The organism is Enterobacter sp. Ag1 (genome assembly GCA_000277545.1).
Lineage (GTDB): Bacteria > Pseudomonadota > Gammaproteobacteria > Enterobacterales > Enterobacteriaceae > Cedecea.
Window position 1 is genome coordinate 1 of record AKXM01000060.1, and the last position, 115,343, is coordinate 115,343.

The following is a 115,343-nucleotide window of genomic DNA, read 5'->3' on the forward strand; positions in this document are numbered from 1 at the left end:
TCGGCTTCGCAGCAGCCGGTGCCCGCCATTCTGGAGTACATTCCCTACCGCAAGCGCGACGGGACGCGTACCCGGGATGAGCCGATGCACGGCTATTTTGCCGGGAATGGCTATGCGGTGCTGCGGGTAGACATGCGCGGCAGCGGGGATTCTGATGGGCTGATGGCCGATGAATATCTTTTGCAGGAGCAAGAGGATGCGCTGGAGGTGATCGACTGGATCAGCCGTCAGGGCTGGTGCAACGGCGCCGTGGGCATGATGGGTAAATCCTGGGGCGGCTTTAACTGCCTGCAGCTGGCGGCTCGCCGCCCTCCGGCACTGAAAGCCATTATCACCGTTTGCTCGACGGACGATCGTTACAACGACGATATCCACTATAAAGGCGGCTGCCTGCTGAATGACAATTTGTGGTGGGGCGGCATTATGCTGGCCTACCAAAGCCGCCCGCAGGATCCGGAGCTGGTCGGGGAGGGCTGGTATCAGGCCTGGCTGAATCGCCTTGAAAATATGCCTTTCTTCCCGGCGCTGTGGATGGAACATCCGCTGAAAGATGATTACTGGAAGCACGGCTCCGTGGGGGAAGACTGGCAGGCCATTACCTGCCCGGTGATGGCGGTGGGCGGCTGGGCGGATTCCTACAGCAACGCGGTCTTCCGCCTGATGGATAATCTTAACGTCCCGCGCAAGGCGATCCTCGGCCCGTGGGCGCATATTTATCCTCAGGATGGCTCGCCTACGCCGGCCATCGGTTTTCTGCAGGAGGCTGTGAGCTGGTGGGACCGCTGGTTGAAACATGTCGATAACGACGTGCTGGATGGTCCGCGCGTCCAGGCCTGGCTCAACGACAGCCAGCGACCTGATTCGCAGCGGCCGCAGGCCTTTGGGGAGTGGATTGCCATTGAGAACGATACCGACGCTGAAACCTTCCCTCAGCGCTGGCATCTGCAGCCTGGCCGGCTGGTGACATCGCCTTTAGTCGATGAATACCGGCAGGACATCCGTAGCGTGCAGAATCACGGGTTGTTCGCCGGAGAGTGGATGGGCGCGGGTGTGCTGGGGGAAAGCCCAAGCGATCAGCGAATGGATGACGGACTGGCTGAAAGTTTCGACAGCGCCCCGCTGAGCGAAAGCCTGGCGATTTACGGTTTCCCGCAGTTTAACGTCACGCTTTCCAGCGATAAACCTGCGGCCATGCTGTATGTCCGCCTGTCAGACATTGCACCTGACGGAGCATCAACCCGCGTCAGCCACGGCTGGGTGAATCTGAGTCATTTGCAGGGGCAGGAGCAGAACGTGGCGCTGGTGCCGGGCGAAAAGGTCAATGTTACCGTGCAGCTGGACGGCATCGCCTGGCGCTTTGCTGCCGGGCACCGGCTACGGGTTTCTCTCGCGACTACCTTCTGGCCGATGATCTGGCCGATGGCTGAAAATGCGACGCTTAGTGTTGATCTGGCCAGCGCTCAGCTGCAATTGCCGGTTTGCCGGGAAGTGAAGCCGATTGCTGGCCCGAATCCGCATCCTGAAACGGCAGCCAATACGCCGCTGACAATCCTCTCTCCAGGGCGGGTCGATCGCGAACTGCGCTATGACGTGGTGAAAGACAGCTGGCAGAGCATCACTCAGGGCGTGGGCGGCGTTTTTGGCGAGGGCGTGTATCGGTTTGATGATATCAATACCACCGTCGATCATAGCCTTAGGCGCCAGTTGACTGTGCAAAACAGCGATCCTCTCTCGGCGCATTACCTGCTGACTCAGAACATGAAAATCGGCCGGGAAGGCTGGTGGACGGACACAGATATTGTGCTGGAGATGCGCAGTGACCTGACGCATTTTATCGTCAGTGGAAAGATGACGGTTCAACACAATGGGGACGTGGTCTTTACCCGGGACTGGAATGAACGCATTTCCCGCTGAAAGACAGGCATAAAAAAGGGCTGACAGAAGTCAGCCCTTTTCGTTATTTCTCACCGCTTATTCCTGCAGATCGCCGCAGAAACGGTAGCCTTCGCCGTGGATGGTGGCGATAATTTCAGGCGTATCCGGCGTGGATTCGAAATGTTTACGAATGCGGCGAATGGTCACATCGACGGTACGGTCATGCGGCTTCAGCTCGCGACCGGTCATTTTTTTCAGCAGCTCGGCACGAGACTGAATTTTGCCCGGGTTTTCACAGAAGTGCAGCATCGCACGGAATTCACTGCGCGGCAGCTTATACTGTTCACCGTTCGGGCTAACCAGAGAGCGGCTGTTGATGTCCAGCTCCCAGCCGTTGAATTTGTAACTTTCAACGGAACGACGTTCTTCGCTGATGGCCCCTAAATTCATGGTGCGGGACAGCAGGTTACGTGCACGAATAGTCAATTCACGCGGGTTGAAAGGTTTGGTGATGTAGTCATCCGCACCGATTTCAAGACCGAGAATCTTGTCTACTTCGTTGTCACGACCCGTCAGGAACATCAGCGCCACGTTAGCCTGCTCGCGCAATTCACGCGCCAGCAGCAGGCCGTTTTTACCCGGCAGGTTGATGTCCATAATGACGAGGTTAATGTCATTATCGGCAAGGATTTGATGCATCTCTGCGCCATCGGTCGCTTCAAAAACATCATAGCCTTCCGCTTCAAAAATGCTTTTAAGCGTGTTGCGTGTTACTAATTCGTCTTCGACGATAAGAATGTGCGGGGTCTGCATGTTTGCTACCTAAAATTGCCAACTAAATCGAAACAGGAAGTACAAAAGTCCCTGACCTGCCTGTTACATGCCATAAATTAACATGCCGGGCTTAACATGACTAAAGTACGTAATTGCGTTCTTGATGCACTTTCCATCAACGTCAACAACATCATTAGCTTGGTCGTGGGTGCATTCCCTTTGGACCCGACGGTGTCAAAAACGGCTGTTATCCTAACCATTTTAACAGCAACATAACAGGCTGACGCGCTTTAGACACCTGATAAAACTACGCTTCGTTGACATATATCAATTTCAATTGTAGCACGTTAACAGTTTCAATAAATCATCGTAGCTCAATGCTAGCTTTTGTCACAACTTTTTAATAATCAAGATCGTAAAGCGTCAAATAAAGTACGCTGAATCTGGCCTGCAGCTGTGTTTCTCTTGTGGGGAAATAAACCATGATAAACAAGTGGATATAACCCGTGTTTCCCCTATTTTCATGGTATATAATCACGTAAAAGCATAAGCTTAAGTTATAAGTCCATCAGAAGTTATAGCCACAATATATGTTGCAACAAAGTAAATTTGCGATGCGTATTATCCAAATTTGTGCATCACTTCGCACGTTTTAACGAATTTTAGAAGAGAGTTCCAATGCGTTTGCCAATTATCCTGGTTTCACCGGCCAGAGCAGAGAACGTCGGGGCCGCTGCCCGGGCGATGAAGACCATGGGGTTTACGGAGATGAGGATCGTAGCCAGTGATGCGCATCTCCAGCCCGCCGCGCGCTGGGTTGCGCACGGCGCGGGCGATATTCTTGATGGAATTCGCCACTTTGACACGCTCGCGGATGCTCTGAGTGACGTGGATTTTTCCATCGCCACAACGGCCCGCAGTCGGGCGAAGTTTCATTACTATGCGACGCCGCAGCAGCTACTGCCTATACTCGAAGAGAAACGCCAGTGGGTAGGATGCGTTGCGCTGGTTTTTGGCCGTGAAGATTCCGGGCTGACCAACGAAGAGCTGGAGTTGGCGGATGTGCTAACCGGCGTGCCGATGGTCGCGGATTATCCGTCGCTTAACCTGGGGCAGGCCGTGATGGTTTATTGCTACCAGCTTTCCGCTTTGATGCAGCAACCGCCTGTGGAAAACGTGGCCGGTGACGGGCAGCAGTTGAATGCGCTGCGTCTGCGAATGGAAGCGCTTTTGCATCGTCTTGAGGTTGCGGGCGACCAAAAAATGGTCGATTGGGTCCAGCAGCGTTTGGGGCTACTGGAGCAGAGAGACACGGCAATGCTTCACCGTTTGCTTCATGACATCGAAAAAAAATTACCAGAATGAAATGTTTTTGAATGACTCTTTTTGAGACGTTCATCTAACTTATTGCGCTGTTTACGCGCTTTTACTCCCATTTTTGGTGGGTTTTTCAGCTCGACCGGGCAAGGCGATTTTTTGTGACAGAACTAAAAAAAATTGACTTGGTAAAGGGATTGCTTTAACCAATAGAGCTATTACAAATTTAGAGCACACAACATCCATGTTTCGCTTCAGCCTGATTACCACAATTATCACAACCACCATTACCACAGGTAACGGTGCGGGCTGACGCATACAGGTAAAAATGAAAAAAGCCCGCACCTAAACAGTGCGGGCTTTTTTTTCGGGAAAAAATCAAGGGGTCACAACAATGCGAGTGTTGAAATTCGGTGGTACTTCGGTGGCAAATGCGGAGCGTTTCCTTCGCGTTGCCGATATCCTGGAAAGTAATGCCAAACAGGGGCAGGTGGCGACCGTGTTGTCTGCTCCGGCAAAAATTACTAACCACCTTGTGGCGATGATTGAGAAAACCATCGGGGGCCAGGACGCTGTGCCGAATATCAGCGACGCAGAGCGTATTTTTGCTGAACTGCTGAATGGTCTGGCAGAGGCGCAGCCGGGCTTTCCGCTGGCTGAACTGAAAGGGTTAGTGAATCAGGAGTTTGCTCAGCTTAAACATGTTCTGCACGGGATCAGCCTGCTTGGCCAGTGCCCGGACAGCATCAATGCGGCGATCATTTGCCGGGGCGAGAAGCTGTCTATCGCTATTATGTCGGGCGTGCTGCAGGCTCGTGGCTACCAGGTGACCGTGATCGATCCGGTCGAGAAGCTGCTGGCGGTGGGGCATTACCTGGATTCCAGCGTGGATATCGCAGAGTCAACTCGCCGCATTGCCGCCAGCCGCATTCCTGACGATCACATGATCCTGATGGCCGGGTTTACCGCCGGGAACGACAAAGGCGAGCTGGTTGTTCTGGGCCGCAACGGTTCCGACTATTCTGCCGCCGTGCTGGCTGCCTGTCTGCGAGCCGACTGTTGTGAAATCTGGACTGACGTCGACGGCGTTTATACCTGCGACCCACGCCAGGTGCCTGATGCCCGACTGCTGAAGTCGATGTCTTACCAGGAAGCGATGGAGCTTTCCTACTTCGGCGCCAAAGTACTTCACCCTCGCACCATCACCCCGATTGCCCAGTTCCAGATCCCTTGCCTGATTAAAAATACCGGAAACCCGCAGGCGCCAGGTACGCTCATTGGCGACAAGAGCGATGACGAAGGGCTGCCGGTGAAAGGCATCACTAACCTGAATAACATGGCGATGTTTAGCGTTTCAGGCCCGGGCATGAAAGGCATGGTCGGCATGGCTGCACGCGTGTTTGCCGCGATGTCCCGTGCCGGGATCTCCGTGGTGCTGATCACCCAGTCCTCCTCCGAGTACAGCATCAGCTTCTGCGTTCCGCAGGCCGATTGCGGCCGCGCTCGCAAAGCGATGGAAGACGAATTCTATCTCGAACTGAAAGAGGAGCTGCTGGAGCCGCTGGCGGTCACCGAACGCCTGGCGGTTATCTCCGTCGTGGGCGACGGCATGAAAACGCTGCGCGGTATCTCCGCCAAGTTCTTTGCTGCCCTGGCCCGCGCGAATATCAACATTATCGCTATCGCACAGGGTTCTTCCGAGCGCTCTATCTCCGTTGTGGTCAATAACGACGATGCCGTGACTGGCGTACGTGTGACTCACCAGATGCTGTTTAACACCGATCAGGTTATTGAGTTGTTCCTCGTGGGCGTTGGCGGCGTGGGCGCGGCTCTGCTGGAGCAGGTTAAACGCCAGCAGGCGTGGTTGAAGGAGAAGCATATCGACCTGCGCGTTTGCGGCGTGGCGAATTCTAAAGCCCTGCTGACTAACGTGCATGGCCTGGATCTCGAAAACTGGCAGCAGGCGCTGGAGCAGGCCAAAGAGCCGTTCAATCTTGGCCGCCTGATCCGCCTGGTGAAAGAGTATCATCTGCTGAATCCGGTGATTGTGGACTGTACTTCCAGCCAGGCCGTGGCGGATCAGTACGCTGATTTCCTGAGCGAAGGTTTCCACGTGGTGACGCCAAACAAAAAGGCCAACACCTCGAGCATGAATTATTACCACCAGTTGCGTAATGCCGCAGAGAGTTCTCGCCGGAAGTTCCTCTACGACACCAACGTGGGGGCAGGCTTGCCGGTTATCGAAAACCTGCAAAACCTGCTGAATGCGGGCGATGAGCTGCAGCGTTTCTCAGGCATTCTTTCCGGATCGCTTTCTTACATCTTCGGGAAGCTGGATGAGGGCATGAGCTTCTCGCTGGCGACCAGCACTGCGCGTGAAATGGGATATACCGAACCGGATCCGCGTGACGATCTTTCCGGTATGGACGTGGCGCGTAAGCTGTTGATCCTGGCACGTGAGACCGGGAGCAGTCTGGAACTTTCGGATATCGAGATCGAATCCGTACTTCCGGAAAATTTTGATGCAAGCGGAGACGTCGAGTCTTTTATGGCACGCCTTCCTCAGTTGGATGATGAGTTTACGGCTCGTGTGAGGAAGGCGCGTGACGATGGGAAAGTGCTACGTTACGTCGGCATTATTGAAGAAGACGGCAGCTGCAAAGTGAAAATCGACGCCGTAGACGGCAACGATCCGCTGTATAAGGTGAAGAACGGCGAAAATGCCCTGGCCTTCTACAGCCACTATTATCAACCGCTGCCGCTGGTACTGCGTGGCTACGGGGCGGGTAACGACGTTACCGCCGCCGGTGTCTTCGCGGATCTGCTTCGCACCCTGTCATGGAAGTTAGGAGTTTAAGATGGTTAAAGTATATGCCCCGGCTTCCAGCGCCAATATGAGCGTCGGTTTTGATGTGCTGGGCGCGGCGGTGTCGCCGGTTGATGGCTCACATTTGGGTGATTACGTCACGGTTGAAGCGGCAGACAGCTTCAGCCTGACCAACCTTGGGCGGTTCGCCAGCAAGCTGCCGGATGAACCGCGCGAGAACATTGTTTATCAGTGCTGGGAGCGTTTCTGCCAGGAAATTGGCAAGACTATTCCCGTGGCGATGACGCTTGAGAAAAACATGCCCATCGGCTCCGGGCTGGGATCCAGCGCCTGTTCGGTGGTGGCTGGCCTGATGGCGATGAATGAATTTTGCGGTAAGCCTTTGAGCGACACACGCTTGCTGGCGCTGATGGGCGAGCTGGAAGGGCGTATTTCCGGCAGCATTCATTACGATAACGTCGCGCCTTGTTTCCTCGGCGGCATGCAGCTAATGATCGAAGAAAACGGCATCATCAGCCAGCAGGTGCCAGGCTTTGATGAGTGGCTTTGGGTGCTGGCGTACCCTGGGATTAAGGTTTCAACCGCCGAAGCGCGTGCGATTTTACCCGCCCAGTATCGCCGTCAGGACTGCATCAGCCACGGTCGCCATCTGGCCGGTTTTATTCATGCCTGTCATACCCGCCAGCCTGCACTCGCGGCGAAGCTGATGAAGGATGTGATTGCTGAACCTTACCGCGCCAAACTGCTGCCGAAGTTTGATGAGTCCCGTAAAGCCGTGGCGGATATCGGCGCCCTGGCGAGCGGGATTTCGGGTTCTGGCCCGACCTTATTTGCACTGTGCGATAACACCGATACCGCGCAGCGCGTGGCTGACTGGCTCAGCCAACATTATTTGCAGAACCAGGAAGGTTTTGTACATATTTGCCGTCTGGATACGGCTGGCGCACGAGTTTTGGGATAAGACATGAAACTGTACAACCTTAAAGATCACAACGAGCAGGTCTCCTTTGCACAGGCGGTTACCCAGGGCCTGGGCAAACAGCAGGGCCTGTTTTTCCCGCATGACCTGCCTGAGTTTGAACTGACTGAAATCGACGCCATGCTGGAGATGGATTTTGTCAGCCGTAGCAGCAAAATTTTGTCCGCATTTATCGGGGATGAGATCCCGCAGGAGATTCTGGAAGAGCGCGTGCGTGCGGCCTTCGCGTTTCCTGCACCGGTGAATATGGTTGAGCCGGACGTGGGCTGCCTGGAACTGTTCCACGGCCCGACGCTGGCGTTTAAAGACTTTGGCGGGCGCTTTATGGCGCAGATGCTGACCCACATCAGCGGCGACAAGCCTGTAACCATTCTGACCGCAACATCCGGCGATACCGGTGCGGCGGTGGCCCATGCGTTCTACGGCCTTAAGAATGTGCGCGTCGTTATTCTTTATCCGCGTGGGAAAATCAGCCCGCTGCAGGAAAAACTGTTCTGTACCCTCGGTGGAAATATCGAAACCGTGGCGATTGACGGCGATTTTGATGCCTGCCAGGCGCTGGTGAAACAGGCATTTGATGATGAAGAACTGAAGGTGGCGCTGGGGTTAAACTCGGCAAACTCCATCAACATTAGCCGCCTGCTGGCGCAGATCTGCTATTACTTCGAAGCGGTGGCCCAGCTGCCGCAGGAAGCCCGTAATCAGCTTGTGGTCTCCGTGCCGAGCGGTAACTTTGGCGATCTGACGGCTGGCCTGCTGGCAAAATCCCTCGGCCTGCCGATTAAGCGCTTTATTGCGGCGACTAATGCCAACGACACCGTTCCGCGTTTCCTGGCTGAAGGCCAGTGGGCACCTAAAGCGACCGTGGCCACGCTGTCCAACGCCATGGATGTTAGCCAGCCGAACAACTGGCCGCGAGTGGAAGAGCTTTTCCGCCGCAAAATTTGGCGTCTGACCGACCTTGGCTATGCTGCCGTGACAGATGAAACCACCAAAGACACGATGCGCGAGCTGAAGGCGATTGGCTACGTTTCTGAACCACACGCGGCGATTGCTTACCGTGCTCTGCGCGACCAGCTGCAGCCAGGTGAGTTTGGGCTGTTCCTGGGGACCGCGCATCCGGCGAAGTTTAAAGAGAGCGTGGAAGAGATTCTGGGCGAAGCGCTGCCGCTGCCGGAGGAGCTGGCCTCCCGCGCCGATCTGCCGCTGCTGTCCCACAACCTCCCAGCTGATTTTGCCGAACTGCGTAAGTTCATGATGGTTAAAGCGTAATTCTGAAGCCCCATTTTGCTTGTCAGACTGGGGCGTTTTTCCCTGTAAATCAGGGAGAAAATAAGCAGGCATTTAGCAGGAAAAAAGGAGAAATTCCCATAAAATGCGGGTGCTTAGAGATTAGGATTGCGGAGAATAACGCGGGTGTGATTTCCGACATAAGCTCATCTTAACGGGCCCACTGGGCCGGCTTAAGAAGTAAGGAGCAAATTATGTTGAAATCCATTTTTCTGGCGTTGTCCCTGCTGGTGGTGACGCCGCTGGCGGTACAGGCGGGAGAAATCACGCTGGTGCCTGCCGTGACGCTGCACTTCGGCGATCAGGATAACCACGGGCGCTACTGGGACGGCCATTACTGGCGAGACCACGACTGGTGGGTAAGACACTATGAGTGGCGTGAACATCGTTGGCAGCGCCACGCAAGGTTTGATGGCCCGCCACGGGAACATCATGATAATCGCTGGGACAGGTAACCGGCGCGAGTTCAAAGTAAAACGCCAGCTTAACGCTGGCGTTTTTTTATTGCTCGTGGCGCTTAAACACCAGTTCGTTTTTCTGGGACGCTTCTTCATCAAAGAAATAGCCGTCGGTATTAAACGCTTTGAGTTGTTCTGGCTTCGTCAGGCGATTCTCAATGATGTAGCGGCTCATCAGCCCGCGCGCTTTTTTCGCGTAGAAGCTGATGACTTTAAACTTGCCGTTCTTCTCATCGAGGAAGACGGGCTTGACGATCTCCGCGTTCAGCTGCTTCGGCTTCACCGCTTTAAAGTATTCATCAGACGCCAGATTGACCACGATATTGTCGCCCTGGGTGGCCAGCACCTGATTGAGCTTCTCGGTGATCGTATCGCCCCAGAAGTGATACAGATCTTTGCCTTTTGGGTTTTCCAGGCGAATGCCCATTTCCAGCCGGTAAGGCTGCATTAAATCCAGCGGGCGCAGCACGCCGTACAGCCCGGAAAGCATACGCAGATGCTGTTGGGCGAAATCAAAGTCGGCTTCACTAAACTCTTCGGCCTGCAGGCCGGTATACACATCGCCTTTAAAGGCGAGAATAGCCGGGCGCGCGTTTTGTGGCGTAAATGCCGGATGCCACTCATGGAAACGGGTTTCGTTAAGAGAAGCCAGCTTATCGCTGATGCTCATCAGGGAGGCAATTTGCGGTGCGCTAAGCTTGCGGGCAACGCTGATTAACTGCTGTGAATATTCCAACAGTTCCGGCTGTGTATAGCGGTCCGTCGGCAGCTCGCTTTGGTAATCCAGCGTTTTGGCAGGTGAGATAAGAATTAGCATGTCCACTCCTTGCATAGTTTGGCCGTTACTTTAGCAAATTTCCTGCCTGTCGCGGCCTATGGCTGCAATCAGCTAAGGTTTTTTTTCCACGTCTCTGTCCCAAACGCCGGGGGCAAGCTGGGTCTTAATCTCCGGGAAACGGTTGGGGTTGAAAATAGGCGATATGCCCAGCTTTTGCTGGCGCAGATAATCTGCCGCTATCGTTTTCACCACCGGAGAAAGCAGCAGGATCGCCGTGATATTGGTTAACGCCATAATAGCCATCGCCACGTCTGCCAGCTGCCAGACCAGTGGCAGCGCGGCCTGCGTACCGAACATCACCATAGTGAGCACCATAAAGCGCAGTAAAAATTTCAGCGCGCGGCTGTCCTGGTTCAGGAACAGCAAATTGTTCTCTGCGTAGGTGTAATTCGCCATGATAGACGTGAAGGCGAACAGGAAAACGATAACCACGATAAAACCGCTGCCCCAACTGCCTACGGCTGAGCTGAGCGCTTGCTGAACCAGAATAATGCCGCTGCGTGACGTTTCTGTGCCATCCATCATGCCGGACATCAGCACAATGGCGGCAGTCGCGGTGCAAATGATCACCGTATCAATTAATACCCCAAACATTTGCACCACGCCCTGAGTGGCCGGGTGTGGGGGCCATGCGGCCGCCGCTGCGGCTGCGTTAGGCGTGGAGCCCATGCCAGCTTCGTTAGAAAACATCCCGCGCTGGAAGCCATTGGTGATGGCCTGGCTGACGGTATAACCCAGCGCGCCCGAAGCGGCTTCGTGCCAGCCGAAGGCGTGGCTGAAAATCAGCCGGATGACTTCGGGGAAACGTTCAATGTGCAGCCCCACAACATACAGGCTCATGCATACCCAGAGTAATGCCATTAGCGGCACCAGCCACTGGGAGAGGCGAGCAATGGTCCGCATTCCTCGCCAGATGACCAGCGCGGTAACCATAACCAGGAATAGGCCTACCCAGATTTTTGGCACGTCAAACGCGTAGTGAGTGGCAATCGCGATGGAGTTGGCCTGTACGGCGTTGAACACCATGCCGAAGGCAACGATCAAAAAGACGGAAAACAGCACTCCCATCCAGCGCATGCCAAGCCCACGCTCCATATACCAGGCCGGGCCGCCGCGGTAGTTTCCTTCTTTGTCGCGGGTTTTATAGAGTTGGGCGAGGGAGCACTCTGCGAAGGCAGTGGCCATGCTGAGCACGGCGGCAACCCACATCCAGAACACCGAACCGGGGCCACCTGCTGAGATGGCCAGCGCAATGCCCGCAAGGTTACCGCTGCCGACGCGCGCGGCAAGGCTGGTGCAAAGTGCCTGGAATGAGGATATTCCGGAAGGATCCGGCGAGTCGCTGTTGCGCAGGAAAAGGCGCAGCCGGGTAAAGTAACGGAACTGGACGAAGCCGCTGCGGAAGGTGAACCAGATGCCCGCGCCAATAAGCAGCCAAAGTAGGACCGAGCCCCAAAGTACCTCATTGATAAAAAATAAAAAATCTGTCATTAACGTCCCTCTTGTTAATGCGTGATGGCGGCGAGGTTGACGGGCCCGGGCCATGCAATCCATTACGTTACAGATAAAATGGCGGTCGAGTTTAGCATATTCTCGTCCACTGGACGGACAGCACTTGTCGCGGTTGCACCTGATGGGCGGCGTGATATCATCAAGCCAGACCGGTTACATCTCCCTAACAAGCTACACCTGAAGAGAAACACTCATTATGACGGATAAATTGACTTCTTTGCGTCAACTGACCACCGTGGTTGCTGACACCGGAGATATCGCGGCGATGAAGCTGTACCAGCCGCAAGATGCTACTACCAACCCTTCTCTGATCCTTAACGCTGCGCAGATCCCTGAGTACCGTAAACTGATCGACGAAGCGATTACCTGGGCTCGTAGCCAGAGCAACGATCGCGCTCAGCAGGTGGTTGACGCTTCCGACAAGCTGGCGGTAAACATTGGCCTGGAAATTCTGAAGCTGATCCCTGGCCGTATCTCGACCGAAGTGGATGCTCGCCTTTCCTATGACACCGAAGCCAGCATCGCGAAAGCCAAACACCTGATCAAGCTCTACAACGACGCGGGCATCAGCAACGATCGCATCCTGATTAAACTGGCTTCTACCTGGCAGGGCATCCGCGCTGCAGAGCAGCTGGAAAAAGAAGGCATCAACTGTAACCTGACCCTGCTGTTCTCCTTCGCTCAGGCTCGTGCCTGTGCTGAAGCTGGCGTGTTCCTGATTTCTCCGTTCGTTGGCCGTATCCTTGACTGGTACAAAGCTAACACCGACAAGAAAGAGTACGCTCCGCAGGAAGATCCAGGCGTGGTTTCCGTGACCGAAATCTACCAGTACTACAAGCAGCACGGTTACGAAACCGTGGTGATGGGTGCAAGCTTCCGTAACGTCGGTGAAATCGTCGAGCTGGCTGGCTGTGACCGCCTGACTATCGCACCTGCCCTGCTGAAAGAGCTGGCAGAAAGCGAAGGCGCAATTGAGCGTAAGCTGAGCTACACCGGGGAAGTGAAAGCGCGTCCTGAGCGTATCACCGAGTCCCAGTTCCTGTGGCAGCACAACCAGGATCCAATGGCCGTAGACAAACTGGCGGACGGTATCCGTAAGTTTGCTATCGACCAGGAAAAACTGGAAAAAATGATCGGCGACCTGCTGTAATCATTCTCGTGGCCGGCTTCCGTCGGCCACGCTTTTCACCGCTTTCCCTGTCTGCAACGCCTTTCCCCGTGTATCATTCCTCTCAGACTTGCTGATTTCCGGGATTGATATGAATACCTTACGCATTGGACTCGTGTCCATTTCAGACCGCGCTTCTAGCGGCGTTTATCAGGATAAAGGCATCCCTGCGCTGCAAGAGTGGCTTGAGCAGACGTTGACGACGCCGTTTAAAATAGAAACCCGTCTGATCCCTGACGAGCAATCCCTCATTGAACAAGCACTTTGCGAGCTGGTGGATGAGATGGCCTGCCATTTGGTGCTGACCACCGGCGGAACCGGGCCGGCGCGTCGTGACGTAACGCCGGACGCTACGCTTGCCGTCGCCGATCGGTTAATGCCCGGCTTTGGCGAACAGATGCGTCAGATCAGCCTGCATTTTGTCCCGACAGCGATCCTCTCGCGTCAGGTGGGCGTCATTCGCAAACAGGCCTTGATCCTCAACCTTCCGGGGCAGCCAAAATCTATTCAGGAAACGCTGGAAGGCGTGAAAGATGAAACCGGCAAGGTTGTGGTGCCGGGAATTTTTGCGAGTGTACCGTATTGTATACAGCTGCTGGATGGGCCTTATGTTGAAACGCATGACCATGTGGTAGCAGCTTTCCGCCCTAAAAGCGCTCGGCGCGAGACAAAACCCTGAATAATTAGCTTTTGTGACATAAGATCGAATTGGTATGGAGTGTGAACATTTTATCGTTATAGTAACTCTGGCTTTACAGCTAAACGGAAAAAATAATTAACACTCCTCTTTACAAGCGGTCCCCTATGTCAAAACAGCACGCCAGACCTCTTAACCGGCAGGATTACAAAACCCTGACGCTTGCAGCCCTCGGTGGCGCCCTCGAATTCTACGACTTCATTATCTTCGTCTTCTTTGCGGCGGTGCTGGGAGAGCTCTTCTTCCCGGCCGATATCCCGGAGTGGCTGCGCCAGGTGCAGACATTCGCTATTTTTGCGGCCGGTTATCTTGTGCGTCCGCTGGGCGGGGTTGTGATGGCGCACTTTGGCGATCTGGTCGGCCGCAAAAAGATGTTTACCCTCAGTATTCTGCTGATGGCGATACCGACACTGGCCATAGGTTTGTTGCCAACGTACGCTTCATTAGGCATTGCGGCTCCGCTGTTGCTGCTGCTGATGCGTATTCTGCAGGGGGCGGCCATCGGCGGCGAAGTGCCGGGTGCCTGGGTGTTTGTCTCTGAGCATGTGCCGGATAAGCGGATTGGTATTGCCTGCGGCATTCTGACGATGGGGCTGACCGTCGGGATTCTGTTGGGCTCCGTGGTGGCAACCATTATTAATACTTCCATGACCCAGCAGGCGATTCATGACGGCGGCTGGCGCATTCCTTTCTTCCTTGGCGGGATTTTTGGTCTGGTGGCGATGTACCTTCGCCGCTGGCTGCGTGAAACGCCGATCTTCCTCGAAATGCAGCAGCGTAAAGCGCTGGCCGAGGAGATGCCGCTTAAGTCAGTCGTGGTTGGGCATAAAAAAGCGGTGGTGGTTTCTATGCTGCTGACCTGGCTGCTCTCCGCCTGCATCGTGGTGGTGATATTGATGTCGCCGATCTGGCTGCAAAAACAGCATGGGATCGCGCCTGCCTTAACGTTGCAGGCAAACAGTATCGCCACGATTATGCTGTGCGTGGGCTGCCTGCTGGCAGGGCTGTCGGCTGACCGCTATGGCTCAGGGAAAACCTTTACCGTCGGCAGCATCTTGCTCGCCATCTGTAGCTGGATGTTTTATCACCTGAGTGGGACGCATCCAGAACATCTCTTCTTGCTGTATGGCCTGGTCGGGCTGAGCGTGGGCGTGGTTGGCGCTGTACCATTTGTTATGGTGCGAGCCTTCCCGGCGCAGGTACGATTCACCGGAATTTCGTTTTCTTACAATCTGTCCTATGCCATTTTTGGCGGCCTGACGCCGATTGCGGTCACCATGTTAATGGGCGTTTCGCCGATGGCTCCGGCCTGGTACGTGCTGGCGCTTGCCGTTGTGGGTTTGGTGATGGGGATTTGGCTAAGAAAGGATATTCATCATCAGGACAAGATAGAAGAAAGGGCGCTGACGCCTTCCTGAATAAAAAAACGCGGAGCAGGGCTCCGCGTTTTGTTTTCCGCTAAAGGAAGATTAGTGCTTTTCGCCGATAGGCAGCACGGTGCGGCCAAACTGCTCGTTCAGCACTTCACCCATCGCCAGGTAGATAGCGCTGGCGCCACAGACCAGGCCAATCCAGCCCGCGACTTTCACCATACCTTCGTTATCTGCCAGGTGGCCTATCGCCAGCAGGGCAAACAGCACGGTCAGGCTGGCAAACACGAACTGCAGCATACGTGGGGCCTTCAGGGTGCCGAAGAACATGAACAGGGTGAAAACACCCCACAGGCCCAGGTACGCGCCAAGGAAGTGGCCGTTGGCCGCATCGCTGAGGCCCATTTTAGGCATCAGCAGAATCGCCACCAGCGTCAGCCAGAAAGAGCCGTAGGAGGTGAAGGCGGTTAAACCGAAAGTGTTCCCTTTTTTAAACTCCAGCAGGCCCGCGAAGATTTGTGCGATACCGCCGTAGAAAATCCCCATCGCGAGGATAGTAACGTCAAAACCAAAAATACCTGCGTTATGCAGGTTGAGCAAAATGGTGGTCATGCCGAAGCCCATTAAGCCCAGGGGAGCTGGATTAGCCAACTTAGTGTTGCCCATAGTTCCTCTGAAAAATTCATCTGAAATGTAGTGTTAATTAAGGCCCCGCAGCCGGGAGTCCGGTTGCGGGCGCGGCATAATAATCAGGCAGCACGTCGGCGTCTATGATCTGAGCGGGGGGAAAGCAGAAAATTTTTTTTCACCTGCCCCTTGATGGCAAGCGTTGCGACCCCATCTTGTATGCAACCGCAGTTGGCGGACCTGAAAAAAAACGCTTCGGGCAGTTGAAACAGACGCTTTTGCCCGCATAACAGGTTCACAACCACATGATGACGAATTTTTAGTGGAGACGTTTAGATGGGTAAAATTATTGGTATCGACCTGGGGACTACTAACTCTTGTGTCGCGATTATGGATGGTACAACTGCTCGTGTGCTGGAGAACGCCGAGGGCGACCGCACCACGCCTTCTATCATTGCTTACACGCAGGACGGCGAAATCCTGGTAGGTCAGCCGGCTAAACGTCAGGCAGTGACTAACCCGCAAAACACTCTGTTTGCGATTAAACGCCTGATTGGCCGTCGCTTCCAGGACGAAGAAGTGCAGCGTGATGAAGCCATCATGCCTTACAAAATCATCGGCGCTGACAACGGCGACGCATGGATTGACGTAAAAGGTCAGAAAATGGCACCGCCGCAGATCTCTGCTGAAGTGCTGAAGAAAATGAAGAAAACCGCTGAAGATTACCTGGGTGAGCCGGTAACCGAAGCTGTTATCACCGTACCTGCATACTTTAACGATGCTCAGCGTCAGGCAACCAAAGATGCTGGCCGTATCGCAGGTCTGGAAGTGAAACGTATCATCAACGAACCAACCGCTGCCGCTCTGGCTTACGGCCTGGATAAAGAAGTCGGCAACCGTACTATCGCGGTTTACGACCTCGGTGGTGGTACTTTCGATATCTCTATTATCGAAATCGACGAAGTTGACGGCGAGAAAACCTTCGAAGTTCTGGCAACCAATGGTGATACCCACCTGGGTGGTGAAGACTTCGACAGCCGTATGATCAACTACCTCGTTGACGAGTTTAAGAAAGATCAGGGCATTGACCTGCGTAACGATCCGCTGGCAATGCAGCGCCTGAAAGAAGCGGCAGAAAAAGCCAAAATCGAGCTTTCTTCTGCACAGCAGACCGACGTAAACCTGCCGTACATCACTGCAGACGCGACCGGTCCAAAGCATATGAACATCAAAGTGACTCGTGCGAAACTGGAATCCCTGGTCGAAGACCTGGTCAACCGTTCTATCGAGCCGCTGAAAGTTGCCCTGCAGGATGCTGGCCTGTCCGTTTCCGATATCCAGGACGTTATCCTGGTCGGCGGTCAGACTCGTATGCCAATGGTGCAGAAAAAAGTTGCTGAGTTCTTCGGTAAAGAGCCGCGTAAAGACGTTAACCCGGACGAAGCTGTTGCTATCGGTGCAGCGGTTCAGGGCGGCGTGCTGACCGGTGATGTAAAAGACGTGCTGTTGCTGGACGTTACCCCACTGTCTCTGGGTATAGAAACTATGGGTGGCGTGATGACTGCGCTCATCAGCAAAAACACCACCATCCCAACCAAGCACAGCCAGGTGTTCTCTACTGCGGAAGATAACCAGTCTGCGGTAACCATCCACGTGATTCAGGGTGAGCGTAAACGCGCATCCGATAACAAATCACTGGGTCAGTTCAACCTGGATGGGATCAGCCCGGCACCGCGCGGTATGCCACAGATCGAAGTCACCTTCGACATCGATGCTGACGGTATTCTGCACGTCTCCGCGAAAGACAAAAACAGCGGCAAAGAGCAGAAGATCACCATCAAAGCATCTTCTGGCCTGAACGAAGACGAAATCCAGAAAATGGTTCGTGATGCAGAAGCTAACGCCGAAGCTGACCGTAAGTTCGAAGAGCTGGTTCAGACCCGTAACCAGGGTGACCATCTGCTGCACAGCACCCGTAAGCAGGTTGAAGAAGCAGGCGACAAACTGCCGGCTGACGACAAAACTGCTATCGAGTCTGCGCTGACCGCGCTGGAAGCGTCCCTGAAGGGCGAAGACAAAGCGGACATCGAAGCTAAAATCCAGGCTCTGGCTGAAGTTTCCCAGAAGCTGATGGAACTGGCTCAGCAGCAGCACGCTGAGCAGCAGGCTGGCAATGCCGCAGATGCAGGCCACGCCAACGCCGGCAAAGACGACGATGTTGTTGATGCCGAGTTCGAAGAAGTTAAAGATAAAAAATAATCGCCCTGATGCAGGGTAATTAACCGGCACGGGCGCGGAGTTTACTCCACGCCCGTGCTCGTATGTTAAGGGCAGAAAAAAGAGATGGCGAAGAGAGACTATTACGAGGTTTTAGGCGTTCCGAAGTCAGCGGAAGAGCGTGAAATCAAAAAGGCTTACAAGCGCCTGGCGATGAAGTTCCATCCGGACCGTAACCAGGGCGATAAAGAGGCCGAGGCGAAGTTCAAAGAGATCAAAGAAGCCTACGAAATCCTGACCGATGACCAAAAACGTGCGGCCTACGATCAGTACGGTCACGCTGCGTTTGAACAAGGTGGTATGGGCGGCGGCGGCGGCTTTGGTGGCGGCGGTGCCGACTTCAGCGATATCTTTGGCGACGTATTCGGCGACATTTTTGGTGGCGGGCGCCGCCAGCGTGCGTCCCGCGGTGCAGACCTGCGCTACAACATGGACTTAACGCTTGAGGAAGCGGTTCGTGGCGTCACCAAAGAGATCCGTATCCCGACGCTCGAAGAGTGCGAAGTTTGCCACGGCAGCGGCGCGAAGAAAGGATCTTCCCCGCAGACCTGTCCAACCTGTCACGGCCAGGGCCAGGTGCAGATGCGCCAGGGCTTCTTTACCGTGCAGCAAAGCTGCCCGCACTGTCAGGGCCGCGGCACTATCATTAAAGATCCGTGCAACAGCTGCCACGGTCACGGCCGCGTAGAGAAAACCAAAACGCTGTCGGTGAAAATCCCGGCAGGCGTGGATACCGGAGACCGTATTCGTCTGTCTGGCGAAGGCGAAGCGGGCGAACACGGCGCGCCATCAGGCGATCTGTACGTTCAGGTTCAGGTGAAACAGCACCCAATCTTCGAACGCGAAGGCAATAACCTCTACTGCGAAGTGCCGATCAACTTTGCGATGGCTGCGCTGGGTGGAGAAATTGAAGTTCCAACCCTGGACGGTCGAGTTAACTTGAAGGTTCCGGGTGAAACACAAACCGGCAAGCTGTTCAGAATGCGCGGTAAAGGCGTGAAGTCCGTACGAGGCGGTGCGCAGGGCGATCTGCTGTGCCGTGTCGTTGTAGAGACGCCAGTTAGTCTGAACGAAAAACAGAAAAAGCTGCTGCGTGATTTAGAAGAGAGCTTCGGCGGCCCTACCGGGGCGAATAACAGCCCGCGTTCGAAGAGCTTCTTCGACGGGGTGAAGAAATTCTTTGATGATTTAACTCGGTAATTTCTTCCTGTTGGTATGCTTCAAAAAACCTGAACTGCTTCATTCGGTTCAGGTTTTTTTATGCTTTTTGATATGGGTCGGTTTTTCCGATCTTTTTTTGCCATATAAGCTGTTTTTAACGATGTGTCATTGTCGCTATTCTGGCTACCCTATTAGTGTTCAGGATGAATACGCTACTTAGAGAGTTGGGTGAAATAATGACTAAAAATCTGCAACGTTTCTTTCAGAATGATGCCGCTGGCGGTATTTTTTTGATTGTTGCTGCGGCACTGGCAATGCTACTGGCAAATATGGGATCGACCAGCGCTGGCTATGAGGCTTTTCTTGCCACACCTGTTGAAGTGAGAATTGGGCCGCTGGATATCAGTAAAAATCTGCTGCTGTGGGTGAATGATGCCTTGATGGCGATTTTCTTCCTGATGATTGGCCTTGAGGTAAAGAGGGAAATGGTTATCGGGTCACTGGCCGATCGCCGTCAGGCTTCATTCCCGGTCATTGCCGCCCTGGGTGGGATGGTGGTACCGGCTCTGCTTTATCTGGTTTTTAACTATGCTGATCCTGTAACCCGTGAAGGCTGGGCGATACCTGCGGCAACCGACATTGCCTTTGCTTTAGGGATCCTTGCGCTTCTAGGCAACCGTGTCCCGCTGGCGCTGAAGGTTTTCCTGATGGCGCTGGCAATTATTGATGATCTTGGCGCAATTGTGATTATCGCGCTGTTTTATACCAGCGATCTTTCGGTGATGTCGCTAGGTGTCGCTGCCGTGGCCATTGTGGCACTGGCATTGCTGAACCTGTTTAACGTGCGTCGTACCGGAGTCTACATTCTGGTGGGCGTAATATTGTGGACTGCGGTACTGAAATCAGGCGTGCATGCCACGCTTGCAGGCGTGATTATTGGCTTCTTCATTCCACTGAAAGAAGAAAAGGGACGCTCGCCAGCTCAGGACCTGGAGCATGTGCTGCATCCGTGGGTCGCCTTCCTGATCCTGCCGCTGTTTGCTTTTGCTAATGCAGGGGTTTCCCTCAGCGGAGTGACCATGCAGGGGCTAACGTCGCTTCTGCCGCTGGGTATTATGGCCGGGTTGTTCATCGGTAAGCCGCTGGGTATCAGCCTGTTTTGCTGGCTGGCGCTGAAGTTTAAGCTTGCCTCACTGCCAGAGGGAACAAGCTTCAGGGATATTATGGCGGTAGGCGTGCTGTGTGGCATAGGGTTTACGATGTCCATCTTCATCGCTTCACTGGCCTTTGGCGACGTTGACGCGGAGCTGATTACCTGGGCGAAACTGGGCATTTTGCTGGGGTCGTTACTCTCTGCTGTCGTCGGCTTCATGATGCTAAAAGTACGATTGCCTAAGGCGACTTCATGACGTTACTGGCTGCCGGGTCATCGTCAGATGACCCGATAATGGATTAATTCTCAGGGAGTGAAGGGCATGTCCCATATCAATTACAATCATCTTTATTATTTCTGGCACGTTTGCAAAGAAGGGTCGGTTGTCGGTGCCGCTGAGGCATTGTTCCTGACCCCACAAACGATCACCGGGCAAATCAAAGCGCTTGAAGAGCGCCTGCAGGGCAAACTATTCCGCCGTCAGGGCAGGGGACTTGTCCCTTCGGAGCTGGGGCAACTGGTGTTCCGCTACGCCGACAGAATGTTTACCCTGAGCCAGGAAATGCTGGATATCGTTAACTACCGTAAAGAAGCTAACATTTTGTTTGATGTTGGCGTGGCGGATGCGTTATCCAAGCGTCTGGTTAGCGGCGTGCTGGATGCGGCCGTGGTCGAGGATGAGCAGATCCACCTGCGCTGTTTTGAATCTACCCATGAAATGCTGCTGGAGCAGCTTAGCCAGCATAAGCTGGATATGATCATCTCGGACTGCCCGATTGATTCTACTCAGCAGGAAGGGCTGTTCTCGGTGAAGCTCGGTGAATGCGGTATCAGTTTCTGGTGCCAGGGACCGAAGCCTGAACTGCCTTTCCCCGCCTGTCTGGAAACCAGACGTCTGCTTATTCCCGGGCGTCGCTCAATGCTGGGCCGCAAACTGCTTAACTGGATTAACATCCAGGGACTGAAGATTGAGATTCTGGGCGAGTTTGATGATGCCGCGCTGATGAAGGCGTTTGGCGCCGCACATAACGCTATCTTTGTGGCACCGACGCTGTATGCGCAGGATATCTATAGCGATGACGATATCGTCGAGATAGGCAGAATGGATAACGTGCTGGAGGAGTACCATGCCATTTTTGCCGAACGCATGATTCAGCATCCTGCGGTGCAGCGCATCTGCAGCAAGGATTACTCCGCGCTGTTTAAAGTTGACTGAATGACAGGCATAAAAAAACCGGCGTTAGCCGGTTTTTTTATCAAAGCTCACAGCAAAAAGGCGATTAAGCCAGTTTGTTGATTTGCGCAGTCAGGTTTGCTTTATGACGCGCAGCTTTGTTTTTGTGGATCAGACCTTTAGCAGCCTGACGGTCCACGATTGGTTGCATTTCGTTAAATGCTTTCTGTGCAGCAGCTTTATCGCCAGTTTCAATCGCTGCGTATACTTTCTTGATGAAAGTACGCATCATAGAGCGACGGCTTGCGTTGTGCTTACGAGCCTTTTCAGACTGTACGGCACGTTTCTTAGCTGATTTGATATTAGCCAAGGTCCAACTCCCAAATATGATCTATGTGGACAATTCAAAGGCCGAGGAATATGCCCCGTTAGCCTTCTTTTGTCAATGGATTTGTGCAAATAAGCGTCGTTAAATTTCCGACACCTCTTACGTGTGATGGCGCGGATTCTACCAGCATCAGGCTTCGGAATACAGTCTTTCGCATCAAAATTCGTCAAGACAAATGCGAAGTCTGCGCAAAGCCCTTCCCAGTACAATGAATTCATTCAAGCTTTACGTTAAAGGCGCTAATCGCCGGTTAACCTTAATCGCGGTAGTTGGTATAATCCGCCAATTTCCACTGTTTTGAGCCAGCCATGAAGCTGATACGCGGTATACATAATCTGCGCCGGGAGCACCACGGGTGTGTACTCACCATTGGTAATTTCGACGGCGTGCATCGTGGCCACCAGGCGCTATTAAAGGGTCTGTGCGAAGAGGGGCGTGCGCGCAACCTTCCGGTAATGGTCATGATTTTTGAGCCTCAACCGCTCGAATTGTTTGCACCGGAAAAAGCCCCTGCCCGGTTGACTCGCCTGCGAGAAAAGCTGCGCTACCTGGCCGAGTGTGGCGTGGACTACGTGCTGTGCGTGCGCTTTGATCGCCGCTTCGCCGCGCTGAGCGCACAAAACTTTGTGAGCGACCTTCTGGTTGACCGGCTTGGGGTGCAATTCCTCGCGGTGGGGGATGATTTCCGCTTTGGCGCTGGTCGCCAGGGGGATTTCTTGTTATTACAGAAGGCTGGGCGCGAATACGGGTTTGATATCACCAGCACCCAAACGTTTTGTGACGATGGGGTGCGTATCAGCAGTACCGCGGTGCGCCAGGCGCTGGCCGATGATGACCTGCAGCAGGCAGAAAACCTGTTAGGGCATCCGTTTATGATCTCCGGCCGCGTTGTGCATGGGGATGAACTGGGCCGTACTATTGGCTTCCCGACGGCAAACCTGCCGCTGCGTCGCCACGTTTCCCCGGTAAAAGGGGTTTATGCGGTGGAAGTCTCAGGCCTTGGTGAAAAGCCGATTGCCGGCGTGGCAAACATCGGTACTCGCCCTACGGTGGCGGGAATACGCCAGCAGCTTGAAGTCCATTTACTGGACGTTGTAATGGACCTTTATGGTCGCCATATAGAAGTAGTGCTGCGTAAAAAGATACGTAATGAGCAGCGATTTGCTTCACTCGATGAGCTGAAGGCGCAAATCGCCAGAGATGTGGTGTCAGCCCGAGAATTTTTTGAGTCAAATGCCTGAAAGGCTAACCGAAATACGGAACCGAGAATCTAATGAGTGACTTTAAATCTACCCTAAATTTGCCTGAAACAGGGTTCCCGATGCGCGGCGACTTAGCCAAGCGCGAACCGGGTATGCTGGCGCGTTGGAATGATGACGATCTGTACGGCATCATCCGTAATGCGAAAAAAGGCAAAAAAACCTTTATTTTGCATGATGGCCCTCCTTATGCGAACGGTAGCATTCACATTGGTCACTCAGTTAACAAGATTCTGAAAGATATTATTATCAAATCTAAAGGGCTTTCCGGCTTCGACTCGCCGTACGTGCCGGGCTGGGACTGTCACGGTCTGCCAATCGAGCTTAAGGTTGAGCAGGAATTTGGCAAGCCGGGCGAGAAATTCACCGCAGCAGAATTCCGTGCAAAATGCCGCGAATACGCCGCTAATCAGGTTAACGGTCAGCGCGAAGACTTCATCCGTCTGGGCGTGCTGGGCGACTGGTCGCGTCCTTATCTGACCATGGACTTCAATACTGAAGCCAACATCATTCGTGCGCTGGGCAAAATCATCGGCAATGGCCACCTGCACAAAGGTGCTAAGCCGGTTCACTGGTGCGTGGACTGCCGTTCTGCGCTGGCGGAGGCCGAAGTTGAGTATTACGACAAAACATCCCCGTCCATTGACGTAACGTTCAATGCCGTTGATGCCGATGCGGTGAAAGCTAAGTTTGGTGCTTCTGCCGTTAATGGCCCGGTCTCTCTGCTTATCTGGACCACAACGCCGTGGACGCTGCCAGCTAACCGCGCTATCTCTCTGGGCGCCGAGTTCGATTACGTACTGGTGCAGATTGAAGGCCAGGCGCTGATCGTGGCGAAAGACCTGCTGGAAAGCGTGCTGAAGCGTGCTGGCGTAACTGATTACCAGGTTCTCGGTACCGTGAAAGGCGCTGAGCTTGAGCTGCTGCGCTTTAAGCACCCGTTCATGGGCTTTGACGTCCCGGCTATTCTGGGCGATCACGTTACCCTGGACGCGGGTACAGGTGCGGTTCACACCGCCGGTGGTCACGGCCCGGACGACTACACCATCAGCCAGAAATACGGCCTGGAAATCGCGAACCCGGTTGGCCCGGACGGGAGCTATCTGCCAGGGACCTATGAAGGTCTGGACGGTGTTCAGGTGTTCAAAGCGAACGACCTGATCGTTAACATCCTGCGTGACAAAGGCGCTCTGCTGCACGTTGAAAAACTGCTGCACAGCTACCCACACTGCTGGCGCCACAAAACGCCGATCATCTTCCGTGCAACGCCACAGTGGTTTATCAGCATGGATCAGAAAGGCCTGCGCGCGCAGTCCCTGAAAGAGATCAAAGGCGTGCAGTGGATCCCTGACTGGGGCCAGGCGCGTATCGAATCCATGGTGGCAAATCGCCCTGACTGGTGTATCTCGCGTCAGCGTACCTGGGGCGTGCCGATGTCACTGTTCGTGCACAAAGATACCGAAGAACTGCACCCACGTTCGCTCGAGCTGATGGAAGAAGTCGCTAAGCGCGTTGAGCAAGATGGCATCCAGGCGTGGTGGGATCTCGATCCGCGCGACATCATGGGGGATGACGCAGACAACTACGTTAAAGTGCCGGATACCCTGGACGTTTGGTTCGATTCAGGATCTACTCACTCTTCCGTTGTTGACGTGCGTCCAGAATTCCACGGCCACGCGGCGGATATGTACCTGGAAGGCTCGGATCAGCATCGCGGCTGGTTCATGTCCTCCCTGATGATTTCCACGGCGATGAAAGGCAAAGCGCCTTACCGTCAGGTACTGACCCACGGCTTTACCGTGGATGGTCAGGGCCGCAAGATGTCCAAATCTATCGGCAACACCGTTAGCCCACAGGACGTGATGAACAAACTCGGCGCGGACATTCTGCGTCTGTGGGTGGCATCTACCGATTACACTGGCGAAATGGCCGTTTCCGACGAGATCCTGAAACGCTCCGCTGACGCTTACCGCCGTATCCGTAACACCGCCCGCTTCCTGCTGGCCAACCTTAACGGCTTCAATCCTGAAACCGATATGGTGAAACCGGAGGAAATGGTGGTGCTGGATCGCTGGGCCGTTGGCTGTGCGCAAGAAGCTCAGGCGGATATCATCGCCTCTTACGAAAACTACGATTTCCACGAAGTTGTGCAGCGCCTGATGCGCTTCTGCTCCGTGGAGATGGGCTCGTTCTACCTCGACATCATCAAAGACCGCCAGTACACCGCGAAAGCGGACAGCGTGGCGCGTCGCAGCTGCCAGACCGCGCTGTACCACATTGCTGAAGCGCTGGTCCGCTGGATGGCGCCGATCATGTCCTTCACCGCCGATGAAATCTGGGGCTACCTGCCAGGTTCTCGCGAGAAGTATGTGTTCACCGGTGAATGGTACGAAGGTCTGTTTGGCCTGGCGGAAAACGAAGCGATGAACGGTGAGTTCTGGGACACGCTGCTGACCGTTCGTGGTGAAGTGAACAAGGTTATCGAGCAGGCTCGTGCTGATAAGCGCATCGGTGGTTCTCTGGAAGCGGCAGTGACGCTGTACGCTGACGCAGAGCTGGCGGCCAGGCTGAACAGCCTGAGCGACGAATTACGATTTGTCCTGTTGACCTCCGGGGCTGCGGTTGCCGATTATGCGCAGGCGAGTGAAGACGCTCAGCAGAGCGAAATCCTCAAAGGGCTGAAAGTGGCTCTGCGTAAAGCCGACGGTGAGAAGTGCCCGCGCTGCTGGCATTACACCACCGATATCGGTCAGGTAGCGGAACACGCAGAAATCTGCGGCCGCTGTGTCAGCAACGTAGCCGGTGACGGCGAACAACGTAAGTTTGCTTGATGAAACCCATTTTCTCTACCGGATTGCGCTGGCTGTGGCTGGTGGTGGTAGTGCTGATTGTGGACCTGGGCAGTAAATATCTGATCCTCCAGCATTTCATGCTGGGGGACACGGTATCCCTGTTCCCGTCCCTGAATTTGCACTATGCGCGTAACTATGGCGCAGCGTTTAGCTTCCTGGCCGACAAAGGCGGCTGGCAGCGCTGGTTCTTCGCGGGTATCGCTATCGGTATCTGTGTAGCGTTGGTGTGGATGATGTATCGCGCTAAAGCCAGCCAGAAACTGAATAACATCGCCTATGCGTTAATCATTGGCGGTGCGCTCGGGAATCTGTTCGATCGCCTGTGGCACGGTTTTGTCGTCGACATGATCGATTTCTACGTTGGCGACTGGCATTTTGCCACCTTCAATCTGGCCGATACCGCAATTTGTATCGGTGCGGCGCTGATTGTGCTGGAGGGATTCATTGTTTCCTCCGACAAGCCCGCGAAGCAAAAAGGGTAATCCATGGTTGAGTCCGTACAAACCAACAGCGCGGTGCTGGTGCACTTTACGCTTAAGCTTGAGGATGGCTCCACCGCGGAGTCAACCCGCGCTAACGGTAAACCTGCGCTATTTCGCCTTGGGGATGAAACATTGTCGCCGGGCCTGGAAGACCAACTGGTTGGCCTGAAAGCTGGCGACAAAAAAGCGTTCTCGCTGGCGCCAGAAGCAGCTTTTGGCATTCCAAGCCCGGATATGATCCAGTACTTCTCGCGCCGTGAGTTTGTCGAAGCGGGCGAACCGGAGCCGGGCGCTATCATGCTCTTTACCGCAATGGATGGCAGCGAAATGCCGGGCGTGGTGCGTGAAGTTAACGGTGATTCTATCACCGTAGACTTTAACCATCCGCTGGCCGGGCAGACTATCCATTTTGATATTGAAGTGCTGGAAGTTGATCCGGTCCTGGAGGCGTTGAATGCAGATCCTGTTGGCTAATCCCAGAGGCTTTTGCGCTGGGGTCGACCGCGCTATCAGCATTGTGGAAAACGCGCTGCAGATTTACGGCGCGCCTATCTACGTTCGTCATGAAGTGGTGCATAACCGCTATGTGGTGGACAGCCTGCGCGAGCGCGGAGCGATTTTTATCGAGCAAATTAGCGAAGTGCCGGACGGCGCTATCCTGATTTTCTCCGCGCACGGTGTTTCTCAGGCGGTGCGTAACGAAGCGAAGAGCCGTGAGCTGACAGTTTTCGATGCCACCTGTCCGTTAGTGACTAAAGTGCATATGGAAGTGGCGCGTGCCAGCCGCCGTGGTGAAGAGTCTATTCTGATTGGCCATGCTGGCCACCCGGAAGTGGAAGGTACCATGGGCCAGTACAGCAACCCGAAAGGGGGCATGTACCTGGTGGAGTCACCGGACGATGTCTGGACGCTTGAAGTCAAAGACGAAAGCAATCTGTCGTTTATGACCCAAACTACGCTTTCCGTGGACGATACCTCGGATGTGATTGACGCCCTGCGTCAGCGTTTCCCGAAAATTATCGGCCCGCGTAAAGACGACATTTGTTATGCCACGACCAACCGTCAGGAAGCGGTTCGGGCGCTGGCCACGGAAGCTGATGTTGTGCTGGTGGTAGGGTCCAAAAACTCCTCGAACTCCAACCGTCTTGCCGAACTGGCGCAGCGGATGGGGAAAGCCGCCTGGCTTATTGATGATGCTTCTGATATTCAGGAGTCCTGGTTAAAAGACGTGAATTGCGTCGGTGTTACCGCCGGGGCCTCTGCGCCTGATGTATTGGTGCAAAACGTCATTGCTCGCCTGCGCGAACTTGGCGGGAGCGAAGCTAAGGAGCTGACAGGGCGCGAAGAGAATATCGTCTTTGAAGTGCCGCGTGAACTGCGCGTGGACATCCGTGAAGTGGATTAGCGTCGCAGGTTTCCGTTTATGAGAAGATGCCAGCTGGTGTATGCCCGCTGGCATTTTTTATGGAGAACAGCATGACCAGAACCCCGATTATTCTTGATACTGACCCCGGTATCGACGATGCGGTTGCCCTTGCCGCGGCTTTGTTTGCACCCCAGCTAGATTTGAAACTCATCACCACCGTGGCTGGAAATGTCTCGGTGGACAAAACCACGCGTAATGCTCTTCAACTGCTGGAGTTTTGGCAGAAAGAGACGCCCGTGGCGAAAGGGGCTTCTGTCCCGCTGCTGCGCCCGCTGCGGGATGCAGCTTACGTACACGGCGAGTCGGGAATGGAAGGGTATGTCTTCACCGAAACATCTCGTCGTGAACTGCCAATTCCCGCATTCCAGGCCATGTACGATTGTCTGAAAAGCAGCGATGAGCCGGTGACTCTGGTTACCATTGGTCCATTGACTAACGTTGCCATGCTGCTGACGCAGTACCCTGAATGTAAGACGTATATTAAACGCGTGGTCATGATGGGCGGCTCTGCGGGGCGGGGCAACTTTACGCCGACGGCTGAATTTAATATGGCCATTGATCCTGAGGCGGCAGCACGCGTCTTTGACAGCGGGCTGGATATCGTCATGTGTGGGCTGGATGTGACAAATCGTGCAATGCTTGCGCCTGAATTTCTGGCTCAGCTGCCAGCCTTGAATCGCACCGGGAAGATGCTGCACGCGCTATTCAGTCATTACCGCAGCGGCAGCATGGATACCGGGCTGCGAATGCATGATTTGACCGCCATTGCGTGGCTGGTGAAGCCCGAGCTGTTCCAGACATTCCCCTGCTTTGTCGCGGTAGAAACGCACGGTACTTATACCAGCGGAACGACAGTGGTGGATCTCGAACATCGTCTCGAACGTCCGGCCAATGCACAGGTTGCGCTGGATATTGATATTCCAGGTTTTCAGGCGTGGGTTGCTGAAGTTCTGGCGTTGGCACCGTGAATAATTATCCCATTAAAAGCAGGGGAATTATCTGCGTTATTGATAACTGCCGGGCCATGACAGTAAATTCTAATTATGGGTGTTTTCGGCTGGCGGCCTGCTAGAGGGCTGGTTAACCTGATAACGTTTTTACGAATTATTTAACCAAAGAGTAATGATATGCATGATGCACAGATTCGCGTAGCCATCGCGGGCGCGGGCGGCCGTATGGGGCGCCAGTTAATTCAGGCGGCTTTACAGCTGGATGGCGTTCAGCTTGGGGCGGCGCTTGAGCGTCCGGGTTCTTCCCTGGTCGGTAGCGATGCGGGTGAGCTGGCCGGCGTGGCAAAAACAGGGGTGCTGGTAAGCGATAACCTGGATGCGGTCGCTAACGATTTCGACGTTTTTATTGATTTTACTCGCCCTGAGGGAACGCTGGCTCACCTGGCATTTTGCCTCAAGCATGGCAAAGGCATGGTCATCGGCACGACGGGTTTTGATGAGGCCGGCAAGCAGGCCATTAACGATGCGGCGCGTGAGATCCCGATTGTTTTCGCGGCAAACTTTAGCGTGGGCGTGAATGTCATGCTGAAGCTGCTGGAGAAAGCGGCAAAAGTCATGGGCGATTACACCGATATCGAAATCATCGAAGCGCACCACCGCTACAAGGTGGATGCCCCGTCAGGCACCGCGTTGGCGATGGGTGAAGCGATTGCTCAGGCGATGGACAAAGATCTTAAAGATTGTGCAGTTTATTCCCGCGAAGGCCATACCGGTGAACGTGTGCCTGGCACTATCGGTTTTGCCACCGTGCGTGCGGGCGATATCGTCGGGGAGCATACCGCGATGTTTGCAGATATTGGCGAGCGGGTTGAGATTACCCACAAGGCTTCCAGCCGTATGACGTTTGCTAATGGGGCAGTTCGTTCAGCTTCATGGCTTAAAGGTAAGAAGAACGGTATTTTTGATATGCGAGATGTGCTAGATCTCAATAATTTGTAGTTAAATGCATCCTTATGAATGTGGTTTATTGTTTTTAATTGATTGATTTTGGGGTGATTAATTTCACCCTTTTGTTTTTTTAAATGTTTGATATTAATTTATATATGTAATCCATTAAATTGGTTGCTATCATCTGTTTTTGTGTTGTTGTAATGTTAATTTTGACCACTTGGTCCACTTTTTCACTGTTCTCTCTCCACTTTCCCAGTATTCATGGTCAGCAACCGATTACTTTCCCCAGGTTAGTTGGCTATTTTGACCTTCAAATCAGATATTTTTACTCTGAGCGGCAAAAGAGACATAAAAACTTCGTCTTGAGGTAGACTTTTACCCGGCTTGTCTCTAGAATGCCGCCGTTTGCCAAAAATCCGTAGGGCAGACGCTTTTTGCATTTGATTCAGGCGTTAGTTTTGAATTAATATGCGAATAAATTGAATGTTTATTCCCTGGAGGACGTTTTGATTAAGTCAGCGCTGTTGGTTCTGGAAGACGGAACCCAATTCCACGGTCGGGCCATTGGGGCATCGGGTACGGCAGTGGGTGAAGTCGTTTTCAATACCTCATTGACCGGTTATCAAGAAATCCTCACTGATCCTTCCTACTCCCGCCAGATCGTCACTCTTACTTATCCTCATATCGGTAATGTCGGCACCAATGAAGCCGACGAAGAATCCTCCCAGGTTCATGCGCAAGGCCTCGTCATTCGTGACCTGCCGCTGATTGCCAGCAACTTCAGAAGTCAGGAAGACCTTTCTTCTTACCTTAAGCGCCATAACATCGTGGCGATTGCCGATATTGATACCCGTAAGCTGACCCGCCTGCTGCGTGAAAAAGGTGCCCAGAACGGCTGCATCATCGCGGGCGATAACGTAGACGCGGCCCTGGCGCTGGAAAAAGCCAAAGCATTCCCTGGCCTGAACGGCATGGACCTCGCTAAAGAAGTCACCACGAAAGAAGCTTACACCTGGCAGCAGGGGAGCTGGACGCTGGAAGGCGACCTGCCAGAAGCGGCAAAAACCGAAGAGTTACCTTTCCACGTAGTGGCTTATGACTACGGCGCGAAACGCAATATTCTGCGTATGTTGGTGGACAGAGGCTGCCGCCTGACGGTGGTACCTGCTCAAACGCCAGCGGAAGACGTGCTGAAGATGAACCCGGATGGCATCTTCCTTTCTAACGGCCCTGGCGACCCGGCACCGTGCGACTACGCCATCAGCGCAATCAAATCCTTCCTGGAGACAGAAATTCCTGTCTTTGGTATCTGCCTTGGCCACCAGCTGTTGGCATTGGCCAGCGGTGCCAACACCGTAAAAATGAAGTTTGGTCACCACGGCGGCAACCACCCGGTAAAAGACCTGGATAAAGACTGCGTGATGATCACCGCGCAGAACCACGGTTTCGCGGTTGATGAGGCCACGCTGCCTGCTAACCTGCGCGTAACCCACAAATCACTGTTCGATGGCACCCTGCAGGGGATTCATCGTACCGATAAAGCCGCGTTCAGCTTCCAGGGGCACCCTGAGGCGAGCCCGGGGCCGCACGACGCTGCACCGCTGTTTGACCACTTTATCGATTTGATTAAGCAATACCGTTCTACCGCTAAATAATCAGGAGCCGAGAAGACCATGCCAAAACGTACAGATATAAAAAGCATCCTGATCCTCGGTGCGGGCCCGATTGTTATCGGCCAGGCCTGTGAGTTTGACTACTCTGGCGCGCAGGCTTGTAAAGCGCTGCGTGAAGAGGGTTACCGCGTTATTCTGGTGAACTCCAACCCGGCCACCATCATGACCGACCCGGAAATGGCGGATGCAACCTACATCGAGCCAATTCACTGGGAAGTGGTACGCAAAATCATCGAAAAAGAGCGTCCGGATGCGGTGCTGCCAACCATGGGCGGCCAGACCGCGCTGAACTGCGCGCTGGAGCTTGAGCGTCAGGGCGTACTGGAAGAGTTCGGCGTCACCATGATCGGCGCTACCGCCGATGCTATCGACAAGGCTGAAGACCGTCGTCGCTTCGACATTGCGATGAAAAAAATCGGTCTCGACACCGCTCGTTCCGGTATCGCGCACAATATGGAAGAAGCGCTGGCGGTTGCGGCAGACGTGGGTTATCCGTGCATCATTCGTCCATCCTTTACCATGGGCGGCACCGGCGGCGGCATCGCCTATAACCGCGAAGAGTTTGAAGAGATTTGCGAGCGCGGCCTGGATCTCTCCCCAACCAAAGAGCTGCTGATTGATGAGTCGCTGATTGGCTGGAAAGAGTACGAGATGGAAGTGGTGCGTGATAAGAACGACAACTGCATCATCGTCTGCTCTATCGAAAACTTCGACCCGATGGGGATTCATACCGGGGACTCCATCACCGTGGCACCAGCGCAAACGCTGACCGATAAAGAATACCAAATCATGCGTAACGCCTCGATGGCGGTACTGCGTGAAATCGGCGTGGAAACCGGCGGCTCGAACGTTCAGTTCTCCGTGAACCCAAAAACGGGCCGCCTGATTATCATCGAGATGAACCCGCGTGTGTCCCGTTCCTCAGCGCTGGCGTCTAAAGCGACGGGCTTCCCGATTGCTAAAGTTGCCGCGAAGCTGGCAGTCGGTTACACCCTTGATGAGCTGATGAACGACATCACCGGTGGCCGCACTCCGGCATCCTTCGAACCGTCCATCGACTATGTTGTGACGAAAATTCCTCGCTTTAACTTCGAGAAATTTGCTGGCGCAAATGACCGTCTGACCACCCAAATGAAATCCGTGGGTGAAGTCATGGCTATCGGTCGTACTCAGCAGGAATCACTGCAGAAAGCGCTGCGTGGCCTGGAAGTGGGCGCTACCGGCTTTGACCCGAAAGTCAGCCTGGATGACCCGGAAGCGCTGACCAAAATCCGCCGCGAGCTGAAAGACGCTGGCGCAGAGCGTATCTGGTATGTGGCTGACGCATTCCGCGCGGGCCTGTCCGTAGATGGCGTGTTCAATCTGACCAACATCGACCGCTGGTTCCTGGTGCAGATTGAAGAGCTGGTGCGTCTGGAAGAGCAGGTGGCTGAAGTGGGCATCACCGGCCTGAACCATGACTTCCTGCGTATGCTGAAGCGCAAAGGTTTTGCGGATGCACGCCTGGCTAAACTGGCTGGCGTTCGTGAAGCTGAAATTCGCAAACTGCGCGAGCAATATAACCTGCACCCTGTCTACAAACGCGTAGACACCTGTGCGGCAGAATTCGCTACCGACACCGCTTATATGTACTCCACGTATGAAGAAGAGTGTGAAGCGAACCCGAACCATGACCGTGACAAGATCATGGTGCTGGGCGGCGGACCAAACCGTATCGGCCAGGGCATCGAGTTCGACTATTGCTGCGTACACGCCTCGCTGGCGCTGCGTGAAGATGGTTACGAAACCATTATGGTTAACTGTAACCCGGAAACCGTGTCTACCGACTACGACACCTCCGACCGCCTCTACTTTGAGCCTGTCACCTTTGAAGACGTGCTGGAAATCGTCCGCGTTGAGAAACCAAAAGGTGTCATCGTACAGTACGGCGGCCAGACTCCGCTGAAACTGGCTCGTGCGCTGGAAGCGGCGGGTGTGCCGGTTATCGGTACCAGCCCGGACGCTATCGACCGCGCAGAAGACCGTGAGCGCTTCCAGCACGCCGTTGAGCGCCTGAAGCTGAAGCAGCCTGCTAACGCCACCGTAACGGCTATCGAGCAGGCGGTAGAGAAAGCCGTCCAGATTGGCTATCCGCTGGTGGTTCGCCCTTCCTATGTGCTGGGCGGCCGCGCGATGGAAATCGTCTACGACGAAGCAGACCTTCGCCGTTACTTCCAGACCGCGGTTAGCGTTTCCAACGACGCGCCGGTGCTGCTTGACCGCTTCCTTGACGATGCGGTCGAAGTGGACGTGGATGCCATTTGCGACGGTGAAACCGTGCTGATTGGCGGCATCATGGAACACATCGAGCAGGCGGGCGTTCACTCCGGTGACTCGGCATGTTCTCTGCCGGCTTACACTTTGAGCCAGGAAATTCAGGATGTGATGCGTCAGCAGGTGCAGAAACTGGCCTTTGAGCTCCAGGTGCGTGGCCTGATGAACGTGCAGTTTGCGGTGAAGGACAATGAAGTTTACCTGATTGAAGTGAACCCGCGTGCCGCGCGTACCGTGCCGTTCGTTTCTAAAGCGACGGGCGTGCCGCTGGCAAAAGTTGCCGCTCGCGTTATGGCAGGCAAAACGCTGGTTGAGCAGGGTGTCACCAAAGAAATCATCCCGCCTTATTACTCGGTGAAAGAAGTGGTGCTGCCGTTCAACAAATTCCCGGGCGTTGACCCGCTGTTAGGGCCAGAAATGCGCTCTACCGGGGAAGTGATGGGCGTGGGGCGTACTTTCGCAGAAGCTTTCTCTAAAGCGATGCTGGGCAGCCAGTCCACCATGCGTAAGCCAGGCCGCGCGCTTCTCTCCGTGCGTGAAGGTGACAAAGAGCGCGTAGTTGACCTGGCCGCGAAGCTGCTGAAACAGGGCTTTGAGCTGGATGCGACCCACGGTACAGCGATTGTGCTGGGCGAAGCGGGTATTAACCCACGCCTGGTGAACAAGGTGCATGAAGGGCGTCCGCACATTCAGGACCGTATCAAGAATGGCGAATACACCTACATCATCAACACCACCGCGGGCCGCCAGGCGATTGAAGACTCCAAGCTGATTCGCCGCAGCGCACTGCAGTACAAAGTGCATTATGACACCACGCTGAACGGCGGTTTCGCCACGGCGATGGCGCTGAATGCCGATGCTACCGAGAAGGTGATTTCGGTGCAGGAAATGCATGCCCAAATTAAGGGCTAAGCTTTCTCGTCCTGAAAGAATGTTCCGAAAATAACGCCAACGGCCTCTGAAAAGAGGCCGTTTTACTTTATACCCAGCGAGATGGTCTACAGTTAACCAGCACACAACTGAAAATGACTAAACACGCAGGGAGAACACCATGCAGAAACGAACTTTACTTGCTTCCCTCTTCACTGCCGCAACGCTGCTGACTGTAGCGGGCTGCTCGTCCAATCAGGCGGTTAAAACCAGCGATGGCAAAACGATCGTGACCGACGGCAAACCGCAGGTCGACAAAGACACGGGTCTGGTATCGTACAAAAATGCCGAAACGGGTAAAACCGAGCAGATCAACCGCGATCAGGTGAAAGAGATGAGCGAGCTGGATAACTAGTTAAGAAATATCCAACAACACGCTCAGCAATATTGACTGTTAGCCTGCCGATTAACTGACTAAACTCACTGTCATTACAGGCAGTAGTGAAGACAGGCTTAACAATGATTCTTATAATTTATGCGCATCCCTATCCCCAGCATTCCCATGCCAACCGGCAAATGCTCGAGCGAGCCAAAGCGCTTCCGGGGGTAGAGGTTCGCTCCCTCTATGAACTTTATCCCGACTTTAATATCGACATTGCCGCTGAGCAGCAGGCGTTAAGCCGCGCTGATTTGGTTATCTGGCAGCATCCCATGCAGTGGTACAGCGTGCCGCCGCTGATGAAATTGTGGATAGACAAAGTGCTTTCGCACGGCTGGGCATACGGCAAAGGCGGGAATGCCCTGCACGGTAAAGAAGTGATGTGGGCCGTGACAACCGGCGGTAGCGAAAAACATTTCGAACTGGGAGATCACCCTGGATTTGACGTTCTCGCCCAGCCTCTGCAGGCCACGGCGCTCTACTGTGGAATGCAGTGGCTTCCGGCCTTCGCGATTCATTTCACCTTTGTTTGCGATGAATTGACGCTTGCCCGCCAGGCGGATGACTACAAGAAGCGCTTAATTGACTGGCAGGAGGCTCACCGTGGATAGCCATAGCTTAATTCAGGCATTAATTTACCTCGGTTCTGCCGCGCTGATCGTGCCTATCGCCGTGCGGCTCGGATTAGGTTCCGTGCTGGGCTACCTGATTGCCGGCTGTATTATTGGGCCATGGGGGCTGGGGCTGGTTACCGACGCCGAAACTATTCTGCACTTTGCTGAAATTGGCGTGGTGCTGATGCTCTTTGTTATCGGGCTTGAGCTTGATCCTCAGCGGCTATGGACGCTTCGCGCCTCGGTGTTTGGCGGCGGTTTTCTGCAAATGGCGGCCTGCGGGCTGGCGCTCGGCGCATTTTGTATCGTGATGGGGCTCAACTGGAAGATCGCCTTGCTTATTGGCCTGACGCTGGCGCTCTCATCCACCGCGATTGCTATGCAGGCGATGAACGAACGCAACCTGACCGTCACGCCGATGGGGCGAGGCGCGTTTGCCGTGCTGCTGTTCCAGGATATCGCGGCGATCCCTCTGGTGGCAATGATCCCGCTGCTGGCGAGCAGCGGCGGGACGATGACCTTTGCGACGTTTTTAATTTCCGCGCTTAAGGTAGCGGCGGCGCTGGCTCTGGTTGTACTGCTTGGGCGCTATGTCACCCGGCCAGTGCTTCGATTTGTGGCGCGCTCGGGGTTACGTGAAGTGTTCAGCGCCGTGGCGCTATTTCTGGTGTTTGGCTTTGGTCTGCTGCTTGAAGAGGCCGGGCTTTCGATGGCGATGGGGGCGTTTCTTGCCGGGGTGCTGTTAGCCAGCTCCGAATATCGTCACGCGCTGGAAAGCGATATTGAGCCGTTCAAGGGCCTGCTGCTGGGGCTGTTCTTTATCGGGGTTGGGATGTCTATCGACTTCGGGACTTTGCTCGACAACCCGCTGCGTATTCTCGTCCTGCTGGTCGGTTTCCTGGTCATCAAAACGCTGGTGCTCTGGCTGGTCGCTAAGCCTTTAAAAGTGCCGCGTAAGCAGCGACGCTGGTTTGCCGTTTTGCTGGGGCAGGGAAGTGAATTTGCTTTTGTTATCTTCGGCGCGGCTCATATGGCTCAGGTGCTGGACGACGACTGGTCGAAGTCGCTGACGCTTGCCGTGGCGCTATCCATGGCGGCCACGCCTCTGTTGCTGGTGCTGCTGAACAGGCTCGAGAAAACGGGCAGCGAGCAGGCCGGAGAGGCCGACGAAATTGATGAAGAGCAGCCCCGGGTTATCATCGCGGGCTTCGGACGCTTTGGGCAGATTGCCGGTCGTCTGTTACTGAGCAGCGGAGTGAACGTGGTTATTCTGGATCACGATCCTGACCATATAGAGACGCTGCGAAAATTTGGCACCAAGGTCTTTTATGGGGACGCCACCCGCGTTGACCTGCTTGAGTCAGCCGGGGCCGCAGGCGCTGAAGTGCTGATTAACGCCATCGACGATCCTGAAGCCAGCATGCAGCTCACTGAACTGGCGAAGGAGCACTTCCCGCATCTGCAGATCCTTGCCCGCGCGCGCGATATTAATCACTACATCCGCCTGCGCCAGGCGGGAGTCGAGATGCCGGAACGTGAAACGTTCGAAAGCTCGCTGAAGATTGGCCGTCGTGCGCTGGAGGGATTGGGCGTCGGCAAATACGAAGCGCGCGAGCGGGCCGACCACTTCCGCCGTTTTAACCTGCAAATGCTTGAAGAAATGGTGCCGACTGATGATAAGACCGCCGAGCGCGCGGATGTCTTTAAGCGCAACAGCGCGATGCTGACAGAGGTTATTAACGAGGATCGTGCGCACCTGCACGTTATCCAACGTGATGGCTGGCAGGGAACAAAAGAGGGTCTTCACAGCGGTAAACTTTCCGATGAACCCCCGGTCAGGCCAGCAGAGTGAACTTGCTGAAAAATATTTACTTTTCCTTATAGTGAGCGGGGGTTAACGCTAACCCCTTGTTCCATATCCCGCAGTTGAAAATCAGGGCGCGATGGCCGCAGCAGAATAAAAAAAATTCTCGTTACGCCCATCGCCTGCTGTCGACGAAAGATTGCGCTTTCCGTATAGTGGCGGCAATTTTTTTCATCATCCTTAGGTTATATAAATGATCAGTCTGATTGCTGCTTTGGCGGTGGATCGCGTTATCGGCATGGAAAACGCCATGCCATGGGATTTGCCTGCCGACCTGGCCTGGTTCAAGCGCAATACGCTCAATAAACCTGTTGTTATGGGGCGCCTGACCTGGGAGTCTATTGGCCGCCCGCTGCCGGGACGTAAAAACATCGTTATTAGCAGCCAGGCCGGAAATGACGATCGCGTTGAGTGGGTGAAATCGGTGGAAGAGGCTATTAAAGCCTGCGGTGATGCCGAAGAAATCATGGTGATTGGCGGGGGGCGCGTATACGAGCAGTTCCTGCCCAAGGCGCAGCGTCTTTACCTGACCCATATTGATGCGGAAGTGGAAGGGGACACGCATTTCCCGGATTACGATCCGGATGAGTGGCAGTCAACCTTCAGTGAATTCCACGATGCCGACGAGAATAACTCCCACGGTTATTGCTTCGAAATTCTGGAGCGTCGTTAAGTTTTACCTCTCTCTCGACAGAGAGAGGGGTAACTTCTAAGAGGCGGCAGCGGTTTGATCTTCGCCGCTATCCTGCTGACGATTTGAAGGCTGTACGAACCAGGCTTTATCTTCCCAGCGCAGGCAGGTTAGTTCTCCCCCCCAGCAGCAACCCGTATCCAGCGCATAGATCCCTTCCGGCGTGCCTTTCCCTTCCAGCGATGCCCAGTGACCAAAAGCCACAGAATATTCGGCGGTAACGGGGCCAGGAATCGCAAACCAGGGCTTCAGCGGCGAAGGCGCTTTTTCCGGCGTGTCTTTGCAGTACATATCCAGCTGGCCGTTAGGGAAGCAATAGCGCATGCGGGTGAGCGAGTTAGTGATGAAACGCAGGCGTGCCAGCCCGGAGAGATCGCTGGACCAGTTGTTGGGCATATCGCCATACATTGCATCCAGAAAAAGCGGGTAGCTGTCGCTGGAGAGAACGGCTTCGACATCACGCGCGCAGGCCAGCGCGGTATTGATATCCCACTGAGGCGTGATCCCCGCATGAGACATAACAAGCTTTTTCTCTTCATCCACCTGAATGAGCGGCTGACGACGAAGCCAATTGAGAAGCTCGTCGGCATCAGGCGCTTCCAGCAGTGGCGTAACGCGGTCTTTAGGTTTGTTGCGGCTGATGCCCGCAAAGACGGCTAAAAGATGCAGGTCATGGTTACCGAGTACCACTCGTACGCTGTCACCGAGACTGCGAACATAGCGCAGCACTTCCAGAGAATCTGGCCCACGAGCCACCAGATCGCCCGTCAGCCACAGCGTATCTTCTTCAGGGTTGAAATTAACCTGCTGCAGCAACGCGATCAGTTCATCGTAGCAGCCGTGAACATCGCCAATCAGATATGTAGACATGGTATCAGTGAATAAAAGTTGGAATGGCCAGACGGAAAACGGGGATCTCGACCCTGAAGGCCTCTCCCTGCGCATCGACCATTTCATAATGGCCCTGCATGGTGCCGAGCGGCGTTTCGATAACCGCTCCGCTGGTGTACTGGTAGTCGTTGCCCGGTTCAATATGCGGCTGTTCGCCGACGACACCTTCGCCCTGAACCTCGGTTTCGCGGCCGTTACCGTTGGTAATTAGCCAGTAACGGCCAAGTAGCTGAACTGCTGTTCGCCCCAGATTGCGAATAGTGACTGTGTACGCAAATACGAAACGCTCATCCTCAGGCGAGGACTGCGATTCAATATAAAAGCTTTGTACCTGCACGCATACGCGGGGCGAATCAAGCATAGTTTAGCTCTCCGACGGCTGTTGTGGGTTGTCAGCCAGATAGTTTGCAAGCTTACAGTACTGCTCAACGGAAATGTTTTCCGCACGCAGCGTCGCATCGACGCCCAGCTCCGCCAGCAGGTCGGCACTGAACAGATGACCAAGGCTGTTACGGATAGTTTTACGACGCTTGTTAAAGGCTTCCGTGGTGATACGGCTCAGCACGCGCAGATCTTTCACCGGGTGCGGTAAAGTCGCGTGTGGTACCAGACGCACAACGGCAGAGTCCACTTTTGGCGCAGGCGTAAACGCCGTTGGCGGGACTTCAAGCACAGGAATAACGTTACAGTAGTACTGCGCCATCACCGACAGGCGGCCATAGGCTTTACTGTTTGGCCCGGCGACTAAGCGGTTAACCACCTCTTTTTGCAGCATGAAGTGCATGTCTGCAATGGCATCAGTATAGCTAAAGAGATGGAACATCAGCGGCGTAGAGATGTTATACGGCAGGTTACCGAAGACGCGCAACGGCTGGCCGATTTTCTGCGAAAGATCGCCGAAATCCATGGTCATGGCATCCTGCTGATAAATTGTCAGCTTGGGGGCCAGGAACGGGTGCGTTTGCAAACGTGCGGCAAGATCGCGGTCCAGTTCGATAACGGTCATTTTATCCATGCGTTCACCCACAGGCTCGGTCAGTGCACCAAGGCCTGGACCAATTTCGACCATTGCCTGGCCTGGCTGTGGGTTAATTGCGGAGACAATACTGTCGATAACGAACTGGTCATTAAGGAAGTTTTGTCCAAAACGTTTGCGGGCAAGGTGGCCCTGGTGGACTCGAGTATTCATTGACTATTTACAATCATTTTAATGGCGAGATTAAGCGCCGTAATAAAACTGCCGACGTCGGCTTTCCCCTGGCCTGCCAGCTCAAGAGCCGTGCCGTGGTCAACCGAGGTACGGATAAAAGGTAACCCCAACGTGATATTTACCGCGCGGCCGAAGCCCTGATATTTCAACACGGGCAGACCCTGATCGTGATACATCGCCAGTACGGCGTCAGCACTATCGAGGTATTTAGGCTGGAATAGCGTATCTGCCGGTAACGGGCCAGAAAGGTGCATCCCCAGAGCGCGCATCTCATTTAACACCGGGATAATAGTGTCTATCTCTTCGGTGCCCATATGGCCACCTTCCCCGGCGTGTGGATTGAGACCGCAAACCAGTACATGCGGCTGCGGGATACCAAATTTGGTTTGCAGGTCATGATACAGGATGGTGACAATCTGGCGTAGTAAATCCGGCGTAATGGCGTCAGAAATTGCTTTCAGCGGCAGATGCGTTGTGGCCAGCGCAACGCGCAGCTCTTCCGTGGCCAGCATCATCACCACTTTTTCGCTGTGTGAGCGCTCTTCGAAGAACTCGGTGTGACCAATAAACGGAATCCCGGCATCGTTGATAATGCCTTTGTGTACCGGCCCGGTAATCAGCGCGGCGAATTCTCCATTCAGGCAGCCATCGCATGCCCGAGCCAGCGTCTCGACGACGTAAGCACTGTTACGCACATCCAGTTGCCCTGGAATGACCGGCGCACGTAGCTCAACGGGCAGCACGGTTAACGTACCTGCAGCCTGTGGTTTTGCCGGTTGATTTGCCTCGAAAGGCTGGAGCGTCAGGGGGAGACCGAGCAGAGAGGCTCTGGCAAGTAGCAATTCTGGAGAAGCGCAGACGACCAGTTCAACGGGCCAGTCGCGTTGCGCTAACGCGACGACCAGGTCGGGACCAATCCCGGCGGGTTCGCCGGGAGTGATGGTCACACGAAAGATGTTAGCCATTGCTGCCTATGATTTTCACGTAAGCGCTGGCGCGCTGTTCCTGCATCCAGGTTTGCGCTTCTTCGGAGAACTTGCGGTTGAACAGCATGCGGTAGGCACGGTCTTTTTGCGCCGCATCGGTTCTGTCGACTTTACGCGTGTCCAGCAGTTCGATCAGGTGCCAGCCGAAGGAAGAGTGCACCGGGGCGCTCATCTGGCCTTTGTTCAGCTTCTGCAGTGCATCGCGGAAAGCAGGATCGTAAATATCCGTTGCCGCCCAGCCCAGATCGCCACCCTGGTTCGCTGAACCAGGATCGTCCGAGAAGGATTTCGCTGCTGCGGCAAAGGTGGTTTTCCCGCTCTTAATGTCAGCGGCAATTTGCTCCAGTTTCTGGCGCGCCTGAGTATCGTTCATGATAGGCGACGTTTTCAGCAGAATGTGGCGGGCGTGAACTTCGGTCACAGAAATATTCTGGTTCTGACCGCGCATATCGTTAACTTTCAGGATGTGGAAACCAACGCCTGAACGAATAGGCCCGATAATGTCGCCCTTCTTCGCCGTGCTCAATGCCTGGGCAAAAATAGAAGGCAGTTCCTGGATGCGACCCCAACCCATTTGGCCGCCTTTCAGCGCCTGCTGGTCGGCAGAATAGCTGATCGCGAGCTTGCCGAAGTCTGCCCCGTTGCGTGCCTGATCGACAACGTTACGTGCCTGTTTTTCTGCGTCATCAACCTGAGCAGAGCTTGGGTTTTCTGGCAGCGCAATCAGGATGTGGCTCAGGTTCAGTTCGGTACTGCTGTCGTTCTGATTGCCGACCTGTTGTGCAAGGGCATCAACTTCCTGCGGCAGGATTGAGACGCGACGACGAACTTCATTGTTACGCACTTCCGAAATCGTCATCTCTTTACGGATCTGACTGCGGTAGGTGTTGTAGTTCACGCCATCATAGGCCAGACGGCTGCGCATCTGATCCATGGTCATGTTGTTCTGTTTTGCAATGTTGGCGATGGCCTGATCGAGTTCATCGTCGGTGATCTTCACGCCCATCTTCTGGCCCATCTGCAGGATGATTTGATCCATGATCAGACGTTCAATGATTTGATGGCGAAGCGTCGCGTCGTCGGGAAGCTGTTGCCCCGCGTCGCGTGAGTTCATTTTGACGGACTGCATTAAGCCGTCAACATCGCTTTCAAGGACTACGCCGTTATTGACTACGGCAGCTACTTTGTCGACAACCTGCGGGGCTGCAAAAGTTGTGTTCGCTACAAGTGCGACACCAAGAAGCAGCGTTCTCCAGTTCTTCATACTTTTTCCATTTTACTTAGCCGCAAAGCGGATTATTTAGAGAATTCGTCAAAGTGAATTACATCGAACTTTGGTATGGCAGAATGTTAGTACGCAGCATCTGCGGAATACCCAGGCCATAGTTGGAACTCAGGCCACGTAACTCGATGTTAAAGCCGATTACGTTATCGTATTTACTCATGTTATTTTCCCACCCGTTGATCTTACGCTCGACGCCAACACGAATGGCATAACAGCAAGAGCTGTACTGCACGGCGAACATAGAGTCAGCGGACTGTCGGGCATTGGTATCGTAGTAGTAGGCCCCGACAACGGACCAGCGATCCACGATTGGCCAACTGGCGACCATACCGACCTGCGAGATCCCTTCTTTGTACTGATCGGCGGTTGAATATGCTGGCAGCGTAGCCTGAATATACTCCGGGCTGGCATAACGATAGGTCAACTGTGCCATACGATCGGCATCGCGACGGTACTCAATGGCGCCGCTGCCGTTCGCTACGCTACCCAGGCGAGCATCATACTGTACCCCGCCGCGCAGGCCCCAGCGATCTGTCATACGCCAGTAGGTGTCACCGGCCCAGACCATGGAGCCCGTTTTCTTATCTTTCTCCCAGTTAATGTTGTCATCCCCGGTACGGGACTGGGTGAAATAGTAGATTTGACCCGCGGATACGTTAAAACGTTCAACCGATGCGTCATCATAAACCCGGGAAGTTAAGCCCGTCGTGACCTGGTTTGCGGAAGCAATGCGGTCCAGGCCACCATAGGTGCGGTCGCGGAACAGGCCGCTGTAGTCAGACTGCAGCAGAGATGAGTCGTAGTTGTTGATAGCACTTTGGTTGCGATACGGCACGTACAGGTACTGAGCGCGTGGCTCAAGCGTCTGTGTCCAGCCGGCAACGGAGTCCATATCACGGTCAAAGATCAGCTTGCCGTCCATTTTAAACTGCGGCAGCGTGCGGTTGACGGACGATTCCAGGTTGTTAGCTGAATCCCGTGCTTGTTGATACGGGGCATATCCCGGGGCACTGTTATATAAGTTAGTTGTGTAGTCTTTATATCTGTCCAGATTCCCTTGCTGATAGTGAGTCATCATCAGCTTGGCTTCGGTGTTCAGGCTTGCCCAGCCGTTGGAGACAGGCAGGTTGATCACCGGTTCAAGGTGCAGACGCGTTGCATCAGGCATATTGTCATTCACGTTAGTGAATTTCACCGCCTGGCCATAAATTCGGGTATCAAACGGGCCCACGTCGTTCTGGTAGAAGTTGACGTCCAGCTGCGGCTCTGCGCGGTAGGAGCTTGTGCCTGCGCCCAACTGGTTGGCAAAGACCTGGAATTGTTTGGCGGACAGCGTCGCGTCAAAGTTCTGATTAGCGTAGCCGACGCTGAATTTTTGCGTAGCGTAGCCATCGGTACTGTTACCGTAGGGGGAGCTAAAGTCGTTGAAATAGCGTGAGTCGCTAACCTTGGTGTAATCGACGTTGAAGCGCCACACCTGGTCCATGACCCCGCTGTGGGTCCAGTAAAACAGCCAGCGGCGATCTTTTTCGCCCGGCGCAACGCCCGACTCGTTTTTGTACTCGTCATCCGACGGGAGATAGTCAAACTCCATCAGGCCTGAACCTGCCTGGGTCAGGTAGCGGAATTCGTTTTGCCACTGGATACCGCCACGCTTATCAATATAGTGAGGCGTGATAGTGGCATCGAAGTTTGGCGCAATGTTCCAGTAATAGGGCAGCGCGAACTCAATGCCGCTGTTGGTGCTGTATTTAGCGCTGGGGATCAGGAAGCCCGAACGGCGTTTATCGCCAATAGGCAGCTGCAGGTAAGGGCTGTAGAACACCGGTACCGGGCCCAGTTTAAAGCGGGCGTTCCAAATCTCCGCCACTTCTTCCTGCCTGTCCTGAATCACTTCAGTACCAACCACGCTCCAGGTGTTGGAGCCAGGCAGGCAGGAGGTGAACGTCCCGTTTTCGAGAATTGTGTAGCGGTTGTCGCCGCGCTGTTTCATGAGGTCTGCGGTACCGCGACCCTGGCGGCCAACCATCTGGTAATTACCGTCCCAGACGTTAGTATCTTTGGTGTTTAAATTTGACCAGGCTTTAGGACCTTTCAGGATGACCTGATTGTCGTCGTAATGCACATTACCTAAGGCATCTACGGTGCGGACGGGATCCGTTTGACCTTCGACCAGCTTCTGGTGAAGCTGAACTTCGTCTGACTGCAGGCGGCTGTTGCCCTGCTGAACGTCAACATTCCCGGTAAAAACGGCATTGTCCGGGTAGTCACCTTTGGCGTGATCGGCCTGGATTGTTACCGGCTGGCTATTGCCGTCGTCCTTAACCAATGGACGATTGTAGCTTGGGATACCCAGCATACACTGCGAGGCAAGGTCGGCAGCCATACCTTGTTGGCTATAAAGGGCTGAACCAATCAGTGTGGCCAGCAAGGTGGGAATACGTTTTTTCATACGTGTTATTTGTTGTTCCGTCATCAGGGTATAGCGAAGGCAAACGGTCAGAGACTAACGTACTCATCACCACAGCGCTAGTGTTAATCCAGCCCATTAGCAGTATGCCGTTAGGCAGCGCTATCAATGGCGGGTATGATAAAGCAAATTCTAGACGACAGCATGATGATTTGGGGAGTATATGCAGTATTGGGGAAAAGTACTCGGTGTTGCTTTGGGGTTAATCTCAGGCGGCGGCTTTTGGGGTGTGGTGATAGGTTTTCTTATCGGCCATATGTTTGATAAGGCACGCAGCCGTCGCGGGGCCTGGTTTGCTAACCAACAGCAGCGTCAGGCGATCTTTTTTTCTACCACTTTTGAAGTGATGGGGCACCTCACCAAATCGAAAGGTCGGGTAACGGAAGCTGATATTCAAATAGCGTCTTTATTGATGGACCGAATGCAGCTTCATGGTGAGGCGCGCGCCGCCGCTCAGCGAGCATTTCGCGCGGGGAAAGAAAATAACTATCCGCTCAGAGAAAAGATGGGGCAGATGCGAAGCGTCTGTTTTGGCCGGTCTGACTTAATTCGGATGTTTCTGGAAATACAAATCCAGGCTGCGTTTGCGGATGGCTCGCTGCACCCAAATGAGCGTCAGGTGCTGTATGTGATTGCCGAAGAACTGGGGATCTCGCGTGCCCAGTTCGACCAGTTCTTGCGCATGATGGAAGGCGGCCAGCAGTTCGGTGGTGGCCAGTACCAATACCAGCAATCGCAAGGCGGCTTCGCGCAGCAACAAAGAGGCCCGACGCTGGAAGATGCCTGCAAGGTGCTTGGGGTAAAAAGCAGCGATGAGCCAACGGTTATCAAGCGCGCGTACCGTAAGTTAATGAGTGAGCACCATCCTGACAAGCTGGTGGCAAAAGGCCTGCCGCCGGAAATGATGCAGATGGCGAAGCAAAAGGCCCAGGAGATTCAGGGCGCTTACGATCTGATTAAAACCGCAAAAGGGTTTAAGTAGAAAAAGGCCTCTCAGTTGAGAGGCCTTTTTTAGAAGTCCGCCGGCGCTTTAAACGTCATTGGCGTACCGTAGCTTGGGTGCGTGATGGTGAGCATCTCGGCATGGAGCTGAAGACGCGGCGCCATGGCAAGCGCTTCTGGCGTCGCGTAGAAGCGGTCCCCGAGAATCGGGTGCCCCAGCGCCTGCATATGCACACGAAGCTGGTGCGAACGCCCGGTAATCGGCATGAGCTGTACACGAGCGGTATTATCCGCCGCGTATTCCAGCACCTGATATCCAGTCTGCGCAGATTTCCCTGTCTCGTAGCATACCTTCTGCTTTGGTCTGTTAGGCCAGTCGCAAATCAGCGGTAGATCCACCAAACCTTCTTCCGGCTGTGGATGTCCCCAAACGCGAGCCACATACTGCTTTTTCGGCTCGCGTTCACGGAACTGGCGCTTTAGCTCGCGCTCTGCCGCTTTGGTCAGCGCCACCACGATCACGCCGCTGGTTGCCATATCAAGTCGATGGACCGATTCCGCCAGCGGAAAGTCGCGCTGAATGCGCGTCATCACGCTGTCTTTGTGCTCGTCAAGACGTCCCGGAACGGACAGCAGGCCGCTGGGCTTGTTAACCACCATGATGTGCTCATCCTGGTACAGGATAACCAGCCAGGGATCGAGAGGCGGATTGTAGGGTTCCATCAGCATTTACTCTGCATCCTTCAAGCTGCAGCCGCGTTGGCTGCTCTCACTTATCCCAGTCACTGACTTTAGTCAGCTCCTGGGAATTCTCTCTTTTGCCGCCTTGCTGCAACTCGAATGATTTGAGTAAAGCGACGCATATTTACTGGTGCGTCACAACGATCAAACGCAGGGCATCAAGACGCCAGTTAGCCTGGCTCAGCGCTTCCATCACCTGCTGGCGATTGGTTTCGATAGCTGCAAGCTCGTCGTCACGAATGTTTGGGTTAACGGCTTTCAACGCTTCCAGACGGGACAGCTCAGAGCTCAGCTTCTCATCGGCTTCTTCACGAGCTGCGTCGATCAGCGCCTGTGCCGCATCGGCAACTTTTTCTTCCGCCACCTGCAGAATAGCGTGCACGTCGGACTGCACCGCATTCACCAGTTTGCTGCCGGTATGGCGGTTAACCGCGCTGAGCTGGCGGTTGAAGCTTTCAAACTCCACCTGCGCCGCGAGGTTGGTGCCGTTCTTATCCACCAGCATGCGCACCGGCGTCGGCGGCAGGAAGCGATTGAGCTGCAGCTGTTTAGGCGCTTTGGCCTCAACAACGTAAACCAGCTCCAGCAGCAGCGTACCCACCGGCAGCGCTTTGTTTTTCAGCAGAGACAGGGCACAGCTACCGGTATCGCCTGACAGGATCAAATCCAGGCCGTTGCGGATGATCGGGTGTTCCCAGGTCACAAACTGCGCGTCTTCGCGGGACAAGGCGACGTCACGCTCGAAGGTGATTGTGCAGCCGTCTTCCGGCAGGCCCGGGAAGTCAGGGACCAGCATATGGTCGGACGGAGTAATGACGACCATGTTGTCGCCGCGATCGTCCTGGTTAATGCCGACGATATCAAACAGGTTCATGGCAAAGCTAACGAGGTTAGTGTCGTTATCTTGCTCGGAAATGGCTTCTGCCAGCGCCTGCGCTTTTTCACCGCCGTTGGAATGAATTTCCAGCAGACGGTCGCGGCCCTGCTCAAGCTGCTGCTTCAGGGCATCGTGCTGCTCGCGGCACTGCTTGATCAGCGCGTCAAAGCCTTCGGTATTTTCCGGTGCCGCGAGATATTCGATCAACTGCGGATAGACGTTGTCATAAATGGTGCGGCCGGTCGGGCAGGTGTGTTCGAAGGCATCCAGGCCAGCATGGTACCAGTCCACCAGGACCGACTGAGCGGTTTTTTCCAGGTACGGAACGTGAATCTGGATGTCGTGCGCCTGGCCAATACGGTCGAGACGGCCAATACGCTGCTCCAGCAGGTCCGGGTTAAACGGCAGGTCAAACATCACCAGCTGACTGGCGAACTGGAAGTTACGGCCTTCTGAGCCAATCTCTGAGCACAGCAGGACCTGAGCGCCGGTATCTTCTTCCGCAAACCAGGCTGCAGCGCGGTCTCGTTCGATGATGGACATGCCTTCATGGAAGACGGCTGCGCGGATGCCTTCGCGCTCACGCAGAACCTGCTCAAGCTGGAGTGCCGTCGCGGCCTTGGCGCAGATCACCAGCACTTTCTGCGAACGGTGGCTGGTCAGGTAGCCCATCAGCCATTCAACGCGTGGGTCGAAGTTCCACCAGGTGCCGGTGTCGCCTTCGAACTCCTGATAAATCTGCTCCGGATACAGCATATCCCGGGCGCGATCCTCCACGGACTTACGCGCGGCCATAATACCGGAGACTTTAATCGCCGTCTGGTACTGGGTTGGCAGCGGCAGGCGAATGGTGTGCAGTTCGCGTTTCGGGAAACCTTTCACGCCGTTACGGGTGTTACGGAACAGCACGCGGCTGGTGCCGTGTCTGTCCATCAGCATGGAAACCAACTCCTGGCGCGCGGCTTCACTGCCTTCGCGATCGCTGTTGGCGGTTTGCAGCAGTGGCTCGATATCCTGCTCGCCAATCAGCTCACCCATGGTATTCAGCTGCTCATCGGTCAAGCGATCTCCTGCCAGCAGCAAGGCGACGGCGTCTGCAACCGGGCGGTAATTCTGCTGCTCGTCGACGAACATGGCGAAATCATGGAAGCGATTTGGGTCCAGCAGGCGTAAGCGCGCGAAGTGGCTTTCCATGCCCAGCTGTTCAGGCGTGGCGGTCAGCAACAGGACGCCAGGAACATGTTCGGCCAGCTGTTCAATGGCCTGGTATTCACGGCTGGGCGCATCTTCGCTCCACACCAGATGGTGAGCTTCATCGACAACCAGCATATCCCACTCCGCTTCGCAGAGGTTTTCCAGGCGCTGTTTATTGCGGCGCACGAAGTCCAGCGAGCAAATGACCAATTGTTCGGTGTCAAACGGGTTGCTGCTGTCGTGCTGGGCTTCCGCGTAACGTTCATCGTCAAACAGCGCGAAGCGCAGGTTAAAGCGGCGCAGCATTTCGACCAGCCACTGATGCTGCAGGGTTTCCGGCACCACAATCAGCACGCGCTCGGCGCTACCGGCCAGCAGTTGCTGGTGGATGATCATCCCGGCTTCAATGGTTTTACCCAGGCCAACCTCATCCGCGAGCAATACGCGCGGCGCATGGCGGCGGCCAACATCATGAGCGATGTTTAGCTGGTGAGGGATCAGGCTGGTGCGCATCCCGCGCAGGCCGCTCCAAATCTGGCGCGACTGTTCGCTCTGATATTTGCGGGCGCGGAAACGCAGCGCAAAGCGGTCCATACGGTCGATTTGCCCGGCAAACAGGCGATCCTGTGGTTTGCTGAAGACCAATTTGCTGTCGAGAAACACTTCGCGCAGCAGGACGTCAGACTCTTCGGTATCGAGACGGGTGCCGAGGTAGGCGAGTAAACCCTTTTCTTCCTTAACTTCATCAACTTTCAGCTGCCAGCCTTCATGGCTGGTAATCACATCGCCTGGGTTAAACATCACGCGGGTGATCGGGGAGTCATTTCTGGCGTACAGACGATTTTCACCCGTTGCCGGGAAGAGCAGGGTAACCATACGCGCATCCAGCGCCACCACGGTTCCCAGTCCCAGTTCGCTTTCGGTATCGCTGATCCAACGTTGACCAAGTGTAAAAGGCATAAGTTTTCGGCTCTATTTCAGTGACTTAAATTTGCAGGCAATAGCATGGCAACCGCGCACAGGCGGCGCAGTTGTTTAAAATTGGGTCTAAGGATTCGAAGAAAGGGCGCTATGGTACTGGATGGCAACGGATTCGTCACGCACTCGTCATGCTTCAAATTACGGCGGCGCTGGCTGCGTGCTCTTAGCGCCTTGCCGTAAGCTGAGTTATGTAGAGGGTTTTTAAAATAGCCCCATCTGCCCCGTCATCAGTGTAGCAAAGTCGTCCTCAAGGAAGGGCAAAATCCCCTCGGCGACGGGCTGCAGCTGGCGAGTCAGGTAGTGGTCATAATCCAGCGGAGATTGCTGATAATCAACCGGCTCCGGGCCGCTCAGGGTCATGACATATTTTATCGTGCCGCGATTCTGGTATTGCGCCGGCCTGCCCAGACGTTGGTTATGTTCATCGGCAAGCCTGGCCGCACGAACGTGAGGCGGCACGTTTTTCTGGTACTCGCTTAACGGGCGACGCAGGCGTTTGCGATAGATCAGCTGTGAATCCAGCTCACCCGACATCAGGCTGGCAATGGTCTCACGGATGTAGTCCTGATAGGGCTCGCCGCGGAAAATTCGCCAATAGAGCGTTTGCTGGAACTGTTGGGCGAGTGGCGTCCAGTCGGTGCGCACTGTTTCAAGCCCTTTAAATACCATGCGCTGTTCGTCGCCCTCCTGAATAAGCCCGGCGTAGCGCTTTTTGCTGCCCTGGTCCGTCCCCCGAATGGTAGGCATCAGGAAGCGGCAGAAGTGCGTTTCGTACTCCAGCTCCAGGGCGCATTCCAGGTTCTGCGTCGTTTTCAGGTGTTCGCGCCACCAGCCGTTTACGTGTTCAACCAGCTTCCTGCCAATCTGTGCGGCGTCCTTTTCGCTGTGGGCCTGTTTCAGCCAGACAAAGGTTGAATCCGTATCGCCGTAGATAACGTCATAGCCCTGGGATTCAATCAGCGCTTTTGTCTGGCGCATGATCTCGTGACCGCGCATGGTGATCGACGAAGCAAGGCGGGGATCGAAAAAGCGACAGGCACTGGTACCCAGTACGCCGTAAAACGCATTCATGATGATCTTGAGCGCCTGGGAGAGCGGCTTGTTGCCGTGGCGTTTTGCCTCGTCCCGGCCATGCCAGATCTGGCTCACGATCTCGGGCAGGCAGTGTTTGTCGCGGGAGAACCAGCCGCCAATAAACCCTTCAACGGAGTGCGTCACGTCCGGCTGGGCTGCACCTTCGACGAGGCCGACCGGATCGATTAAAAAGGTACGGATAATCGACGGATACAGGCTTTTATAATCGAGCACCAGCACCGAGTCATAGAGTCCAGGACTGGAATCCATCACATAGCCGCCGGGGCTTGCCTGCGGCGGAACCTCGCCCAGATTGGGGGCGACATAGCCTGCACGATGCATACGCGGGAAATAAAGGTGGCTGAAAGCCGCTACCGAGCCGCCGTGTTTATCCAGCGGGAGCCCGTTGACCGTCGCCCGCTCCAGCAGGAAAGGCATCAGCTCAGTCTTGTGGAAAATACGCGTGACCAGCTCGCAGTCTTTGAGGTTATAGGTAGCCAGCGCGGGTTTGTCTTCGGCAAAGCGGCGGTCGATCTCATCCATACGATCCCAGGGATTATCAATCGACTTCCCTTCACCCAGAAGTTCACGGGAGACCGCTTCCAGCGAAAACGAAGAGAAATTCCAGAACGCCGATTTTAGCGCTTCGATGCCGTCGATAATCACCCGGCCCGCAAGCTGGGCAAAGAAAACGCCCTGCTTAAAGCCGTGCTCACGCCATTCTAGCAGGCTGTTACCCCTGCCCAGACGGAGCGGAACCTGGTAGCGTTCGGCCATTTTTTGCAGCACGCGCAGGTCAAACTGCACGACGTTCCAGCCGATCAGGACGTCGGGATCGTGCTCGGCAAACCAGCTATTCAGCTTCTCCAGCAGCAAAGGGCGGCTGGCGACATATTCCAGCGTAAAGTCCAGGCCCGCAGCATCGCCGTTTTCAGGCCCCAGCATATAGACGTGGCGCTGCCCGCAGCCTTCCAGGCCGATGCAGTACAGCTCGCCGTGTCGATTCGTTTCGATATCCAGCGAGACCCATTTCAACGGCGGGCGGTATTCCGGGGCGGGCTTCAGGCGGGTATCCAGCAGCACTTCGCCCTGAGGATGGCCGCTAAACCAGACCGGCGCGGTAATAAAGCGTTCCATCAGGAAGCGCTCCGGGGGGCGAATATCCGCCTCATAGACCGTCACGCCGCCGTCGCGGAGCAGTTTCTCCAGCCGCATTAACTGGCGGTGCTGCTGGCAATACAGGCCCGCCACCGGCTGGTGATGGAAGTCTTTGAGTTCAAGCGGCGTAAGGCGGAATTGGTTTTCACCGGCTAGCAAACGCTGCGCCTGGGCTAACTGCGCCTGGGGAATAAAAGCGACGGATTCCTGTGGCGGCAGGCGCACCTTAAGCGGGCCATCGTCCGTGGCCAGCCAGAAATCGACTTCGGTACCGCGCGAGGTGTCTCGCCAGTGCCTGGTCAGCAGAAACCCCTGACGAGCTTGAGACACGCTGCATTCTCTCTCAGGAAAAGTGTTTCGATTATAGCGTAAACAACCGTTACTTACTGCATTTATATACAGTGTTATTGGCCGGGTGTGCGAATTGTCCGGAACTTTACCGTCTATTCTTTATTCATAGAAATGAGACCTTGACGCCTGTCACGTTAATTCTGGAGAATCGCCCGCTCGCTCATCGACGGAAAGCCTATGGAAGCCTTACTGGAACACTTTATTACACAGTCAGTTGCATATTCGCTTATCGCGGTGATGCTGGTGGCCTTTCTTGAATCGCTGGCGCTGGTGGGGCTGATCCTGCCGGGCACGGTGATGATGGCCGGACTGGGGGCGCTGATCGGCAGTGGTCAGGTGAATTTCTATTATGCCTGGGGCGCCGGGATCGTCGGCTGTCTGCTGGGGGACTGGATCTCGTTCTGGCTTGGGCAGCGTTTCAAAGGGCCGCTGCACCGCTGGTCATTTATGAAGAAGAATAAAGCTCTACTGGATAAAACCGAACACGCGCTGCATCAGCACAGCATGTTTACCATTCTGGTTGGACGCTTCGTCGGCCCTACGCGCCCGCTGGTGCCGATGGTTGCCGGTATGCTGGATTTACCGCTGGCGAAGTTTTTACCGCCAAATATTATCGGCTGCCTGTTCTGGCCACCGCTCTATTTTCTGCCGGGCATCCTTGCTGGAGCGGCAATCGACATTCCTACAGACATGAAAAGCGCCAGCTTCAAGTGGCTGCTTCTGGCGGTCGTTTTACTGCTTTGGCTGGCTGCATGGCTGTGCTGGCGTTGGTATCGCAGCGGTAAGCGTGGCTCAGATCGCCTGGCCCGCTATCTACCGCAGGCCCGACTCAACTGGCTGGCTCCGCTTATGCTTGTGGCGGGCATTGGCAGTTTTGTGGCCTTGCTGCAGCATCCCTTGATGCCGGTTTACTGGGACATCCTGCGGAAGGTGCTGTCGCACTAAGTGCAGATTCCCAACAGCGCGGAGGCGCTTGCCTCGCCGCTGAGCAATGTGCCTGTTTCGCCGTCCCATGCAATACGCCCGTCTTTTACCACGATGCTGCGGCTGGCGATGCGGGCGGCATCTTCAATACTGTGAGAGACCATCAGCAGCGTCAGCCGTTGCTCCCGGCACAGCTCGTCGAGCAGCTGTAGCATCTCTTTGCGCAGCGCCGGATCGAGCGCCGAGAAAGGTTCGTCCAGCAGTAAAACGGGCTGCTGACGAACCAGGCAGCGGGCCAGGGCGACGCGCTGCCGCTGTCCGCCGGAAAGCTGAGACGGCAGACGGTCCAGCATGTCAGTTAACCCCACGCGTTCCGTTATTTCCTGCAACCGCAGCTTCTGGGCTTCATCAAGTTTCATTCCCGGATGCATGCCCAGGGCGATATTTTGCCGGACGGTCAAATGGCTAAACAGATTATTTTCCTGGAAAAGCATGGAAACCGGGCGAGCTGAAGGCGGTGTCCGGGTGTGATCCACGCCGTCGATGACGATGCTGCCGCTGGCAGGCGCCAGGAACCCGGCGACCAGGCTCAGTAACGTACTTTTCCCCGCCCCGCTTGGCCCCAGGATGGCGATTCGTTCCCCCGCCGCAACCTTCAGGGAAAAGCGCATGGGTAAGTGCTGGTACAGCCAGGTTACATCAGTCAGAGTTAGCATCTTGCCCCGGAAGTTTTTCAATCAAGGTAAACAGCATAAAACAAAGCAGCAGCAGGAGCAGTGCTGTGACAGCGCCTTCCTGGCTGCGGTAAGAGCCGATCTGCTGATACAGCCAGAAGGGCAGCGTGCGGAAATCTTCATTGCCGAACAGCGCCACCACGCCGAAATCGCCAATCGACAGGACGCAGGCAAAGGCCAGTGCCTGGGTTATTGGGCGTTTCAGCGCTTTTAGCTCAATAAATCGCAGGCGATTAAAGCCGCTGATATCCAGCGACTGGCAAAGCTGAGAGTAGCGTTCCGCCACGTCTCGCATGGGGTTTTCGAGCACCTTTAAAGCGTAAGGAATCGCCATCAGCGCATTGGTAAAAATAACAATGCCGTCGGCGGATTGCGGCAGGCCCACGGTATTGTTTAGCAGCAAGAAGAAGCCGGTGGCGAGGACGATGCCCGGCATCGCCAGAATCAACATACCGCTAAGTTCAATGGCCTGCCCGGCGAAGCGTTGGTTACGCAGCCGAAGTTCACGCGAACTCCAAAGCAGCATCAGCGTCAGCGTCACGCTGACAAGCCCGGCGGCAATGGCAATTCTCAGTGAAGTCCAGAGCGCGTTCCAGAGCGCTGGCTGCCGCAGCACGCTGCCCATGCTGCCGTTAATCCCATCGACCATCACCGCTAGCAGCGGTGGGAGAAGCAGCAGCAGGGCGAGCACAATAAGCAGGCCATCACTAAGTTTTCGGCGCAGAGAATCCTGTGGATCGCGCCAGCCCTGAAGCTGGCTGACGCCGACGGGAATCGCCTTGCTTAACTTCTGACTCAATAACACCAGGCCAAGGCAGCACGCCATTTGCAGCAGAGCCAGCAATGCCGCTTTGGCGGGATCGTAGTCGTAGCTTAATGCCTGAAAAATGGCCAGCTCGATGGTGGTTGCCTGCGGGCCGCCGCCCAGAGAAAGCACGGTGGCGAAGCTGGCGAAGCAAAGCATAAAAATCAGGGCGCCAACCGGGAGTAGCTGGCGGCGCAGCCAGGGCCACTCGACGAAACGGAAGAAATGCCAGCCCTGCATCCCCAGCTGTGCCGCCAGCTGACGCTGTTCCGAAGGGATATTGTTCAGCGCCTGCAGCAGAAGACGAGTCGCCATCGGCATATTAAAGAAGACGTGCGCCAGCAGAATGCCCTGCAGGCCATAAGGGGAAAAGTGCCATTCAACGCCCAGCCAGCCGCAGAGCGTGGCCAGCCAGCCTTCTCGCCCATAAACGGAAAGAATACCGAAAACGGCGACCAGCACCGGCAGCACCAGCGTCATGGCGCACAGCCTCAGCAGCGCCAGTCGGCCAGGAAAGCGGCGGCGGTAGAGCGCGCGGGCTAAAAAGATGGCCGGGAAAACGGAAAGTGCGGCGGAAAGAAAGGCCTGCCAGAAGGAAAAGCGCAGGACGTGCCAAAGATAGTCGTCCCGCAATATGGCAAAGACATCCGTCTGCGGAGCGTTAAGCCACAGCGCCAGAAAAGCCGCCAGGGCTACCGCCACGACCAGCGTTGCGGCAAAGAGCCCTGGATACAGCCAGCCTGGTATTAGCGGCTGACGGCGCGTTGCCATTCATTGATCCATTCTGCGCGCTGGGTGGCCACCTGCTGAGGGAGAAATTCCAGTGTGGTTTGCGGCTTCACCAGGCTGTCGAAGCCCGCAGGTAATGCCACGTTGGTCACCGGATACATCCAGTTGCCGGTAGCAATGGTGTTCTGGAAACCTGGCGTGGTGATGAATTTGATAAATTTCTCGGCGAGTTCAGGCTGCTTGCTGTTCGCCAGCCGGCCTGCAATTTCAACCTGCAGGTAATGTCCTTCGCTAAAGTCCGCGGCGGCGTAGTTGTCTTTCTTCTCTTCGATGATGTGGTAGGCCGGGGAGGTGGTGTAGCTCAGTACCAGGTCGGCTTCTCCTTTCAGGAACAAGCCGTAAGCTTCGCTCCAGCCTTTGGTGACGGTGACGGTTTTTTTCGCCAGCTTTTGCCAGGCTTCCGGGGCTTTGTCGCCGTACACTTTTTGCATCAACAGCAGCAGGCCAAGCCCTGGAGTGCTGGTGCGCGGATCTTCGTAAATGACCTTCCATTTTTGATCGCTTTCAACCAGCTCTTTCAGGCTTTTTGGCGGGGTTTTTAGCTTGTTCTTGTCGTATACGAAAGCAAAGTAGCCGTAATCGTAAGGCACGAAGGTGCTGTTCTTCCAGCCGCCTGGCACCTGAAGGACGCCGCTTTCAATATTAGAAGGCGCAAACAGTTTGGTTTGCGTGGCGGCCTCTACCAGGTTGTTGTCCAGCCCCAGCACGACATCCGCTTTGCTGTTCTTGCCTTCCATGCGCACGCGGTTCAGCAGAGAAACGCCGTCTTCCAGTGCCACAAATTTCAGCTCGCAGTTACAGTCGGCCTCAAAGGCTTTTTTCACCGCCGGGCCAGGGCCCCAGTCGGCGGCGAACGAGTCGTAGGTGTAAACGGTTAATACAGGTTTAGCGAAAACGGGCATGGCGGCCAGCGCCAGCAGCGGCAGAAATTTTTTGAACACTTTGCACCTCAGTAAAAGGGGGCAAAGGAATTGAGTTGAGTGTCTCAAATCCCTTCGCCGGCGTTATCCGGATCAGGTTCGACGGGTATTATCTCAGCGCGGACAAACTGTCCTGGCACCCCGTTGAGCAGGGAGGATTCTACTGATTTCCTTTGGGTTACGGAAGTCATGTTACGAAAGCGTTATGGGCCCGGTGGGGCAAACCAGGCTGACTTGAAATCAAACCAGCCTAGCGTGTTCATCCTCACCCCACGCATACTGCGCTGGCCTTCAATGCGCAACCAGTGGTGAATCAATGGGATAACGTCATTGCGCTCCAGCATTTGCTTGCACCACTCAGGCAGGGCCAGCGTTTTGCTGTGCCAGCGACGGGCATCGCCCTGCCAGTCGCCAGGGATGCATTTTTGAATCAGCGGGACTTCGTAAAGCTGGGCAAACAGAGAGTATTCCAGCGGCATGGTGAAGTTCACGCTGTTCAGCCAGATGTCGCTTTCGGCCTCGCCCTGATGCCACTCAGCATAGTCTATCTCCTGCACAACCAGCTTCACGCCCTGCTCTGCCAGTAATTCGGTCATGATGCTACTGATCACCCGGTGCTCTACGTGGTCGCGGTAGTAGGTGAGCGTTATGCTCTCCAGGCCGGCAGGTTTAGGGAGCAACGGCCCGGGCCTCGAATGGTGCCAGCGGGGGAGCAAACCATAAGCCGGGAACCAGTACTGCTGATACTGCTCTGTAGCGCGGTAGATAAGGTTAACCGGGGAGAGAATATGCCCAATCCACTGGCGCACGCTTTCGTCAACGCCAAGGCTGGATCGGCTGTCGAACAGCAGATAGTAGCAACCTTCTTCCGGGCGGCTTTCCACGGCTTTTTCGCTGTCCGGCATGCCCTGGAGCTGCACGCCGCAGCTGGACTCCTCGCCAACTTCCGGTAGTACCCAAAAGTTGACCTCGTCAATGAGTGCCCGGAAGCCAAAGTAATCATCAAAGGCGTGGATCTTCAGCTGGTTGCGGTTGTTCCGAGCCACGGAATAGGGGCCCGTGCCGATGGGCTGGCTGGCGAAATTTGTCATCGTTGTCCATTCGCGCGGCAGGATCATGGCGTTCACGCTGCCCAACAGCCACGGCAGCCAGTCATCCGGCTGACTAAGGTGGATATCCAGTGTCCAGATAGTCGGCGAGGTGATTTGCGTGATATGGGCAAAAAGCGGCAGGGCGTTGATGCGCTGCAGGGAAGAGATGATATCGAGCATGTCCAGCTCGCGACCGTGATGGAAATGGATGCCTGGGCGCAGGAAGAAGCGCCAGCGTAAAGGGGAAATTTGCTGCCAGTGGTGAGCAATATCCGCTTCGAGTTCCCCATTTTCCTCATTTATTCGTGTCAGGCCGCTAAAAATCTGGCGGGCAATGTGGGTTTCGGAGCGCCTAAGCGCCGAGCCGGGCAGCAGATTTAGCAGCGGGCGATAGTAAAGGACACGCAGAATGTGTCGACCCTGGCGAAAGCTGCGCCCAAGATGAGAAATCAGCATCTGGCGGACAGCGGCTTTGTCGCCGACGATTTGAACCAGCTGATCGATGCGATCCTGCTCCAGCAGATCTTCCGCCCGCTGCTGCTGAAGCGCCAGCCCGGTATAGAGGAAAGTGAGCTGCGAGCGCTTGCCTCGTCCGGCTTCCGCTTGCCAGCTAAGCCAGCCTTTTTCCTGCATCGCATTAAGCAGCGTACGCATATGGCGGCGGGAACAGCTCAGCAAATCTGCTAAATCATTGAGCGTGGTTTCCTGAGGTTTGCCTTCGCAGCATTGCCACAGGCGGATGAATTGTTGTTGCAGGCGTGACGAAGACATAAAAGAGGAACTCCTGGCGGAAACTCATCAATTTAACTCTCCCTATATTACGTCAATAATGATTCCCGATGAAGCGAGGAGGTGTTTATGAAGCGGTCATCACCTGCGAAGTTTTTCCAACAGTACTTTGCCGCAACACAGTTTGTTTGCTCTGGATGGCTGGCTCGCCTGACGGTGGAGCAAAGACTAAGGATGCTCGAAGACTTGATGCAGTGGGAGGTTACAACCCCGATGCCCGAGAACGCCAACGCGCCGACTCATGTGTGACTGAGTATTGGTGCTTTTCACCGGCCAGCAGCTGTTTACTGCTGGCTTTTTTCGTTTAATCTTTATGCATTTAACAAATACCTCTGATTACATCTCCTTTTAAGGACATTCCATGCTCTGGTTTTTGACCCGCGCACGCCGTTTTAACCCTGTTTACGCTGCCTTCATGGCCGTCTCTTTTATGATTGGCGTGGCCGGGGCGTTGCAGGCACCGACGCTTAGCCTTTTTTTAACTCGAGAAGTCGAAGTGAGACCGTTTTGGGTCGGCCTGTTTTACACCGTTAACGCGATTGCCGGGATTGGCGTCAGTTTGCTGTTGGCCAAAAGGTCGGACAGTCGGGGCGACCGGCGAAAACTGATTATGGTTTGCTGCGCGATGGCGGTGGCAAACTGCGTTCTGTTTGCCTTTAATCGTCATTATCTGACGCTGATTACGCTTGGCGTGATGTTTGCCTCAATAGCCAATACCGCCATGCCGCAGATTTTTGCTCTGGCGCGTGAATACGCCGACCGTTCCGCTCGCGAAGTGGTGATGTTCAGCTCGATCATGCGGGCGCAGCTTTCTCTGGCGTGGGTCATCGGGCCGCCACTCTCTTTTATGCTGGCGCTGAAATATGGCTTTACCACGATGTTTCTTATCGCTGCCGGGATATTCGTTATTTCACTGGCGCTGATTATTTTCGCGCTGCCGTCCGTGCCGAGAGTTGAGCAGCCCGCAGAGGTGGCAATAACGCAGGTCAGCGGCTGGAAAGACAGTAACGTGCGGATGCTCTTTATCGCTTCGATGCTGATGTGGACCTGCAACACCATGTACATCATCGATATGCCGCTGTGGATAAGCCAGGATCTTGGGCTGCCGGATGAGCTGGCGGGGTTATTAATGGGCACGGCTGCAGGGATTGAGATCCCCGCGATGATCCTCGCCGGCTACTACGTGAAACGCTTTGGAAAACGTAACATGATGGTGGCGGCGGTTGTTGCTGGCATCCTGTTTTATGTTGGGCTGATTCTGTTCCACTCTAAAACGGCATTGGTGATCTTACAGCTGTTTAATGCGGTGTTTATCGGGATCATTGCGGGGATAGGCATGCTGTGGTTCCAGGATTTGATGCCGGGAAGGCCGGGATCTGCAACGACGCTATTCACCAACAGTATTTCAACGGGCGTGATTCTGGCTGGGATACTGCAGGGCGCGTTGGCGGAAGGTTTTGGTCACTATTCTGTTTACTGGCTGATGGCGGTGCTGGCGGTGGTTGCGCTGTTCCTGACTAGCCGGGTTAAGAACGTTTAAAATTTTCCCCTCTCATGAGCGAGAGGGGAAAATGAATTACCGCATAAACGCTGGCAGTTTTTGCTCGTAGCCAGAAATAGCGGCTTCGTGCTGCAGCGTCAGGCCGATGCTGTCCAGGCCGTTCAACATGCAGTGACGGCGGAAGCTATCCAGCTCGAACGAATAGCTTTTCTCACCCGCCTGAACCGTCTGGGCTTCAAGGTCGACGACAAACTTAATGCCGGGCTGGGCATCGACCAGCTTGAACAGCTCATCAACCTGCTCATCGCTCAAGATAACCGGCAACAGCTGGTTGTTAAACGAGTTGCCATAGAAGATGTCCGCGAAGCTTGGCGCAATGACCACTTTGAAACCGTAGTCGGTTAATGCCCACGGGGCGTGCTCGCGCGAAGAGCCGCAGCCGAAGTTTTCACGCGCCAGCAAAATAGAGGCGCCTTTAAATTCCGGGTAGTTCAGCACGAACTCCGGGTTAGGCACTTGCCCGGCATCGTCCAGAAAACGCCAGTCGTTAAACAGGTGGGCGCCAAAACCGGTGCGGGTGACCTTCTGCAAAAACTGCTTCGGGATAATGGCATCGGTATCGACGTTCGCCGCGTCCAGCGGAACGACCAGGCCGGTATGTTGGATAAATTTCTCTGCCATGGTAGTTCCCCTTATTTCAGTGTACGAATATCGGCAAAATGACCGGAAACAGCGGCGGCGGCTGCCATCGCCGGGCTGACCAGATGAGTACGCCCGCCACGGCCCTGACGACCTTCGAAGTTACGGTTGCTGGTGGAGGCGCAACGCTCGCCTGGATTCAGGCGGTCATTGTTCATGGCCAGGCACATGGAACACCCAGGCAAACGCCACTCAAAACCGGCTTCAATGAAGATCTTATCCAGCCCTTCAGACTCGGCCTGAGCTTTAACCGGACCTGAGCCTGGCACAACCATGGCCAAAACGCCTGGTGCGACTTTGCGACCTTTGGCGACTTCAGCTGCTGCGCGCAGGTCTTCGATACGCGAGTTGGTGCAGGAACCAATAAAGACTTTATCGATAGCCACTGCGGTCAGCGGAATACCCGGTTGCAGGCCCATATAGGCGAGCGCTTTTTCTGCCGAAGCACGTTCTACCGGATCGCTGAAAGACTCCGGAGCAGGAATATTATCGGTGACGGAAATCACCTGGCCTGGGTTGGTTCCCCAGGTCACTTGCGGTGCAATGTCGGCGGCGTCTAAGGTGACGATGGTGTCAAATTTAGCACCATCGTCGGTGCTGAAGGTTTTCCAGTACTCGACGGCTTCATCCCAGTCCGCGCCTTTAGGGGCGTGCAGACGACCTTTCACATAGCTGAAGGTGGTTTCATCCGGCGCAACAATCCCGGCTTTGGCCCCCATTTCGATCGCCATGTTGCACAGCGTCATGCGGCCTTCCATGCTCAGGGCACGAATAGCGTCGCCGCAGAATTCAACCACGTGACCGGTGCCGCCGGCGCTGCCGGTTTTGCCGATGATAGCCAGCACGATATCTTTGGCCGTGATCCCCGGAGCCGCTTTGCCCTGGACTTCAATTTTCATGGTTTTCGCACGACCCTGTTTCAGAGTCTGCGTTGCCAGGACATGCTCAACTTCGGAAGTCCCAATCCCAAAAGCCAGCGCGCCGAATGCGCCGTGAGTGGCAGTATGGGAGTCGCCGCACACGATGGTCATGCCCGGCAGGGTGATCCCTTGTTCTGGCCCCATAACGTGAACGATGCCCTGATAAGGGTGGTTCAGATCGTACAGCTCAACGCCAAACTCTTTGCAGTTCTTCATCAGTTCCTGCATCTGAATACGGGCCATCTCGCCGGAGGCATTGATGTCCTTAGTTTGGGTCGACACGTTGTGGTCCATTGTGGCGAAGGTTTTCCCCGGCTGACGAACCGGGCGGCCATGGGCGCGCAATCCGTCAAAGGCCTGCGGGGAAGTCACTTCATGCACCAGGTGGCGATCGATATACAGCAGCGGTGTCTCTTCCGGGGCTTCATACACGACGTGGGCGTCGTACAACTTCTGATATAAGGTCCTGGCCATGATTATTTCCCCTGAGCGATGTAGCGGGCAATGATATCGCCCATTTCGTCGGTGCTGACTGCGTGACCATCGCGGGCTAAATCCCCGGTACGGTGGCCTTCTTCTAACGCGCGATTAATGGCGCTTTCGATAGCCTGCGCGGCTTCCTCAGCATCCAGGCTATAGCGCAACAGCAGCGCCAGCGACAGGATCTGCGCGGTAGGGTTGGCAATGTTCTTCCCGGCGATATCCGGTGCTGAACCACCCGCAGGTTCGTATAAGCCAAAGCCTTGTTCGTTGAGGCTGGCAGAAGGCAGCATGCCCATAGATCCGGTGATCATGGCGCACTCGTCGGACAGGATGTCTCCGAACAAGTTGGAGCACAGCAGAACGTCGAACTGCGATGGATCTTTAATTAACTGCATAGTGGCGTTGTCGATATACATGTGGGACAGCGACACATCCGGGTATTCTTTAGCGATTTCGTTGACGATTTCACGCCACAACAGTGAGGATTGCAGCACGTTTGCTTTATCAATGGAGGTTACTTTGCTGCGGCGTTTGCGGGCAGATTCAAAGGCGATGCGTGCAATGCGCTCGATCTCAAAGCGGTGGTAAACCTCGGTATCGAAGGCTTTCTCGTGCATACCGCTACCTTCACGGCCTTTCGGCTGGCCGAAGTAAATCCCGCCGGTCAGTTCGCGAACGCACAGAATGTCGAAGCCGTTAGCTGCGATGTCGGCGCGCAGCGGGCAAAACTCTTCCAGCCCCTGATACAGACGCGCAGGACGCAGGTTGCTGAAGAGTTTAAAATGTTTACGCAACGGCAGCAGGGCACCGCGTTCAGGCTGTTCTGCTGGCGGCAGATGTTCCCATTTCGGGCCACCTACAGAGCCGAACAGAATCGCATCGGCCTGCTCACAACCTTCGACTGTGGCCTGCGGCAGCGGGCTGCCGTGGCGATCAATCGCGGCACCACCGACGTCATAGGAGCTGGTGCTGATGCGGATATCAAAGCGATTGCGAACTGCATCCAGTACTTTCAGGGCCTGAGCCATCACTTCCGGGCCAATACCGTCACCCGGCAAAACTGCAATATGGTAATTTTTCGACATTACACGGTTTCCTGATTTTGTTCTTTATTCTGATGTTGAGCTTTGCGTTGCAATTCTTTTTCGACTTCACCGGCACGCCAGATGTTGTTCAGCACGTGGACCATGGCTTTGGCTGATGATTCGACGATGTCGGTTGTCAGCCCTACGCCGTGGAAGCGGCGGCCGTTGTAATCCACCACGATATCTACCTGGCCCAGGGCGTCTTTGCCTTGCCCTTTGGCGGTTAAGCTGTATTTCACCAGCTCAATGTTGTAATCGGTGATGCGGTTAATTGCCTGATAGACCGCATCCACCGGGCCGTTACCGTTTGCTGCTTCAGCTTTGACCTCTTCGCCGCAAACCAGCTTCACGGATGCCGTCGCGATACCGTTAGAACCCGACTGCACGCTGAAATAATCCAGGCTGAAGTGCTCAGGCTCTTCCTGCTGCTTGTTGATGAAGGCCAATGCTTCCAGGTCGTAGTCAAATACCTGGCCTTTTTTATCTGCCAGTTTCAGGAAGGCGTCGTACAGGTTATCCAGATTGTAATCAGCCTCTTTGTAACCCATCTCGTCCATGCGGTGCTTCACCGCTGCCCGGCCGGAGCGTGAGGTCAGGTTCAGCTGTACCTGATTCAGGCCGATGGATTCTGGCGTCATGATTTCGTAGTTTTCGCGATTTTTCAGCACGCCGTCCTGGTGAATACCGGAGGAGTGGGCGAAGGCGCCGGTGCCGACGATAGCTTTGTTGGCCGGAATTGGCATGTTGCAGATTTGGCTAACCATCTGGCTGGTGCGCCAGATTTCCTGATGATTGATATTGGTGTGCAGGTTCATGATGTCCTTGCGCACCTTGATAGCCATGATGACTTCTTCCAGTGAGCAGTTACCCGCGCGTTCACCGATACCGTTCATTGCGCCTTCCACCTGGCGAGCACCCGCGTGAACTGCCGCCATGGCATTCCCTACGGCCAGCCCCAAATCGTCGTGGGTGTGCACGGAAATAATCGCTTTATCAATGTTCGGCACGCGCTCATACAAACCGGTGATGATGTTGGAGAACTCAAACGGCATGGTGTAGCCGACGGTATCCGGGATGTTAATGGTGGTTGCGCCTGCGTTGATCGCGGCTTCGACTACGCGAGCCAGGTCGGCAATCGGCGTGCGGCCAGCATCTTCACAGGAAAATTCTACGTCATCGGTGTAGTTACGGGCGCGTTTCACCATATAAATAGCGCGCTCAATGACTTCATCCAGCGTACTGCGCAGCTTGGTGGCGATGTGCATTGGAGAGGTGGCGATGAAAGTATGAATACGGAACGCTTCAGCGACTTTTAAGGATTCAGCGGCAACATCTATGTCTTTTTCAACGCAGCGAGCAAGGCCACAAACGCGGCTGTTTTTGATATTGCGGGCAATAGTCTGTACGGATTCGAAATCACCGGGGGAAGAGACAGGGAAGCCGACTTCCATGACGTCGACGCCCATACGTTCCAGCGCCATAGCGATCTGCAATTTCTCTTTTACGCTCAGGCTTGCCTGTAAAGCCTGTTCGCCGTCGCGCAATGTGGTATCAAAAATAATGACTTGCTGGCTCATGGTTCGGTCCTTTATCTCTTTGGGTGCCTTCGCGACGAGCATAAAAAAACCCGCGCATTGGCGCGGGTTTTTTCTGTCTGAAGGCTTGAATCAACGCTGATTGTCGCCCACCAGTCTACCGCGCAAATAAGATGCGTTTAGTAGTAGACCAAGTAGGCGGACGGTGCGATTCATGTTTCAAGCCCTGTGCAATTTCGTGATGTATTTATTGGTACTTGATCTCAACGCAGGTGTCAACCTTTAGGCCGGTTGTGGGATCGCTGGGCCGATGCGTTCGTCGTGTTTGCTCAGTGAAAGATACCGAGAAAATGTCTTTTCTTAATATATTAATTAAGATTAAAAGGCGTAATATCGTCTGAGAACAGACTGAATTTAAATAATTCATCTTATGAATATGATAGAACTGATGTATTGTTCACGGGCTGACAGATTTCTTATTACCCATCCGGTGACTTACTGGTTTTTATTGAGTGGTTTTATTCCTTCAGTAATAACTGTTCTGGTTAATTGAGTCGTTATAAATTCTTGTCAGAAAGATATTAAAATGAAATTTCCAACTTATGCATTGTGGAATGGCACTCTATTTATTACTGGAGTAAAAATGGATTCTAAAATACATAAGAGTCGGGAGACTCTGGATGCAATAAGACCTCTGTTACGTAATGTAGACTTAAACCTGCTGACTGTTTTTGACACGGTAATGAGGGCACAAAGTATTACCGGTGCAGCCAGGCTGTTGGGGATGTCTCAGCCAGCCGTCAGCAACGCCGTGTCCCGGTTGAAAACCACCTTCAAGGATGAGTTATTTGTTCGCAATGGGCGGACGATACAAGCAACAGCCAGAGCTTTTCAGCTTTATGACGTGATTCGTGACGCCTTACAGATGGTCCAGAATGAGCTACCGGAAGGGGACTTTGATCCTCTAAGGAGCAAGCGGCAGTTTACGCTTTGCGTTGCCAGTCCTTTAGACAGTAAAATAATGTCACGTATTTTAGATACGATGAAATATAAGGCACCAAACGTTCAGTTAATTTTTAAATCTTCTTTTAATGAGGATGTTGAGCGGCAGCTACGCTATCAGGAAGTTGATTTTTTGATTTGTTATGATCAAATCTCTCGGCCTGAGTTTAAAAGAATCCCACTGTTTGAGGATGAAATCGTTTTAGTCACTGGCCAGGAGCACCCTGGTTTTTGTTCTCCGCTAACGACGCGTGATTTCTATAATCAGCAGCATGCGGTGGCTTCTCCAGAATGTTATGGCTCCTTCAGTTCACCGTGGTATGACACGTTGAATAAGCAAAATGCGATTGCCTATCAGGGAATGGCAATGACCTGTGTATTAAATGTGGTTTCACAAACACGGCTTGTGGCACTTGCACCACGCTGGTTGGTTGATAGTGTTCCTAATGAATTGAATTTAAGAATGTTTCATGTGCCTTTTATCAAAAGAAAGCGTACTTGTTATTTATCCTGGTATGGCTCAGTCGGGCAAGAAAAGGGGCATTTGTGGATGAAAAATCAGATAGCAAAAAGCTTATGTCAATAACGTTACCAGTATTATGGATGCTCGGGCCTGAACAGCCCGTTTCCACTTTTTTATGTTAGAAAGGCAGTATTTTGTACTTTAGCATTTTCTGGTGGCCTCTTCCTCACAGCTTAATAATGCTAAATTAATACATAACGCACTGTGATTCCCCGCATCTTTGGCATATTCGTCATTAGTCACCCTCTCTATTTAGTCGATCGCTCCGCTATGCCTGATTTTTATAGAGGTGAGTGCAATTTCTTCTCTTCAGGTTGCTCTGGCGGGTAATTGCCTGACGGATCTTGAGCGGTTATGTTAATGGGCTAAACCTATAAAAATGATACAGGCAGAGACACAACCTGTCGCAACGACGGTGCGGAAATGACTTCTGCATGCCGTCAAAAACGTGAGCCTGGAGGCAAAACCATGGAGATGTTGTCAGGAGCCGAGATGGTCGTCCGGTCGTTAATCGATCAGGGCGTAAAACAAGTATTCGGCTATCCGGGAGGCGCAGTACTCGATATTTACGATGCGCTTCATACTATGGGTGGGATCGATCATGTGCTGGTACGCCATGAACAGGCTGCAGTGCATATGGCCGACGGCCTGGCGCGTGCTACGGGAGAAACCGGTGTTGTGCTGGTGACTTCAGGGCCTGGCGCTACAAATGCTATTACCGGCATTGCAACCGCCTACATGGACTCCATTCCGATGGTTGTGTTGTCCGGGCAGGTCGCAACTTCATTGATTGGTTACGACGCCTTTCAGGAATGTGACATGGTCGGTATCTCCCGACCAGTCGTTAAACATAGCTTCCTGGTAAAACAGGTCGAGGACATACCTGGGATCATCAAAAAGGCATTCTGGCTTGCGTCCAGCGGCCGCCCAGGGCCGGTGGTCGTTGATTTACCCAAAGACATCATGAGTCCGCTGAATAAGCTGCCGTATGCCTGGCCAGACGCCGTTAGTATGCGCTCTTACAACCCAACGACGCAGGGCCACAAAGGGCAGATCAAGCGCGCCCTGCAGACGCTGATTGCGGCTAGAAAACCGGTGATGTACGTAGGCGGTGGGGCGATCAATTCAGCCTGCGAGGCAGAATTGTTGACGATTGCCGAAAAGCTCAATATTCCGGTTGTCTCATCGCTGATGGGGCTAGGTGCATTTCCGGCTACACATCGGCAGTCGCTGGGTATGCTGGGCATGCACGGCACCTATGAAGCCAACATGACGATGCATCATTCGGACGTTATCTTTGCCGTTGGCGTTCGCTTTGATGACCGAACCACTAACAATCTCGCTAAATACTGCCCGAATGCAACAGTGCTGCATATTGATATCGACCCTACGTCTATCTCCAAAACAGTTGCGGCGGATATCCCAATTGTGGGGGATGCGCGTCAAGCTCTGACGCAAATGCTGGACTTGCTTGCTCAGGAAGACGTTCAGCAATCCGGGGATGATATTCGGGACTGGTGGCAACAGATTGAACAGTGGCGCGCTCGTCACTGCCTTGAGTTCGATCGCCATAGCCAGGCTATCAAGCCGCAGGCTGTTATTGAAACCGCTTATCGCCTGACGAACGGTGATGCTTATGTCACCTCCGATGTGGGCCAGCACCAAATGTTTGCCGCGCTCTATTATCCGTTCGATAAGCCACGCCGTTGGATAAATTCCGGTGGTTTAGGCACGATGGGCTTTGGTCTTCCTGCCGCGCTTGGCGTGAAGATGGCGTTGCCGGATGAAACGGTCATTTGCGTCACCGGCGATGGCAGTATCCAGATGAATATCCAGGAGCTTTCTACCGCGCTGCAGTACGGCTTGTCGGTTCTGGTTTTGAACCTTAACAACCGTTACCTCGGCATGGTGAAACAGTGGCAGGACATGATTTATTCGGGCCGCCACTCTCAGTCTTATATGGAGTCGCTCCCGGACTTTGTTCGCCTGGCTGAAGCTTATGGCCACGTGGGGATTAATATCACTAAGCCAGAAGAACTGGAAAGCAAACTTGCCGAAGCGCTGGAAACCGTGCGCGGCGGGCGACTGGTGTTTGTAGATGTCACAGTTGATGGTACTGAACACGTTTATCCGATGCAGATTCGCGGTGGCGGTATGGATGAAATGTGGCTAAGCAAAACGGAGAGAACCTGATTATGCGCCGGATATTATCTGTATTACTGGAAAATGAATCAGGCGCGCTGTCCCGGGTCATTGGTCTGTTTTCCCAGCGTGGTTACAACATTGAAAGCCTTACCGTAGCGCCTACGGACGATCCCACGCTTTCTCGTATGACAATCCAAACCGTGGGTGACGAGAAGGTACTGGAACAGATTGAGAAACAGCTGCACAAGCTGGTGGATGTGTTACGCGTCAGTGAGCTGGGGCAGGGGGCCTACGTTGAGCGTGAAATCATGCTGGTGAAGGTACAGGCCAGCGGATACGGGCGGGAAGAGGTGAAGCGCAGCACGGAAATTTTCCGTGGGCAAATCATTGATGTGACGCCAACGCTTTACACCGTCCAGCTTGCCGGGACCAGCGATAAACTCAATGCGTTCCTTGATACGATCCGTGATGTTGCGAAAATCGTCGAAGTGGCCCGTTCGGGTATTGTTGGCGTTTCGCGTGGCGATAAGATCATGCGTTAGTCCCGAATGTGATCTAATTCACATGCCCGGTAATCACTGCCGGGCTTTTTTTTGCAAATAAGAAAACAAGCGCCTGCAAAAGCGGTTGCCGGAGTTATTATTCTGCGCTTAGATGTGAATGTCGTTAACCATAACCAGAGCATGGGTATGGATCACCTGGAGAGTAAGGGGCTACAGTGAAATTGGATGAAATCGCGCGTCTGGCTGGCGTGTCGCGCACCACGGCAAGCTATGTTATCAACGGAAAAGCAAAACAGTATCGTGTCAGCGATAAAACCGTTGAGAAAGTCATGGCGGTGGTACGCGAGCATAATTACCACCCTAATGCGGTAGCCGCTGGGCTACGTGCAGGACGCACGCGTTCTATTGGGCTGGTGATCCCAGACCTGGAAAACACCAGCTACACCCGTATAGCAAATTACCTTGAGCGTCAGGCTCGCCAGCGCGGCTATCAGTTGCTGATCGCTTGCTCTGAGGATCAACCCGACAACGAAATGCGCTGTATTGAACATCTTCTGCAGCGGCAGGTTGATGCCATTATAGTGTCTACCTCGTTGCCGCCGGAGCATCCTTTTTATCAGCGTTGGGCAAACGATTCGTTCCCGATTATTGCGCTCGACCGTGCATTAGACCGTGAACACTTCACCAGCGTTGTCGGTGCCGATCAGGACGATGCAGAAATGCTGGCTGAAGAGCTGCGGAAATTCCCTGGTGAAAATATCCTTTACCTTGGTGCATTACCTGAACTGTCCGTGAGTTTCCTGCGTGAGCAAGGGTTCCGTACTGCCTGGAAAGACGATCCTCGTACCGTCAATTATCTCTACGCTAACAGCTATGAGCGTGAGGCTGCTGCTCAGCTTTTTGAAAAGTGGCTGGAAACTCACGAGATGCCTGATGCGCTGTACACAACGTCCTTCGCACTGCTGCAGGGCGTGATGGATGTCACGCTGCGCCGTCAGGGACGGCTGCCTTCGGAGTTGGCGATCGCCACCTTCGGCGATCATGAGCTGCTGGATTTCCTGCAGTGTCCGGTATTGGCGGTCGCACAGCGTCACCGCGATGTTGCCGAGCGCGTACTGGAACTGGTGCTGGCAAGCCTTGATGAGCCACGTAAGCCGAAGCCTGGGTTGACCCGAATTCGCCGCAATCTTTATCGTCGGGGTAGCTTAAGTCGTTACTGATAAAGAGATCATTATCAGCCACTTAAAGTTAATTAAGATTTTTCCCGTATATTTACCCTTATTTTTTAAGGCAATTAATTAGGCGGGAAAAATCGGGTAAAAAAATCTCCATCGAGAAATAAATCTCTTCTTTGTATTATTTTGTTACACACCAGCAGCTAAGAAATGTTGGATTATTAATCATTAGCAACCTCTCTTTACTTCTGTCTCGCGCCGAGCCAGCGCCAGACGGGCATCTGGCGCTGTTCACTCGCTTTGAAATACCTTAAAATGCCGCCCGCGTCGCAAACTGAGTACTTAATATTTCTCCAGACAAGTATTCGGTCGTTTTAACGCTGTTGATGTTTATTGGTCTTTTTCTTTCAAATATTCATAACGTTAATTTTGCCTCGCTATTGCGGGCTTTTTCACGCCAGCCATTTATCAATCGCTTAGGCGCGGGAATTTATTCCCGTAAGCGGCCTGGCTGGCTTGACAAGGTTTTCCTCCCCTCCGTAAACTCCTTTATGTGGGAATTTGTGGGTTAAAGTGGTGAAATGGGTCATTAAAGGGTGAGGCTGGCATGTTCCGTGGGGCAACGTTAGTCAATCTCGACAGCAAGGGGCGGCTCGCCGTGCCTACCCGTTATAGGGAAAAGCTGATCGAAACCTCAGAAGGTCAGATGGTTTGTACCATCGACATCCATCACCCCTGCCTGCTGCTTTATACCGTTCCTGAGTGGGAAATCATTGAACAAAAGCTTGCCCGTCTGTCGAGCATGAACCCCGCAGAACGCCGCGTACAGCGTCTGTTATTGGGGCATGCCAGTGAATGTCAGATGGATAACGCCGGGCGATTGCTGTTGGCGCCCGTTTTACGGCAGCACGCCGGGCTTACCAAAGAAGTCATGCTGGTCGGCCAGTTCAATAAGTTTGAGCTGTGGGATGAAGCGACCTGGCATCAACAGGTCAAGGAAGATATCGACGCTGAGCAGGGTTCGACAAACACCTTGTCGGATCGTCTGCAGGACTTGTCACTTTAGAAATGATGGAAAATTTTAAACACACTACGGTGCTGCTGGACGAGGCCGTGAACGGCCTGAATATTCGTCCCGACGGCATCTACATTGATGGCACTTTTGGTCGCGGTGGCCATTCACGCCTGATTCTGTCCCAGCTCGGTGAGCAAGGACGGCTGCTGGCGATCGACCGCGATCCGCAGGCGATTGCTGCGGCTACCGCTATCGATGACCCACGCTTCTCCATCATTCATGGCCCATTCTCTGCGCTTGCAGATTACGCACGTGAGCGCGAACTGGACGGCAAGATCGACGGCATTTTGCTGGATCTCGGCGTCTCTTCTCCTCAACTGGATGATGCGGAACGCGGTTTCTCGTTTATGCGTGATGGGCCGCTGGATATGCGTATGGACCCAACGCGAGGTCAATCCGCTGCCCAATGGTTGATGACGGCGGAAGAGGCCGATATTGCCTGGGTTATTAAAACCTTTGGTGAAGAACGTTTTGGTAAGCGCATTGCACGCGCCATCGTTGAGCGTAACCGGGAAGAGCCGATGACGCGTACCAAAGAGCTGGCGGCCGTCGTCTCTGCCGCTATGCCGGTTAAAGATAAGTTTAAGCACCCGGCTACCCGAACATTTCAGGCTATCCGGATCTGGATCAACAGCGAGCTGGATGAAATTGAAAAAGCGCTGAATGGCTCGCTGGAGGCGTTATCTCCCGGTGGCCGTTTATCGATCATCAGCTTCCATTCTCTGGAAGATCGCATTGTTAAACGCTTCATGCGTGAAAACAGCCGTGGGCCACAGGTCCCAGCCGGTTTACCGATGACGGAAGCACAGCTGAATAAGCTGGGTGGCCGCCAGTTGAAAGCGCTAGGTAAGCTGATGCCAGGGGAAGAAGAGGTGGCGGAAAATCCACGCGCCCGTAGTTCTGTTTTGCGGATTGCGGAGAGGACTAACGCATGATCAATCGGGTGACAGAAACCCTCAGCAGAGTGACGCAGCTCGGCAGCAACGAGCGTCATGCGCTGCCTGCCGTGATTGGTGGCGATCTTCTGCGCCATGGGAAACTGGCACTTTGCTTGTTCGTTGCCATTATTGTGACCGCGGTTTCCGTGGTCACGACGGCGCACCATACTCGTCTGCTCACTGCACAGCGCGAGCAGATGGTACTCGAACGTGATGCGCTGGATATTGAATGGCGCAACCTGATTCTTGAAGAAAATGCGCTCGGCGATCATAGCCGGGTAGAACGGATCGCGACGGAAAAGCTGCAGCTGCAGCATGTCGATCCTTCACAGGAAAACATCGTAGTTCAGCAATAAGGAACAGTGCGGCAGATGAGAGCAGCGGCAAAAACGCTTAAACCAAAACGTCAGGAAGAACAGGCCAACTTTGTGAGTTGGCGTTTTGCGTTGCTCTGCGGTTGCATTCTGTTGGCGCTGGCTTTCCTTCTGGGCCGTGTTGCCTGGCTGCAGATAATCAACCCGGACATGCTGGTACGTCAGGGTGACATGCGTTCATTGCGCGTGCAGGAAGTGTCTACTTCCCGAGGGATGATAAGCGATCGCGCGGGACGCCCTCTTGCGGTTAGCGTACCGGTAAATGCCGTCTGGGCCGACCCGAAAGAATTGCATGACGCTGGCGGAGTCACGCTGGACAACCGCTGGAAAGCGCTAGCCGATGCACTAAAAATGCCTCTCGACCAGCTTTCATCCCGCGTGAACAGCAACCCCAATGGGCGGTTTATTTATCTTGCGCGTCAGGTTAACCCGGATATTGGCGACTACATCAAAAAGCTTAAGCTTCCGGGAATTCACCTTCGCCAGGAATCTCGTCGCTACTACCCATCCGGCGAAGTGACTGCTCACCTCATCGGCTTTACCAACGTGGACAGCGAAGGGATCGAGGGGGTGGAAAAAAGCTTTGATAAATGGCTCACCGGTCAGCCTGGCGAGCGCATTGTGCGTAAAGACCGCTACGGGCGCGTTATCGAAGACATTTCCTCTACCGACAGCCAGGCGGCCCATAACCTGGCTTTGAGCATTGATGAGCGCCTACAGGCGCTGGTTTATCGTGAACTGAATAACGCCGTTGCCTTCAACAAAGCCGAATCGGGCAGTGCCGTTTTGGTTGATGTTAATACTGGTGAAGTTCTGGCGATGGCGAACAGCCCGTCCTACAACCCGAACAATCTAACCGGCACGGCAAAAGACGTAATGCGTAACCGCACCATCACCGACGTCTTCGAGCCGGGTTCCACCGTTAAGCCGATGGTGGTAATGACCGCGTTGCAGCGTGGTGTGGTGAATGAAAATAGCGTACTGAATACGATTCCGTACCGCATTAATGGTCATGAGATCAAAGATGTGGCGCGGTACAGCGAATTGACCCTTACCGGGGTATTACAGAAGTCGAGTAACGTCGGTGTTTCTAAGCTGGCGTTAGCGATGCCCTCCTCAGCGTTAGTAGATACTTACTCACGTTTTGGACTGGGAAAAGCGACCAATTTGGGGTTGGTCGGGGAACGCAGTGGCTTATATCCTCAAAAACAACGGTGGTCTGACATAGAGAGGGCCACCTTCTCTTTCGGCTATGGGCTAATGGTAACCCCGTTACAGTTAGCGCGAGTCTACGCAACGATTGGCAGCTACGGCATTTATCGCCCGCTGTCGATAACCAAAGTTGACCCGCCGGTTCCCGGCGAGCGTATCTTTGCTGAATCAACCGTCCGCACCGTGGTGCACATGATGGAAAGCGTGGCGCTTCCCGGCGGCGGCGGCGTGAAGGCGGCCATTAAGGGCTACCGTATTGCGATTAAAACCGGTACTGCGAAAAAAGTCGGGCCGGACGGTAAATACATAAACAAATACATTGCTTACACCGCAGGCGTTGCGCCAGCCAGCCAGCCGCGATTTGCGCTGGTGGTGGTTATCAATGACCCGCAGGGCGGTAAGTATTACGGCGGTGCCGTATCTGCACCTGTGTTCGGTGCCATCATGGGCGGCGTACTGCGCACCATGAACATCGAGCCGGATGCGCTGGCAACCGGTGAGAAAAGCGAATTTGTAATTAATCAGAAAGAGGCATCAGGTGGCAGATCGTAATTTGAGCGACCTTCTTGCTCCGTGGGTAGCCGGGCTACCTGCGAGAGCGCTGCGAGAGATGACACTCGACAGCCGCGTGGCGGCTGCGGGCGATCTTTTTGTGGCCGTGGTCGGTCATCAGGCGGACGGGCGTCGTTATATCCCGCAGGCGATAGCACAGGGTGTGGCTGCCGTGATCGCAGAAGCGGACGGTGAAGCGGCGGATGGCGAAGTTCGCGAGATGCACGGCGTACCGGTCATTTACCTGAGCCAGTTGCATCAGCGCTTGTCTGCATTGGCTGGCCGTTTCTATCATCAACCTTCTGAATCCTTACGTCTGGTTGGTGTCACCGGCACCAACGGCAAAACGACAACGACTCAACTGTTGGCGCAGTGGGCGCAGCTGCTGGGTGAAACCGGCGCAGTGATGGGGACCGTAGGCAATGGCCTGCTCGGGCAGGTTGTGCCGACAGAAAATACCACGGGTTCTGCGGTAGACGTGCAGCACGTGCTGGCGAGCCTGAAGGCTCAAGGTGCAACCTTTGGTGCCATGGAAGTTTCATCCCATGGTCTGGTTCAGCATCGCGTGGCGGCGCTGAAGTTTGCCGCGTCAGTGTTTACCAATTTAAGCCGCGATCACCTTGATTATCACGGTGATATGGCGAATTACGAAGCCGCTAAGTGGCTGTTGTTTTCCGAGCATGACTGCGGTCAGGCGATCATCAACGCCGATGACGAAGTGGGTCACCGCTGGTTGGCGCGCCTGCCGGATGCCGTGGCGGTCACGATGGAAAATAACCTTGAGCCGGGGGCGCATGGGCGCTGGCTGAAAGCGGATGAAGTGGTTTATCACGATGGTGGAGCGACGATTCACTTCAGTTCATCGTGGGGCAATGGCGAAATTGAAAGCCGCCTGATGGGCGCGTTTAACGTCAGTAATCTGCTGTTGGCTTTAGCCACGCTGCTGGCGCTGGGTTATCCGCTCGAAGCATTAATTGCCACAGGCCCGCGTCTACAACCTGTTTGTGGGCGAATGGAAGTGTTCAGCACTACCGGCAAACCTACCGTGGTAGTGGATTATGCCCACACGCCGGATGCGTTGGAAAAAGCGCTACAGGCAGCTCGTCTGCACTGTTCCGGCAAACTGTGGTGTGTATTCGGCTGTGGCGGCGATCGCGATAAAGGTAAGCGGCCAATTATGGGCGGTATTGCCGAACAATATGCCGATGTGGTGGTGGTGACCGATGACAACCCACGCACCGAAGAACCGAAGGCCATCGTCGACGATATCCTGACCGGTATGCTGGATGCAGGCCGTGCGCACGTTGTGCTGGGCCGCGCAGAGGCGGTGACTAACGCGATTATGCAGGCCAAAGAAAATGATGTGGTTCTGCTGGCGGGCAAAGGCCACGAGGACTATCAGATTGTTGGCAACCGTCGTCTGGATTACTCCGACCGCGTTACCGCAGCGCGCCTGCTGGGGGTTGTGGCATGATTCGCGTCTCCCTGAAGCAACTGGCATCCATTCTTAATGGGCAGCTACATGGCGCAGACACCGACATTATTGATGTCACAACGGATACCCGTAAGCTGACAGCTGGCTGTCTGTTTGTTGCGCTGAAAGGCGAGCGTTTTGATGCCCATGACTTTGCCGCCGATGCGGTGAAAGGCGGGGCAGGCGCATTATTGGTTAACCGTAAGCTGGATATTGATGTTCCCCAACTGGTTGTGGCCGATACCCGCCTTGCTTTTGGCGAACTAGGTGCGTGGGTTCGCCAGCAGGTGCCTACTCGCGTTGTGGCACTAACCGGCTCTTCCGGCAAAACCTCCGTGAAGGAAATGGCGGCATCTATTCTGCGCCAGTGCGGCAACACGCTTTATACAGCTGGCAACCTGAATAACGATATTGGCGTGCCGATGACGCTGCTGCGCCTGACGCCGGAATACGATTATGCCGTTATTGAGCTGGGTGCAAACCACCAGGGGGAAATCGCCTGGACCGTAGGGTTAACCCGCCCGGAAGCGGCTCTGGTAAACAACCTGGCGGCTGCGCATCTTGAAGGGTTTGGTTCCCTGGTGGGCGTGGCAAAAGCCAAAGGCGAGATCTTTACCGGCCTCGCGGCAAACGGTACGGCGATCCTTAACGCAGATAACAACGACTGGCTGAACTGGCAGGCGATCATTGGCGATCGTAAAACCTGGCGCTTCTCACCGAACGCTGCCGGAAGCGATTTCACCGCAACGAATATCCATATCACCTCCCACGGTACCGAATTTACTCTGCATACGCCGCAGGGCGATGTTGATGTCATTCTGCCTTTGCCGGGTCGCCACAATATTGCTAACTCGCTGGCGGCTACCGCATTAGCGATGTCCGTTGGCGCGACGCTCGAATCCGTAAAAGCGGGGCTTGCTGAGCTTAAAGCCGTGCCGGGCCGCCTGTTCCCTATCCAGCTTGCAGAGAATCAACTGCTTCTGGACGACAGCTACAACGCTAACGTGGGTTCAATGACCGCGGCGGCACAGGTTCTGTCAGAAATGCCGGGTTATCGTGTGATGGTAGTTGGCGATATGGGCGAGCTGGGTGAGGAAGCCGAAGCTTGCCATCGTCAGGTTGGCGAAGCGGCAAAAGCCGCAGGTATTGACCGTGTTTTGAGCGTTGGCGTGTTAAGCAAAACGCTGAGTGACGCATCAGAAGTTGGTGAACATTTTGCCGATAAACAGGCCGTGGTGGCGCGTTTGAAAGCGCTTATCGCGGAACATTCAATTTTAACCATTTTGGTGAAAGGTTCACGTAGTGCGGCCATGGAAGAGGTGGTTCGCGCATTACAGGAGAAACAAGCATGCTAGTTTGGCTGGCCGAACATTTGGTCAAATATTATTCCGGCTTTAACGTCTTTTCCTATCTGACGTTTCGCGCCATCGTCAGCCTGCTGACCGCTCTGTTTATCTCCCTGTGGATGGGACCGCGGATGATCGCGCGTTTACAGCAACTCTCCTTCGGGCAGGTTGTACGTAACGATGGTCCAGAGTCGCACTTTAGCAAGAAAGGGACGCCAACCATGGGCGGGATCATGATCCTGACCGCCATTGTGGTGTCCGTGCTGATGTGGGCTTATCCCTCGAACCCTTACGTCTGGTGCGTGCTGTTCGTACTGATCGGCTTCGGGATTGTTGGCTTTGTCGATGACTACCGCAAAGTGGTTCGTAAGGATACCAAAGGTCTGATTGCTCGCTGGAAATACTTATGGATGTCGGTGATTGCACTGGTCGTTGCTTTCACAATGTATGCAGCCGGGAAAGGGACGCCAGCAACTGAACTTGTTGTGCCGTTCTTCAAAGACGTGATGCCGCAGCTTGGTTTGTTCTATGTACTGCTGGCGTATTTTGTAATTGTTGGTACCGGTAATGCGGTAAACCTGACGGATGGTCTTGATGGCCTGGCGATTATGCCTACCGTGTTTGTCGCTGCAGGTTTTGCGCTGGTGGCATGGGCTACGGGGAACATGAATTTTGCGGGCTACCTGCACATTCCTTACCTGCGCCATGCGGGTGAACTAGTTATCGTCTGTACGGCGATTGTCGGCGCAGGCCTGGGCTTCCTGTGGTTCAACACATACCCGGCTCAGGTCTTCATGGGCGATGTAGGCTCGTTGGCTCTTGGCGGGGCGCTGGGGACTATCGCGGTACTGCTGCGTCAGGAGTTCCTGCTGGTGATTATGGGTGGCGTGTTCGTCGTTGAAACGCTTTCGGTGATCCTGCAGGTGGGCTCGTTCAAGCTCAGAGGGCAGCGTATCTTCCGTATGGCGCCCATTCACCATCACTATGAATTGAAAGGCTGGCCGGAGCCACGCGTGATTGTGCGCTTCTGGATTATTTCGCTGATGCTGGTGCTTATTGGCCTGGCTACGCTGAAGGTTCGCTAAATATGGCAGATTACCAGGGTAAAAATGTTGTCATCATTGGACTGGGCCTGACGGGCCTGTCCTGCGTGGATTTCTTTATTGCGCGCGGCATTACGCCACGCGTAATGGATTCCCGTATCTCCCCTCCTGGTCTTGATAAGCTGCCTGAGAACGTTGATCGTCATACCGGTTCGCTGAATGAGGACTGGTTGCTGGCGGCGGATTTGATTATTGCCAGCCCTGGCGTGGCGCTGGCAACTCCAGCCTTGAGTGCGGCGGTGGATGCCGGGGTCGAGGTCATTGGTGATATAGAGCTGTTTTGCCGAGAGGCCCAGGCGCCGATTGTCGCGATTACCGGCTCCAACGGTAAAAGTACCGTCACCACCCTGGTGGGAGAGATGGCGAAAGCCGCGGGGGTGAACGTGGGCGTTGGCGGAAATATTGGTCTGCCGGCGTTGATGCTGCTGGACAAAGGCTGTGAGCTTTATGTTCTTGAGCTATCAAGCTTCCAGTTGGAAACCACCCATAGCCTGAAGGCTGCGGCGGCGACCGTTCTGAACGTGACGGAAGATCATATGGATCGCTATCCGTTCGGGATGCAGCAATATCGTGCGGCAAAACTGAGCATCTATGAAAATGCCAAAGTTTGCGTGGTCAACGCAGATGACGCATTAACGATGCCGGTACGCGGCGCGGACGAGCGCTGTATCAGCTTCGGTGTGGACGTCGGCGATTATCATCTTAATCGTCAGCAGGGTGACACCTGGCTGCGGGTGAAAGGGGAGAAAATCCTCAACACCAAAGAAATGAAACTGGTTGGGCAGCATAACTACACTAACGCGCTGGCAGCGCTGGCGCTGGCGGATGCGGTGAATCTGCCTCGTTCCAGCAGCCTGAAAGCGTTGACCACCTATACTGGCCTGGCTCATCGCTTCCAACTGGCCTGGGAACGGAATGGCGTTCGCTGGATTAATGACTCTAAAGCCACCAACGTCGGCAGTACTGAAGCCGCGTTAAACGGTCTGCACGTTGAAGGAACTCTGCATCTTTTGTTAGGCGGAGACGGCAAGTCTGCCGACTTCTCACCTTTAGCTCGCTACCTGCAGGGTGATCGCGTACGCCTTTACTGCTTTGGCCGTGACGGTGCTGAACTGGCTGAGTTACGCCCGGATATTGCCGAGCGTACAGAAACCATGGAGCAGGCGATGAAGCTTGCCACGGCACGTGTAGAATCTGGCGATATGGTGCTGCTCTCTCCAGCCTGCGCGAGTCTCGATCAGTTTAAAAACTTTGAACAACGCGGCGACATGTTTACTCAATTAGCGAAGGAGCTAGGCTGATGCGTTTATCTCTCCCTCGCCTTCGCGTCCCCAGTATTCCAGGGTTTGGTATCCTGGCCTGGGTCGCTTCGGCGTTAAAAGGGTGGGTAATGGGCTCCCGTGAGGCCGACGCCAACAGCATGGTGCTGTATGACCGCACGCTGCTTTGGTTGACCTTAGGCCTTGCTGCGATCGGTTTTATTATGGTGACCTCGGCGTCGATGCCGGTAGGCCAGCGCCTGGCAAACGATCCATTCCTGTTTGCCAAACGCGACGGGCTCTACATCATCGTCGCGTTTGTGCTGGCGATGGTGACGCTGCGCTTGCCGATGGATTTCTGGCAGCGTCACAGCACGGCCATGCTGCTGGCTTCGATCGTGATGCTGCTGATTGTACTGGTCGTCGGTAGCTCGGTTAATGGGGCATCGCGCTGGATTGCTTTCGGCCCGCTGCGTATTCAGCCCGCAGAGTTTTCCAAGCTGTCACTGTTCTGTTATCTCGCCAACTACCTTGTGCGCAAGGTGGATGAAGTTCGAAATAACCTGCGCGGCTTCCTGAAGCCAATGGGCGTGATTCTGGTGATGGCCGTTCTGCTGCTAGCCCAGCCTGACCTTGGTACCGTAGTTGTGCTGTTTGTCACTACGCTGGCGATGTTGTTCCTCGCAGGAGCAAAGCTGTGGCAGTTTATCGCGATCATCGGGATGGGGATCTCGGCAGTTATCCTGCTGATCCTCGCCGAACCTTACCGTATTCGCCGCGTAACGTCGTTCTGGAACCCGTGGGAAGATCCATTCGGCAGCGGCTACCAGTTAACGCAATCACTGATGGCTTTTGGGCGCGGTGAATTGTGGGGACAAGGGCTTGGGAACTCGGTTCAGAAGCTGGAATATCTGCCTGAAGCGCACACTGACTTTATCTTCTCTATCATCGGCGAGGAGCTGGGATATATCGGTGTGGTGCTTGCACTTTTGATGGTATTCTTCGTCGCTTTTCGCGCGATGTCCATCGGCAAGCGCGCGCTGGAATTGGATCAGCGTTTCTCCGGTTTCCTGGCGTGTTCTATCGGGATCTGGTTTAGCTTCCAGGCGCTGGTTAACGTTGGCGCTGCGGCGGGGATGTTGCCCACGAAAGGCCTGACGCTGCCGCTTATCAGTTACGGCGGTTCCAGCCTGTTGATTATGTCCACGGCAATCATGCTGTTGTTGAGAATAGATTATGAAACGCGTCTGGCTAAGGCTCAGGCGTTTACACGGAGTGCCAAATGACGGGCAAAGCGAAGCGATTGATGGTGATGGCGGGTGGTACAGGTGGGCATGTTTTCCCAGGCCTGGCCGTTGCCCATCACCTTCGGGCGGAAGGATGGGATATTCGCTGGCTTGGTACTGCGGACCGTATGGAAGCCGATCTGGTGCCGAAAAACGGGATTGAGATCGATTTTATTCGCATTTCTGGCCTGCGCGGCAAAGGCGTAAAGGCCTTGTTGATGGCTCCTGTACGTATTTTTAACGCGTGGCGCCAGGCTCGCGCCATCATGAAAGCTTGGAAGCCGGATGTTGTGCTGGGCATGGGCGGGTATGTTTCCGGACCCGGTGGTCTGGCTGCCTGGTCTCTTGGCATTCCGGTTGTCTTGCATGAACAGAACGGCATTGCCGGTCTGACGAATAAATGGTTGGCAAAGATCGCCACCAAGGTAATGCAGGCCTTTCCCGGTGCATTCCCTGAAGCGGACGTTGTTGGCAATCCGGTGCGGACAGATGTGCTTGCTTTACCGCTGCCGCAAGAGCGTTTTGCCGGAAGAGAAGGTCCGGTTCGCGTGCTGGTTGTCGGCGGTTCTCAGGGCGCTCGAGTGTTGAACCAAACCATGCCGCAGGTCGCGGGGCGTTTAGGTGAATCCGTGACTGTCTGGCACCAAACCGGAAAGGGTGGTCAGGCGGTTGTGCAGCAGGCTTACGCTGAAGCAGGGCAGCCTCAGCACAAGGTCACCGAGTTTATTGATGATATGGCAGCAGCCTACGAATGGGCTGATGTTGTGGTTTGTCGCTCCGGGGCGTTAACCGTGAGTGAAATCGCGGCTGCAGGGTTACCAGCCTTGTTCGTTCCTTTCCAGCACAAAGATCGGCAGCAGTACTGGAATGCGCTGCCGCTGGAAAAAGCGGGCGCCGCGAAAATACTGGAGCAACCGCAGTTTACCGTGGATGCCGTTACCCGTACCCTGGCCGGATGGGACAGAGCAACGCTGCTGGCAATGGCCGAGCGAGCGCGCGCTGCCTCCATTCCTGATGCAACTGAACGTGTAGCAAACGAAGTCAGCGCCGCAGCGCGCGCGTAATACTTGTGGGTGGCAAATTGTCGCCCGTAAATTTGATGTAATGGCGGCATGCCGCTTGCAGGTTTAGAGAATGAATACACAACAACTGGCGAAACTGCGTTCAATTGTGCCTGAGATGCGTCGCGTCCGGCACATTCACTTTGTTGGCATCGGCGGCGCCGGTATGGGCGGTATTGCTGAAGTATTGGCTAACGAAGGTTACCAGATCAGCGGTTCCGATTTGGCGCCGAACCCGGTCACGCAGCAGTTGTCGGCACTGGGTGCCACGATTTATTTCAACCATCGCCCTGAAAATGTGCGCGAGGCAAGCGTGGTTGTTGTTTCTACGGCAATTTCTGCGGATAACCCGGAAATTGTTGCTGCCCACGAAGCGCGTATTCCGGTCATCCGTCGTGCTGAAATGCTGGCTGAACTGATGCGTTTCCGTCACGGCATTGCGATTGCGGGGACGCATGGCAAAACCACGACAACGGCGATGGTATCGAGCATTTATGCCGAAGCGGGCCTGGATCCAACGTTTGTAAATGGTGGTCTGGTGAAAGCCGCAGGTGTCCATGCCCGCCTGGGCAACAGTCGCTACCTGATTGCAGAGGCTGACGAAAGCGATGCTTCGTTCCTGCACCTGCAACCGATGGTCTCTATTGTGACCAATATCGAAGCCGATCATATGGATACTTACCAGGGCGACTTCGAAAATTTAAAGCAGACGTTTATTAATTTCCTGCACAACTTGCCGTTTTATGGACGTGCGGTGATGTGCGTAGACGATCCGGTGATTCGTGAGCTTCTGCCGCGCGTGGGTCGTCAAATCACCACATATGGCTTTAGCGACGACGCGGATGTGCGCGTTGAAAATTATCAGCAAAAGGGCGCTCAGGGCTTTTTCACCATTGTGCGTCAGGACAAGCCTGAGATGCATGTGGTGCTGAATGCGCCAGGCCGCCATAACGCGCTGAATGCGGCTGCCGCGGTTGCCGTCGCGACGGAAGAGGGCATCGAAGACGACGCTATTTTGCGTGCGCTCGAAAGCTTCCAGGGGACGGGGCGCCGTTTCGATTTCCTGGGCGAATATCCGCTGGCACCGGTAAACGGCAAAGCGGGCACCGCTATGCTGGTGGACGACTATGGCCACCACCCGACGGAAGTGGATGCCACCATTAAGGCGGCGCGCGCAGGCTGGCCGGATAAAAATCTGGTGATGATTTTCCAGCCGCACCGCTATACGCGTACGCGTGATTTGTATGATGACTTTGCTGGGGTGCTGTCCCAGGTTGACTCCCTGGTGATGCTGGAAGTTTATCCTGCAGGTGAAGCACCCATTCCTGGTGCGGATAGCCGTTCTTTATGCCGCACCATTCGCGGCCGTGGCAAAGTTGACCCTATTTTAGTTTCCGATCATGCGGAAGTGGCGGAAATTTTAGCTCCTGTGTTGACGGGAAATGATTTGATCCTCGTTCAAGGTGCCGGGAATATCGGCAAAATCGCCCGAAACCTGGCTGAAATCAAATTGCAGCCTCAAACTAAAGAGGAAGGGCGTCATGGCTGATAAGATCGCCGTTCTTCTGGGAGGAACCTCTGCTGAGCGCGAGGTCTCTCTGCAATCCGGCAGCGCGGTGCTGGCGGGATTAAAAGAAGCGGGTATTGATGCACATGCTTTTGATCCACAAAGCGAGTCTGTACTTGAGCTGAAGGCTCAGGGGTTTGACAAGGTTTTTATCGCGCTGCACGGTCGCGGTGGTGAAGACGGGACTTTGCAAGGGCTGTTGGAGTTCCTTCAACTGCCTTATACCGGTAGCGGCGTTATGGCTTCGGCGATAACGATGGATAAGCTGCGCAGCAAACTGCTGTGGCAGGGGGCAGGTTTACCCGTTGCACCATGGGTTGCCGTCAACCGTCAGGATTTTGCAGCAGGCCTGAGCGCAGCGCTGGTTGAGCGTGTTACTGCATTAGGTTTACCGGTTATCGTCAAGCCGAGCCGTGAAGGTTCCAGCGTAGGTATGTCTAAGGTGGACAGCGTAGATGTGCTGCCAGCCGCGCTTGAGCTGGCCTTCGAGCATGACGAAGAAGTGCTGATTGAAAAATGGTTGAGTGGCCCGGAGTATACGGTTGCGATTTTAGGCGAGGAAATTTTACCGTCTATTCGGATCCAACCTGCTGGAACCTTCTATGATTATGAAGCGAAGTATCTCTCTGATGAAACTCAATATTTCTGCCCCGGTGGATTAATTGAACAAAGAGAGCAGGAATTGCAGGCATTAGTTCTGCAGGCCTGGCAGATTCTCGGCTGTAGCGGCTGGGGCCGGGTCGATGTGATGTTGGATAGCGATGGTCAGTTTTACCTGTTAGAAGTGAACACTTCTCCGGGGATGACCAGCCACAGCCTGGTGCCGATGGCGGCTCGCCAGGCGGGAATGAGCTTCTCACAATTGGTTGTACGTATTTTGGAACTGGCGGACTGATATGTCGCAGGCTGCACTGAATGCGCGTAATCGTGCCGAGGAAAATGCCAGCGCTCGGCGCAGCAACGGCTCCCGTCTCGCAGGGATGATTTTCCTGGGCGCGGTATTGTTGAGCGTGTTTATCGGCGGTTGGATTGTGGTGGGCTGGATGGAAGATGCCCAGCGTTTACCACTCTCCAGGCTGGTGGTAACCGGGGAGCGGCACTACACACGTAATGATGATATACGCCAGTCTATTCTGGCCCTGGGGCCTCCGGGTACTTTTATGACCCAGGATGTGAATATCATCCAACAGCAGATAGAACGGTTGCCCTGGATCAAGCAGGCAAGCGTTAGAAAGCAGTGGCCGGACGAATTGAAGATTCATCTGGTTGAATATGTGCCGATAGCACGTTGGAATGACCAGCATATGGTTGACGCAGAGGGAAATTCCTTCAGCGTACCAGCAGAACGCACCAGCAAGCAGACTTTGCCGATGCTTTCCGGCCCGGAAGGCAGCGAAAACGAAGTTCTGCAAGGTTACCGTGACATGGGCGTGGTGCTGGCAAAGGATAAATTTACGTTGAAACAAGCGGCTATGACCGCTCGTCGCTCCTGGCAGTTGACGCTGAATAACGGAATTAAGCTCAACCTTGGTCGGGGCGACACGATGAAACGTCTGGATCGTTTTGTAGAACTGTACCCGGTTCTGCAGCAGCAGGCGCAGGCTGATAACAAACGGATCAGTTATGTCGACCTGCGATACGATTCAGGCGCCGCGGTAGGTTGGGAGGCACTTCCTCCTCCGGTACCTAATCCGAATCAGCAACAGAATCAGGCACAGGCAGAACAACGATGATCAAGGCGACGGACAGAAAACTGGTAGTTGGACTGGAGATTGGCACCGCGAAGGTTGCCGCTTTAGTAGGGGAAGTTCTGCCCGACGGTATGGTCAATATTATTGGCGTGGGCAGCTGCCCTTCGCGTGGTATGGACAAAGGCGGAGTAAACGACCTTGAGTCGGTGGTTAAATGCGTTCAACGGGCGATTGACCAGGCTGAATTGATGGCAGACTGCCAGATATCTTCAGTTTACCTGGCGCTGTCCGGCAAGCATATCAGCTGCCAAAACGAGATAGGCATGGTGCCGATTTCGGAAGAGGAAGTGACGCAAGAAGATGTTGAAAATGTGGTGCATACGGCAAAATCAGTGCGTGTTCGCGATGAACACCGCGTTCTGCATGTGATTCCGCAGGAATACGCTATTGATTACCAGGAAGGGATCAAAAATCCGGTAGGCCTGTCCGGCGTCCGTATGCAGGCGAAAGTGCATCTGATCACCTGCCATAACGATATGGCAAAAAACATCGTTAAAGCGGTTGAACGTTGTGGTTTGAAAGTTGACCAATTAATTTTCGCCGGTCTGGCCGCAAGCTACGCGGTACTGACCGAAGATGAACGCGAGCTGGGTGTCTGTGTTGTGGACATCGGCGGTGGTACCATGGATATGGCGGTGTATACCGGCGGTGCGCTGCGTCACACCAAAGTTATCCCTTATGCAGGGAACGTGGTTACCAGCGATATCGCCTATGCGTTCGGAACGCCACCGAGCGATGCTGAGGCGATTAAAGTTCGCCATGGTTGTGCCCTGGGATCTATCGTCGGCAAAGACGAGAATGTTGAGGTTCCGAGCGTGGGTGGACGCCCACCACGCAGTCTTCAGCGTCAGACGCTGGCTGAAGTGATTGAGCCTCGTTACACCGAGCTGCTCAACCTGGTCAATGAAGAGATTTTGCAGTTACAGGAACAGCTTCGCCAGCAGGGTGTGAAACATCATCTGGCGGCGGGGATTGTGTTAACCGGCGGCGCGGCACAAATTGAAGGCCTGGCAGCCTGTGCTCAGCGTGTGTTCCATACGCAGGTGCGTATCGGTCAGCCGTTGAATATTACTGGCCTTACTGATTATGCCCAGGAGTCGTATTACTCGACCGCAGTAGGGTTGCTGCACTACGGGAAAGAGTCACATCTCAGTGGTGAAGCAGAAGTGGAAAAAAGGACCTCTGTTGGCTCATGGTTTAAGCGACTGAACAGCTGGCTGAGAAAAGAATTTTAATTTTTATAAGAGACCGGAGACAATTAGCGGTCTCAGGCGACAGGCACAAAACGGAGAGAAACTATGTTTGAACCTATGGAACTGACCAACGACGCGGTGATTAAAGTCATCGGCGTCGGTGGCGGCGGCGGTAACGCCGTTGAACACATGGTGCGTGAACGCATCGAAGGCGTTGAATTCTTTGCGGTGAACACTGACGCTCAGGCACTGCGTAAAACCGCTGTCGGCCAGACGATCCAGATCGGTAATGGGATCACTAAAGGTCTGGGCGCAGGCGCAAATCCAGAAGTGGGTCGTAACGCTGCGGAAGAAGACCGCGAAGCTTTACGCGCTGCGCTGGACGGGGCAGACATGGTGTTCATCGCTGCTGGTATGGGCGGTGGTACCGGTACGGGTGCTGCTCCTGTTGTTGCCGAAGTAGCTAAAGATTTGGGTATCCTGACCGTTGCCGTCGTGACTAAGCCTTTCAACTTTGAAGGCAAGAAGCGTATGGCTTTCGCGGAGCAGGGTATCGCCGAGCTGTCTAAGCACGTTGACTCCTTGATCACCATCCCGAATGACAAGCTGCTGAAAGTGCTGGGACGCGGCATTTCTCTGCTTGACGCATTTGGTGCGGCAAACGACGTACTGAAAGGCGCCGTGCAGGGTATTGCCGAGCTGATTACTCGTCCGGGCCTGATGAACGTTGACTTCGCGGACGTGCGTACGGTTATGTCCGAAATGGGCTATGCCATGATGGGCTCTGGCGTTGCCAGCGGCGAAGACCGTGCTGAAGAAGCGGCAGAAATGGCTATCTCCAGCCCGCTGCTGGAAGATATCGACCTGTCTGGCGCTCGTGGCGTGTTGGTTAACATCACCGCTGGCTTCGACCTGCGTCTGGATGAGTTCGAAACCGTGGGTAACACCATTCGTGCGTTCGCATCTGACAACGCAACTGTGGTTATCGGTACTTCTCTGGATCCAGAGATGAACGACGAACTGCGCGTAACTGTTGTTGCTACTGGGATCGGCATGGACAAACGTCCTGAGATTACCCTGGTGACTAACAAGCAGGTACAGCAGCCAGTGATGGATCGCTACCAGCAGCACGGTATGGCTCCGCTGACGCAAGAGCAAAAGCCGGCCGCTAAAGTGGTGAACGACAACACACCGCAGACGGCGAAAGAGCCTGATTATCTGGATATTCCAGCGTTCCTGCGTAAGCAAGCTGATTAAGAATAAACCGGAAGTTGGGAATATTCGCTCTTTGTGCTAAACTGGCCTGCCGTTAGTGATATACACTCTCGGCTAGCTTAGTAATTTGGCGGGATTATACGATGATCAAACAAAGGACACTTAAACGTATCGTTCAGGCGACTGGCGTCGGTTTACATACCGGCAAGAAAGTCACACTGACGCTGCGCCCTGCGCCGGCAAATACCGGGGTCATCTATCGTCGCACCGACTTGAATCCTCCGGTAGATTTTCCGGCTGATGCCAAATCCGTGCGGGATACCATGCTCTGTACTTGTCTGGTCAATGAGCATGATGTACGGATTTCTACCGTAGAGCACCTCAACGCTGCCCTGGCAGGGCTGGGTATCGACAACATTATTGTTGAAGTCGATGCGCCAGAAATCCCTATTATGGACGGCAGTGCGGCGCCGTTTGTCTATCTGCTGCTTGATGCAGGGATTGACGAACTGAACTCGGCCAAGAAATTTATACGTCTGAAAGAGACGGTTCGCGTGAAAGATGGCGATAAATGGGCTGAAATGTCACCGTTTAATGGTTTCTCGTTGGACTTTACCATCGACTTCAACCATCCGGCGATTGATGCAAGCACCCAGCGCTACACCATGAACTTCTCTGCTGAAGCATTTATGCGTCAGATTAGCCGTGCGCGTACCTTCGGTTTTATGCGTGATATCGAATATCTGCAGTCCCGCGGCCTGTGCCTGGGCGGCAGCTTCGATTGTGCCATCGTTGTTGACGATTATCGCGTATTGAACGAAGACGGCCTGCGTTTTGAAGATGAATTCGTTCGTCACAAAATGCTGGATGCTATCGGCGATCTGTTCATGTGTGGCCACAACATTATCGGCGCGTTTACCGCCTATAAGTCTGGTCATGCCCTGAACAACAAACTGCTGCAGGCTGTTTTGGCTAAACAGGAAGCCTGGGAATGGGCGACCTTCGAAGACGAAGCCGAACTTCCGTTGGCGTTTAAAGCACCTAAACTGGTGCTGGCGTAACGCTTAAATTAGCGATTACGACTGGTTTTGCTGGTACCCTCTCCGGCCAGTGAAGCCAGTCGTTCTATTGTTGCTCTTAATTTCTCCGGGCTACGTTTAGCCACCTCTCTCAACGCTTCTGCACTCTGCTTACTCAGTTGACGATTCACTTCGTATTTCTCAGTCTCTGTCTGAGTGGTGTTTTCTTGAACAAATTCCTGCCCTTTTGCCGCCAGCGAAGGATTAATCCTGATGTCGATTGATGTCAATGATGGTAAGATTTGGGCGCGTAATGCACTCAGCAGCGTGGCTTGTTCATAGCGTAAGCGCATCAGCCAGCTGGCATTTGCGGTTTCAAGGACGAGAATGCCCTGACGGAAGTTGGCCACCCGGCACCAGGGATGCAGTGGAGCAGGCAAAATGCTTTTCACTGCCCGGTTAAGACGCAGCAGAGCGACGGCACGTTGCTGTACGTTCTGTAGCATGCTTTCCTGACCGGCTTCGTCAAACAGATTTTCTAAAGATTGCGGGCGACTGTCGCGCATACATTAAGCTCCGGCGGAAAAAGTGATTGGTATTCTAAATCGTTGGCGACAATTTGGCAGACGTTATTTCTGGCCGCATCTCCTGTTGGGGATGGTCGCGGCGAGTTTTGGCATGCCTGCGCTCAACGGTAACACAGAAACCGGTGTGCCCGCTGAAGCTTCCGCCAGCCGTCACGATTCGGCACGGCAGCTGCGTTTCGATAGCCTTGTTCAACTGCAAGAAAGCACTCGCCGTCCTTCCTTCAGTGTGGACTACTGGCACCAGCATGCAATCCGCACCGTTATCCGTCATCTTTCCTTTGCTATGGCACCTCAGGCTTTGCCTGTGGCACAGGAAAGCGTGCCGCTTCAGGCACAGCACCTTGCCCTGCTGGACACGCTTAGCGCGCTGTTAACGCAGGAAAGTAAACCTCCCGTTATTGTTCGCCAGACTGCGTTTAGGTCATCTCCTGTAGGAGACGTTTTCAGTACCGTGGCGTGGATCCGTCAGGTGCAGGGCATCCGCGCAGGCCCGCTTTGCCTCAGCTAATTCATCTTCCAAACTAACAACAATTTATTGACCGTACTGACGGCAGGCGTTTGAGAATTTATTATGCTAATCAAATTATTAACTAAAGTTTTCGGTAGTCGTAACGATCGTACACTGCGCCGTATGCGCAAAGTGGTTTCCGTGATCAACAGCATGGAACCGCAGATGGAAAAGCTCACGGATGATGAGCTGAAGGCTAAAACCGGTGAGTTCCGCGCGCGTCTGGAAAAAGGTGAAGTGCTGGAAACGCTAATCCCGGAAGCTTTCGCCGTTGTTCGTGAAGCAAGTAAACGCGTCTTCGGTATGCGTCACTTCGACGTACAGCTGTTGGGCGGCATGGTCCTGAACGATCGCTGCATCGCGGAAATGCGTACCGGTGAAGGTAAAACCCTGACGGCAACGCTGCCAGCTTATCTAAACGCACTGAGTGGCAAAGGTGTACACGTTGTTACCGTGAACGACTACCTGGCCCAGCGTGACGCCGAAAACAACCGTCCTCTGTTTGAATATCTGGGGCTGAGCGTAGGTATCAACCTGCCAGGCATGCCAGCGCCGGCTAAGCGTGAAGCTTACGCAGCAGACATCACCTACGGTACCAACAACGAATACGGTTTCGACTACCTCCGCGACAATATGGCTTTCAGCCCTGAAGAGCGCGTGCAGCGCAAGCTTCACTATGCGCTGGTGGATGAAGTTGACTCCATCCTGATCGACGAAGCGCGTACGCCGCTGATCATCTCCGGCCCTGCGGAAGACAGCTCTGAGCTGTACAAACGCGTGAACAAAATCATTCCGCACCTGATGCGTCAGGAAAAAGAAGACTCTGACACCTTCCAGGGTGAAGGCCACTTCTCCGTGGATGAAAAATCTCGCCAGGTTAACCTGACCGAACGTGGTCTGGTGCTGATTGAAGAGCTGCTTGTGCAAGAAGGCATGATGGAAGAGGGCGAGTCGCTGTACTCACCAGCCAACATCATGCTGATGCATCATGTGACCGCGGCACTTCGCGCCCATGCGCTGTTCACCCGCGACGTTGACTACATCGTTAAAGATGGCGAAGTCATCATCGTTGATGAACACACGGGCCGTACTATGCAGGGGCGCCGTTGGTCAGATGGTCTTCACCAGGCCGTTGAAGCAAAAGAAGGCGTCGAAATTCAGAATGAAAACCAGACGCTGGCGTCCATCACCTTCCAGAACTACTTCCGTCTTTACGAGAAGCTGGCAGGGATGACCGGTACTGCAGACACCGAAGCGTTTGAATTTAGCTCTATTTATAAGCTCGACACCATCGTTGTGCCGACCAACCGCCCAATGATCCGTAAAGATATGCCGGATCTGGTCTACATGACCGAACTGGATAAAATTGGCGCGATTATCGAAGACATTAAAGAGCGTACCGCGAACGGCCAGCCTGTGCTGGTGGGGACCATCTCCATTGAGAAATCTGAAGTGGTTTCCAATGAGTTGACCAAGGCCGGTATCAAACACAATGTTCTGAACGCCAAGTTCCACGCCAACGAAGCGGCTATCGTTGCTCAGGCGGGTTACCCAGCCGCGGTAACCATCGCGACTAACATGGCGGGTCGTGGTACGGATATCGTGTTGGGCGGGAGCTGGCAGGAAGAGATTGCTGAGCTGGATGAGCCAACGCCAGAGCAAATTGCTCAGATCAAAGCGGACTGGAAAGTTCGCCACGATGCGGTACTGGCTTCAGGTGGTCTGCATATCATCGGCACCGAGCGTCATGAATCCCGCCGTATCGATAACCAGCTGCGTGGCCGTTCTGGTCGTCAGGGTGATGCCGGTTCTTCCCGCTTCTACCTGTCGATGGAAGATGCCCTGATGCGTATCTTCGCCTCGGATCGCGTATCCAATATGATGCGTAAACTGGGTATGAAGCCGGGCGAAGCCATTGAACACCCTTGGGTAACCAAGGCGATTGCCAACGCACAGCGTAAAGTCGAAAGCCGTAACTTTGATATTCGTAAGCAGCTGCTGGAATACGATGACGTCGCAAACGATCAGCGCCGCGCTATTTATACCCAGCGTAATGAGCTGCTCGACGTTACCGACGTGAGCGAAACCATCGCCAGCATTCGTGAAGACGTCTTCAAAGTCACCATCGATGCGCATATTCCGCCTCAGTCTCTGGAAGAAATGTGGGATGTAGAAGGTCTGGAAGAGCGTCTGAAAAACGACTTTGATCTCGAGATGCCAATCAAAGAGTGGCTGGATAAAGAACCTGAGCTGCACGAAGAAACGCTGCGTGAGCGTATTCTGCAGACGGCGATTGAGCTTTATCAACGTAAAGAAGAAGTCGTCGGTGCAGAAATGATGCGCCACTTCGAAAAAGGCGTGATGCTGCAAACGCTGGATTCCCTGTGGAAAGAGCATCTGGCCGCAATGGATTACCTGCGTCAGGGGATCCACCTGCGCGGTTATGCGCAGAAAGATCCGAAGCAGGAATACAAGCGTGAATCCTTCTCTATGTTTGCCGCGATGCTGGAGTCACTGAAATATGAAGTGATCAGCACCCTGAGCAAAGTCCAGGTCCGCCTGCCGGAAGAAGTTGAAGCGATGGAACAACAGCGTCGTGAAGAAGCCGAGCGTCTGGCACGTATGCAGCAGCTTAGTCATGTGGATGATGAAACTCAGGCCGCACAGGCGCTGGCAGCAGAAACTGGCGATCGTAAAGTGGGTCGGAACGATCCTTGCCCTTGCGGTTCCGGTAAGAAATACAAACAGTGCCATGGCCGTCTGAGCTAAGGTCTGACAAAATCGAAAAGGCGCAGCTTGCTGCGCCTTTTTTACGCACGGAGTTTGAGAGTATGAAGCAACTGCAAATCGCTGTCGGCATTATCCGTAATCAACAGGGTGAAATTTTTATCACGCAGCGCGCAGCCGATGCGCACATGGCGAATAAATGGGAATTTCCCGGCGGGAAGATTGAGGCAGGTGAATCTCCGGAACAGGCCGTTATCCGGGAATTACAGGAAGAAACCGGTATTGTGGTGCAAAGTGCCAGCCTGTTTGAAACCCTGGAGTACCAGTTCCCGGATCGTCATATTTCCCTGTGGTTCTATCTGATAGAAAGTTGGGAAGGTGAACCCTGGGGCAAAGAAGGGCAACCCGGGCGTTGGGTTGCTCAAGGGGAACTCATCGCCGACGAGTTTCCGCCAGCCAATGAGCCCGTCATTTTAAAGCTGCTAAACGATTAGCGTTCCTGTTCTTCGCTCCAGCCTTCGCTTTCAGAGAGGTCGCCGCTGCTGGGAATACGTTTTTCCTCAGCGGCCCACTCGCCCAGGTCGATAAGCTGGCAGCGCTTACTGCAAAATGGTCGGTATGGGCTGCTTTCGTTCCAGATAACCGCTTTGCCGCAGCCAGGACAATTAACGATGGTTTCTTCGTTCATGTTGTTTCCTTAGCAGCAGGCCAGCTCAAAGTCGAGGCGTTCAGGCACCAGGCCATTCTCTGAATCCAGCGGCATAAAACGAATCGCAAAGCGGCTTTTGTGGCCGGAAATCTGTGGATAAAGCTGATCGCCGAGAGTGAGATGAAGACGAAGCAGGTCGGCATCGTCGCCATTGTCCTGGTAGAATCCATTGAGGCTGGTTTGTTTCCGGAATGGCGCAGAATTGCGGATGATGTCCAGCAGAAGATCGAGCGACTGTTTCACTGGTTCGAGACTGTTTAGCCAAAAATGAACCTGAGCATCGCGTTGTTCCTGCGGCAGATAAAGCCAAATGTGCAGGGTAGGCAGGTCGAAGCTACAGCAGCCGCCTGGGATGCTAAGCCGCTGGCGTACCAGCGCAATAAGGCGATCTTCTCGCAGAATTTGCCCGATGCGCGGCGCGGCCATCAACACGCTGCCGCAGCTCTCCAACTGGCTTCGCAGCGAGTCGATGCGCTGCATATCAACCCCCGGGACTTCTGACCAGCTCAGCAGTTTACGCTGCTGACGGCTTATCTCTTTGAGAATATCGGTGCGAATTTCGCCCCTTTCAAACACATCCAGTAAGTCACCGACGTTACGAAAAAAATGCAGCGCCTTTGCGCTGTCATTGATAGGAAGTGCTGACTGCATCTGTTGGATCAAAAACTCAATACGCAGCCATGTGCGCATTTTCTCATTCAATGGGTGTTCGAAAAGAACCTGAGTGTTCATCATTCTGCTTCCTGTTGTGCGGCCAGACCAGCCAGTTTCAGGTACTGGCGATGCAGGCGGTCAACATGCACGACAACGTCCTGGGGACTGCCGTCATTATTAATTACATCATCTGCCACGGCGAGGCGAGCTTCCCGGGACGCCTGAGCGTCCAGAATCTGCTGGGCGTGTTCGCGGGAAACATTGTCCCGCAGCATAGTACGCGCAATCTGGGTCTCGGGGGAAACATCCACCACTAAAATCCGGTCCGCCTTTTGTTGCAGATTGTTTTCTACCAGCAGAGGGACTACCCACAACACGTAAGGTGAGGTAGCACGAGCAATCTCATCACGAGTTTGCTGCTGGATAATAGGATGTAGCAGGTTATTAACCCATTGCTTTTGCTGCGGGGAGCTGAAGATCGTTTCTCTCAACGCTCGACGGTTTAAAGAACCATCTTCCAGAAGGATCTTTGGGCCAAAATGTTGAGAAATGAGAGCTAACGCACGTTGGCCTGGCTCAACAACCTGACGGGCAATTACATCTGCATCTATGACGGTGACTCCAGCGCGGGAAAAGGCTTCGGCGATGGTACTTTTACCACTGCCAATGCCGCCCGTAAGTGCAACCGTGTAAACCATAAATAACCGATCCTGATGCTATATTTATCAATAAGATAAAAAGTCTTTGGTGGCGTGATTTTAGGTGATTTTGTATCACGTAAAAATCGGGTATTCGCCGTCTGCGGGCTTTTTACCGTTTACCAGGTAAATTTAAACGATTGTAGCGTAAAAAAGTCGGTTTTCGCAGTCTTGCGGAGTCATTATTACTGCGTATGATAGCGTCACTGGAGTTGGCAGTTGTTTGCTCGTTTTACTTTAAGCCACAGGTACGTTTTCCGTGCTTGCTCACCCCAGTGTCTGATTTCTGTATATCTGGGTTCCGGGCTTGCCGTTGTTCTCTGTCTTGAGTAATGAAGAGCCTGCCGCCGATCGCGTTCATCGCCATTCGACCCAGGGATCTGCATCATGCGTATTGAAGAAGATTTGAAGTTAGGTTTTAAAGACGTTTTAATTCGCCCAAAACGCTCCACCCTCAAAAGCCGTTCAGACGTTGAGCTGGAACGTCAATTCACATTCAAGCATTCCGGTATCACCTGGTCTGGCGTCCCTATTATTGCTGCGAATATGGACACCGTAGGCACTTTCGCGATGGCGCAGGCGCTGGCCTCATTCGATATTCTTACCGCCGTGCACAAACACTACTCTGTAGAAGAGTGGAGCAACTTTATTCGTTCCGTGCCTGAAAACCTGTTGCGCCATATCATGGTCTCAACCGGCACTTCTGATGCAGATTTTGCCAAAACTAAGCAGATTCTGGCTCTGACTCCTGCACTGAAATTTATCTGCATCGACGTGGCGAACGGCTACTCTGAGCACTTCACCCAGTTCGTCAGCAAAGCCCGCGAAGCATGGCCTGATAAAGTTATCTGTGCGGGTAATGTGGTTACCGGTGAAATGTGTGAAGAGCTGATCCTGTCAGGGGCCGATATCGTGAAAGTTGGCATTGGCCCAGGCTCTGTATGCACCACGCGCGTTAAAACCGGCGTGGGCTACCCTCAGCTTTCCGCCGTCATTGAATGTGCTGATGCAGCTCACGGCTTAGGCGGCCAGATCGTCAGCGACGGTGGCTGTACTGTGCCGGGCGATGTAGCTAAAGCCTTTGGTGGTGGAGCTGACTTCGTTATGCTGGGCGGTATGCTGGCAGGGCATGAAGAAAGCGGTGGTACCGTTGTTGAGCAGGATGGCGAGAAGTTTATGTTGTTCTACGGCATGAGCTCCGAGTCTGCCATGACCCGCCACGTAGGCGGTGTTGCGCAGTACCGCGCTGCAGAAGGCAAAACCGTTAAGCTGCCTCTGCGCGGGCCGGTGGAAAATACCGCTCGCGATATCCTTGGCGGCCTGCGTTCTGCCTGTACCTATGTAGGTGCCTCTCGCCTTAAAGAGCTGACTAAACGCACAACTTTCATCCGCGTAGCGGAACAGGAAAACCGCGTTTTCAATAGCCTCTGATGAGCATCGATGACGCAGCTCAGGCTGCGTCATCCTCCTCCCATGGCATCCCCCATCTGGAAAATAGGTAGATACATGGCTATCACCAGCGTGCCAATGATCAAGCCAATGACCAGCATCATGACTGGCTCCAGCGTGGCGGCAAGATTTTCAGCCAGCTCCTGCGTTTTCTCATAATGCCAGCGCGCCAGGCGCTAAAGCATCAGATCCAGAGAACCGGATTCTTCACCAATTCGAACCAACTGTTGGCAAAGTGGTGTGAAATACCCCGACTGCTCCAACGCCTGCCAGAGGGGCTTTCCCTCGGAAACCCGATCGCGTACTTCAATAATTTGCCGTTGCCAGAACGTTTGGGCCAGCGTTTTTTCAACCGCTTCAAGACCCTGTAACAAGGGGACGCCAGAGTGCTGAGACAGCGTTAGTACGGTAAATATCTGGCTGAGTAGCTGGCCTCGCCTCAAGGGAGCAATGACAGGTACTTTTAACAGCAGTAATTGTTCTTTTTCTCGAATGACGGGTTGGGTGCGGCGAAGCCACCAACCTATAACGGCTAAGAGCATAGCGGTTAAAATCCACCATCCTCCTTGAGACGTTGCCCACTCTGAAAGACTCATAACGGCCTGGGTGATCGCGGGCAGAGGCGCGTTAAAAGAACGATAGATATTGGCAAACTCAGGCAGAACAAACCCAACCATGCCTGCGGTTACCAGCAGTGCAACAATCAAAATAAAGAGCGGATAACGCAGGGCTTTCACGACCTTTTTGCTGAGTTGGTAGTGTTGTTCTTGTTGTTCTGCCAGCCGCTGGCAGCACTCTGCAAGCCTTCCCGTCAGCTCTCCGGTATGCAGTAATGCAATAAACAGGGGCGGGAAGATATGGGGCCATTGCTTAAGCGCTTCGGAAAACGGTATGCCCTGCGCTACCTGTCGTTCTATGTGCTGTAATAATGCCGACCATGCAGGTTTGGGATGCTGTCGGGCTATGAGCAACAGCGCGTCAGTTAAGGCGATACCGGCATGGATCAGCGCTGCAAGTTGCCGGACAAAGTCAATTTTGTGCTGAATATGCCAACAGGATCTCCCTGACAGCGATGATTTTTTAACGGACAGGAGCTGAAGCTGCTGCTGAGCAAGCTCCTCCTCAAGAGAAGCGCGCTTGCCGGCAAGCGATTCACCATTTTTTAATTGGCCTTCGTGGTCTATGGCTTCCCATCGCCAAAGCAGAGGTTTAGGCATGTGGCACACCTAGCACGCGGTAAACCTCTTCCAGCGTCGTATAGCCTTGTGCTACGGCAACGCAGCCATTTTCGAAAAGCGTACTCATCCCTTGCTCTCTGGCGAGACTTTCAATGTTACTTGCGGATTCGCCTTGCGTGATGGCTTGTCTTAGAGCGGCGGATAGCGGCAGGATTTCAAATAACGCTGTTCGCCCATAATATCCTCCGTAGCAACGTTCACATCCTGTCGGATGCCAATTGGGCAGCGCGGAAGGCCAAATGTGTCCAGGTAATGTTATGGCTGGTTCGTGGTGTGTTTTGCAGTGAGGGCAAAGCTTTCTCACCAGCCTTTGAGCCACGATGATATTCAAGGCAGATGCGATCATCCAGCGAGGAATGGCCATTTGCTCCAGGCGGACAAGCGTTTCAACGGTGGAGTTGGTGTGCAATGTCGATAAAACCAGGTGCCCGGTCTGGGCAGCTTTGATGGCAATTTCTGCTGTTTCACCATCCCTGATTTCACCGACCATAATGACGTCTGGATCCTGCCTCAGTAATGCGCGTAGGACGTGCTGAAAGGTGAGACCAGCCTTAGGGTTTATCTGCGTCTGGTTCAGCCCTTCCTGAGGAATTTCTATGGGATCTTCTACGCTGCAGACGTTGATACCCGGTTGGTTAAGCGCCGCCAGGGCGCTATACAGCGTAATGGTTTTTCCGCTCCCTGTAGGACCGGTTACCAGAATCATCCCCTGCGGGGCCTGGAGTGATTGCTGAAGTTGTTTTTTTTCATCCTCTGACATCCCCAGAGAATGAATGTCCATATGCTGTTTGCCCTGCTGAAGAAGCCGTAAAACGACCTTCTCGCCGTATCGACAAGGCAGCGTCGAGACGCGAAATGACGCTTTCACCTCCTCGGCGAGGTAGTCCATTTGTCCGTCCTGAGGCAGCCGCTTTTCCGCGATATCCAGGTTAGCCAGAATTTTGAGCCTTGCAGTGACGGACGCTGCCATTGCCTGAGGCAGTAGGGGTTGACATTGCAGCACGCCATCAATGCGAAGCCGAATTCGATAGGCATTTTCGAAGGGCTCAAAATGGATATCGGATGCACGCTGCTGTACGGCGGCAGCAAGTGTTGTATTCAAAAGTGCGACCGCTGAACTGCTTCGGTCGTGCTCCGAAGGCTGAGAAGGCTCCAGCGTTTGCCATTTCTCGAGCCGTTCAATGGGCCAGATCTCTACATCAATGTGTTTATCACAAAGAAAGCGGAGCGCCTCGTACATTTGCTCGTTTGGGGCTTCAACCGCAGCAATTCGTACCGCGCCAGGCGTTTCCTCTATCAGTATGGCGTTGTAGTGCTGGCATAGGGCGTTAAGCTGTTCTTTTGTGCTCATTTGCCAGCCCCCGCTTGCGCTTCGTTAAAACGGAATACGTCTTCACAGGCTTGTTTCAGCGGCGAGCCGTTTTCCGCAGTGCAGACCCTTGTCCAGCCGGTTACCCCGTTAGCATCGTTCCACTGAGGGGTGAACGCAACCGCCAGCCCGTTCAAGGACTCCTGGCCGTTGAGCGTCACAATCCCGCTGGTAACGCTCATTGAATTGATGTAGCGCGTTGTTTTGGTTTCAGCGATGCCGTTACTGCCGGCATTGCAATCGGAGATCCCTCCACGCTCGATGGCACAAAGTTCGACGGCGGTACGATAGGGCAGGAAGGTTTGCAGCATATCGGTCAAGGCTGCTTTACGAAGGTAGTTTTGATATCCAGGAATGCCGATGGCGCTCAGAATGGCGATGATGCCTATCACCACCATAAGCTCAATTAGCGTAAATCCTTTTTGCTTGTTCATCTGTCGCTCCTTTTGGTTAGAGAGCAACACTGTGCTGAAAAGGCTAAGCAATGGCGAACAGGGAAACGGACATTCGGGAAATGCTTTCCGTGTTAGTTAACGCAGTTGTATGTATCGACAATAAAAATGGAAGTCAGTACGCAAAAAAGCGGGCGCAGTAATGGCTGGCCCGCCGTGGTGTTGCATTAGCGGAAGCGCATAGACAAGTCGAGGGCGCGTATGTGCTTAGTCAGAGCACCTACGGAGATGTAGTCCACGCCGGTATCAGCGAATGTTCTCAGCGTCTCTTTGGTCACGTTGCCAGAGACCTCCAGGCGCGCTTTCCCTTGGGTGAGTGCCACGGCTTCACGCATTTGCTCAACGGTAAAGTTGTCCAGCATGATGATGTCAGCCCCAGCTTTGAGCGCTTGTTCCAATTCATCCAGTGACTCAACTTCCACTTCTACCGGCACGTCAGGGTGCATCCAGAATGCTTTCTCCACTGCCTGACGAATAGAGCCGGAAGCAATAATGTGATTTTCTTTGATCAGGAAAGCATCGGAAAGGCCGAGGCGATGGTTGCTGCCCCCGCCGCACAGCACGGCATATTTCAGCGCGGTGCGCAGGCCCGGAAGTGTTTTACGGGTATCCAGCAACTGCGTTTTAGTGCCCTCAAGCAGCGCCACGTAACTGTGAACTTCGCTGGCTACGCCTGAGAGCGTTTGCACGAAGTTCAGCGCCGTTCTTTCTCCGGTCAAGAGAATACGGGCCGGGCCATTAAGCTCAAAAAGTGGCTGATTGATGGTGACTTCAGCGCCATCTTCGACATGCCAGGTCACCGTCACGTCGCCGCCAAGCTGAATAAAGACTTCTTCTACCCAGCGTTTACCGCAAAAAATGCCCTTTTCGCGGGTGATAACAACCGCATGCGACGTGTTTTCTGGGGGTAATAATTGTGCCGTGATGTCGTTGTTTGGGTCGACTTCGCCGCCCAGATCTTCTCGCAGCGCCTGGGCTACGGCGAGAGGGATATCGAGGGTAATTCGTTCGAGCAGCTCGTCACGTCGGCGGTCAGGATTATAACGGCGGGGCGGCATGATTAAACTCCAGAATGAATAAGTTAATATTGTTTCATGCTACTCTGAAGCGACTTCAAGTACCACTCTAAGGAGAACCTCTCATGCAGCTTAAAGACGGCTGGCTGGTGGGGGTAAAACATCTGCCATCCCCGCATTGTGACGGCCGACCGGAAGAGGAAAACCCCTCATTGCTGGTGGTGCACAATATTAGTTTGCCGCCGGGGGAGTTCGGTGGCCCCTGGATTGATGCGTTATTTGCCGGAACGCTCGATCCTGCAGCGCACCCTTACTTTGCCGGTATTTCGCATTTGCGCGTGTCAGCCCATTGTCTGATTCGCCGGGACGGCGAAATTGTTCAGTACGTCCCTTTCGATAAACGAGCCTGGCATGCGGGCGTCTCGAGCTATCAGGGAAGAGAAAAGTGCAACGACTTTTCTATCGGTATTGAGCTGGAAGGTACCGATACGCTGGCCTATACCGACGCTCAATATGAACAGCTCAGCGTTTTAGCTAACTTACTGATTCAACACTATCCTGATATGGCGAAAAACATCACGGGCCACAGCGATATAGCACCTGGTCGGAAGACCGATCCAGGCCCTTCGTTTGACTGGCCGCGCTTTTGGGGTGCGGTTGAAGAGGCAACTGACAAGGAGAGCACATGACCCTGTTTACCCTGCTGTTAGTCCTGATGGGCGAGCGATTGTTCAAAATGGGCGAACACTGGCAGTTAGATCATCGTCTTGAAGTCCTGTTTGGACGGGTTAAGCATTTTTCTCTGTTAAGAACGCTGTTAATGACCGCTGCATTTATGGCCGTGGTTTTCCTGATTCTCCGTGCTTTGCATGGGTTACTATTCAACGTCCCACTGCTGGTGTTCTGGATTGCGCTGGGTGTGCTTTGCATCGGGGCCGGGCAGGTCAGGCTGCATTATCATTCGTATCTTAAAGCCGCCAGCCATGATGATGAACATGCCCGTGATGCAATGGCTGCAGAGCTTACATTGATTCATGGTGTTCCGCCTGAGTGCAGCGAGCGTGAATACCTGCGCGAGCTACAAAACGCGCTGCTGTGGATTAACTTCCGTTTCTATCTCGCGCCGCTGTTTTGGTTTGTGGTGGGCGGAACATGGGGGCCGGTTACGCTCGCAGGGTATGCTTTCCTGCGCGCATGGCAGACATGGCTTGCCCGGCATCATACGGCACACGAGCGCTTGCTCGCGGGAATTGACGGCATTCTTCATATTCTTGACTGGGTGCCCGTGCGTTTGGTGGGTGTCGCTTATGCCCTGTTGGGCCACGGTGAGCGAGCGCTTCCGGCCTGGTTTGCATCCCTTGCCGACAGGCATACCTCTCAATACCAAGTTCTCACACAACTGGCACAGTACTCGCTGGCGAGAGAACCCCATCAGGATAAGATGAAAACGCCTAAAGCTGCGGTATCACTGGCGAAGAAGATTTCATTGGTGATTGTGGCGGTTGTGGCGTTACTGACGATTTACGGCACTTTGGTTTAGGGCCGGAAGGCTGTAATAAAACGCCCCGCATTGCGGGGCGTTTTCTTTATCAGGCTTTCACTGCCTTCAGGTTCTTCTGCTTCAGGAAATAACCGACGCCCAGAATCGCAATCCACACTGGGATCAGGTAAACCGAGATGGCCATACCCGGGGTTATCAGCATGATGACCAGTACGCCAACCATAAACAGCAGGCAGACCCAGTTTCCTAACGGATAGAACAGGGCAGGGAAGCGGGTTTTCACCCCTTGTTGCTGCTTAGCACGGCGGAACTTCATGTGAGCCAGGCTGATCATCGCCCAGTTGATCACCAGAGCTGAGACAACCAGCGCCATCAGCAGGCCGAAAGCGGATTCCGGTGCCAGATAGTTAATCAGCACGCAAAGGGCGGTAAAGCCTGCGGAAACCAGAATCGTGTTCACCGGTACACCGCGCTTATCGACGCTTTTCAGCATCTTCGGCGCGTTGCCCTGCTGCGCCAGGCCGAACAGCATACGGCTGTTGCAGTAAACGCAGCTGTTGTAAACCGACAGGGCGGCGGTGAGCACCACGATATTCAGAGCGTTAGCCACGAAAGTGTCGCCCAGCTCGTGGAAGATCAGCACGAACGGGCTGGTGTCTGCGGTCACGCGTGTCCACGGCAGCAGGGACAGCAGAATTGCCAGCGAACCCACATAGAAAATCAGAATACGGTAGATAACCTGGTTGGTCGCTTTTGGAATGCTCACTTCCGGGTTGTCTGCTTCAGCGGCGGTAATACCGACCAGCTCAAGCCCGCCGAAGGAGAACATAATGATAGCCATCATCATGACCAGCCCGGTGATGCCGTGCGGCAGGAAGCCACCCTGATCCCAGAGGTTGCTGACGGACGCCTGTGGACCACCGTTGCCGCTAAAGAGTAACCAGCCGCCGAACAGAATCATGGCGATAACCGCCACCACTTTAATAATGGCGAACCAGAACTCCATTTCGCCAAAGACTTTAACGTTAGTTAAGTTGATGGCGTTGATAGCAACGAAGAATACCGCCGCCGTAGCCCAGGTTGGGATCTCCGGCCACCAGAACTGGATGTATTTGCCGACGGCCGTCAGTTCAGCCATGGCGACCAGAACGTAGAGTACCCAGTAGTTCCAGCCTGAAGCGAAGCCCGCGAAACCACCCCAGTATTTGTAAGCAAAATGGCTGAAGGACCCGGCTACCGGCTCCTCAACGACCATTTCACCCAGCTGGCGCATAATTAAAAATGCGATAAACCCGGCGATAGCATAGCCGAGAATAATTGCCGGACCTGCGGACTGGATGACGGATGCGCTGCCCAGAAACAGGCCCGTCCCGATAGCTCCACCCAGCGCGATAAGCTGAATGTGGCGGTTTTTAAGACCGCGCTTCAGCGTGTCGCCGTGCTGTTGACCTTCCATCATGTAACCTCGTAGTGGTTAATGTCTGCGCTACATTGACGCGGATGTAATTGTTGTATTCCGTAATGTGTAGTCTTTTTTTTACGGTTATCAATTATGAATTTTGCGGATAGGGCTACCGCATCGCAAAGAATAATGTTAAGCGCAGGCCTTTGCACCTGCTTTCTGCCACTGCTCTGACGAGTTGGGCAAAAAGAAACCATTTGTAAAAAAGAGGGAAGGACAAGGTGAGTCGGGAATACTTCTTGAGCGGCCGTTTTGCGTCACAAAAATGACATACATTCACCGCGTCTTTCGGTTGTTTTTGAAAAATATATCGTTTCATAAACGTTAACTTACCGCTTTGTGGGTAAACGCGAGTTAGTGCCCAAGTTATGGTTTTGAAAATCCCTTCTTTTGTTATTGTTAAAATGTGCCTGCTTTCATGATTTCAATCAAAACCAATATGGACAGAAGGTGAATACTTTGTTACTTTTAGCCTCACGAACGTGAAATTGGTCTTACCAATTGACTCCGGGCTAATGGCAGAGATAGGGAACGATGGCCTACAGCAAAATCCGCCAACCAAAATTATCCGATGTGATAGAGCAGCAGCTGGAGTTTCTCATCCTTGAGGGCACTCTACGCCCGGGCGAAAAACTTCCACCTGAACGCGAACTGGCGAAACAATTTGATGTTTCCCGTCCTTCGCTGCGCGAGGCCATCCAGCGTCTCGAAGCCAAGGGTTTGCTGCTTCGTCGCCAGGGCGGCGGTACTTTTGTCCAGAACAGCCTTTGGCAGAGCCTGAGCGACCCGCTGGTCGAACTGCTCTCAGACCATCCCGAATCCCAGTTTGATCTGCTTGAAACCCGCCATGCGCTTGAAGGTATTGCTGCTTATTACGCGGCGCTGCGCGGAACCGAAGAAGATCTCTCGCGCATTGGTGATTGCCATATTGCCATCCAGCAGGCTCAGGAGTCCGGTGATTTAGACGCCGAAGCCGATGCCGTCATGCAGTATCAAATTGCCGTAACCGAAGCCGCGCATAATGTTGTGCTTCTTCATTTATTGCGCTGCATGGAGCCTATGCTCGAACAGAACGTTCGCCAGAATTTTGAATTGCTCTACGCGCGCCGCGAGATGTTGGCGCAAGTGAGCAGCCATCGCGCCAGCATTTTTGCGGCGATTATGGCTCGCCAGCCGGAGCAGGCGCGAGAAGCGTCGCACCGTCACCTGGCGTTTATTGAGGAAATATTGCTGGATCGCAGCCGTGAGCAGAGCCGTCGTGAGCGCTCTCTCCGTCTCCTTCAGCAACGTAGGGATTAAGCGCCAAACTTTTAGCGCGCGGCAACTAAACACAGAACCTGTCTTATTGCGTTCTTTTCTTCAGTTACCCGAATTCATTCGGGCAAGAGCGCAATGGGACAGGTTCCAGATAAATCAACGTATTAGACAGATAAGGAATACCCCCATGTCAGAACGTTTCCCAAATGACGTGGATCCGATTGAAACTCGCGACTGGCTACAGGCGATCGAATCGGTTATCCGTGAAGAAGGTGTTGAGCGTGCACAGTATCTGATCGATCAGCTGCTGTCCGAAGCCAGCAAAGGCGGTGTGAAAGTCGCTGCTTCTGCAGGTGCTCGCAACTATGTGAACACCATTGCCGTTGAAGACGAACCGGAATACCCGGGCAATCTGGATCTGGAACGCCGTATCCGTTCTGCTATCCGCTGGAACGCCATCATGACCGTTCTGCGCGCATCCAAGAAAGATCTGGAACTGGGTGGCCACATGGCATCCTTCCAGTCTTCTGCGACCGTTTACGAAGTGTGCTTCAACCACTTCTTCCGTGCAGCCAACGAGAAAGACGGCGGCGATCTGGTGTACTTCCAGGGCCACATCTCTCCGGGCATCTATGCACGTGCTTTCCTTGAAGGCCGCCTGACCGAAGAGCAGATGAACAATTTCCGTCAGGAAGTTCACGGTAAAGGTCTGTCTTCTTATCCGCACCCTAAACTGATGCCAGAATTCTGGCAGTTCCCGACCGTTTCCATGGGGCTGGGCCCAATCGGTGCGATCTACCAGGCTAAATTCCTGAAATATCTGGAACACCGTGGCCTGAAAGACACCTCTGAGCAAACCGTTTACGCCTTCCTGGGCGACGGTGAAATGGATGAGCCAGAATCTAAAGGCGCGATCACCATCGCGACCCGTGAGAAGCTGGACAACCTGTGCTTCATCATCAACTGTAACCTGCAGCGTCTGGATGGTCCGGTCACCGGTAACGGCAAGATCATCAACGAACTGGAAGGCATCTTCAGCGGTGCTGGCTGGAACGTTATCAAAGTGATGTGGGGCGGTCGTTGGGATGAGCTGCTGCGTAAAGATACCAGCGGTAAACTGATCCAACTGATGAACGAAACCGTTGACGGTGACTACCAGACCTTCAAATCCAAAGACGGTGCCTACGTTCGTGAGCACTTCTTCGGCAAATACCCTGAAACCGCAGCGCTGGTTGCAGACTGGACTGATGAGCAGATCTGGGCCCTGAACCGCGGTGGTCACGATCCGAAGAAAGTCTACGCTGCACTGAAAAAAGCGCAGGAAACCAAAGGTAAAGCGACCGTTATCCTGGCCCACACCATCAAAGGTTACGGCATGGGCGATACCGCAGAAGGTAAAAACATCGCTCACCAGGTGAAGAAAATGAACATGGACGGCGTGCGTTACATCCGCGACCGTTTCAACGTGCCAGTGACCGATGAGCAGGTAGAAAACCTGTCTTACATCACCTTCCCAGAAGGCACTGAAGAGCACAAGTACCTGCACGAACGTCGTCAGGCGCTGAAAGGCTACCTGCCTGCTCGTCAGCCTAACTTCTCCGAAAAACTGGAACTGCCTGCGCTGGAAGACTTCTCTCAGCTGCTGGAAGAGCAGAACAAAGAGATCTCCACCACCATCGCCTTCGTTCGTGCCCTGAACGTGATGCTGAAGAACCCGTCTATCAAAGACCGTCTGGTTCCAATCATCGCCGATGAAGCGCGTACCTTTGGTATGGAAGGTCTGTTCCGTCAGATCGGTATCTACAGCCCGAACGGCCAGCAGTACACCCCGCAGGACCGCGAGCAGGTTGCATACTACAAAGAAGACGAGAAAGGCCAGATTCTGCAGGAAGGGATCAACGAACTGGGTGCTGGCGCATCCTGGCTGGCGGCTGCGACGTCTTACAGCACCAACAACCTGCCGATGATTCCGTTCTACATCTACTACTCGATGTTCGGTTTCCAGCGTATCGGTGACCTGTGCTGGCAGGCTGGCGACCAACAGGCTCGCGGCTTCCTGGTCGGCGGGACTTCCGGTCGTACTACGCTGAACGGTGAAGGTCTGCAGCACGAAGATGGCCACAGCCACATTCAGTCTCTGACTATTCCTAACTGTATCTCTTACGATCCGTCTTACGCGTACGAAGTGGCTGTCATCATGCACGACGGTCTGACCCGTATGTACGGTGAAGCACAAGAGAACATTTATTACTACATCACCACCCTGAACGAAAACTACCACATGCCGGCTATGCCAGCAGGCGCCGAGGAAGGTATCCGTAAAGGTATCTACAAACTCGAAACCGTTGCAGGTAGCAAAGGTAAAGTTCAGCTGCTGGGCTCCGGTTCTATCCTGCGTCACGTGCGTGAAGCAGCACAGATCCTGGCGAACGACTACGGCGTGGGCTCTGACGTGTACAGCGTAACCTCCTTCACCGAACTGGCTCGTGATGGCCAGGATTGTGAGCGCTGGAACATGCTGCACCCAATGGAAACTCCGCGCGTACCTTACATCGCTCAGGTGATGAACGACGCTCCGGCGGTTGCTTCTACTGACTATATGAAACTGTTCGCTGAGCAGGTTCGTACTTACGTACCAGCTGATGATTATCGCGTACTGGGCACCGACGGCTTCGGTCGTTCTGACAGCCGCGAAAACCTGCGTCACCACTTCGAAGTTGATGCTTCTTACGTGGTCGTAGCAGCCCTGGGCGAACTGGCTAAACGTGGCGAAATCGATAAGAAAGTGGTTGCTGACGCAATTACTAAATTCAACATCGATGCAGAAAAAGTTAACCCGCGTCTGGCGTAAGAGGTAAAGAGACAATGGCTATCGAAATCAAAGTACCAGACATCGGCGCTGATGAAGTTGAAATCACCGAGATTCTGGTCAAAGTTGGCGACAAAGTTGAAGCTGAACAGTCGCTGATCACTGTAGAAGGCGATAAAGCCTCTATGGAAGTTCCGTCTCCACAGGCTGGCGTCGTGAAAGAGATCAAAGTCTCTGTCGGCGACAAAACCGAGACCGGCAAACTGATCATGATTTTCGATTCCGCCGAAGGTGCAGCAGACGCTGCACCTGCTAAGGCAGAAGAGAAGAAAGAAGCCGCTCCGGCCGCAGCACCTGCTGCCGCGAGCGCAAAAGACGTTAACGTGCCAGACATCGGCGGTGACGAAGTAGAAGTTACCGAGATCATGGTGAAAGTGGGCGACACCGTTGCTGCTGAACAGTCTCTGATCACCGTAGAAGGCGACAAAGCTTCTATGGAAGTCCCTGCGCCGTTCGCGGGCGTGGTGAAAGAGATCAAAATCAGCACCGGTGACAAAGTGTCTACCGGCTCTCTGATCATGGTCTTCGAAGTGGCGGGTGCCGCACCTGCTGCCGCTCCAGAACAGGCTGCTGCTCCGGCTGCTGCCGCAGCACCTGCGGCTTCCGGCTCTAAAGAAGTTAACGTCCCGGACATCGGCGGTGATGAAGTTGAAGTCACTGAAGTGATGGTGAAAGTGGGCGACAAAGTTGCCGCTGAGCAGTCACTGATCACCGTAGAAGGCGACAAAGCTTCCATGGAAGTGCCTGCACCATTCGCCGGTACCGTGAAAGAAATCAAAATCAGCACCGGCGACAAAGTGTCCACCGGCTCCCTGATCATGGTCTTCGAAGTAGAAGGCGCTGCACCTGCTGCGGCTCCAACTGCTGCTGCACCAGCTCCAGCCGCTGCGGCACCAGCCCCGGCAGCCAAAGCCGCTGCACCTGCTGCTAAAGCAGAAGGTAAATCTGAATTCGCTGAAAACGACGCGTACGTTCATGCGACTCCGCTGATCCGCCGTCTGGCTCGCGAGTTCGGTGTTAACCTGGCGAAAGTGAAAGGCACCGGCCGTAAAGGTCGTATCCTGCGTGAAGACGTTCAGGCTTACGTGAAAGACGCTGTTAAACGCGCTGAAGCAGCTCCGGCTGCGACCGGCGGTGGTCTGCCAGGCATGCTGCCATGGCCGAAAGTTGACTTCAGCAAGTTCGGCGAAATCGAAGAAGTGGAAATGGGCCGCATCCAGAAAATCTCTGGTGCTAACCTGAGCCGTAACTGGGTGATGATCCCGCACGTTACCCACTTCGACAAAACCGATATCACCGATCTGGAAGCGTTCCGTAAGCAGCAGAACGACGAAGCCGCTAAGCGTAAGCTGGACGTGAAGTTCACTCCTGTAGTGTTCATCATGAAAGCCGTTGCGGCCGCGCTGGAGCAGATGCCTCGCTTCAACAGCTCCCTGTCCGAAGATGGCCAGAAGCTGACGCTGAAAAAATACATCAACATCGGTGTGGCGGTTGATACCCCGAATGGTCTGGTTGTTCCAGTCTTCAAAGACGTGAACAAGAAGAGCATCACTGAGCTGTCTCGCGAACTGATGGCTATCTCCAAGAAAGCTCGCGACGGCAAGCTTACCGCTGGCGAAATGCAGGGCGGCTGCTTCACCATCTCCAGCCTGGGCGGTATCGGGACTACTCACTTCGCGCCGATCGTTAACGCGCCAGAAGTGGCTATCCTGGGTGTCTCCAAGTCTGCGATGGAGCCAGTCTGGAACGGTAAAGAGTTCACGCCGCGTCTGATGATGCCGATGTCTCTTTCCTTCGACCACCGCGTAATCGACGGCGCTGATGGAGCTCGCTTCATCACCATCATCAACAACATGTTGTCTGATATTCGCCGCCTGGTGATGTAATTGAAAAGCCGGCCAATCGGCCGGCTTTTTTCTGGTAATCTCATGGTGTTTGTGAGGTTATTGGCGAAAGCGACAATTCGTGAGCCGTTTGTTGTTTCAAAATTGTTAACAATTTTGTAAACTGCGGGCGGATAGAACGACCCGGTGGACGACGGGTATAAATTAAGAGGTCATGATGAGCACAGAAATCAAAACTCAGGTCGTAGTACTTGGGGCAGGCCCGGCAGGTTACTCCGCAGCGTTCCGCGCCGCGGATTTAGGTCTGGAAACCGTCATCGTAGAGCGTTACAGCACCCTTGGTGGTGTTTGTCTGAACGTCGGCTGTATCCCTTCTAAAGCGCTGCTGCACGTTGCTAAAGTTATCGAAGAAGCAAAAGCACTGGCCGAACACGGCATCGTTTTCGGTGAGCCGAAAACCGATATCGACAAAATTCGTACCTGGAAAGAGAAAGTTATCACTCAGCTGACCGGCGGCCTGGCGGGTATGGCCAAAGGCCGTAAAGTGAAAGTGGTAAACGGTCTGGGTAAATTCACCGGGGCTAACACCCTGGAAGTGGAAGGTGAAAACGGTAAAACCGTGATCAACTTCGACAACGCTATCATCGCGGCGGGTTCCCGTCCGATCGAGCTGCCGTTCATTCCTCATGAAGATCCACGCGTGTGGGATTCCACGGATGCGCTGGAGCTGAAATCCGTACCTAAACGCCTGCTGGTAATGGGCGGCGGTATCATCGGCCTGGAAATGGGCACCGTATACCATGCGCTGGGTTCAGACATTGACGTGGTTGAAATGTTCGACCAGGTTATCCCTGCCGCAGACAAAGACATCGTTAAAGTCTTCACCAAGCGCATCAGCAAGAAATTCAACCTGATGCTGGAAACCAAAGTGACTGCCGTTGAAGCGAAAGAAGACGGCATCTATGTTTCCATGGAAGGCAAAAAAGCCCCTGCAGAACCACAGCGATACGACGCGGTTCTGGTGGCTATCGGCCGCGTGCCGAACGGTAAAAACCTCGATGCAGGCAAAGCCGGCGTTGAAGTTGACGACCGTGGCTTTATCCGCGTTGACAAACAGCTGCGCACCAACGTGCCACACATCTTTGCTATCGGCGACATCGTCGGTCAGCCAATGCTGGCACACAAAGGTGTTCATGAAGGCCACGTTGCCGCAGAAGTTATCGCCGGGATGAAGCACTACTTCGATCCGAAAGTGATCCCATCTATCGCTTACACCGAGCCAGAAGTTGCATGGGTTGGTCTGACTGAGAAAGAAGCGAAAGAGAAAGGTATCAGCTACGAAACCGCCACCTTCCCGTGGGCTGCTTCTGGCCGTGCTATCGCTTCCGATTGCGCAGACGGTATGACCAAGCTTATCTTCGACAAAGAGACTCACCGCGTTATCGGTGGGGCGATTGTTGGGACCAACGGCGGCGAGCTGCTGGGCGAAATCGGTCTGGCTATCGAGATGGGTTGTGACGCAGAAGACATCGCGCTCACCATCCACGCTCACCCAACGCTGCACGAATCCGTTGGCCTGGCGGCTGAAGTCTTCGAAGGCAGCATCACCGACCTGCCAAACGCGAAAGCGAAGAAAAAGTAACTTTCAGCGTCTGATAAAGCGGCCCTTTGGGGCCGTTTTTTTTGTCCGTAAAAGGCCGCCCTTGCGAGCGGCCAGTAGCTTAATTGCCCAGGTTCAAAACGAACTGAACGGTAATGTCTGAAATATTCCAGCCACTTTGGCTCAGCGAAAGCAGTGAACCTAACAACAGAAGCAGCGCGTACAGCAAACGCATTTCCATTGCGTGTATACCCTTTGGGCTACGGCGATTCCTTCTTCACCGGGAAAGGCAGAATCAGGCAAGTGTTTGAGGCTTGCCACGTAGAGCGGTAGATCTGCTCCCATGCCCGGCGACTGGCTGCTACGCCAGCGAAGCAGGCCAAGAGTAACGTTACGGTAGATCGCTTGAACGCTGAATCATCATTTTTAATTTGCAGTAAGTTGCAGTTGTTTTTATAACGTTGTACGCAAAAGGTACAATTCATCTTGCCGTGATTCATTTTCAAATGCAGAATAGACAGCGTTTGGGGCTTGCCACAAAACATTTCCTTTCATCGTGTGCTACCACTTTGTCAGGGCAAACGAACCGCCGAAAGGCGGTTTTTTTGTGTCTGAGGATCATATCAAAAAGTAATCTATTCCCCCTTAACGATTCAGCAACGTTTTAATGTTGCTTTTTTGTAAACAGATTAACACCCCCTGAAAATCCTGCTATGCTGCCCGACGCGGTACCGGGCATTTACCCTACAAACTGCTGTCTCACAGGAGCGTGAAGAGAGAGATCCGGTGTCGCCAAATGACAATGAGAGCGAGGAGAACCGTCGTGCTAGAAGAATACCGTAAGCACGTAGCTGAACGTGCCGCAGAAGGGATTGTTCCAAAACCCTTAGATGCCACCCAAATGGCCGCACTGGTTGAGCTGCTGAAAACCCCACCAGCAGGTGAAGAAGCATTCCTGTTAGATCTGATTACTAACCGTGTACCGCCGGGCGTTGATGAAGCCGCCTACGTGAAAGCCGGTTTCCTTGCTGCCATTGCCAAAGGCGATGCCACTTCCCCGCTGATCTCCCCTGAAAAAGCCGTTGAACTGCTGGGCACCATGCAGGGTGGCTACAATATTCATCCGCTGATTGACGCGCTGGATAACGAAAAGCTGGCACCGATTGCCGCCAAAGCGCTGTCCCATACGCTGCTGATGTTTGATAACTTCTACGATGTAGAAGAGAAAGCCAAAGCGGGCAACACCTACGCTCAGCAAGTGCTGAAGTCCTGGTCCGAAGCCGAGTGGTTCCTGTCTCGCCCTAAACTGGCCGAGAAAATCACCGTTACCGTCTTTAAAGTCACCGGTGAAACCAACACCGATGACCTGTCCCCGGCTCCGGACGCATGGTCCCGCCCGGACATCCCGCTGCACGCCCTGGCGATGTTGAAAAACGCCCGCGAAGGCATTGAGCCGGATCAGGCTGGCGTAATTGGCCCTATCAAACAGATCGAAGCGCTGCAGAAAAAAGGTTTCCCTCTGGCCTACGTGGGCGACGTTGTAGGCACCGGTTCTTCCCGTAAATCTGCCACTAACTCCGTGCTGTGGTTCATGGGCGATGACATTCCGAATGTGCCAAACAAGCGCGGCGGTGGCGTTGTGCTGGGCGGCAAAATCGCCCCCATCTTCTTCAACACCATGGAAGATGCTGGCGCACTGCCGATCGAAGTTGACGTTAACGATCTGAATATGGGCGATGTGATCGACATTTACCCGTACAAAGGCGAAGTGCGTAACCACGAAACCAATGCGGTGATCGCCAACTTTGAATTGAAAACCGACGTGCTGCTGGATGAAGTCCGCGCCGGCGGCCGTATTCCGCTGATCATCGGCCGTGGCCTGACCACCAAAGCGCGCGAAGCACTGAGCTTGCCACATAGCGACGTATTTGTTCAGGCGAAAGACGTTGCCGCTAGCACCCGCGGTTACTCGCTGGCGCAGAAAATGGTTGGCCGCGCCTGTGGCGTGGAAGGTATTCGCCCTGGCGCTTACTGCGAACCGAAGATGACTTCCGTAGGTTCCCAGGACACCACCGGGCCGATGACCCGTGATGAGCTGAAAGACCTTGCCTGCCTTGGTTTTTCTGCGGATCTGGTGATGCAGTCCTTCTGTCACACCGCGGCCTATCCTAAGCCGGTGGACGTGACAACGCACCACACGCTGCCTGACTTCATCATGAACCGTGGCGGCGTGTCTCTGCGCCCGGGCGATGGCGTTATTCACTCATGGCTGAACCGCATGCTGCTACCGGATACCGTCGGCACCGGCGGTGACTCCCATACCCGTTTCCCAATCGGGATTTCCTTCCCGGCAGGTTCTGGTCTGGTGGCGTTTGCCGCGGCGACCGGCGTTATGCCGCTGGATATGCCTGAGTCCGTGCTGGTTCGCTTTAAAGGCGAAATGCAGCCGGGTATTACCCTGCGTGATTTGGTACACGCGATCCCGCTGTACGCGATCAAACAGGGTCTGCTGACCGTGGAGAAGAAAGGCAAGAAAAATATCTTCTCTGGCCGTATCCTGGAAATCGAAGGTCTGCCGACGCTGAAAGTTGAGCAGGCGTTTGAGCTGACCGATGCTTCCGCAGAGCGTTCTGCCGCAGGGTGCACCATTAAACTGGATCGCGAGCCGATCGAAGAGTACCTGAATTCCAACATCGTGCTGCTGAAGTGGATGATTGCCGAAGGTTACGGTGACCGTCGTACGCTTGAGCGCCGTATTCAGGGCATGGAAAAATGGCTGGCAGATCCGCAGTTGATGGAAGCCGACGCTGATGCAGAATATGCGGCAGTGATCGACATCGATCTGAACGATATCAAAGAGCCAATCCTCTGTGCGCCAAACGACCCGGACGATGCTCGTCTGCTGTCCGACGTGGCCGGGGAGAAGATCGACGAAGTGTTTATCGGTTCCTGCATGACCAACATCGGTCACTTCCGTGCGGCGGGTAAACTGCTGGACAGCCACAAAGGTCAGCTGCCAACTCGCCTGTGGGTGGCGCCGCCAACCCGTATGGACGCGGCTCAGCTGACGGAAGAAGGCTATTACAGCGTGTTCGGTAAGAGCGGAGCCCGTATCGAAATTCCAGGCTGCTCCCTGTGCATGGGTAACCAGGCTCGTGTGGCAGATGGCGCGACGGTCGTGTCGACTTCAACCCGTAACTTCCCGAACCGTTTGGGAACCGGCGCAAATGTCTTCCTGGCGTCTGCTGAGCTGGCGGCCGTGGCTTCCCTGTTGGGTAAACTGCCAACTCCTGACGAATATCAGACCTTCATGACTCAGGTTGATAAAACGGCGGTAGACACTTACCGTTACCTGAACTTTGACCAGCTGTCTCAGTACACCGAGAAAGCGGACGGCGTCATCTTCCAGACTGCCGTTTAAAGGCTAAATACCCTCACTCTGTGCTCTCTCTCCCTGTGGGAGAGGGCCGGAGTGAGGGCGCCAGACCACTCTGCGTTTCTCCTTTTTATTTCTCGTCCTTCTACTCGCCACGCTGTTTTCCCCTGACTTTGCTGCGATAATTAAGCCTATAGGCGTGGGTGAGGATTTCCCCCGCGATGTAGAGGAAACAGCGATGGACTATGAATTTCTGCGTGACATCACCGGTATGGTGAAGGTGCGTATGTCAATGGGGCACGAGGTTGTCGGCCACTGGTTTAATGAGGAAGTGAAGGGTAACCTGGCGCTTCTGGATGAAGTCGAGCAGGCCGTGCTTTCCGTGAAAGGCAGCGAGCGGCAGTGGCAGCGTGCCGGGCACGAATATACGCTGTGGCTGGACGAGGAGGAGGTCATCGTCCGCGCTAACCAGCTGGAAATTTCCGGGGATGAGATGGAAGAGGGAATGAGCTACTACGACGAAGAGAGCCTCTCTTTTTGCGGCGTAGAGGACTTCCTGCAGGTGGTACACGCTTACCGGGAATTCCTGCAGCAGCGTTAACGCGCTGGGGCTGATACCGCCCCCACGTTGTTTGGTCTTAGAGCCAATGACCGTGGTTTCACGGTCATTATTTCAGGCCAGGCGGGGAAAGCGTTATTTAACGTAGGCCAGCAGGCTTAAGGAATCGCGCGCCAGAGATTTGCATTTTGTTGCCGTGGGGATGGCAATACCGCTCAAATCTTTGTAGCTGTCTTCACCTAATGCTTTCATGTTCCAGCTATCGTAGTTGCTGAGATCCCATTGATTTTGTTGGGCAAAAAAGACCAGCGCGCGTCGGATCTGGCCGTTAGGGAGGTTTTGGTAGCCACAATCATTTTTTAAGAACACAAATACCGCAGTCAGATCGGCCATATCTTCTGCTTCAGACTCACTCAGCGCCAGGCTGCTGGTAGAAAAAGCCAGCAAAATGCCCAGTAATAACGCCCTAACTCCCATCTTCATCACGTCTACCACTTTTTCTCAGATACGAAACGTTAACACAGTTAAATGGGCGTCGACGATATTTATTATGAGCTTAAAACTTGACCTTACCGTTAGGGAAAGGTTTATGCTCGCCGACAAGTATGCCAACTAAAGGAACTGACTATGCATCGCCGTAATTTTCTAAAATATACCGCGGCGCTGGGGGCTTTCAGCGCGCTGCCACTCTGGAGCCGTGCCGCGCTGGCGGCCGATCGTCCGGCGTTGCCTATCCCACCTTTGCTTGCCCCGGATGCCAAAAATAGCATTCGCCTCACCGTAAACGCAGGAAAGAGCGTTTTTGCCGGGAAATCTGCCACGACATGGGGCTATAACGGTGCTTTGCTTGGCCCGGCGTTAAAGTTAACGCAAGGGGAAGCGGTCACGGTCGATATCCATAATAACCTGGCAGAAGAAACCACGCTGCACTGGCATGGGCTTGAGGTCGGCGGCGAAGTCGATGGCGGCCCGCAGGGCGTTATCGCCGCCG

Annotated in this window: 97 protein-coding genes, 1 pseudogene, 1 riboswitch and 1 other annotated feature (1 of these 100 running past the window's edge); of the genes and pseudogenes, 65 read left to right on the forward strand and 33 right to left on the reverse strand. The window is 54.1% G+C overall.

The window, feature by feature from the left end; translation table 11 throughout:
- Nucleotides 1–1,914: CocE/NonD family hydrolase (locus tag A936_RS21840; RefSeq protein WP_008461662.1), on the forward strand; the 1,914-nt coding region annotated here is incomplete at its 5' end.
- A gap of 57 nt (nucleotides 1,915–1,971) precedes the next feature.
- Here the strand turns inward: A936_RS21840 and arcA are convergent.
- Nucleotides 1,972–2,688, reverse strand: a complete 717-nt coding sequence (gene arcA, locus A936_RS21845; protein ID WP_008461663.1) for a two-component system response regulator ArcA — start codon at nucleotides 2,686–2,688, stop codon at nucleotides 1,972–1,974.
- Nucleotides 2,689–2,784: 96 nt separating this feature from the next.
- Between arcA and yjjY the strand changes: the two genes are divergently transcribed.
- The 7 genes from yjjY to A936_RS21870 all read left to right on the forward strand — a co-directional run bounded on the left by yjjY (nucleotide 2,785) and on the right by A936_RS21870 (nucleotide 9,517).
- Nucleotides 2,785–2,925 (forward strand): YjjY family protein, encoded by a 141-nt coding sequence (yjjY, locus tag A936_RS23360; protein WP_085938930.1) that lies wholly within the window; start codon nucleotides 2,785–2,787, stop codon nucleotides 2,923–2,925.
- Nucleotides 2,926–3,327: 402 nt separating this feature from the next.
- Entirely contained in the window at nucleotides 3,328–4,014 is a 687-nt protein-coding gene (locus A936_RS21850; protein WP_008461665.1) for a tRNA/rRNA methyltransferase, read from the forward strand.
- Between the two features lie 196 nt (nucleotides 4,015–4,210).
- On the forward strand, nucleotides 4,211–4,279 hold the full coding sequence (thrL, locus tag A936_RS23125; RefSeq protein WP_071530522.1) for a thr operon leader peptide: 69 nt from the start codon (nucleotides 4,211–4,213) through the stop codon (nucleotides 4,277–4,279).
- Nucleotides 4,218–4,335 (forward strand) — a sequence feature (Thr leader region). It overlaps the preceding gene by 62 nt.
- A gap of 25 nt (nucleotides 4,336–4,360) precedes the next feature.
- The gene (gene thrA, locus A936_RS21855; protein WP_008461666.1) at nucleotides 4,361–6,823 is read left to right on the forward strand and encodes a bifunctional aspartate kinase/homoserine dehydrogenase I; all 2,463 of its coding nucleotides are present in this window, start codon (nucleotides 4,361–4,363) and stop codon (nucleotides 6,821–6,823) included.
- Between the two features lies 1 nt (nucleotide 6,824).
- A complete protein-coding gene (thrB, locus tag A936_RS21860) occupies nucleotides 6,825–7,754 on the forward strand; it encodes a homoserine kinase (protein ID WP_008461668.1) in 930 nt (309 codons plus the stop codon).
- Nucleotides 7,755–7,757: 3 nt separating this feature from the next.
- Nucleotides 7,758–9,044, forward strand: coding sequence for a threonine synthase (thrC, locus tag A936_RS21865; protein WP_008461670.1), 1,287 nt, complete (start codon nucleotides 7,758–7,760; stop codon nucleotides 9,042–9,044).
- Between the two features lie 212 nt (nucleotides 9,045–9,256).
- Nucleotides 9,257–9,517: a DUF2502 domain-containing protein gene (locus A936_RS21870; RefSeq protein WP_008461673.1), complete on the forward strand. Its 261-nt coding sequence runs from the start codon at nucleotides 9,257–9,259 to the stop codon at nucleotides 9,515–9,517.
- 46 nt (nucleotides 9,518–9,563) lie between these two features.
- Here A936_RS21870 and yaaA read toward each other — a convergent pair whose 3' ends face one another.
- Entirely contained in the window at nucleotides 9,564–10,337 is a 774-nt protein-coding gene (yaaA, locus tag A936_RS21875; RefSeq protein WP_008461676.1) for a peroxide stress protein YaaA, read from the reverse strand.
- 72 nt (nucleotides 10,338–10,409) lie between these two features.
- On the reverse strand, nucleotides 10,410–11,849 hold the full coding sequence (locus tag A936_RS21880) for an alanine/glycine:cation symporter family protein (protein ID WP_008461678.1): 1,440 nt from the start codon (nucleotides 11,847–11,849) through the stop codon (nucleotides 10,410–10,412).
- A gap of 217 nt (nucleotides 11,850–12,066) precedes the next feature.
- Between A936_RS21880 and tal the strand changes: the two genes are divergently transcribed.
- The 3 genes from tal to A936_RS21895 all read left to right on the forward strand — a co-directional run bounded on the left by tal (nucleotide 12,067) and on the right by A936_RS21895 (nucleotide 15,153).
- Complete coding sequence (tal, locus tag A936_RS21885) at nucleotides 12,067–13,020, forward strand: transaldolase (protein WP_008461680.1); 954 nt, start codon at nucleotides 12,067–12,069, stop codon at nucleotides 13,018–13,020.
- Nucleotides 13,021–13,129: 109 nt separating this feature from the next.
- Nucleotides 13,130–13,717 (forward strand): molybdopterin adenylyltransferase, encoded by a 588-nt coding sequence (gene mog / locus A936_RS21890; protein ID WP_008461683.1) that lies wholly within the window; start codon nucleotides 13,130–13,132, stop codon nucleotides 13,715–13,717.
- Between the two features lie 125 nt (nucleotides 13,718–13,842).
- The gene (locus tag A936_RS21895; RefSeq protein ID WP_008461685.1) at nucleotides 13,843–15,153 is read left to right on the forward strand and encodes an MFS transporter; all 1,311 of its coding nucleotides are present in this window, start codon (nucleotides 13,843–13,845) and stop codon (nucleotides 15,151–15,153) included.
- 51 nt (nucleotides 15,154–15,204) lie between these two features.
- Here the strand turns inward: A936_RS21895 and satP are convergent, their stop codons facing one another.
- Nucleotides 15,205–15,771: an acetate uptake transporter gene (gene satP, locus A936_RS21900; RefSeq protein WP_008461687.1), complete on the reverse strand. Its 567-nt coding sequence runs from the start codon at nucleotides 15,769–15,771 to the stop codon at nucleotides 15,205–15,207.
- Nucleotides 15,772–16,068: 297 nt separating this feature from the next.
- Between satP and dnaK the strand changes: the two genes are divergently transcribed.
- The 4 genes from dnaK to nhaR all read left to right on the forward strand — a co-directional run bounded on the left by dnaK (nucleotide 16,069) and on the right by nhaR (nucleotide 21,539).
- Nucleotides 16,069–17,991 carry a molecular chaperone DnaK gene (gene dnaK / locus A936_RS21905; RefSeq protein ID WP_008461689.1) on the forward strand — a complete coding sequence of 641 codons (1,923 nt, stop codon included), beginning with the start codon at nucleotides 16,069–16,071 and terminating at the stop codon, nucleotides 17,989–17,991.
- A gap of 84 nt (nucleotides 17,992–18,075) precedes the next feature.
- Entirely contained in the window at nucleotides 18,076–19,209 is a 1,134-nt protein-coding gene (dnaJ, locus tag A936_RS21910) for a molecular chaperone DnaJ (protein ID WP_008461691.1), read from the forward strand.
- Nucleotides 19,210–19,406: 197 nt separating this feature from the next.
- Nucleotides 19,407–20,579 (forward strand): Na+/H+ antiporter NhaA, encoded by a 1,173-nt coding sequence (gene nhaA / locus A936_RS21915; RefSeq protein ID WP_008461692.1) that lies wholly within the window; start codon nucleotides 19,407–19,409, stop codon nucleotides 20,577–20,579.
- Nucleotides 20,580–20,645: 66 nt separating this feature from the next.
- On the forward strand, nucleotides 20,646–21,539 hold the full coding sequence (gene nhaR / locus A936_RS21920) for a transcriptional activator NhaR (RefSeq protein ID WP_008461693.1): 894 nt from the start codon (nucleotides 20,646–20,648) through the stop codon (nucleotides 21,537–21,539).
- A 64-nt stretch (nucleotides 21,540–21,603) separates the two neighbouring features.
- Here nhaR and rpsT read toward each other — a convergent pair whose 3' ends face one another.
- Nucleotides 21,604–21,867 (reverse strand): 30S ribosomal protein S20, encoded by a 264-nt coding sequence (rpsT, locus tag A936_RS21925; protein ID WP_008461694.1) that lies wholly within the window; start codon nucleotides 21,865–21,867, stop codon nucleotides 21,604–21,606.
- A 326-nt stretch (nucleotides 21,868–22,193) separates the two neighbouring features.
- On the opposite strand from rpsT, the gene ribF reads away from it, so the two are divergent.
- The 13 genes from ribF to folA all read left to right on the forward strand — a co-directional run bounded on the left by ribF (nucleotide 22,194) and on the right by folA (nucleotide 38,251).
- Complete coding sequence (gene ribF / locus A936_RS21930; RefSeq protein ID WP_008461695.1) at nucleotides 22,194–23,126, forward strand: bifunctional riboflavin kinase/FAD synthetase; 933 nt, start codon at nucleotides 22,194–22,196, stop codon at nucleotides 23,124–23,126.
- A 32-nt stretch (nucleotides 23,127–23,158) separates the two neighbouring features.
- A complete protein-coding gene (ileS, locus tag A936_RS21935) occupies nucleotides 23,159–25,975 on the forward strand; it encodes an isoleucine--tRNA ligase (RefSeq protein WP_008461696.1) in 2,817 nt (938 codons plus the stop codon).
- The gene (gene lspA, locus A936_RS21940) at nucleotides 25,972–26,478 is read left to right on the forward strand and encodes a signal peptidase II (protein ID WP_034810165.1); all 507 of its coding nucleotides are present in this window, start codon (nucleotides 25,972–25,974) and stop codon (nucleotides 26,476–26,478) included. Before ileS ends, lspA begins: the two co-directional genes overlap by 4 nt.
- Before the next feature lie 3 nt (nucleotides 26,479–26,481).
- Nucleotides 26,482–26,952, forward strand: coding sequence for an FKBP-type peptidyl-prolyl cis-trans isomerase (fkpB, locus tag A936_RS21945; protein ID WP_008461699.1), 471 nt, complete (start codon nucleotides 26,482–26,484; stop codon nucleotides 26,950–26,952).
- Nucleotides 26,933–27,883, forward strand: a complete 951-nt coding sequence (gene ispH / locus A936_RS21950) for a 4-hydroxy-3-methylbut-2-enyl diphosphate reductase (protein WP_008461701.1) — start codon at nucleotides 26,933–26,935, stop codon at nucleotides 27,881–27,883. Before fkpB ends, ispH begins: the two co-directional genes overlap by 20 nt.
- Nucleotides 27,884–27,954: 71 nt before the next feature.
- Nucleotides 27,955–28,872 carry a ribonucleoside hydrolase RihC gene (rihC, locus tag A936_RS21955; protein ID WP_008461702.1) on the forward strand — a complete coding sequence of 306 codons (918 nt, stop codon included), beginning with the start codon at nucleotides 27,955–27,957 and terminating at the stop codon, nucleotides 28,870–28,872.
- A gap of 159 nt (nucleotides 28,873–29,031) precedes the next feature.
- Nucleotides 29,032–29,853 carry a 4-hydroxy-tetrahydrodipicolinate reductase gene (gene dapB / locus A936_RS21960; protein ID WP_008461703.1) on the forward strand — a complete coding sequence of 274 codons (822 nt, stop codon included), beginning with the start codon at nucleotides 29,032–29,034 and terminating at the stop codon, nucleotides 29,851–29,853.
- A 458-nt stretch (nucleotides 29,854–30,311) separates the two neighbouring features.
- On the forward strand, nucleotides 30,312–31,460 hold the full coding sequence (gene carA, locus A936_RS21965) for a glutamine-hydrolyzing carbamoyl-phosphate synthase small subunit (protein ID WP_008461704.1): 1,149 nt from the start codon (nucleotides 30,312–30,314) through the stop codon (nucleotides 31,458–31,460).
- A gap of 18 nt (nucleotides 31,461–31,478) precedes the next feature.
- Nucleotides 31,479–34,703: a carbamoyl-phosphate synthase large subunit gene (carB, locus tag A936_RS21970; RefSeq protein ID WP_008461705.1), complete on the forward strand. Its 3,225-nt coding sequence runs from the start codon at nucleotides 31,479–31,481 to the stop codon at nucleotides 34,701–34,703.
- Nucleotides 34,704–34,842: 139 nt separating this feature from the next.
- Nucleotides 34,843–35,076: a YgdI/YgdR family lipoprotein gene (locus tag A936_RS21975; protein ID WP_008461706.1), complete on the forward strand. Its 234-nt coding sequence runs from the start codon at nucleotides 34,843–34,845 to the stop codon at nucleotides 35,074–35,076.
- A gap of 104 nt (nucleotides 35,077–35,180) precedes the next feature.
- Nucleotides 35,181–35,711 carry a glutathione-regulated potassium-efflux system oxidoreductase KefF gene (gene kefF / locus A936_RS21980; RefSeq protein ID WP_008461708.1) on the forward strand — a complete coding sequence of 177 codons (531 nt, stop codon included), beginning with the start codon at nucleotides 35,181–35,183 and terminating at the stop codon, nucleotides 35,709–35,711.
- A complete protein-coding gene (gene kefC / locus A936_RS21985; RefSeq protein ID WP_008461711.1) occupies nucleotides 35,704–37,566 on the forward strand; it encodes a glutathione-regulated potassium-efflux system protein KefC in 1,863 nt (620 codons plus the stop codon). The genes kefF and kefC overlap by 8 nt, the downstream gene beginning before the upstream one ends.
- A gap of 205 nt (nucleotides 37,567–37,771) precedes the next feature.
- On the forward strand, nucleotides 37,772–38,251 hold the full coding sequence (gene folA / locus A936_RS21990; RefSeq protein WP_008461713.1) for a type 3 dihydrofolate reductase: 480 nt from the start codon (nucleotides 37,772–37,774) through the stop codon (nucleotides 38,249–38,251).
- A 36-nt stretch (nucleotides 38,252–38,287) separates the two neighbouring features.
- Here folA and apaH read toward each other — a convergent pair whose 3' ends face one another.
- Genes apaH through lptD form a run of 6 tightly spaced genes read right to left on the reverse strand, consistent with a single transcriptional unit; the run spans nucleotide 38,288 to nucleotide 45,093 of the window.
- Complete coding sequence (gene apaH / locus A936_RS21995; RefSeq protein ID WP_008461716.1) at nucleotides 38,288–39,139, reverse strand: bis(5'-nucleosyl)-tetraphosphatase (symmetrical) ApaH; 852 nt, start codon at nucleotides 39,137–39,139, stop codon at nucleotides 38,288–38,290.
- A gap of 4 nt (nucleotides 39,140–39,143) precedes the next feature.
- Nucleotides 39,144–39,521, reverse strand: a complete 378-nt coding sequence (gene apaG / locus A936_RS22000; RefSeq protein WP_008461718.1) for a Co2+/Mg2+ efflux facilitator ApaG/CorD — start codon at nucleotides 39,519–39,521, stop codon at nucleotides 39,144–39,146.
- A 3-nt stretch (nucleotides 39,522–39,524) separates the two neighbouring features.
- Nucleotides 39,525–40,349 (reverse strand): 16S rRNA (adenine(1518)-N(6)/adenine(1519)-N(6))-dimethyltransferase RsmA, encoded by an 825-nt coding sequence (gene rsmA / locus A936_RS22005; protein ID WP_008461721.1) that lies wholly within the window; start codon nucleotides 40,347–40,349, stop codon nucleotides 39,525–39,527.
- Nucleotides 40,346–41,335 carry a 4-hydroxythreonine-4-phosphate dehydrogenase PdxA gene (gene pdxA, locus A936_RS22010; RefSeq protein ID WP_008461723.1) on the reverse strand — a complete coding sequence of 330 codons (990 nt, stop codon included), beginning with the start codon at nucleotides 41,333–41,335 and terminating at the stop codon, nucleotides 40,346–40,348. The genes rsmA and pdxA overlap by 4 nt, the downstream gene beginning before the upstream one ends.
- Nucleotides 41,328–42,620, reverse strand: coding sequence for a peptidylprolyl isomerase SurA (surA, locus tag A936_RS22015; protein ID WP_008461725.1), 1,293 nt, complete (start codon nucleotides 42,618–42,620; stop codon nucleotides 41,328–41,330). Before surA ends, pdxA begins: the two co-directional genes overlap by 8 nt.
- Nucleotides 42,621–42,678: 58 nt before the next feature.
- Nucleotides 42,679–45,093: an LPS assembly protein LptD gene (gene lptD / locus A936_RS22020; protein WP_008461728.1), complete on the reverse strand. Its 2,415-nt coding sequence runs from the start codon at nucleotides 45,091–45,093 to the stop codon at nucleotides 42,679–42,681.
- 181 nt (nucleotides 45,094–45,274) lie between these two features.
- Between lptD and djlA the strand changes: the two genes are divergently transcribed.
- Nucleotides 45,275–46,093, forward strand: a complete 819-nt coding sequence (djlA, locus tag A936_RS22025; RefSeq protein ID WP_008461730.1) for a co-chaperone DjlA — start codon at nucleotides 45,275–45,277, stop codon at nucleotides 46,091–46,093.
- Between the two features lie 29 nt (nucleotides 46,094–46,122).
- Here the strand turns inward: djlA and rluA are convergent, their stop codons facing one another.
- The 3 genes from rluA to polB all read right to left on the reverse strand — a co-directional run bounded on the left by rluA (nucleotide 46,123) and on the right by polB (nucleotide 52,408).
- Nucleotides 46,123–46,782 (reverse strand): bifunctional tRNA pseudouridine(32) synthase/23S rRNA pseudouridine(746) synthase RluA, encoded by a 660-nt coding sequence (gene rluA, locus A936_RS22030; protein WP_008461732.1) that lies wholly within the window; start codon nucleotides 46,780–46,782, stop codon nucleotides 46,123–46,125.
- Between the two features lie 136 nt (nucleotides 46,783–46,918).
- Nucleotides 46,919–49,825, reverse strand: a complete 2,907-nt coding sequence (rapA, locus tag A936_RS22035; RefSeq protein WP_008461734.1) for an RNA polymerase-associated protein RapA — start codon at nucleotides 49,823–49,825, stop codon at nucleotides 46,919–46,921.
- Between the two features lie 222 nt (nucleotides 49,826–50,047).
- On the reverse strand, nucleotides 50,048–52,408 hold the full coding sequence (gene polB, locus A936_RS22040; protein WP_008461737.1) for a DNA polymerase II: 2,361 nt from the start codon (nucleotides 52,406–52,408) through the stop codon (nucleotides 50,048–50,050).
- A gap of 198 nt (nucleotides 52,409–52,606) precedes the next feature.
- On the opposite strand from polB, the gene A936_RS22045 reads away from it, so the two are divergent.
- Nucleotides 52,607–53,374: a DedA family protein gene (locus A936_RS22045; protein WP_008461740.1), complete on the forward strand. Its 768-nt coding sequence runs from the start codon at nucleotides 52,607–52,609 to the stop codon at nucleotides 53,372–53,374.
- On the opposite strand, the gene thiQ is transcribed toward A936_RS22045, so the two are convergent.
- From thiQ to sgrR, 4 genes are all read right to left on the reverse strand, one after another.
- Nucleotides 53,371–54,069, reverse strand: a complete 699-nt coding sequence (gene thiQ / locus A936_RS22050) for a thiamine ABC transporter ATP-binding protein ThiQ (RefSeq protein ID WP_008461742.1) — start codon at nucleotides 54,067–54,069, stop codon at nucleotides 53,371–53,373. The genes A936_RS22045 and thiQ overlap by 4 nt on opposite strands.
- The gene (thiP, locus tag A936_RS22055; RefSeq protein WP_008461744.1) at nucleotides 54,053–55,663 is read right to left on the reverse strand and encodes a thiamine/thiamine pyrophosphate ABC transporter permease ThiP; all 1,611 of its coding nucleotides are present in this window, start codon (nucleotides 55,661–55,663) and stop codon (nucleotides 54,053–54,055) included. The genes thiQ and thiP overlap by 17 nt, the downstream gene beginning before the upstream one ends.
- Entirely contained in the window at nucleotides 55,639–56,622 is a 984-nt protein-coding gene (gene thiB, locus A936_RS22060) for a thiamine ABC transporter substrate binding subunit (RefSeq protein WP_008461746.1), read from the reverse strand. The genes thiP and thiB overlap by 25 nt, the downstream gene beginning before the upstream one ends.
- Before the next feature lie 31 nt (nucleotides 56,623–56,653).
- Nucleotides 56,654–56,755, reverse strand: a riboswitch (TPP riboswitch).
- A 49-nt stretch (nucleotides 56,756–56,804) separates the two neighbouring features.
- Nucleotides 56,805–58,463 (reverse strand): HTH-type transcriptional regulator SgrR, encoded by a 1,659-nt coding sequence (sgrR, locus tag A936_RS22065; RefSeq protein ID WP_008461747.1) that lies wholly within the window; start codon nucleotides 58,461–58,463, stop codon nucleotides 56,805–56,807.
- A gap of 87 nt (nucleotides 58,464–58,550) precedes the next feature.
- Here sgrR and sgrT point away from each other — a divergent pair, with 87 nt between their 5' ends.
- Nucleotides 58,551–58,730 carry a glucose uptake inhibitor SgrT gene (gene sgrT, locus A936_RS22070; RefSeq protein ID WP_008461749.1) on the forward strand — a complete coding sequence of 60 codons (180 nt, stop codon included), beginning with the start codon at nucleotides 58,551–58,553 and terminating at the stop codon, nucleotides 58,728–58,730.
- A 112-nt stretch (nucleotides 58,731–58,842) separates the two neighbouring features.
- Nucleotides 58,843–60,021, forward strand: coding sequence for a sugar efflux transporter (locus A936_RS22075; protein WP_008461751.1), 1,179 nt, complete (start codon nucleotides 58,843–58,845; stop codon nucleotides 60,019–60,021).
- A 36-nt stretch (nucleotides 60,022–60,057) separates the two neighbouring features.
- Here the strand turns inward: A936_RS22075 and leuD are convergent, their stop codons facing one another.
- The 5 genes from leuD to leuL form a co-directional block, all read right to left on the reverse strand.
- The gene (leuD, locus tag A936_RS22080; protein ID WP_008461753.1) at nucleotides 60,058–60,663 is read right to left on the reverse strand and encodes a 3-isopropylmalate dehydratase small subunit; all 606 of its coding nucleotides are present in this window, start codon (nucleotides 60,661–60,663) and stop codon (nucleotides 60,058–60,060) included.
- 11 nt (nucleotides 60,664–60,674) lie between these two features.
- Nucleotides 60,675–62,075 carry a 3-isopropylmalate dehydratase large subunit gene (leuC, locus tag A936_RS22085; RefSeq protein WP_008461757.1) on the reverse strand — a complete coding sequence of 467 codons (1,401 nt, stop codon included), beginning with the start codon at nucleotides 62,073–62,075 and terminating at the stop codon, nucleotides 60,675–60,677.
- A gap of 2 nt (nucleotides 62,076–62,077) precedes the next feature.
- On the reverse strand, nucleotides 62,078–63,169 hold the full coding sequence (leuB, locus tag A936_RS22090; protein WP_008461759.1) for a 3-isopropylmalate dehydrogenase: 1,092 nt from the start codon (nucleotides 63,167–63,169) through the stop codon (nucleotides 62,078–62,080).
- Nucleotides 63,169–64,746: a 2-isopropylmalate synthase gene (gene leuA, locus A936_RS22095; protein WP_008461762.1), complete on the reverse strand. Its 1,578-nt coding sequence runs from the start codon at nucleotides 64,744–64,746 to the stop codon at nucleotides 63,169–63,171. Before leuA ends, leuB begins: the two co-directional genes overlap by 1 nt.
- Before the next feature lie 90 nt (nucleotides 64,747–64,836).
- The gene (gene leuL, locus A936_RS24015; protein ID WP_139827388.1) at nucleotides 64,837–64,920 is read right to left on the reverse strand and encodes a leu operon leader peptide; all 84 of its coding nucleotides are present in this window, start codon (nucleotides 64,918–64,920) and stop codon (nucleotides 64,837–64,839) included.
- Nucleotides 64,921–65,347: 427 nt separating this feature from the next.
- On the opposite strand from leuL, the gene leuO reads away from it, so the two are divergent.
- From leuO to lpxC, 20 genes are all read left to right on the forward strand, one after another.
- Nucleotides 65,348–66,292: a transcriptional regulator LeuO gene (gene leuO, locus A936_RS22100; RefSeq protein WP_034810173.1), complete on the forward strand. Its 945-nt coding sequence runs from the start codon at nucleotides 65,348–65,350 to the stop codon at nucleotides 66,290–66,292.
- A gap of 405 nt (nucleotides 66,293–66,697) precedes the next feature.
- Nucleotides 66,698–68,422: an acetolactate synthase 3 large subunit gene (gene ilvI / locus A936_RS22105; protein WP_008461766.1), complete on the forward strand. Its 1,725-nt coding sequence runs from the start codon at nucleotides 66,698–66,700 to the stop codon at nucleotides 68,420–68,422.
- A gap of 2 nt (nucleotides 68,423–68,424) precedes the next feature.
- A complete protein-coding gene (gene ilvN, locus A936_RS22110) occupies nucleotides 68,425–68,916 on the forward strand; it encodes an acetolactate synthase small subunit (protein WP_008461768.1) in 492 nt (163 codons plus the stop codon).
- 176 nt (nucleotides 68,917–69,092) lie between these two features.
- A complete protein-coding gene (cra, locus tag A936_RS22115; protein ID WP_008461770.1) occupies nucleotides 69,093–70,097 on the forward strand; it encodes a catabolite repressor/activator in 1,005 nt (334 codons plus the stop codon).
- A gap of 562 nt (nucleotides 70,098–70,659) precedes the next feature.
- Nucleotides 70,660–71,118 (forward strand): division/cell wall cluster transcriptional repressor MraZ, encoded by a 459-nt coding sequence (mraZ, locus tag A936_RS22120; RefSeq protein ID WP_008461772.1) that lies wholly within the window; start codon nucleotides 70,660–70,662, stop codon nucleotides 71,116–71,118.
- Between the two features lie 2 nt (nucleotides 71,119–71,120).
- Complete coding sequence (rsmH, locus tag A936_RS22125; protein WP_008461775.1) at nucleotides 71,121–72,062, forward strand: 16S rRNA (cytosine(1402)-N(4))-methyltransferase RsmH; 942 nt, start codon at nucleotides 71,121–71,123, stop codon at nucleotides 72,060–72,062.
- Nucleotides 72,059–72,421, forward strand: coding sequence for a cell division protein FtsL (gene ftsL, locus A936_RS22130; RefSeq protein WP_008461776.1), 363 nt, complete (start codon nucleotides 72,059–72,061; stop codon nucleotides 72,419–72,421). The genes rsmH and ftsL overlap by 4 nt, the downstream gene beginning before the upstream one ends.
- Nucleotides 72,422–72,436: 15 nt before the next feature.
- Entirely contained in the window at nucleotides 72,437–74,203 is a 1,767-nt protein-coding gene (gene ftsI, locus A936_RS22135; RefSeq protein ID WP_008461778.1) for a peptidoglycan DD-transpeptidase PBP3, read from the forward strand.
- The gene (gene murE / locus A936_RS22140) at nucleotides 74,190–75,677 is read left to right on the forward strand and encodes a UDP-N-acetylmuramoyl-L-alanyl-D-glutamate--2,6-diaminopimelate ligase (RefSeq protein ID WP_008461780.1); all 1,488 of its coding nucleotides are present in this window, start codon (nucleotides 74,190–74,192) and stop codon (nucleotides 75,675–75,677) included. The genes ftsI and murE overlap by 14 nt, the downstream gene beginning before the upstream one ends.
- The gene (murF, locus tag A936_RS22145) at nucleotides 75,674–77,032 is read left to right on the forward strand and encodes a UDP-N-acetylmuramoyl-tripeptide--D-alanyl-D-alanine ligase (RefSeq protein ID WP_008461783.1); all 1,359 of its coding nucleotides are present in this window, start codon (nucleotides 75,674–75,676) and stop codon (nucleotides 77,030–77,032) included. The genes murE and murF overlap by 4 nt, the downstream gene beginning before the upstream one ends.
- Nucleotides 77,026–78,108, forward strand: a complete 1,083-nt coding sequence (gene mraY, locus A936_RS22150) for a phospho-N-acetylmuramoyl-pentapeptide-transferase (RefSeq protein ID WP_008461785.1) — start codon at nucleotides 77,026–77,028, stop codon at nucleotides 78,106–78,108. Before murF ends, mraY begins: the two co-directional genes overlap by 7 nt.
- A 2-nt stretch (nucleotides 78,109–78,110) precedes the next feature.
- Nucleotides 78,111–79,427 carry a UDP-N-acetylmuramoyl-L-alanine--D-glutamate ligase gene (gene murD, locus A936_RS22155; RefSeq protein ID WP_008461787.1) on the forward strand — a complete coding sequence of 439 codons (1,317 nt, stop codon included), beginning with the start codon at nucleotides 78,111–78,113 and terminating at the stop codon, nucleotides 79,425–79,427.
- Nucleotides 79,427–80,671, forward strand: a complete 1,245-nt coding sequence (gene ftsW, locus A936_RS22160; RefSeq protein ID WP_008461789.1) for a cell division protein FtsW — start codon at nucleotides 79,427–79,429, stop codon at nucleotides 80,669–80,671. The genes murD and ftsW overlap by 1 nt, the downstream gene beginning before the upstream one ends.
- Nucleotides 80,668–81,735: an undecaprenyldiphospho-muramoylpentapeptide beta-N-acetylglucosaminyltransferase gene (gene murG, locus A936_RS22165; protein ID WP_008461791.1), complete on the forward strand. Its 1,068-nt coding sequence runs from the start codon at nucleotides 80,668–80,670 to the stop codon at nucleotides 81,733–81,735. Before ftsW ends, murG begins: the two co-directional genes overlap by 4 nt.
- A gap of 70 nt (nucleotides 81,736–81,805) precedes the next feature.
- Nucleotides 81,806–83,281 (forward strand): UDP-N-acetylmuramate--L-alanine ligase, encoded by a 1,476-nt coding sequence (gene murC / locus A936_RS22170; RefSeq protein WP_008461793.1) that lies wholly within the window; start codon nucleotides 81,806–81,808, stop codon nucleotides 83,279–83,281.
- Nucleotides 83,274–84,194 carry a D-alanine--D-alanine ligase gene (locus A936_RS22175; RefSeq protein ID WP_008461794.1) on the forward strand — a complete coding sequence of 307 codons (921 nt, stop codon included), beginning with the start codon at nucleotides 83,274–83,276 and terminating at the stop codon, nucleotides 84,192–84,194. Before murC ends, A936_RS22175 begins: the two co-directional genes overlap by 8 nt.
- A 1-nt stretch (nucleotide 84,195) precedes the next feature.
- A complete protein-coding gene (gene ftsQ / locus A936_RS22180; RefSeq protein WP_008461795.1) occupies nucleotides 84,196–85,032 on the forward strand; it encodes a cell division protein FtsQ in 837 nt (278 codons plus the stop codon).
- Entirely contained in the window at nucleotides 85,029–86,285 is a 1,257-nt protein-coding gene (ftsA, locus tag A936_RS22185) for a cell division protein FtsA (RefSeq protein WP_008461798.1), read from the forward strand. Before ftsQ ends, ftsA begins: the two co-directional genes overlap by 4 nt.
- A 63-nt stretch (nucleotides 86,286–86,348) precedes the next feature.
- Nucleotides 86,349–87,500, forward strand: coding sequence for a cell division protein FtsZ (gene ftsZ / locus A936_RS22190; RefSeq protein WP_008461800.1), 1,152 nt, complete (start codon nucleotides 86,349–86,351; stop codon nucleotides 87,498–87,500).
- 101 nt (nucleotides 87,501–87,601) lie between these two features.
- A complete protein-coding gene (lpxC, locus tag A936_RS22195) occupies nucleotides 87,602–88,519 on the forward strand; it encodes a UDP-3-O-acyl-N-acetylglucosamine deacetylase (RefSeq protein ID WP_008461803.1) in 918 nt (305 codons plus the stop codon).
- A gap of 8 nt (nucleotides 88,520–88,527) precedes the next feature.
- Here the strand turns inward: lpxC and A936_RS22200 are convergent, their stop codons facing one another.
- Nucleotides 88,528–89,043, reverse strand: coding sequence for a DUF721 domain-containing protein (locus tag A936_RS22200; RefSeq protein WP_008461805.1), 516 nt, complete (start codon nucleotides 89,041–89,043; stop codon nucleotides 88,528–88,530).
- A 22-nt stretch (nucleotides 89,044–89,065) separates the two neighbouring features.
- On the opposite strand from A936_RS22200, the gene secM reads away from it, so the two are divergent.
- The 3 genes from secM to mutT all read left to right on the forward strand — a co-directional run bounded on the left by secM (nucleotide 89,066) and on the right by mutT (nucleotide 92,793).
- Complete coding sequence (secM, locus tag A936_RS22205; protein WP_034810176.1) at nucleotides 89,066–89,572, forward strand: secA translation cis-regulator SecM; 507 nt, start codon at nucleotides 89,066–89,068, stop codon at nucleotides 89,570–89,572.
- Nucleotides 89,573–89,635: 63 nt separating this feature from the next.
- Nucleotides 89,636–92,341, forward strand: a complete 2,706-nt coding sequence (gene secA, locus A936_RS22210) for a preprotein translocase subunit SecA (RefSeq protein ID WP_008461809.1) — start codon at nucleotides 89,636–89,638, stop codon at nucleotides 92,339–92,341.
- A 62-nt stretch (nucleotides 92,342–92,403) separates the two neighbouring features.
- Entirely contained in the window at nucleotides 92,404–92,793 is a 390-nt protein-coding gene (gene mutT / locus A936_RS22215) for an 8-oxo-dGTP diphosphatase MutT (protein ID WP_008461811.1), read from the forward strand.
- Here mutT and yacG read toward each other — a convergent pair.
- From yacG to coaE, 3 genes are read right to left on the reverse strand one after another with little or no spacing between them, the layout of a single operon-like run.
- Nucleotides 92,790–92,987 (reverse strand): DNA gyrase inhibitor YacG, encoded by a 198-nt coding sequence (gene yacG / locus A936_RS22220; protein ID WP_008461812.1) that lies wholly within the window; start codon nucleotides 92,985–92,987, stop codon nucleotides 92,790–92,792. The genes mutT and yacG overlap by 4 nt on opposite strands.
- A gap of 9 nt (nucleotides 92,988–92,996) precedes the next feature.
- Nucleotides 92,997–93,740, reverse strand: a complete 744-nt coding sequence (zapD, locus tag A936_RS22225) for a cell division protein ZapD (protein ID WP_008461814.1) — start codon at nucleotides 93,738–93,740, stop codon at nucleotides 92,997–92,999.
- A complete protein-coding gene (gene coaE / locus A936_RS22230) occupies nucleotides 93,740–94,360 on the reverse strand; it encodes a dephospho-CoA kinase (RefSeq protein WP_008461815.1) in 621 nt (206 codons plus the stop codon). Before coaE ends, zapD begins: the two co-directional genes overlap by 1 nt.
- 387 nt (nucleotides 94,361–94,747) lie before the next feature.
- Between coaE and A936_RS22235 the strand changes: the two genes are divergently transcribed.
- Complete coding sequence (locus tag A936_RS22235) at nucleotides 94,748–95,791, forward strand: GMP reductase (RefSeq protein ID WP_008461816.1); 1,044 nt, start codon at nucleotides 94,748–94,750, stop codon at nucleotides 95,789–95,791.
- Between the two features lie 29 nt (nucleotides 95,792–95,820).
- Here A936_RS22235 and hofC read toward each other — a convergent pair.
- The 4 genes and pseudogenes from hofC to nadC all read right to left on the reverse strand — a co-directional run bounded on the left by hofC (nucleotide 95,821) and on the right by nadC (nucleotide 99,926).
- Nucleotides 95,821–97,026 (reverse strand): annotated as a pseudogene (gene hofC / locus A936_RS22240) (protein transport protein HofC).
- Entirely contained in the window at nucleotides 97,019–98,398 is a 1,380-nt protein-coding gene (gspE, locus tag A936_RS22245) for a type II secretion system protein GspE (RefSeq protein WP_008461817.1), read from the reverse strand. The pseudogene hofC and the gene gspE overlap by 8 nt, the downstream one beginning before the upstream one ends.
- Nucleotides 98,395–98,850, reverse strand: a complete 456-nt coding sequence (gene ppdD, locus A936_RS22250; protein WP_008461818.1) for a prepilin peptidase-dependent pilin — start codon at nucleotides 98,848–98,850, stop codon at nucleotides 98,395–98,397. Before ppdD ends, gspE begins: the two co-directional genes overlap by 4 nt.
- 185 nt (nucleotides 98,851–99,035) lie before the next feature.
- Nucleotides 99,036–99,926 carry a carboxylating nicotinate-nucleotide diphosphorylase gene (nadC, locus tag A936_RS22255; RefSeq protein ID WP_008461819.1) on the reverse strand — a complete coding sequence of 297 codons (891 nt, stop codon included), beginning with the start codon at nucleotides 99,924–99,926 and terminating at the stop codon, nucleotides 99,036–99,038.
- Nucleotides 99,927–100,009: 83 nt separating this feature from the next.
- On the opposite strand from nadC, the gene ampD reads away from it, so the two are divergent.
- Entirely contained in the window at nucleotides 100,010–100,573 is a 564-nt protein-coding gene (ampD, locus tag A936_RS22260; protein WP_008461820.1) for a 1,6-anhydro-N-acetylmuramyl-L-alanine amidase AmpD, read from the forward strand.
- A complete protein-coding gene (gene ampE / locus A936_RS22265; protein ID WP_008461821.1) occupies nucleotides 100,570–101,424 on the forward strand; it encodes a beta-lactamase regulator AmpE in 855 nt (284 codons plus the stop codon). Before ampD ends, ampE begins: the two co-directional genes overlap by 4 nt.
- Before the next feature lie 49 nt (nucleotides 101,425–101,473).
- On the opposite strand, the gene aroP is transcribed toward ampE, so the two are convergent.
- Nucleotides 101,474–102,844, reverse strand: coding sequence for an aromatic amino acid transporter AroP (aroP, locus tag A936_RS22270; RefSeq protein ID WP_166876758.1), 1,371 nt, complete (start codon nucleotides 102,842–102,844; stop codon nucleotides 101,474–101,476).
- A 537-nt stretch (nucleotides 102,845–103,381) separates the two neighbouring features.
- Here aroP and pdhR point away from each other — a divergent pair.
- From pdhR to yacL, 6 genes are all read left to right on the forward strand, one after another.
- A complete protein-coding gene (gene pdhR / locus A936_RS22275; RefSeq protein ID WP_008461824.1) occupies nucleotides 103,382–104,146 on the forward strand; it encodes a pyruvate dehydrogenase complex transcriptional repressor PdhR in 765 nt (254 codons plus the stop codon).
- 145 nt (nucleotides 104,147–104,291) lie between these two features.
- Complete coding sequence (gene aceE / locus A936_RS22280) at nucleotides 104,292–106,955, forward strand: pyruvate dehydrogenase (acetyl-transferring), homodimeric type (RefSeq protein WP_008461826.1); 2,664 nt, start codon at nucleotides 104,292–104,294, stop codon at nucleotides 106,953–106,955.
- Between the two features lie 14 nt (nucleotides 106,956–106,969).
- Complete coding sequence (gene aceF, locus A936_RS22285) at nucleotides 106,970–108,859, forward strand: pyruvate dehydrogenase complex dihydrolipoyllysine-residue acetyltransferase (RefSeq protein ID WP_008461827.1); 1,890 nt, start codon at nucleotides 106,970–106,972, stop codon at nucleotides 108,857–108,859.
- A 175-nt stretch (nucleotides 108,860–109,034) separates the two neighbouring features.
- The gene (gene lpdA / locus A936_RS22290; protein WP_008461828.1) at nucleotides 109,035–110,459 is read left to right on the forward strand and encodes a dihydrolipoyl dehydrogenase; all 1,425 of its coding nucleotides are present in this window, start codon (nucleotides 109,035–109,037) and stop codon (nucleotides 110,457–110,459) included.
- A 781-nt stretch (nucleotides 110,460–111,240) separates the two neighbouring features.
- The gene (gene acnB / locus A936_RS22295) at nucleotides 111,241–113,838 is read left to right on the forward strand and encodes a bifunctional aconitate hydratase 2/2-methylisocitrate dehydratase (protein WP_008461831.1); all 2,598 of its coding nucleotides are present in this window, start codon (nucleotides 111,241–111,243) and stop codon (nucleotides 113,836–113,838) included.
- Between the two features lie 193 nt (nucleotides 113,839–114,031).
- A complete protein-coding gene (gene yacL / locus A936_RS22300; RefSeq protein WP_008461832.1) occupies nucleotides 114,032–114,394 on the forward strand; it encodes a protein YacL in 363 nt (120 codons plus the stop codon).
- Nucleotides 114,395–114,487: 93 nt separating this feature from the next.
- On the opposite strand, the gene A936_RS22305 is transcribed toward yacL, so the two are convergent.
- A complete protein-coding gene (locus A936_RS22305; RefSeq protein WP_008461833.1) occupies nucleotides 114,488–114,835 on the reverse strand; it encodes a YacC family pilotin-like protein in 348 nt (115 codons plus the stop codon).
- Nucleotides 114,836–114,979: 144 nt separating this feature from the next.
- Here A936_RS22305 and cueO point away from each other — a divergent pair, with 144 nt between their 5' ends.
- A protein-coding gene (cueO, locus tag A936_RS22310) for a multicopper oxidase CueO (RefSeq protein WP_008461834.1) crosses the window boundary here: on the forward strand, nucleotides 114,980–115,343 show its start. It continues 1,229 nt past the right edge of the window; 364 of the gene's 1,593 nt are visible here — the first part of the coding sequence; it begins with the start codon at nucleotides 114,980–114,982; its stop codon lies off the right edge, out of view.

What these genes read in the sequence shown, in the direction of transcription:
- secA (WP_008461809.1), top strand. Translation starts at nt 89,636, where the DNA reads ATGCTAATCAAATTATTAACTAAAGTTTTCGGTAGTCGTAACGATCGT.
- yacG (WP_008461812.1), bottom strand. Translation starts at nt 92,987, where the DNA reads ATGAACGAAGAAACCATCGTTAATTGTCCTGGCTGCGGCAAAGCGGTT.
- aceF (WP_008461827.1), top strand. Translation starts at nt 106,970, where the DNA reads ATGGCTATCGAAATCAAAGTACCAGACATCGGCGCTGATGAAGTTGAA.
- rsmA (WP_008461721.1), bottom strand. Translation starts at nt 40,349, where the DNA reads ATGAATACTCGAGTCCACCAGGGCCACCTTGCCCGCAAACGTTTTGGA.
- pdxA (WP_008461723.1), bottom strand. Translation starts at nt 41,335, where the DNA reads ATGGCTAACATCTTTCGTGTGACCATCACTCCCGGCGAACCCGCCGGG.
- arcA (WP_008461663.1), bottom strand. Translation starts at nt 2,688, where the DNA reads ATGCAGACCCCGCACATTCTTATCGTCGAAGACGAATTAGTAACACGC.
- yaaA (WP_008461676.1), bottom strand. Translation starts at nt 10,337, where the DNA reads ATGCTAATTCTTATCTCACCTGCCAAAACGCTGGATTACCAAAGCGAG.
- satP (WP_008461687.1), bottom strand. Translation starts at nt 15,771, where the DNA reads ATGGGCAACACTAAGTTGGCTAATCCAGCTCCCCTGGGCTTAATGGGC.
- ribF (WP_008461695.1), top strand. Translation starts at nt 22,194, where the DNA reads ATGAAGCTGATACGCGGTATACATAATCTGCGCCGGGAGCACCACGGG.
- zapD (WP_008461814.1), bottom strand. Translation starts at nt 93,740, where the DNA reads ATGAACACTCAGGTTCTTTTCGAACACCCATTGAATGAGAAAATGCGC.
- yjjY (WP_085938930.1), top strand. Translation starts at nt 2,785, where the DNA reads ATGACTAAAGTACGTAATTGCGTTCTTGATGCACTTTCCATCAACGTC.
- surA (WP_008461725.1), bottom strand. Translation starts at nt 42,620, where the DNA reads ATGAAGAACTGGAGAACGCTGCTTCTTGGTGTCGCACTTGTAGCGAAC.
- ftsA (WP_008461798.1), top strand. Translation starts at nt 85,029, where the DNA reads ATGATCAAGGCGACGGACAGAAAACTGGTAGTTGGACTGGAGATTGGC.
- ftsL (WP_008461776.1), top strand. Translation starts at nt 72,059, where the DNA reads ATGATCAATCGGGTGACAGAAACCCTCAGCAGAGTGACGCAGCTCGGC.
- leuC (WP_008461757.1), bottom strand. Translation starts at nt 62,075, where the DNA reads ATGGCCAGGACCTTATATCAGAAGTTGTACGACGCCCACGTCGTGTAT.
- leuB (WP_008461759.1), bottom strand. Translation starts at nt 63,169, where the DNA reads ATGTCGAAAAATTACCATATTGCAGTTTTGCCGGGTGACGGTATTGGC.
- murG (WP_008461791.1), top strand. Translation starts at nt 80,668, where the DNA reads ATGACGGGCAAAGCGAAGCGATTGATGGTGATGGCGGGTGGTACAGGT.
- A936_RS21880 (WP_008461678.1), bottom strand. Translation starts at nt 11,849, where the DNA reads ATGACAGATTTTTTATTTTTTATCAATGAGGTACTTTGGGGCTCGGTC.
- A936_RS22075 (WP_008461751.1), top strand. Translation starts at nt 58,843, where the DNA reads ATGCTCTGGTTTTTGACCCGCGCACGCCGTTTTAACCCTGTTTACGCT.
- thrA (WP_008461666.1), top strand. Translation starts at nt 4,361, where the DNA reads ATGCGAGTGTTGAAATTCGGTGGTACTTCGGTGGCAAATGCGGAGCGT.
- rihC (WP_008461702.1), top strand. Translation starts at nt 27,955, where the DNA reads ATGACCAGAACCCCGATTATTCTTGATACTGACCCCGGTATCGACGAT.
- A936_RS22200 (WP_008461805.1), bottom strand. Translation starts at nt 89,043, where the DNA reads ATGCGCGACAGTCGCCCGCAATCTTTAGAAAATCTGTTTGACGAAGCC.
- aroP (WP_166876758.1), bottom strand. Translation starts at nt 102,844, where the DNA reads ATGATGGAAGGTCAACAGCACGGCGACACGCTGAAGCGCGGTCTTAAA.
- pdhR (WP_008461824.1), top strand. Translation starts at nt 103,382, where the DNA reads ATGGCCTACAGCAAAATCCGCCAACCAAAATTATCCGATGTGATAGAG.
- yacL (WP_008461832.1), top strand. Translation starts at nt 114,032, where the DNA reads ATGGACTATGAATTTCTGCGTGACATCACCGGTATGGTGAAGGTGCGT.
- nadC (WP_008461819.1), bottom strand. Translation starts at nt 99,926, where the DNA reads ATGCCGCCCCGCCGTTATAATCCTGACCGCCGACGTGACGAGCTGCTC.
- carB (WP_008461705.1), top strand. Translation starts at nt 31,479, where the DNA reads ATGCCAAAACGTACAGATATAAAAAGCATCCTGATCCTCGGTGCGGGC.
- dnaK (WP_008461689.1), top strand. Translation starts at nt 16,069, where the DNA reads ATGGGTAAAATTATTGGTATCGACCTGGGGACTACTAACTCTTGTGTC.
- ileS (WP_008461696.1), top strand. Translation starts at nt 23,159, where the DNA reads ATGAGTGACTTTAAATCTACCCTAAATTTGCCTGAAACAGGGTTCCCG.
- ilvN (WP_008461768.1), top strand. Translation starts at nt 68,425, where the DNA reads ATGCGCCGGATATTATCTGTATTACTGGAAAATGAATCAGGCGCGCTG.
- lpdA (WP_008461828.1), top strand. Translation starts at nt 109,035, where the DNA reads ATGAGCACAGAAATCAAAACTCAGGTCGTAGTACTTGGGGCAGGCCCG.
- ftsI (WP_008461778.1), top strand. Translation starts at nt 72,437, where the DNA reads ATGAGAGCAGCGGCAAAAACGCTTAAACCAAAACGTCAGGAAGAACAG.
- A936_RS21850 (WP_008461665.1), top strand. Translation starts at nt 3,328, where the DNA reads ATGCGTTTGCCAATTATCCTGGTTTCACCGGCCAGAGCAGAGAACGTC.
- tal (WP_008461680.1), top strand. Translation starts at nt 12,067, where the DNA reads ATGACGGATAAATTGACTTCTTTGCGTCAACTGACCACCGTGGTTGCT.
- gspE (WP_008461817.1), bottom strand. Translation starts at nt 98,398, where the DNA reads ATGAGCACAAAAGAACAGCTTAACGCCCTATGCCAGCACTACAACGCC.
- A936_RS22045 (WP_008461740.1), top strand. Translation starts at nt 52,607, where the DNA reads ATGGAAGCCTTACTGGAACACTTTATTACACAGTCAGTTGCATATTCG.
- lptD (WP_008461728.1), bottom strand. Translation starts at nt 45,093, where the DNA reads ATGAAAAAACGTATTCCCACCTTGCTGGCCACACTGATTGGTTCAGCC.
- A936_RS22235 (WP_008461816.1), top strand. Translation starts at nt 94,748, where the DNA reads ATGCGTATTGAAGAAGATTTGAAGTTAGGTTTTAAAGACGTTTTAATT.
- leuL (WP_139827388.1), bottom strand. Translation starts at nt 64,920, where the DNA reads ATGAATCGCACCGTCCGCCTACTTGGTCTACTACTAAACGCATCTTAT.
- thiQ (WP_008461742.1), bottom strand. Translation starts at nt 54,069, where the DNA reads ATGCTAACTCTGACTGATGTAACCTGGCTGTACCAGCACTTACCCATG.
- djlA (WP_008461730.1), top strand. Translation starts at nt 45,275, where the DNA reads ATGCAGTATTGGGGAAAAGTACTCGGTGTTGCTTTGGGGTTAATCTCA.
- ftsQ (WP_008461795.1), top strand. Translation starts at nt 84,196, where the DNA reads ATGTCGCAGGCTGCACTGAATGCGCGTAATCGTGCCGAGGAAAATGCC.
- sgrT (WP_008461749.1), top strand. Translation starts at nt 58,551, where the DNA reads ATGAAGCGGTCATCACCTGCGAAGTTTTTCCAACAGTACTTTGCCGCA.
- kefF (WP_008461708.1), top strand. Translation starts at nt 35,181, where the DNA reads ATGATTCTTATAATTTATGCGCATCCCTATCCCCAGCATTCCCATGCC.
- lpxC (WP_008461803.1), top strand. Translation starts at nt 87,602, where the DNA reads ATGATCAAACAAAGGACACTTAAACGTATCGTTCAGGCGACTGGCGTC.
- thiP (WP_008461744.1), bottom strand. Translation starts at nt 55,663, where the DNA reads ATGGCAACGCGCCGTCAGCCGCTAATACCAGGCTGGCTGTATCCAGGG.
- thrB (WP_008461668.1), top strand. Translation starts at nt 6,825, where the DNA reads ATGGTTAAAGTATATGCCCCGGCTTCCAGCGCCAATATGAGCGTCGGT.
- ampE (WP_008461821.1), top strand. Translation starts at nt 100,570, where the DNA reads ATGACCCTGTTTACCCTGCTGTTAGTCCTGATGGGCGAGCGATTGTTC.
- murF (WP_008461783.1), top strand. Translation starts at nt 75,674, where the DNA reads ATGATTCGCGTCTCCCTGAAGCAACTGGCATCCATTCTTAATGGGCAG.
- coaE (WP_008461815.1), bottom strand. Translation starts at nt 94,360, where the DNA reads ATGGTTTACACGGTTGCACTTACGGGCGGCATTGGCAGTGGTAAAAGT.
- ilvI (WP_008461766.1), top strand. Translation starts at nt 66,698, where the DNA reads ATGGAGATGTTGTCAGGAGCCGAGATGGTCGTCCGGTCGTTAATCGAT.
- leuO (WP_034810173.1), top strand. Translation starts at nt 65,348, where the DNA reads ATGGATTCTAAAATACATAAGAGTCGGGAGACTCTGGATGCAATAAGA.
- mutT (WP_008461811.1), top strand. Translation starts at nt 92,404, where the DNA reads ATGAAGCAACTGCAAATCGCTGTCGGCATTATCCGTAATCAACAGGGT.
- thrC (WP_008461670.1), top strand. Translation starts at nt 7,758, where the DNA reads ATGAAACTGTACAACCTTAAAGATCACAACGAGCAGGTCTCCTTTGCA.
- leuA (WP_008461762.1), bottom strand. Translation starts at nt 64,746, where the DNA reads ATGAGCCAGCAAGTCATTATTTTTGATACCACATTGCGCGACGGCGAA.
- rapA (WP_008461734.1), bottom strand. Translation starts at nt 49,825, where the DNA reads ATGCCTTTTACACTTGGTCAACGTTGGATCAGCGATACCGAAAGCGAA.
- A936_RS21895 (WP_008461685.1), top strand. Translation starts at nt 13,843, where the DNA reads ATGTCAAAACAGCACGCCAGACCTCTTAACCGGCAGGATTACAAAACC.
- A936_RS21870 (WP_008461673.1), top strand. Translation starts at nt 9,257, where the DNA reads ATGTTGAAATCCATTTTTCTGGCGTTGTCCCTGCTGGTGGTGACGCCG.
- A936_RS21975 (WP_008461706.1), top strand. Translation starts at nt 34,843, where the DNA reads ATGCAGAAACGAACTTTACTTGCTTCCCTCTTCACTGCCGCAACGCTG.
- ispH (WP_008461701.1), top strand. Translation starts at nt 26,933, where the DNA reads ATGCAGATCCTGTTGGCTAATCCCAGAGGCTTTTGCGCTGGGGTCGAC.
- dnaJ (WP_008461691.1), top strand. Translation starts at nt 18,076, where the DNA reads ATGGCGAAGAGAGACTATTACGAGGTTTTAGGCGTTCCGAAGTCAGCG.
- leuD (WP_008461753.1), bottom strand. Translation starts at nt 60,663, where the DNA reads ATGGCAGAGAAATTTATCCAACATACCGGCCTGGTCGTTCCGCTGGAC.
- A936_RS22305 (WP_008461833.1), bottom strand. Translation starts at nt 114,835, where the DNA reads ATGAAGATGGGAGTTAGGGCGTTATTACTGGGCATTTTGCTGGCTTTT.
- rsmH (WP_008461775.1), top strand. Translation starts at nt 71,121, where the DNA reads ATGATGGAAAATTTTAAACACACTACGGTGCTGCTGGACGAGGCCGTG.
- nhaA (WP_008461692.1), top strand. Translation starts at nt 19,407, where the DNA reads ATGACTAAAAATCTGCAACGTTTCTTTCAGAATGATGCCGCTGGCGGT.
- mog (WP_008461683.1), top strand. Translation starts at nt 13,130, where the DNA reads ATGAATACCTTACGCATTGGACTCGTGTCCATTTCAGACCGCGCTTCT.
- ampD (WP_008461820.1), top strand. Translation starts at nt 100,010, where the DNA reads ATGCAGCTTAAAGACGGCTGGCTGGTGGGGGTAAAACATCTGCCATCC.
- murC (WP_008461793.1), top strand. Translation starts at nt 81,806, where the DNA reads ATGAATACACAACAACTGGCGAAACTGCGTTCAATTGTGCCTGAGATG.
- rluA (WP_008461732.1), bottom strand. Translation starts at nt 46,782, where the DNA reads ATGCTGATGGAACCCTACAATCCGCCTCTCGATCCCTGGCTGGTTATC.
- aceE (WP_008461826.1), top strand. Translation starts at nt 104,292, where the DNA reads ATGTCAGAACGTTTCCCAAATGACGTGGATCCGATTGAAACTCGCGAC.
- mraY (WP_008461785.1), top strand. Translation starts at nt 77,026, where the DNA reads ATGCTAGTTTGGCTGGCCGAACATTTGGTCAAATATTATTCCGGCTTT.
- sgrR (WP_008461747.1), bottom strand. Translation starts at nt 58,463, where the DNA reads ATGTCTTCGTCACGCCTGCAACAACAATTCATCCGCCTGTGGCAATGC.
- nhaR (WP_008461693.1), top strand. Translation starts at nt 20,646, where the DNA reads ATGTCCCATATCAATTACAATCATCTTTATTATTTCTGGCACGTTTGC.
- murD (WP_008461787.1), top strand. Translation starts at nt 78,111, where the DNA reads ATGGCAGATTACCAGGGTAAAAATGTTGTCATCATTGGACTGGGCCTG.
- mraZ (WP_008461772.1), top strand. Translation starts at nt 70,660, where the DNA reads ATGTTCCGTGGGGCAACGTTAGTCAATCTCGACAGCAAGGGGCGGCTC.
- dapB (WP_008461703.1), top strand. Translation starts at nt 29,032, where the DNA reads ATGCATGATGCACAGATTCGCGTAGCCATCGCGGGCGCGGGCGGCCGT.
- fkpB (WP_008461699.1), top strand. Translation starts at nt 26,482, where the DNA reads ATGGTTGAGTCCGTACAAACCAACAGCGCGGTGCTGGTGCACTTTACG.
- ftsW (WP_008461789.1), top strand. Translation starts at nt 79,427, where the DNA reads ATGCGTTTATCTCTCCCTCGCCTTCGCGTCCCCAGTATTCCAGGGTTT.
- folA (WP_008461713.1), top strand. Translation starts at nt 37,772, where the DNA reads ATGATCAGTCTGATTGCTGCTTTGGCGGTGGATCGCGTTATCGGCATG.
- A936_RS22175 (WP_008461794.1), top strand. Translation starts at nt 83,274, where the DNA reads ATGGCTGATAAGATCGCCGTTCTTCTGGGAGGAACCTCTGCTGAGCGC.
- apaG (WP_008461718.1), bottom strand. Translation starts at nt 39,521, where the DNA reads ATGCTTGATTCGCCCCGCGTATGCGTGCAGGTACAAAGCTTTTATATT.
- apaH (WP_008461716.1), bottom strand. Translation starts at nt 39,139, where the DNA reads ATGTCTACATATCTGATTGGCGATGTTCACGGCTGCTACGATGAACTG.
- ppdD (WP_008461818.1), bottom strand. Translation starts at nt 98,850, where the DNA reads ATGAACAAGCAAAAAGGATTTACGCTAATTGAGCTTATGGTGGTGATA.
- ftsZ (WP_008461800.1), top strand. Translation starts at nt 86,349, where the DNA reads ATGTTTGAACCTATGGAACTGACCAACGACGCGGTGATTAAAGTCATC.